The sequence below is a fragment of the Devosia sp. CN2-171 genome, assembly GCF_049354815.1.
Lineage (GTDB): Bacteria > Pseudomonadota > Alphaproteobacteria > Rhizobiales > Devosiaceae > Devosia_A.
Genome location: NZ_CP186479.1, coordinates 394,183 through 502,095, shown reverse-complemented (window position 1 = coordinate 502,095; position 107,913 = coordinate 394,183). Strand labels below are relative to the sequence as shown.

Below are 107,913 nucleotides of genomic sequence, written 5' to 3'. Positions count from 1 at the left end.
GAGAACCGCCTTTGCCTCGTTGTCCTTGAGCGCGCGCTGAGTTTTCGGCTTGCTCATCTTACTTCCTCTTGGCCTTCTTGTCGGCCGCGTGCCCGTAGTAGGTACGGGTCGGGGCGAACTCGCCGAACTTGTGGCCGATCATTTCTTCCTGGACGTTCACCGGCACATGCTTGTGGCCATTGTGAACGCCGAAGGTGAGACCGACGAACTGCGGCAGGATCGTGGAACGACGGCTCCAGATCTTGATGACTTCGTTGCGACCGCTCGCACGGCTGGTCTCTGCCTTCTTGAGCAGGTAGCCGTCGACGAACGGGCCTTTCCAGACTGAACGCGACATGGCTTAGCGGCCCTTCTTCACGTGACGCGAGCGGACGATGAACTTGTCCGTCGACTTGTTGGAACGGGTCTTCTTGCCCTTGGTCGGCTTGCCCCACGGGCTCACCGGGTGGCGGCCACCCGAGGTACGGCCTTCACCACCACCATGCGGGTGATCGACCGGGTTCATGGTAACACCACGGTTGACCGGCTTCTTGCCGAGCCAACGGTTACGACCGGCCTTGCCGATCGAGATATTGGAGTGGTCCTGGTTCGACACCGCGCCAACCGTGGCGAGGCAGGTGCCGTGCACACGGCGCTGCTCACCCGAGTTGAGGCGCAGGATCGCCCACCCGGCGTCACGACCCACGTACTGGGCGTAGGTACCGGCCGAACGTGCGATCTGACCGCCCTTGCGGGGCTTCATCTCGACGTTGTGGACGATCGTGCCGACCGGCATGCGCTCGAGCGGCATGGCGTTGCCCGGCTTCACGTCGGCGGAGCCAAGGGTCGAAACGACCTTGTCACCGGCGGCGAGACGCTGGGGAGCCACGATGTAGGCGAGCTCGCCGTCCTCGTACTTCAGCAGCGCGATCCAGGCCGTGCGGTTCGGATCGTACTCGAGGCGCTCGACCGTCGCGACGTCATCCCACCGAGTGCGGCGGAAGTCGACGATGCGGTAGGTGCGCTTGTGACCACCACCACGATGGTACGCGGTGATACGGCCCGAGTTGTTGCGCCCGCCCGACTGGCTGAGACCTTCGGTCAGCGTCTTGACCGGCTTGCCCTTCCACAGCTCCGACCGATCGGTCGTGATGAGCTGGCGGCGGCCAGGAGAGGTCGGATTGTAAGTCTTCAAACCCATTTTCTACTCTCCCCCTCAGATGCCGGTCGAAATATCGATCGTCTGGCCATCGACCAGGGTGACAATTGCCTTCTTGACGTCCTTGCGGGTGCCAAGTTCCTGACGGAAGCGCTTCACCTTGCCCTTGCGGACCAGGGTGTTGACGGCCTTGACCTTGACCGAGAAGAGAGCCTCGACGGCTTCCTTGATCTGGGTCTTGGTGGCGTCGATCGCGACTTCGAACACGACCTGGCCGTGCTCGGACGCCATGGTCGACTTTTCGGTGACGATCGGACTGCGGATCACGTCGTAGTTGGTGAACTTGCTCATGCGAACCGTGCCTCGAGCGCTTCGAGCGCTGCTTTGGTCAGAACGAGCTTATGGCGACGGAGAATGTCGGCGACATTGATCCCCTGCACCGGAAGCACGTCGATCTGCGGAATGTTGCGAGCGGCGTGGGCGAAGTTCTTGTCCACTTCGGCACCGTCGATGATCAGCGCGCTCGTCCACTCCAGCTTGCCGAACTGAGCGACGAGCGCTGCAGTCTTGGGCTCCTTGGTGGTGACGTTCTGGACCACGACGAGCTCGCCGGCGGCGGCCTTGGCCGACAGGGCGTGCTTGAGGGCCAGAGCGCGGACCTTCTTGGGAAGCTCGATCGCATGGCTGCGCGGCTCGGGACCGAACGCACGACCACCACCACGGAACTGCGGAGCAGACTTCGCGCCGTGACGAGCACCGCCCGAACCCTTCTGCTTCACCGACTTCTTCGAAGTGTAGGCGATCTCCGAGCGATGCTTCACCTTGTGGGTGCCGGCCATCGCCTTGAGCTGCTGGTAACGGACCATGCGGTGCAGGATGTCCTGGCGGACTTCAAGACCGAAAATCTCGTCCTTCAGCGTGACCGAACCGTCGGCCTTGCCGTCCAGAGTTGTGACCTGGAGTTCCATTATTTCGCCTCCTCGGCCACGGCTGCAACAGCCGCCTTGAACGAACCGGGCACCGCGGCGCCCTTCGGAGCGGCCTTTTTGACCGCGTCCTTGATCTGGATCCAGCCGCCCTTGGCGCCCGGAACAGCACCCTCGACCATGATCAGCCCGCGCTCCACGTCGGTGCGCACGACTTTCAGGTTCTGGGTCGTGATGCGACGGTCGCCCATGTGGCCGGCCATCTTCTTTCCCTTGAACACCTTACCCGGGTCCTGGCGCTGGCCGGTCGAACCATGCGAGCGGTGGGACACCGACACACCGTGCGTTGCACGCAGGCCGCCGAAGTTCCAACGCTTCATGCCGCCGGCGAAGCCCTTACCGATCGAGGTGCCGGTCACGTCGACCAGCTGGCCTTCGACGAAATGGTCGGCCTGGAAAGTGGCGCCCACTTCGATGAGGTTCGCAGGATCGACACGAAACTCGGTTATCTGACGCTTCGGTTCGACCTTGGCGACAGCGAACTGGCCGCGGTCTGCCTTGGTAATGTTCTTCGCCTTGACGGTGCCGGCGCCGAGCTGGAGGGCGGTGTAGCCATCCTTCTCCTGCGTGCGCTGACCCACGACCTGGCAGTTCTCGAGGCTGAGGACGGTCACTGGGACGTGCGTGCCGTCATCCAGGAACAGTCGGGTCATCCCCACCTTCTGTGCGATCAAACCAGAACGCATCGGTTGTTACCTTCTCTCTTTGGCGGCTGACCGGGTCATTTTTTAAGAGGACCCTTTAGGTGATCAGCGCGAAGTACTTGTTAGAGCTTGATTTCGACGTCGACGCCGGCGGCGAGATCGAGCTTCATCAGTGCATCGACGGTCTGCGGAGTCGGATCCACAATGTCGAGAAGACGCTTGTGAGTCCGGATCTCGAACTGCTCACGCGACTTCTTGTCGATGTGCGGCGAACGGTTGACCGTGAATTTTTCAATCTGCGTGGGCAGCGGGATCGGCCCGCGCACCTGCGCACCCGTACGCTTGGCCGTGTTCACGATCTCCCGAGTGGAGTTGTCGAGCACACGGTGGTCAAAGGCTTTGAGCCGGATGCGAATGTTTTGACCGTTCATCTTGCTTTCCCAGCGAAAAATGGAACGCGGCGCACGCTGTACGCGCGCCGCGCCCTGGATTACCAGGCTTACTTCAGGATCTTGGCGACGACGCCCGAACCAACGGTGCGGCCACCCTCACGGATAGCGAAGCGGAGCTTCTCTTCCATGGCGATCGGCACGATCAGCTGAACCGAGATATTCACGTTGTCGCCCGGCATCACCATTTCGGTGCCTTCCGGCAGCGTAACCACACCGGTCACGTCGGTGGTGCGGAAGTAGAACTGCGGACGGTAGTTGGCGAAGAACGGCGTGTGACGGCCACCCTCTTCCTTGGTGAGGATGTAGGCCTCAGCCACGAAGTCGGTGTGCGGCGTAACCGAACCGGGCTTGCAGAGGACCTGGCCGCGCTCGACCTGAGTACGGTCGATACCACGGATCAGCGCGCCGATGTTGTCGCCAGCCTGGCCCTGATCGAGCAGCTTGCGGAACATTTCAACGCCGGTCACGGTCGTCTTCTGCGTCGCCTTGATGCCGACGATCTCGACTTCCTCGCCCACCTTCACGATGCCGCGCTCGACACGGCCGGTCACCACGGTGCCACGGCCAGAGATCGAGAACACGTCTTCGATCGGCATCAGGAACGGCTGGTCGATCGGACGAGCCGGCTGCGGGATGTACTCGTCAACGGCGGCCATCAGCTTGAGGACGGCGTCGTGGCCGAGCTCCTTGTTGCCGTCGTTCAGAGCTTCGGTAGCCGAGCCCTTGATGATCGGAACGTCGTCGCCTGGGAATTCGTAGGACGACAGCAGTTCGCGAACTTCGAGCTCGACGAGCTCGAGGAGCTCCGGATCGTCGACCATGTCGCACTTGTTCAGGAACACGACGAGAGCCGGCACGCCAACCTGACGAGCGAGCAGGATGTGCTCGCGGGTCTGCGGCATCGGGCCGTCGGCAGCCGACACGACCAGGATCGCGCCGTCCATCTGGGCAGCGCCGGTGATCATGTTCTTCACATAGTCGGCGTGGCCGGGGCAGTCGACGTGCGCGTAGTGACGGTTGGTCGTCTCGTACTCGACGTGGGCGGTATTGATGGTGATCCCGCGAGCCTTCTCTTCCGGCGCTGCGTCGATCTGGTCGTACGCCTTGAACGTGGCGCCACCGGTTTCGGCGAGGACCTTGGTGATCGCTGCTGTCAGCGAGGTCTTGCCATGGTCGACGTGACCAATGGTGCCGATGTTGCAGTGAGGCTTATTGCGGGAAAACTTTTCCTTGCCCATCGTATTCTCCATTGAGTGCCAGCTTGGCTTGCCGGCAGTAGGATCTCAGTTGTCGTTGTCTGCTTTCGGCGATCCGGGTGAGAACCTTGGTGGCTCAGGGTCCCGGGTCGGCCTTGGTTTGCTTGTTAGGCGTACTTGGCCTGGACTTCCTGGGCCACCGCAGTAGGGACCTGCTCATAGTGGTCGAAGGTCATGGTGTACTGCGCACGTCCCTGAGACATGGAACGCAGCGAGTTCACGTAGCCGAACATATTGGCCAGTGGCACCATCGCGTCGATCACCTGGGCAATACCCCGGGCTTCGGTACCGCGGATCTGACCGCGGCGGGAGTTCAGATCGCCGATGACGTCGCCCACATAGTCTTCCGGGGTCAGAACTTCAACCCGCATGATCGGCTCGAGGATCTTCGGAGCGGCCTTTTCGATGGCTTCGCGGAAACCCGCACGGCCAGCGATTTCGAAGGCGAGAACCGAGGAGTCGACGTCGTGGTAGGCACCATCGGTCAGCGCGAACTTCACGTCCACGATCGGGAAGCCGATGATCGGACCCGAACCCATGACGGAAGCAACACCCTTCTGCACGCCCGGCACATATTCCTTCGGCACGTTGCCGCCGACGACTTCCGAGACGAACTCGAAACCCGCGCCCGGCTCATTCGGCTCGATGCGGAACTTGATGCGAGCGAACTGGCCCGAACCACCCGACTGCTTCTTGTGGGTGTAGTCGTGCTCGACGGTACGGGTGATTGCCTCGCGGTAAGCCACCTGGGGCGCACCGATATTGGCTTCCACCTTGAATTCGCGCTTCATGCGATCGACGAGAATGTCGAGGTGAAGCTCGCCCATGCCCGAGATGATCGTCTGGCCGGATTCTTCGTCGGTCTTGACGCGGAACGACGGGTCTTCGGCGGCCAGGCGAGCTAGGGCGAGGCCCATCTTCTCCTGGTCGGCCTTCGACTTCGGCTCGACGGCGATGTCGATAACCGGCTCCGGGAACTCCATGCGCTCGAGGATCACCCTGTTGTTGGGATCCGAGAGCGTATCGCCCGTGGTCGTGTCCTTGAGGCCAACGATAGCGACGATGTCGCCGGCATAGGCTTCGTTGATCTGCTCGCGAGAGTTCGCGTGCATCTGGAACATGCGACCGACGCGTTCCTTCTTTTCCTTGACGGTGTTCTCAAGCATCGCACCGGCCTCGAGGTGACCCGAGTAGATGCGGCAGAAGGTCAGCGAGCCCATGTGCGGGTCGTTGGCGATCTTGAAGGCCAGCATCGACAGCGGCTCGTTGTCGGTCGCGTGACGCTCGATCGGCTTGTCGGTCTTGACGTCGATACCCTGGATAGCGGGAATGTCGGTCGGGGCCGGCAGGAAGTCGATGACGCCGTCCAGCAGGGGCTGGACGCCCTTGTTCTTGAAGGCCGAGCCACAGAACACCGGGTACAGCTTCACTTCGACCGTACCCTTGCGGATCAGGCGGCGCAGCGTGTCATTGTCTGGCATCTCACCGTTGAGGTAAGCCTCGGTGGCCGCATCGTCCATCTCGACGGCGGTCTCGACCAGCTTCTCACGGTACTCGACGGCCTTGGCCTTGAGGTCCTCGGGGATCTCGACGACATCCCACTGGGCACCGAGCTCTTCGTTGCGCCAGACGAGTGCGTTCATCTCGATCAGGTCGACGACGCCCTTGAACTCGGTCTCGGCGCCGATCGGCAGCTGCATCACGACCGGCTTGATGCCGAGGCGCTTGTCCAGCGTATCGAGGCAGAAGTAGAAATCGGCACCGGTCTTGTCCATCTTGTTGACGAAGATGAGACGCGGAACATTGTACTTGTCGGCCTGGCGCCAGACGGTCTCCGTCTGCGGCTCCACACCCTGGTTGCCGTCGAGCAACGCAATGGCGCCGTCGAGCACACGCAGCGAACGCTCGACTTCAATGGTGAAGTCCACGTGGCCGGGGGTGTCGATGATATTGAAGCGGTACTGCGAACCGTCGCGGCCCTTCCAGAACGTCGTCGTTGCCGCCGACGTAATGGTGATCCCGCGCTCCTGCTCCTGCTCCATCCAGTCCATAGTGGCAGCGCCATCATGCACTTCGCCGATCTTGTGGCTCTTACCGGTGTAGTAGAGCACGCGCTCGGTCGTGGTGGTCTTGCCAGCATCAATGTGAGCCATGATGCCGAAGTTACGGTAATGATTGATCGGGTATTCGCGGGCCATTTGGGAGGAGCCTTCCGTTACCAGCGGTAGTGCGAGAAGGCACGGTTGGCGTCAGCCATACGGTGCGTGTCTTCGCGTTTCTTGACGGCCTGACCGCGGCCGTTGACGGCATCCATGAGTTCGCCCGACAGGCGCTCCTTCATGGTGTGCTCGCCACGCTTGCGGGCAGACTCGATGAGCCAGCGGATGGCCAGGGCCTGCTGACGGTCCGTACGGACCTCGACCGGAACCTGGTAGGTCGCACCACCAACGCGGCGCGAACGAACTTCGACGGCCGGGCGGATGTTGTCGAGCGCCGTGTGGAACACGGTGACCGGATCCTGCTTCAGCTTGGTCTGCACGATGTCGAAGGCACCGTAGACGATGGTCTCGGCGACCGACTTCTTGCCGTCTTCCATCAGCGAGTTCATGAACTTGCTGACGACGAGATCGCCAAACTTCGGATCGGGATTGACTTCGCGCTTTTCAGCAGCGTGACGACGGGACATTGGATCTGCTCCTTACTTCGGCCGCTTCGCGCCGTACTTCGAACGGCGCTGCTTGCGATCCTTCACCGACTGGGTGTCGAGAACGCCGCGCAGCACGTGGTAGCGCACACCCGGCAGGTCGCGCACACGACCGCCACGGATCAGCACAACCGAGTGCTCCTGGAGGTTGTGGCCTTCGCCGGGGATGTAGGAAATGACTTCACGGGACGTGGTCAGCCGGACCTTGGCGACCTTACGCAGAGCCGAGTTGGGCTTCTTGGGGGTAGTCGTATAGACGCGAGAGCACACGCCGCGCTTCTGCGGGTTTGCTTCCATCGCCGGTACTTTGTTCCGCTTGGGCTTGGAAACCCGAGGCTTGCGGATCAACTGATTAATGGTCGGCATTGCGCTCTTTCCATCGGTCCGAATTCATTGCGAAAGACAATGGCAAACCAAAGGGGCGCCAATTCCACCCGATAGGGCAGCGGCGCCTCTCATTGCAGCGGACCACCGGCTAGCCGGCGTTCATGCGCACAAAGATTTGTCGTCGTCTCATGCCTTTGGCGATGTGTTTGAAGTCCCTGGATGCCCGCACAAGGTGGCAGATACCCGCGTGAACTTCACGACCGACCGCTAAGGTTGCGCCTCTATATGGGCAGTGAGTCCCCCCGTCAAGGATTCTTTGCGGGGAAACGAATGCTCACCTCCCCGCAAATCCGGGGAATTTCAGCTCTTGGGCAGAGCCGGGCCACGAGACAATGCTAATCTGTCCCCGCTGCATGGCTTTGGCCAGTAGTGAGGCCGAGTTTTCCTCGATTTTTGAAGAATCGTCCCCTGCCCGCCCCTGCCATTGGCCGATCACGACTCGGCGTGTACTGTCGCCGGCACTACCGGGAGGACCGCGTCGATGAGATTTGCCTGGCTCGCCATTGCTGCAACGCTGGCTGCCGGCCCTGCCCTCGCCCAGGACCTAGTCGATGGCAGCAAGGTCGATGCGATCGTCGAACTGGCCCGTGCCTATGGCACCGCCGCGCTCGAATCCCAGTCCGACGGCAACCCGCGCATCACCGGCAAGATCAAGGGCGTGCCCTACTACGTGTTCCTCATGAACTGCGACAGCGGCGTCTGCGAGGACCTAAACTTCTATGCCGGCTTCGCCAACATCAAGCCAACGCTCGATGCGATCAACGCCTGGAACCGCGACAAGCGCTTCGGCAACGCCTACCTCGACTCCGACCTCGATGCCGCGATCGAGTACGACGTGAACCTCGAATACGGCGTCAGTCGCCAGAACCTCGACGCCGCCTTCGGCGTCTGGTCGGTGATCCTCGAGGAGTACATCGCCTATGTCGGCTACAAGGCCGAGTAAGCCTCAGTCGAGGATCATCACCGCGAAGCCGTCATAGCCCTTACCGCCAACGGTCTGCAGCGCCGTCGCCGACAGCCGCGGGTTGTTGGCGATGAGCTCAAATGCGCCACGGCTGCCCCGGACGTTGGGATCGGTGCTCGCGGCATTGGCCACTTCTCCATCGCGGACGACATTGTCGAGGACGATCACCGTACCCGGCCGGCCGAGCTTGATGGCCCAGTCGAGGTAGATCGTATTGCTCGGCTTGTCCGCATCGATGAAGACGAAGTCGAACGGCGCCGGCTTCTCCGCCGCTAGCACCGGCAGCGTGTCGGCCGCGGCGCCGACGCGGACCTCTATTGTGCCCGAGAGCCCTGCCCGCTCGATGTTGCCACGGGCGACCTCGGCATGGTGCGGGTCATACTCGAGCGTCACGACCTTGCCGCCGGCGGGAAGCGCCTTCGCCATCCAGATCGTCGAGTAGGCACCCAGCGTCCCGATCTCGAGGATGCGCTTCGCCCCGCTCATGCGCACCAGCAGATGCAGGAACTTGCCCTGGGCAGCGGAAACGTCGATCGGCCGAAGTCCGGCAGCACTGTTCGCGGATAATGCCCCGGCCAGCGCCTCATCCTCGTTGACCAGCTTGTCGACGATGTAGTCGTCCACCCTACCCCAGACATCCGACATCGCCGTCCCTCCATTCACGCCGCGCTTCTATGGCGCACAGCGCGACACTTCGATGACGAAACGACTAGTCTCTTGGCAGCAAAAAGAAAGGGCCCCGGAGGGCCCTTTCGAACTTCGTAGCTAGCGAGCCGCTTACTCGGCCGGCTCGGACGGCACTGCGTCCGGGGCCGGGATGGCGACGGCTTCGGCCTGGCGGCGACGCTCGTCGAGGATCATCTCATCGCGGCGAGCCGCGATGCCCTTGGCCTTCGAGGTACCGGCACCGGTACCCGCCGGGATGAGGCGGCCGACGATGACGTTCTCCTTGAGACCTTCGAGCAGGTCGGCCTTGCCGGAAACTGCCGCCTCGGTGAGGACGCGGGTGGTTTCCTGGAAGGACGCGGCCGACACGAACGAGCGGGTCTGCAGCGAGGCCTTGGTGATGCCGAGCAGCACCGGGTTGGCAGTCGCCGGCGTCTTGCCGTCGGCCACCAGCTGATCGTTGAGCTCATCGAAGTCGAGCTTGTCGAGCTGCTCGTCCTTGAGCATGCCCGAGTCACCCGGGTTCACGATCTCGACCTTCTGCAGCATCTGGCGAACGATCACCTCGATGTGCTTGTCGTTGATCAGCACGCCCTGGAGCCGGTAGACCTCCTGGATCTCATTGACGAGGTAGCGAGCAAGCTCCTCCACGCCCTTGATGGCCAGGATGTCGTGCGGTGCCGGATTGCCGTCGAGGATGTACTCGCCCTTCTCGATGGTGTCGCCTTCCTGGAGATGGAACGGCTTGCCCTTCGGGATCAGGTACTCGACTGCCTCGGCGCCCTCTTCGGATGCCTCGATGATGATGCGGCGCTTGTTCTTGTAGTCGCGACCGAAGCGGATCGTGCCGGTGATTTCGGCAATGATCGCGTGATCCTTCGGACGACGAGCCTCGAACAGTTCGGCCACACGCGGCAGACCGCCGGTGATGTCCTTGGTCTTGGCGCTTTCCAGCGGAATACGCGCCAACACGTCACCAGGCGACACCTTCTCACCGGGCTCGACGGCAATAACCGCGTCCACCGAGAGCAGGTACCGGGCCTCACCGCCGCGATCGAGCTTAACGACGGTGTCGCCGCGCTTGATCGTGATGGCCGGCTTCAGGCTGTCGTTGCGCTGGCTGCCGCGCCAATCGGACACGACGCGCTTGGTGAAGCCCGTCGTCTCGTCAGTGGTTTCGGCAACCGAGGCACCATCGACCAGATCCTCGAAGGCCACTTCGCCTTCGACTTCCGCGAGCACCGGACGGGTGTAGGGGTCCCATTCGGCGATACGCTGGCCGCGCTTCACTTCAGCACCATCATCGACACGGAGCTTGGCACCATAGGTCACGCGGTGCGTGGCCCGGTCCTTGCCCTCGGGGTCGAGGATGGCGATCGTCACGTTGCGGCCCATGGCGACCAGCTGGCCGCCTTCGATCTTGGCGACGTTGCGGTTGCGGATCTCGATCTTACCCTCGGCACCAGCCTCGAGGTAGGACGAGTCAACCACCTGTGCCGTGCCACCGATGTGGAACGTGCGCATGGTGAGCTGAGTGCCCGGCTCGCCGATTGACTGGGCGGCGATAACGCCAACCGCTTCGCCGATGTTGACCGGAGTACCGCGAGCGAGATCGCGGCCGTAGCACGCGGCGCAGCAGCCCTGGCGGAGATCGCAGGTCAGCGGCGAGCGGATGCGCATCGACTGGACCTTGTAGCTCTCGATGAGCTCCACGTCCTTTTCGGTGAGCAGCGTGCCCTTGGGAACGATGACGTCGCCGTTCTCGGGGTTCACCACATCGTCAGCCGTGGTACGGCCGAGAATGCGCTGACCCAGCGAGGCCACGATCTGGCCGGCATCGACGATGGGTTCCATCGTCAGGCCGCGATCGGTACCGCAGTCGATCTCGGTGATGATCGAGTCCTGGGCCACGTCGACGAGACGACGGGTCAGGTACCCCGAGTTCGCGGTCTTCAGCGCGGTGTCCGCGAGACCCTTACGGGCGCCGTGGGTCGAGTTGAAGTACTCGAGAACGTTCAGGCCTTCCTTGAAGTTGGCCGTGATCGGGGTCTCGATGATCGAGCCATCCGGACGCGCCATCAGGCCGCGCATACCGGCGAGCTGCTTCATCTGCGCCGGCGAACCGCGGGCGCCCGAGTGGCTCATCATGTAGACCGAGTTGATCGGAAGCTGACGGCCGGTCTCCGGGTCGAACTTGACCGCGGCGATACCCTTCATCATTTCCTCGGCGACCTTGTCACCGCACTTGGCCCAGGCGTCGACGACCTTGTTGTACTTCTCGCCCTGAGTGATCAGGCCGTCGTTGTACTGCTGCTCGAATTCCTCGACCAGCTTCCGGGTGTCCTCGACGATTTTGTACTTCGAGGCCGGGATAACCATGTCGTCCTTGCCGAACGAGATGCCGGCGCGGGCAGCGTGCTTGAAGCCCAGGTCCATGATGCGGTCACAGAAAATGACCGTCTCCTTCTGACCGCAACCGCGATACACGGTGTCGATCATCTTGGAGATCATCTTCTTGGTCATCAGCTGGTTGGCCGTGGCGTACGGAACCTTGACCGACTTGGGCAGCAGCTTGCCGAGGATCATGCGGCCCGGGGTCGTTTCCACGATCTCGGTCGAATGCTTGCCATCCTCGTCGTAGACGTCGACGCGGCCCTTGATCTTGGTGTGCATCGTCACGGTGCCGGACGAGAGAGCATGCTCGAGCTCGCCCATGTCCGAGAAGGCCATGCCCTGCCCCGGCTCACCCTCGTTCATGAGGGAGAGGTGGTAGAGACCCAGCACGATGTCCTGGCTCGGCACGATGATCGGCTGGCCGTTGGCGGGATGCAGGATGTTGTTGGTCGACATCATCAGCACGCGCGCTTCCAGCTGCGCTTCGAGCGACAGCGGGACGTGCACTGCCATCTGGTCACCGTCGAAGTCGGCGTTGAACGCCGCACAGACGAGCGGATGCAGCTGGATCGCCTTGCCTTCGATCAGGTGCGGCTCGAACGCCTGGATGCCCAGGCGGTGAAGGGTCGGAGCGCGGTTCAGCAGAACCGGGTGCTCGCGGATCACTTCATCGAGGATATCCCAGACCTCGGGCTTCTCCTTCTCGACGAGCTTCTTGGCCTGCTTGACGGTCGACGACAGACCCTTGGCCTCGAGACGCGAGTAGATGAACGGCTTGAACAGCTCGAGCGCCATCTTCTTGGGCAGGCCGCACTGGTGCAGCTTGAGCTCCGGACCCACGGTGATCACCGAACGGCCGGAATAGTCCACGCGCTTGCCGAGCAGGTTCTGGCGGAACCGGCCCTGCTTGCCCTTGAGCATGTCGGAGAGCGACTTCAGCGGACGCTTGTTCGCACCAGTGATGGTGCGGCCACGGCGACCGTTGTCGAACAGCGCATCCACCGCTTCCTGAAGCATGCGCTTCTCGTTGCGGATGATGATGTCCGGCGCACGAAGCTCGATGAGGCGCTTCAGACGGTTGTTGCGGTTGATCACGCGACGGTAGAGGTCGTTCAGATCGGACGTCGCAAAGCGGCCGCCGTCCAGCGGGACGAGCGGACGAAGCTCGGGCGGAATGACCGGAATGACGGTCATGATCATCCACTCGGGCTTGTTGCCCGAGACGATGAACTGCTCGACGATCTTTAGGCGCTTGGCCAGCTTCTTCGGCTTCAGCTCGGTGGTAGCCTCGGCGATCTCGACGCGGAGATCGGCAGCGATCTTCTCGAGGTCGAGCGAGAGCAGCAGGTCGCGGATGGCCTCAGCGCCGATCTTGGCGGTGAAGGTGTCGGCGCCGTACTGGTCCTGCGCGTCGAGATACTGCTCCTCGGTGACCAGCTCGTTTACGCCGAACGGGGTCAGACCCGGGTCCAGCACGACGTACTGCTCGAAGTAGAGGATGCGCTCGATGTCCTTCAGCGTCATGTCGAGCAGCAGCGCGATGCGCGACGGCAGCGACTTGAGGAACCAGATGTGCGCAACGGGAGCCGCGAGCTCGATGTGGCCCATGCGCTCGCGACGGACGCGGCTCAGCGTGACTTCGACGCCGCACTTCTCGCAGATGACGCCCTTGAACTTCATGCGCTTGTACTTGCCGCACAGGCACTCGTAGTCCTTCACGGGCCCGAAGATGCGCGCACAGAACAGGCCGTCACGCTCGGGCTTGAACGTACGGTAGTTGATGGTTTCCGGCTTCTTGATCTCGCCGTAGGACCAGCTGAGGATCTTCTCGGGGCTCGCGATGCTGATCTTCATCTGATCGAACATCTGAACCGGGACCTGCGGATTGAACGGGTCCATAACGTGGTGATGAGTGGTCATCAGTATTTAGCTCCTCTTCTCGATGGCTCCGGGTTTCTGGCCCGGAGCGCACCGAAGTGGTGTTGGGGTGAACGTGGCAGCCTTATTCCGCCGCGTTCTGAGGAGGGGCAAGCTGGTCGGCCGGGCCGCCCTGGGGCAGAGCCTCGCCTTCGAAAGTATCCAGCTCGACATTGAGGCCCAGCGAACGGATTTCCTTGACGAGAACGTTGAAGCTCTCGGGGATGCCCGCTTCGAAGGTGTCGTCGCCGCGGACGATCGCCTCGTAGACCTTGGTACGACCGGCAACGTCGTCCGACTTGATCGTCAGCATTTCCTGGAGGGTGTACGCCGCGCCGTAAGCCTCGAGCGCCCACACTTCCATTTCGCCGAAGCGCTGACCGCCGAACTGCGCCTTGCCACCGAGCGGCTGCTGGGTAACGAGCGAGTACGGGCCGATCGAACGCGCGTGGATCTTGTCGTCCACGAGGTGGTGGAGCTTCAGCATATAGATGTAGCCCACAGTCACCTGGCGATCGAACTGCTCACCGGTACGGCCGTCGAACACACTGGACTGGCCCGAGGTCTTGAGCCCCGCGCGGTTCAGCATATCGACGATGTCGGTCTCCTTGGCGCCGTCGAACACCGGCGTCGCGATCGGAACACCCTTCGACAGGTGCTCGCCGAGACGGGCGATCGAGTCGTCGTCGAGACCGGCGACGTAGTCGTCACCGTCATAGAGCGCGCTGATCTCCTTCTTGAGCGGAGTCAGATCACCCTTCTGCTGGTAGATCTTCATCATCTCGTCGATCTTCTTGCCCACGCCGCGGCATGCCCAGCCAAGGTGGGTTTCGAGGATCTGACCGACGTTCATGCGCGACGGCACGCCGAGCGGGTTCAGCACGATGTCGACGTGGGTGCCGTCTTCCAGATACGGCATGTCCTCGATCGGCACGATGCGGGAAACCACACCCTTGTTGCCGTGACGGCCGGCCATCTTGTCGCCCGGCTGGATCTTGCGCTTGGTCGCAACGAAGACCTTGACCATCTTCATCACGCCCGGCGGAAGTTCGTCACCGCGCTGCAGCTTGTCGACCTTGTCGATGAAGCGCTGCTCGAGCAGCTTGCGGCTCTCCTCGTACTGAGCGTGGAGGGCCTCCATCTCGGCCATGACCTTGTCGTCCTCGAGGGCGAACTGCCACCACTTGGACCGCGGCTGGGCGTCGAAGGTCGCATCGTTCAGCTTGGAGCCGGCGACATAGCCCTTCGGGCCGGTCGTGGCGGTCTTGCCGAACAGCATTTCCTTCAGGCGCGCATAGACGTTGCGATCGAGGATCGACTGCTCGTCATCACGGTCCTTCGCGAGACGCTCGATTTCCTCGCGCTCGATGGCCATGGCGCGCTCGTCCTTGTCGATGCCGTGGCGGTTGAACACGCGCACTTCAACGACAGTACCAGCATCGCCCGGCGGAACGCGGAGCGAGGTATCACGGACGTCCGAGGCCTTCTCGCCGAAGATGGCGCGGAGGAGCTTTTCTTCCGGCGTCATCGGACTTTCGCCCTTCGGCGTGATCTTGCCGACGAGGATGTCACCGGCTGCGACCTCCGCACCGATATGCACGATACCGGCTTCGTCGAGGTTCTTGAGCGCCTCTTCCGAGACGTTCGGGATGTCGCGGGTGATTTCCTCAGGACCGAGCTTGGTGTCACGGGCCATCACTTCGTATTCCTCGATATGGATCGAGGTGAACACGTCCTGCATGGCGATCTTTTCGCTCAGCAGGATCGAGTCTTCGAAGTTGTAGCCGTTCCACGGCATGAACGCGACGAGAACGTTCCGGCCGAGAGCCAAGTCGCCCAGGTCGGTCGACGGACCATCCGCAACGATGTCGCCGGCGTCAATGTGGTCACCCACAACCACCAGCGGACGCTGGTTGATGCAGGTCGACTGGTTCGAACGCTGGAACTTCATCAGGTTGTAGATGTCGACGCCCGGCTTGCCAGGATCGGTCTCTTCCGTCGCGCGGATAACGATACGGGTCGCGTCAACCTGGTCGACGATACCCTTGCGCTTGGCGACGATGGCGGCACCCGAGTCACGAGCCACCACCGACTCCATGCCCGTGCCCACGAAGGGAGCCTCGGCACGCAGCAGCGGCACAGCCTGCTTCTGCATGTTCGAGCCCATCAGGGCGCGGTTGGCGTCGTCGTTCTCGAGGAACGGGATCAGCGAGGCAGCGACCGAGATGACCTGCTTGGGCGAAACGTCCATCAGGTCGATCGTCTCTTTCGGCGTCAGGCCGTTGTCGCCGGCATGGCGGGCAACGACGAGGTCGTCGACGAACTCGCCCTTCTTGGTCAGCTTGGCATTGGCCTGGGCAACGTAGTGCTTGGCCTCCTCCATTGCCGACAGATAGACGACCTCGTCAGTGACGTGGCCGTCCACGATCTTGCGGTACGGCGTCTCGATGAAGCCGTACTTGTTGACGTGGGCGTAGGTCGCGAGGTTGTTGATCAGGCCGATGTTCGGGCCTTCCGGCGTCTCGATCGGGCAGATACGGCCGTAGTGGGTCGGATGCACGTCACGGACTTCGAAGCCGGCGCGCTCACGGGTAAGACCGCCAGGCCCGAGCGCCGAGAGGCGGCGCTTGTGCGAGACTTCCGAGAGCGGATTGGTCTGGTCCATGAACTGCGACAACTGCGATGAGCCGAAGAACTCGCGCACTGCGGCGGCCGCCGGCTTGGCGTTGATCAGGTCCTGCGGCATGACGGTGTCGATCTCGACCGACGACATGCGCTCCTTGATCGCGCGCTCCATGCGGAGCAGCCCGAGCCGGTAGTGGTTCTCCATCAGCTCGCCGACCGAACGCACCCGGCGGTTGCCGAGATTGTCGATGTCGTCGATCTCGCCCTTGCCGTCGCGGAGGTCGACGAGGGTACGAATGACCTCGACGATGTCTTCCTTGCGGAGGATACGAACGGTGTCATCGACATTGAGGTCGAGACGCATGTTCATCTTCACGCGACCAACGGCCGAGAGGTCGTAGCGCTCGCTGTCGAAGAACAGCGACTTGAACATGGCTTCGGCGGTTTCGACGGTCGGCGGCTCACCCGGACGCATCACGCGGTAGATGTCGAACAGCGCGTCCTCGCGGGACTCGTTCTTGTCGACGGCGAGCGTGTTGCGGATGTAGGCGCCCACGTTGACGTGGTCGATGTCGAGGATCGGGAGCTCGTCGAAGCCCTTGTCCTTGAGCTTGGTGACCAGCTTCTCGTCGAGCTCGTCGCCGGCTTCGGCAAAAATCTCACCGGTCTTCAGGTCCACGAGGTCCTGGGCGATGAACTGGCCGTAGAGATCCTCTTCGACCACCGCGAGGTGCGTGAGGCCGTCCGTGGCGAGCTTCTTGGCCTGCCGCGGGGAGAGCTTCTTGCCGCCTTCGTGGACCACGTCGCCGGTATTGGCGTCGATGAGGTCGAACGTCGGCTTGGCGTTCTTCATCTTCTCGGCGTCGAACGGCTTCTTCCAGCCGGTCTTGGTCTTCTCGAACGACACGGTGTCGTAATAGGTGTCGAGAATCTCCTCGGCATCGAGGCCGAGGGCCTTGAGCAGCGAGGTCACCGGGATCTTACGGCGGCGGTCGATACGGGCGTAGACGATGTCCTTGGCGTCGAACTCGATATCGAGCCACGAGCCGCGGTACGGGATGATGCGGGCGGCGAAGAGCAGCTTGCCCGACGAATGGGTCTTGCCCTTGTCGTGGTCGAAAAACACGCCAGGCGAACGGTGCATCTGGGACACGATCACGCGCTCGGTGCCGTTCACGATGAAGGTACCGTTGGACGTCATGAAGGGCATGTCGCCCATGTAGACGTCCTGCTCCTTGATGTCCTTGACCGAACGGGCGCCGGTTTCCTCGTCGACTTCGAACACGATGAGGCGAAGCGTGACCTTGAGCGGCGCTGCGAACGTCATGTCGCGCTGACGGCACTCGTCGACGTCATACTTCGGCTGCTCGAACTCGTACTTCACGAATTCGAGGGAAGCGGTGTTCGAAAAATCGGTGATCGGGAAGACCGACCGGAAAACGGATTGAAGCCCCTCGTCGGAACGACCGCCCTTGGGCTCGTCCACGATGAGGAACTGATCATAGGAGGCCTTCTGGACCTCGATCAGATTGGGCATCTCCGTGACTTCGCGAATGCTGCCGAAAGATTTGCGTACCTTACGGCGGCCGTTGAACGTGGTAGCCATACCAGCTCCTGTTTCTCTCGATGTCTCGGAGGCAGATGTCCAAAGGCCCGACTATCAGCCGTCGGGCATCAGGACATCAGCCTTGTTTGTTGTTAGTCCAGGCCTCGATGGGAGGGAGGCCCTCAGTTCCGCAACTCAAAACTTTCGCGGCTTGCTCGGAATCTGCATCCCGGCGCCGCTGCTTGCGTCCCTGCCCGACCATCCAATCGTCGGGTGACGACGCCCCTTGTAGTCGACAACGGGGCGGGAATGAGGCAGCGCCACTGGCGCTGCCCCGGAGTTTGGCAGGCGAACTTACTTGAGTTCGACCTTGGCGCCGGCAGCTTCCAGCTTCTTCTTGATATCCTCGGCCTCTGCCTTGGTGGCAGCTTCCTTGATGGCCTTCGGAGCGCTCTCGACCAGAGCCTTGGCTTCGCCGAGACCCAGGCCGGTGATGGCGCGGACTTCCTTGATGACGTTGATCTTGTTCTCGCCGAACGAGGCGAGGATCACGTCGAATTCAGTCTTCTCTTCGGCCGGGGCAGCAGCAGCGGCACCCGGAGCAGCGGCCGCAACAGCGACCGGAGCAGCAGCCGAGACGCCCCACTTCTCTTCCAGAAGCTTCGACAGTTCCGAAGCCTCGAGGACGGTGAGAGCCGAGAGGTCGTCTACGAGTTTGGCGAGATCAGCCATTTGAGTTCACTTTCGTGTTTTCTGTTTCAGTTCGAACCGTGGAGGGCCGCGACGGCCCCACGTGGGTAGTTTGCCTATGCTGCATTGCTCTTCTCGGCGTGAGCCGAGATGACCCGTGCAACCGCACCACCAGGAGCCTGCAGGACAGACGCGATACGCGTGGCGGGCTGCTTGAGCATCCCAGCAAGCGTGGCGCGGAGCTGATCCAGCGACGGCATCGTGGCGAGCGCCTTGACGTTGTTGGCGTCGAGCCCGGTCTTCCCCATTGCGCCACCGAGAACCACGAACTTCTGGTTCTTGTCGGCGAAAGCGGCCGCGACTTTCGGCGCGGTCATGGGATCCGTTGCGAAGGCGACGACGGTCGGACCTGTGAACAGGGCCGAGATGTCGGCGTTGTCGGTTTCCTTAAGAGCAAGCTTGGCAAGGCGGTTCTTGGCGACCTTGATCGTGCCACCGGCCTGCTTCATCTGCCTGCGCAGATTCTCCAGGTCGGCAACGGTCAGGCCGGCGTTCTGAGCAACCACGATCGAGCCAGCCGTCGCGAACGACGCCTGGAGCGAGGTGATGAGCTCAGCCTTTTCCGCTCTTTCCACTGCTAGTCTCCACATATGGTCCGGAGGTAGGTCCCGGACCTTTGCCAATTGCTGCCCTCCGTCAGGAGTGCAGCGGTTGATGCCTGTCAACCGGCTGACCGTTGGAGGGCGAAATGCCCCTTGGCGGCAACTGGCCTGGTTCGAACCGGAACGAATTCCGGTCTTCACCCCATCTATGCGGGCCTCTTAAAGTTTAGGCGCCTTGCGGCGTACCCGCAGTCTCGGACAGGACTTTTGCTGGCCTCTCGGTCAGCAATTCCGGCGGGCGAACCCGCCGGAAACTGGATCGGTCTTAGTGGACCGACGATGGATCGACATGGACGCCAGGGCCCATGGTCGACGAAACGGCGACGCGCTTTACGTAGGTGCCCTTGGCACCGGCCGGCTTCGCCTTGTTCACGGCGTCCGCGAACGCCTTGATGTTCTGCAGCAGGGCTTCTTCGGTGAAGGAAGCCTTGCCGACGCCGGCGTGCAGGATGCCGGCCTTCTCGACGCGGAACTCCACCGCGCCGCCCTTGGCGGCCTTGACCGCACCGGCGACATCAGGAGTCACGGTGCCGACCTTGGGGTTCGGCATCAGGTTGCGCGGGCCGAGGATCTTACCGAGACGGCCAACGAGCGGCATCATGTCCGGGGTCGCGATAACGCGATCGAACTCGATCTTGCCCGACTGGACGATCTCGACCAGGTCTTCCGCACCGACGATGTCGGCGCCGGCCTTGCGGGCCTCGTCTGCCTTGGCGTCCTTGGCGAACACGGCGACGCGAACGGTCTTGCCGGTGCCATTGGGCAGGTTCACCACGCCGCGGACCATCTGATCGGCGTGACGCGGATCGACACCCAAGTTGAACGCAACTTCGACGGTCTCGTCGAACTTGGCCTTGGCACGTGCCCGCACCATCTTCACGGCTTCTTCGATGCCGTAAAGCTTCTTGCGGTCGACGCCTTCGCGGATTGCAGTGGTACGCTTACCGAGCTTGGTCATGGTTAGCCCTCCACCTGCAGGCCCATCGAACGGGCAGAGCCAGCAATCATGCTCGCCGCCTGGTCGACGTCATAGGCGTTGAGATCCTTCATCTTCGCTTCAGCGATCGCACGGATCTGCTTCTGCGTGATGGTACCGGCCGATTCCTTGCCCGGAAGCTTGGAACCGGACTTCAGGTTCACGGCCTTCTTGATCAGGTAGGTCACGGGCGGCAGGCGGGTCTCGAACGTGAAGCTCTTGTCCGCATAGATGGTGATCACGACCGGGGTCGGAGCACCCTTTTCCTGGTCTGCGGTCTTGGCGTTGAACGCCTTGCAGAATTCCATGATGTTGAGGCCGCGCTGGCCGAGCGCGGGACCGATCGGCGGCGACGGGGTCGCCGAACCGGCGGGAACCTGAAGCTTCAGGTAGCCAGTGATTTTCTTTGCCATGGTTCAATCTCCATACTTGCCCACGAGCGGGCGGGTGATCCGCGTCACCGGATCTGTGAGACGCCGTGGTCCGGGCTTTACGAGCGGTTGGCTACCGCCCTGCCCTCCCACGGTTTTTCGGTAACCTTGCAGCTACCGCATCGGCTTACGCCGAATTCTTCAACTCGCGCATCAGCTCACGCCGACGCAATGAATCAGACCTTCTCGACCTGACCGTATTCGAGCTCGACAGGCGTCGGACGCCCGAAGATCGAAACTTCCACCTTGAGGCGCGAGCGTTCCTCGTCGACCTCTTCCACCACGCCGTTGAAGCTGGCGAACGGGCCGTCCGAAACGCGCACCTGCTCGCCAACCTCGAACGAGACGGAGGGCTTCGGGTGCTCGACGCCTTCCTGCACCTGCTGCAGGATGGCCATGGCTTCCTTTTCCGAGATCGGCATGGGCTTGTCGCCCGAGCCGAGGAAGCCGGTAACCTTGGGCGTGTTCTTGATGAGGTGGAACGCCTGGTCGGTCATTTCCATCTTCACCAGCACGTAGCCCGGGAAGAACTTGCGCTCGGCATCGACCTTGCGGCCGCGGCGCATCTCCACGACCTTCTCGGTCGGGACGATCACGTCGTCGAACAGCTCCTCGAGCTTCTTCTGAGCGACCTTCTGCTTGATGTCCTCAGCGACCTTGCGCTCGAAGTTCGAGTAAGCCTGAACGATGTACCAGCGTTTGGCCATGCCGCGCCGTAGCTCCTAGATCCGTTGCCGCTTAGCGGATTGACAGCATCAGCTGCACGAGCCAGGCGATCACCTGGTCCGCAGCCAGAAAAAACACGCTGGCGAGCACGACGAAGATCAGCACCATGACGGTGGAAATCAGCGTTTCCTGACGTGTCGGCCAAGTGACCTTGCCGACTTCCTGGCGAACCTCTTGCAGAAACTTCAGGGGGTTGACGCCAGCCATCAGCTCTTCTTTCAGTGAGGCCTTTCGGCCAAAAAGCAATAACCGCGCGAGTCACCCCGGGCGGCTGGGAAGCGGTATCTAATGGCTTGGCCCAGCTATTGCAAGCCCCAATGACAGCCGCGTGTCAACGCTTAGGCCGGTGTCAGCTATTGGTCAGCTTTGGCGCCCTAGCCTGATGATTACGACTGATTCCCGGCGTCGAGGGGCAGATGCACGCAACCTACGACCTTCACCCCGATCCCACGGCGGCGGCCGACCTTGTCGGCCTCCGCGCTTCTGAAGTCGAACGCGAATTGATCATCGCCACGCTGCAGGCCACCGGCGGCAACCGCACCCATGCTGCAGCAATACTCGATATCAGCATCCGCGCGCTGCGCTACAAGCTGCGCGAATACGCGAGCCGAGGCCTCGACATCCCCGCCGCTCACGATGGAGATACGCACTGATCCGCCATGGACCATTCATATGGACCCGACGGAACCGGCTGAAAATGTGCGAGTGATCAGGCTAGGCAGGTGGCAGGGGCAGAAGGACTTGAACCCTCGACCCTCGGTTTTGGAGACCGATGCTCTACCAACTGAGCTATACCCCTAAAACCTGCGGCCCTCCCTCTACTGAAAAGACCGGTGCTCCGCAAGTGGCAAGGGGGCAACCTTTCGCGACCAGTTGCTCGGCCCGCGGGGATGGGGCTAGGCTTCCCTGGCGCGGCTTCGTCCGCGTTTGGAGGTACAGGGGAACATCATGAAGAAGCTTCTGGTACTCGCGACCCTCGTCGCGTCGAGTTTTGCCGTGCCCGTCCTGCCCGCGAATGCGGCGACCATGCTCACCGATGACCATGCCAATTGCCTGATCTTCCCGATGCTCAAGAAGGAGTGCTGGGAGAAAGGCGCTGAGGTAGCGAAGTCCGTTGGCCAGTCCGTGGCGACCGCCACTGAAACCGCCGCCGAGGAAACCCGCCTGCCGCTCTGGTGGAAGTGCACCGCTGCACCCAAAGGGTCGGGGCATCTCCTCGACTGCTGAATAGCCAAGGGGCCCGGCAACGGGCCCCTTTCACATCAGGCGCTGCCGCTCGCGTTCAACGAAAACATGGATCGTGCAGGTCGCGCGCCCCGATATCGTCCCTGAGATAGGGGCTGAGTTCGCGGATATCGGTCACCTGCCGCGCCCTGAGAGGCAAAGCCACACGCCGCAGCCAGCGTGACAGGGAAAACGGCGTCTTCTTGGTCTGGTAGAGCATCGGTATCTCCATCGCTTCGATGCGTTGGATGTCTATTTGCACCACGAAGCCTTTGATTTCCAACCAAAGCGCGAGTACCGTGCATAAGGAGGCCTTATGTCGGATTACCTTCCACCGCTCGCCGCGATCCGTGTCTTCGAGGCTGCGGCCCGGCTCCTGAGCTTCACCAGAGCGGCTGCCGAACTGGGCATGACCCAGGCTGCGGTCAGCTACCAGATCAAGGTGCTGGAGGAGCGCGTCGGCGCGCCCTTGTTCCTGCGCCGGCCGCGCGAAGTCGCGCTGACCGAGGCAGGCCAGCGCCTCGCCCCGGAAATCAACCGCGCATTCGACATCATGCGCGAGGCCTTCTCCGATCTCGGCCAGAGCGAAGGCGGCACGCTGATCGTCAACACCATGCACACTTTCGCGGCGCAATGGCTGGCGCCGCGGCTCGGCATCTTCCACCTGCGCCACCCCGAGATCGCGGTCCGGCTTGAGACCACGCAACGGCTCGTCGATTTTTCGCGCGAGGAAGTGGACGTGGTCGTCCGGGCCGGCAAGGGCCAATGGCCAGGGCTGGCGGCCACCAAACTGCTCGACGTACGCTTCACCCCAATGCTCTCCCCGGCACTTGCCGCTTCAGTCGGCGGCATCAAGGAGCCGGCAGATATCCTCAAGCTGCCCCTGCTCGATTCCGAGGATCCATGGTGGATCACGTGGCTCGACGCCTATGGCCTGCCGCACGACGTTCTGGAGCGCCAGACTGCGCCGTCGATGAACCTGCAGACTTTCGACGCGATCGCAGCGATGGCCGGACATGGCGTAGCCCTGCTCACGCCGGAGTACTTCGAGCGCGAACTCGCCGAAGGTCGCCTCATCCGGCCATTCGACCGCATCATCGATGAAGGCACCGGCTACTGGCTCGCCTACCCCGAGAGCCGCCGCAACGTGCGCAAAATCAAGGCCTTCCGCGACTGGATCGTCGAGGAAGCGGGGAAACCGGCAGCGTGAGGAGAGCTGGAGCGGGTGAAGGGAATCGAACCCTCGTCATAAGCTTGGAAGGCTTCTGCTCTACCATTGAGCTACACCCGCACCGATTGCCCGTCTTCTACACATTTTCCGCGACTTGGCTACCCCAGGCGGCAGCTATGCCGCGAGGGGTTGCCCTATCCTCCTGCAACCTTCCGCTAGCTGCAATTTTGGGAATTGCCGGGGTTATGGCCGCTGTGGCCCGCGCAGTCGCCTCCGTCGTCGTCAGGCACCGGCGCCGGAGGGGGTGGCGGCGTGTCCACCGGCGGCGGCTCGGCGCCATCGACACCGGGTGCAGTGGGAGCTGACGTAGAGCCACTAGAGGTCGAGGCCCGTGCTTCGGCGCTCTTCGCCGATGCCGCGGCGGCGTCGCGGGCCGAGAGCGAGCCGGTCAGGCACTTGGCGGCCTGTGGCAGCCTGAAATCTCCTGCGAGCAACTGCTGCGAGCCGCCGTAAAGGAACATGCCCCGCAGCTTTGAGCGCTCGGCCCGCGGCAGCTTGCTGGTGAGCCCCAGGGAGACCGCTGCCTCGCTGGTCATCTGCGCGAGCTCGCAGGTATCGGCAAACACGGTGCATTCGCCAGACGCCGCACAAAGCTCCGTAGCGCCCGAGTACATCAGCACTTCCGTCGCTCGTCGCCCATCGACGACGAAATCGAACTCGGTGCCTCGCACGCCCATCGTGCCCGTCGGTGTCGTGATGCGGTACCGGTCCTTGGCCGCGTCACCAGTCACGAACCTGAAGGTGCCCGACAAGGCGTTGATCGCGAAATTGCCGGCACTGCCGTCATCGCGCAGCAGGTAATCCTCGATGACCAGCGCCGAGCGCGGGCCCACGACCAGCTTGGTTCCGTCCCTGAACTGGAGTTCGGCCCGGCCTCCCGAACTCGTCTGCACCCGATCGCCGAGGAAGACATCCTGCCCGACCACCAAAGTCGTCAATGCCCCATCAGCAGTGATTCCCGCCTCGGGATCGACGCCTATGGCGGACCCCGCCGACTCTGCGGCCGCACTAGAGACTGCAAACATCAACAAACACAGTGCCGTCAGGCACCTGCCGAGCAACGCCATATCTGTCTCCGAATACACTTGTGGCGTCACGATGATCGCGACGCGGCCCAGTACAGCAAAGCACCGAATAACCCGGATAGCAATTTGGCCGTTTGGCGCAAATGCGATGCAAATAGAAGTCATGCCGCCACTGTTCGCGACGGATCAGCAGCGCCTGGTCTTGCATGAATGTGCAGGAGGGGGGTGGTGGGAGAGGTAGGACTCGAACCTACGAAGGCGTAGCCAGCGGATTTACAGTCCGCCCCCTTTGCCACTCGGGACACTCTCCCGGTCCCTTGGGAACCGCCGGCTTTCGCCGGGCGCATGGACCGAGGTCCGGAGCGCGTGCGGTTTATGCTGACGCGAGCCGAACCTGTCAACACCGAATATGACGGCTTCGCTCACTTGCCGCACTTGTTCAAAACGGCTACCGCATCCGCATGAGCCGCAACAAGTTTCCGCCCAAGCCCAAGTACGATCCGGATACCGGCCCCGTCTATCTCTACGGGCTGCACACCGTCCGCGCCGCGCTGGCGAATCCGCTCCGCGACAAGCGCGCACTGCTGGTGACGCCGAATGCGCTCATGCGGCTGCAGGAAGACGGCAGCAAGGTGGAGATGCGCTACACCGAGACGACGCCCAGGGAGCTCGACCGGTTGCTGGGCGCCGACGCGGTGCACCAGGGCGTGGCGCTCGAGGTCGAGCCGGTGAGCCGCTTCGGCCTCAACGACGTGCCTAACCCCCGGCTCATCGTCATCCTCGACCAGCTGACCGACCCGCACAATGTCGGTGCGATCCTCCGCACCGCCTGCGCGTTCGGCGCGGATGCGGTGGTAACGACCTCGCGTCATTCGCCCAGCGAAACCGGCGTGATGGCCAAGGCTGCATCGGGCGCGCTCGACCTTGTTCCGATGATCGAGGTCCGCAATCTCGGCGATGCCATCGAGAAGCTGAAAGAGCGCGGGCTGCACGTGATTGGCTTTGATTCCGAAGCCCCTGCCCCATTGCGCCCGCGCACCGACGACGTGCCGCTTGCGATCGTCCTCGGCGCCGAAGGCAAGGGCCTGCGGCAGCGGACGCGCGAACTCTGCGACGAGATGGTCCGGCTCGACATGCCTGGCCCGATCAAATCGCTGAACGTCTCGAACGCGGCGGCGATCGCCCTTTTCGCCGCGACGGCGGGTCGGCCGACCGCATAGAGGCCGCGGCTGCTGCCACGGCCGCCTTGTTCGCATCAGGGCGTGGTGCAGCGCACGAACTGCTCGCCGTTGAGCGTGATCGTGTCCGAGCCCAGCTGGACGATCTCGAAGCTCCTGTCGCCCGCCTTCACCGTCACCTTGCCGTCGGTGGCCGGCACGGTGTTGACGATATCAGGCAGGCCGGGGCCGCGACGAATGCTGACCGACGTCACCACCAGGTAGTCAGCCACATCGGTCTGGTCGACCTCACCACACGACAGGAAGTCCGGCGCCCAGACGCCCAGGTACGTGATGCTGCTGCGGTCGGCGGCGGCAGCGATGCGCGTATCCGGCTTCAGCCCCTCGGCCGGCAGGATGCCCATGGCCGGCAAGGTCACCACCGGTTCCTTGGCACCTTCGGCAACCGCCGCAGCGGCATCCGCAGCGCCCTTGGATTCGGCAGAGGAAGCCGGTTCGGCTGCCGCAGGTGCGGTCGCTGCGGGCTCAGCAGCGGCAGCAACCGCGGCTGCTGCATCGCTCGCCCCCTTGACCGCCGCCGCCGTCCCCGTCTTCGCGGGCTCGGGAGCAGCCGGAGCTGACTTCGCCGCTGCGGCGATGGCCGCCTCGGCATCAGCCTTCCCCTTCGCCGCGGCAGCCGCCAAAGCCGCAGCCTTCTCGGCCTCGGCCTTTCCAGCGGCGGCCGCAGCCTCGGCAGCTTTCTTCTCTTCCGCAGCCTTCGCCGCGGCAGCAGCCTCAGCTGCCTTCTTCTCCTCTGCAGCCTCAGCCGCAGCGGCTGCCTCAGCCGCCTTCTTCTCTTCAGCGGCCTTGGCGGCAGCGGCGGCCTCAGCAGCTTTCTTCTCCTCTGCGGCTTTCGCAGCGGCTGCGGCCTCAGCAGTCTTCTTCTCTTCCTCGGCCTTCGCAGCGGCGGCAGCCTCAGCGGCCTTCTTCTCTTCCTCGGCCTTCGCAGCAGCGGCAGCCTCAGCCGCCTTCTTTTCTTCCGCAGCCTTGGCGGCAGCGGCGGCCTCGGCCGCCTTCTTTTCTTCCTCGGCTTTCGCAGCGGCTGCGGCGTCGGCCGCGGCCTTTTCCTCAGCCGTTGGCGTCGCCGGCGCCGGCGTTGTAGCTGTCGTCGAGGCGGCAGGCGGCGCGGGCGGCGGCGCTTGATTGTTGTCGCACGCCGCGAGCAGCAGGCCCAGCGACAGAGCCACCGGCAGAGCCAGAAGGCGAGTTCGTCTCATGATGTTCCCTCACAAAAGACTTGGCGCGTCGCAGCGCGGCCCGACCCAAGTAGACCACCAGCCCGGCCACCCGGCAATCGCTGGCCGCCGGCATTCAACCGCCTGTCACCGTGACGATGACGTTGACGGTCGCGGCAACGATCACGGTGTTGAACAGGAACGAGAACACCCCGTGCAGCGTCACGCGCCGTCGCATCGGCGCCGACGTGATCGCCACGTCCGCAACCTGCGCCGTCATGCCGATGACATAGGCGAAATAGAGAAAATCGAAGCCGTCCGGGTCCTTGCCACCGGGAAAGTCGAGCCCACCGACCACGGCCCGGCTGCTCCCCGGCTGGTCGTCGACATAGTACTCGTGCGCGTAGTGCAGCCCCGCCATGGTGTGCACCGTGAACCATCCGAGTAACAGCGACACGACACTGAGCGCGATCTGCAGGCCGTCCGCGTGCCCGCCATCGTTGAGGGTGAGAAACAGCGATCCCACCGCCACCACGACCACGATCCCCGTGACACCAAAGATCGCCACCACCGGCGAATCGGCATCGTCCGGCCGTTGCATCAGGTAGTCGGCAGTGAGGACGGGCAGTTCCAAGAAGGCGAACGCCAGGTAGCATGCAAACATGACGTTCGCACCGACGGCGATCGCATACGCGGGGGCAACAAACAGGAAACCGACGCAGACCGCCCCGCCCACGGCCAGCGCGATGTAGAAGGCCGCGTGTCTTGGCAGTTTGCCCTTCAAGCCTTCGATCTTCCGCCGCCTCGCCAACCGCACCTCCGCAATCGTCGCCTCGACGATCAACCCTCCGATGATCGCACATCCCCGGCGCGCCGTCCCATCGTGGCAGCAGCAGTCCACCAGCGCTTGCGCCCTACCGGCCATGATGCTATCCGGGCGCCGGCGCCGGCATAGCTCAGTTGGTAGAGCAACTGATTTGTAATCAGTGGGTCGCGAGTTCGATTCTTGCTGCCGGCACCAGTCCCCCCAGTACCGCTAGATCACCCGCCCGCCATCGACCTCGAGGGCGACGCCGGTGACCATCGAGGCTTCGTCCGAGCAGAGGAAGCAGGCGGCGTTGCCCATGTCCTCGGGCGTCGAGAAGCGGCCGAGCGGGATGGTGGCGAGGAATTTCGCCCGCATCTCCGGCGTGTCCTCGCCCATGAAGGTCTTGAGCAGCGGCGTTTCGCCGGCCACCGGATTGATGGCGTTCACCCGCACCCCGAACGGCGCAAGCTCCACAGCCATCGACTTGGTCGCGGTGACCATCCAGCCCTTCGACGCATTGTACCAGTTGAGGCGCGGACGCGGGCTGACGGCCGCGGTCGAGGCGACGTTGAGGATCGCGCCGGTTTTCCGCGCCTTGAAGTGCGGCACGAGGTGCCGGGCGGTCAGGTAGACCGACTTCATGTTGACGTTGAACACGCGGTCGAAGTCTGCTTCGGAGATGTCCTCGAGCGCTGCCGGCAGGTGCGTCACACCGGCATTGTTGACGAGGATGTCGACCTTGCCAAAGGCCATCAGCGCCGCGGCCGACAACTGGTTGACGCTCGCATCCTTGCTGACATCGACATGCGCGGCCTTCTGGCCGAGTTCGCGGGCCAATGCCTCCGCACCCTCGACATTGATATCGGCGATCAGTACGCGCGCGCCCTCGGCGGCGAACTTCCGCACGATGCCTGCGCCGAATCCCGAAGCGCCGCCGGTGACGATTGCTACCTTGCCGTCCAGTCTCATGATTTCACCCATGCCACGCGGCCACCGTCTTCAAAACCGAGAAGCCATACAGCGCCTCGAATCCCTTCTCGCGGCCATGGCCCGACTTGCCGACTCCGCCGAACGGCAGCTCCACACCGCCGCCGGCGCCATAGTTGTTGAGGAACACCTGGCCAGTCTTGATGGCCTTGGCCATGCGCATCTGCCGGCCACCGTCCCGGGTCCACACGCCGGCGACGAGGCCGAAATCCGTGCCGTTGGCTATTGCTACCGCCTCTGCCTCATCTTCGAACGGGATCACCACCTGAACCGGCCCGAAGATCTCGTCCTGCGCCAATCGGTTGTCGGGGCGGACGTTGGCGACGAGCGTCGGCGCCTGGTAGTGCCCACCCCTGGGCGCATCGCCCAGAATGGTCCCCTGCCCCGCGATTTCGCCGCCAGCGAGATCGGACAGGAACCCGACGACAATCTCCTTCTGCCGCTCGGAGACGAGCGGCCCGAGGTCGAGATCGGCGATCGCCGGCCCGACCTTCAGCGCACGGTAGCGGACCGACATCCGGTCCAGGACTTCGTCATGGATCGAGCGATGCACGAGGATGCGCGAGCTGGCCGAGCAGGTCTGGCCGGCATTCTGGATACCGGCGTTAATGAGAAACGGCAGCGCGCGCTCAAGATCGGCATCCTCGAACACCACCTGCGGCGACTTCCCGCCCAGCTCCAGCGTCACCGGCACGACATTCTCGGCCGCGGCATGCTGGATCAGTTTGCCGACACCCACCGAGCCGGTGAACGAGATGTGGTTGACGCCTGGATGCGCCGTCAGTGCCGCGCCGGCTTCCTCGCCAAGCCCCGGCACGACGTTCAGTGCCCCGGAGGGCAAGCCGGCTTCCTCGGCGATCTTGGCGAAGGCAATGGCGGTGAGGCAGGCCTCCTCGGCTGGCTTCAACACGGCGGCATTGCCCATCGCCAGCGCACCAGTTACCGAGCGCCCGATGATCTGCATCGGGTAGTTCCACGGGATGATGTGCGCGGTAACACCATGCGGCTCGCGCAGCGTGTAGACCGTGTAGCCGTCGAGATAGGGGATGGTCTCGCCATGGATCTTGTCGCAGGCTCCCCCATAGAACTCGAGATATCGGGCGAGAGCGACCGCATCGGCCCGCGCCTGCTTCAGCGGCTTGCCGACATCCATCGCCTCGATGCGGGCAAGGTCATCGACACGCTCCAGAACAGCCCGACCGATCTTGCTCAGCAGCCGGCCGCGTTCGGCCACGGGCATGCGGCCCCAATCGCCGGTGAGCGCAGCTTTGGCAGCGCCGACAGCGGCATCCACATCGGCGGCATTGCCGCGCGGGATTTGCCCGATGGTCTCGCCGGTCGAGGGGTTCTCGATCGGCAGGTAGTCGCCCGACAGCGGCGCGACCCAGCGGCCGCCGATGAAGCACTTGGTGGAATCGAAGAACAGGTTGAGGTCGGTCATTGGCAACTCGGTCGTCGTTTGGCGTCAGGCTATGCGCCCGCTGCCTCGCGCTTGGCAAGCGCACCCTCGAGGTTCGGCGTCGCTGCGATCAGCTCTCGTGTGTACGGGTGCTGTGGGTTCTGGAACACCGCTTCGGTCTCCCCCTCCTCGACGATCTTGCCGGCCCGCATCACCAGCACGCGGTCGGTGATCGAGCGAACCACCGAGAGGTCATGTGAGATGAACAGGTAGCTCAGCTGCAGCCGATCGGAGAGATCGGCGAGGAGGTCGAGCACCTGGGCGCGGACCGAGACGTCGAGGGCCGAAACGGCCTCGTCGAGGATGATCAGGCTGGGCTCGATGATGAGCGCCCGGGCTATGGCGATGCGCTGGCGCTGCCCGCCCGAGAATTCATGGACATATTTGTCGGCATCGGAGGCAGTCAGCCCGACCTCCTCGAGTGCCCTCGAAATACGCTTCTCGCGCTCGGCACCAGTTGGCGCAGCCGATCCCAGCAGATGGAACGGCTCGGTGACCAGCCGGTCGACCCGGTGCCGCGGATTGAACGATCCATAGGGGTCCTGGAACACCACCTGCAAATGGCGGCGTGTCGCGAATGTCGCGCCACGTCTAGGATCGATCGGCTCGCCCGAGATGGCAATCCGCCCACCCTGTGTCGGCTCCAGTGCCATGATCGCCCGCGCCAGCGTGGACTTGCCGCAGCCGCTCTCACCGACCAGCCCGACATTCTCGCCGCGCTCGATGCGCAGGCTGACACCATCCACAGCTCGCAGCACCTTGCGCTGGCCGAACAAGCCGCGTCGGGGCAGCGGGTACTCGCGCACCACATCCTCGACGGCCAGCACTGGTGTGCCACCCGACACTGCCGGCGGGACACGCGTCGGAACGTGTGATGAGGCTTCGAACAGCGCCTTCGAGTATGGGTGCTGCAGGTTGCGGAAGAGCTGGATCGTTGGCCCCGCCTCGACCACCACCCCGCGCTGCATGATGGCGACCTTGTCGGCGATGCCGGCGATGACGCCGAGATCGTGGGTGATGAACATCATCCCCATGCCGTCCTCGTCGACGAGGCGCTGCAGGAGCTTGAGGATTTGCGCTTGCGTCGTGACGTCGAGCGCTGTGGTCGGTTCGTCCGCGATCAGCAGCTTTGGCCGCATGGCGATGGCCATGGCGATGACGACGCGCTGGCGCTGGCCGCCGCTGAGTTCATGCGGGTAGCGATCGAGCGGGAAGCGATCGGCCGGGAGTTCAACGCGATTAAGCGTCTGCCGGGCGACCTTGAGCGCGTCGGCGCGATTGAGGCCACCGTGGACCATGGCGGTCTCGGCCACCTGGTCGCCGATGGTCTTGACCGGGTTCAGCGCCGTCATCGGCTCCTGGAACACCATGCCGACCGTGCCGCCGCGGATTTTCCGCATTTCGGCATCCGGCAGGTTCAGGACCTCGCGGCCTTCGAGCGTCACGGAACCCTTGGTAACAGCGCCCCCGGGCAAGAGCTGCATCACGGTCAGCGCCGTCATCGATTTGCCCGAACCACTCTCGCCGATGACGCCGACGATCTCGCCGGCATCGACGGTGAGGTCGATGTCCCTGAGGATCGGGAACGGGCCGATGTCCAGCGACAGGTTCTTGATCTCGAGCAGCGGCATCAGCGGCTCCGCCTCAGGCGCGGGTCGAAAATGTCGCGCAGCCCGTCACCAAGGAGATTCACGCCGAGCACCATCAGGACGATTGTGAGGCCGGGGACCAGCGCAACGTGCGGGGCGAGCGAGATCATGGTCTGGCTGTCGGCCAGCATTTTGCCCCAGCTCGGGGTCGGCGGCTGGACGCCGAGGCCGACATAAGCGAGCGCTGCTTCGGCGAGGATGCCGAGGGCGAACTGGATCGTCGCCTGGACCATCAGCGTGTTGAAGATGTTGGGAAGGATGTGCTCCCAGGAGATGCGGGCGGCGCCCTTGCCCGCCACGCGTGCCGCCATGATGAACTCGCGGTTCCACAGGCTTAGTGCCCCTGCCCGCGACAGGCGGGCGAACACCGGCATATTGTAGAGGCCTACCGCGATGATGGCGTTGATGGCGCCCGGCCCGAACACGGCGGTGATCAGGATGGCGATCAACAGCGCCGGGAAAGCGAACACCAGGTCGTTGGCGCGCATCAGCACATCATCGAGCAACGTGCCGCGATTGGCGGCGGCCCAGAGCCCGATCGGCACGCCGATCACCATCGCGACCGTCACCGCGATGAAGGCGACGGCGATCGAGGTGCGGGCGCCGACCATGATCATCGAGAAGATATCTCGGCCGAAATGATCGGTGCCGAACCAGTGCTCGGCCGATGGCGGCTTCAGCTTGTTGGGGATGTTCTGCAGCCCCACGTCGTAAGGCGTCCAGACGAAGGAGATCAGCGCCGCCAGCACGAACACCAGCGTGATGGTCGCACCAATCGTGAAATTCGGCGAACGCAAGGCGGCGCGGATCAGGCTGTCGTTGCGAGGCGCGGTTGCGATTGAGCTCATCGCATCGCCCTCCGCAGCCGGGGGTCGACGAGGGCGTAGGTCACGTCGACGAGGAAGGTGACGAGGATCACGGCGAAGACGAGGAGCATCACCACCGACTTCACCACGATCAGGTCGCGCGAGGTGATGCCCTGGAAGACGAGGCGGCCGAGGCCGGGCAGAAAGAACACGTTCTCGATGATGATCGCCCCGGCGAGAAGGAATGAGAACTGCAGGCCGATGATGGTGAGCACCGGAATCAGCGCGTTGCGGAGCGCATGGCGCCACAGCGTCTGGCCTTGGCTGAGCCCCTTGGCGCGGGCAGAGCGGATGTAGTCCTCGCCCAGCGTATCGAGCAACGACGAGCGCATAACACGCGCCAGGATCGAGGCCTGCGGCAGAGCGAGCGCGATGGCCGGCAGGCTGAGTGCCTTCAGCGCCATCAGCGGATCCTGCCAGCCGGGAAAACCACCGGCCGAGAACCAGCGCAGCGTGATCGAGAACAACAGCACCAGCAGCATGGCGAACCAGAAATTCGGCACGGCGAGGCCGACCTGCGTCGCGCCTATGATGGAGACGTCGGCCGTGGAGTTGCGGCGAACGGCGGCAAGGATGCCGACCGGGAAGGCGATGAGCGTCGACAGCGCCAGCGCGTAAATGGCGAGCGGCAGGGAAATCCAGATGCGGTCGGCGATTAGGCCCGAAACTGGAACCTTGTAGGTGTAGCTGATGCCGAAATCGCCACGCAGCAGCCCGAGCACCCAGGTGAAGTAGCGCTCGAGCAGCGGCCCATCTAGCCCGAGCGTCTGGCGCAGGTTGGCGACGGCTTCGGGCGTGGCATTGAGGCCCAGCATAAACTGGGCGGGATCGCCGGGCACGACTTCGAGCACTAGGAAGATGACGATCGAAGCGGCGATCAGGCTGAGCACGAGTGAGACGATGCGGCCGAGGAGGAACGAGGTCATCAGGCGGCCCTTGTCGACACGTTGCGTCCTCCCCAAACACAGGTGTCATCCCTGCGAAGGCAGGGATCCAACTCGCAGCTGGCTCTGGCTGAGAAATGGATCCCTGCGTTCGCAGGGATGACACCGAGTGTGTTGGGCTGGCTGGTGGTCAAAACGGAATCGGGGCGGGTTTTCACCCGCCCCTTGTAGCTCATTCGGTCCAGGATACGGCGGTGAGATCGGTCGCCTGGGTCGGCGCGTTCTCCCACAGGCCGGTGAGCTTGGCATTCTCGACACCGACCTTGGCCAGCTCGAACAGGAAGCCCACCGCATAGTTGTCGGCGAGGTTCTTCTCGGCTGCCTTGATGAGCTCCGAGCGCTTGGCCGGATCGGAGGTCACAGCCAGATCGGCGATCAGCTTGTCGAAGTCGGCATTGTGGTACTGGAAGTAGTAGTCCGGCCGGGCGAAAATCCCGATGTCGTTCGGCTCGGTATGCGAGATGATGGTGAGGTCGAAGTTCTTGTCGGTGAACACCTCGCTCAGCCACTGCGCCCACTCGAGGTTCGTGACTTCGGTCTTGATGCCGACCGCCGCCAGCTGGTTGGCGATGATCTCACCGCCGCGACGGGCATAGCCTTCGACCGGCGGCAGCTTCAGCGACAGGGTCAGGTCGGTGATTCCGGCTTCCGCCAGCAGCGCCTTCGACTTTTCCGGGTCGTAGTTGGATTGGGCGGTGAGGTCGACATAGTCGGGGTTGGCCGGCGACAGGAACGTGCCGATCGGCGTACCGTAACCGAACATGGCACCATCGATGATCGCCTGTCGGTCGATGGCATGGGCAATGGCCTCGCGCACCTTCACGTTGTCGAGCGGCGCCTTGGCATTGTTGAAGGCGAGGATAGTCTCGCCTTCCGTGGAGCCGATCACCACGCGGAAGCGCGGATCGCTCTGGAACTGCGCGACGGTTTCCGGGGCCGGGAAGTTCGGGAATGCATCGACGTCGCCGGCCTGCAGGGCCGCAAAGGCGGCCGTGGGATCGGAGATGAAGCGGAAGGTCGCACCTTCGAGCTTCACCGGCGTCCCCCAGTAAGCCTGGTTCTTCTCGAGCGTGATGCTGTCGCCTTCGACGCGGCTGGCGAAGGAGAACGGACCCGTGCCGATCGGGTTGGTCTTGTTTGCGTCGGCGCTCTCCGGCGCAACGATCACCGCATCACCCCAGGCGAGATTGTAGATCAGGTTGCCGTCGGGCTGCTTGAGCTTGATCTCGACGGTCAGCGGATCAACCACGGTGACGGACTCGATCGAGGTGTAGAGCGCCTTCTGGGCGTTCAGCGAGCCTTCGGCATTGATGCGATCGAGGGAGAACTTCACGTCATTGGCGTCGAAGGCCGAGCCGTCGTGGAAGGTCACGCCGTCGTGCAGCTTGAACGTGTAGGTCAGCCCGTCGTCGGAGATAGTCCAGCTCTCGGCGAGACCCGGGACGATCGAGCCGTCGGCGGCGAACTTGGTCAGGCCCTCGAAGACGTTGGAGTAGAGCACTTCGTCCACTGCCGCAGCGGCTTCGGCAGTCGGATCGAGGCTTGGGGGCTCGAGCACGAGGCCGATCTTCACGTCGGTCCGCGCCTGCGCGAAAGCCGGCGTCATCGCGGTGGTCATAGCCAGGGCGCCGGCAAGTGCCAGCACGACCAGAGATTTGCGCATGATTATCCCTTCTGATTGAGCCGCTTACCCCCGCGGCCTTGGAGTGAGCTTAGGACGGTTCCGCCTGGAGGTGAACCGGTTGCGTGACCGGATTATCGCCACCTCTCGTCGCAGGGAGAAACGCCTTTCCACCAAACGCTTACGCCACGCGATCTGGCCCCAAGAGGTCCAGCAGCGTCAGCGCCATAACCTTAGCGGAGTCCAGCATGTCGTCGACGCCCACCCACTCGTCGGGCTGGTGCGCGAGATCGAGGATCCCCGGGCCGTAGGCGATGCAGTTCTTGAGCCGGCCGATGCGGTCGATATGTTTCTGGTCGTACGTACCGGGCGAGACAACGTACTCGGGTGACACTCCCATGACCTCGCCGATGGCCTTGGCAACGGACCGCACCACTGGCGCCTCCTTGTCGGTCATCGTCGGCGAGATCGTCCAGAGATCGCGGATTTCGTAGCTGAACCCCTGCCGCTCTGCCCTAAGCTTCTCAAGCAGGTCGACAACCTCCTGCCGCACCGCAGCCGGGCTTTCCTCGATCAAGTAGCGCCGGTCGATCACGATGCGCGCCGAGTGCGCCACGACTGGAGCCGGAAAGCCGGTGAAACCGCCCTCCGGCTCGGCCTGGCCACCGTGAATCGAGTTGATGTTCATGGTCGATTGGCGCGCACCGGGCGGTACCACCGGCATGGCCGTGTGCTTCTGCGACAGCGCCGGATAGAGCACCTCCTCGAACTCGCGCAGTACGGCGGCCATGTGGCGGATGGCGCTGTCGCCGAGGAACGGCATCGAACCGTGCGCGATCCGGCCGTAGGTCTCAATCTCCGCCCACCACACGCCGCGATGGCCGAGGCAGATGCGATCCTTGTTCAGCGGCTCGGGGATGATAACGTGCTGCACCCGCTCGGGCGAGAAATAGCCCTGCTCGGCGAGGTAGGCAACGCCGCCGAAGCCGCCGGTCTCTTCATCCGCCGTGCCGGAAATCTCGATAGCGCCGTGATAATCGGGCACGATGTCGGCGAACGCCTCGGCAGCGATGATCGATGCTGCAAGCCCGCCCTTCATGTCGCAGGTGCCGCGACCGTAGATCCTGCCGTCCCTGAGCTCGCCGCCGAATGGATCGAAGGTCCAGCCGCGGCCGACCTCGACGACATCGTGGTGCGAGTTGAAATGCACCGTCTCGCCTGGCTGCTGGCCTTCGCGACGGGCCACGACGTTCCAGCGCGGGTAACGATCACTATCACCAGGCTTGCCTTCACCGCGCACAAGTTCAACGGCATAGCCGTGTTTGCTCAAGCGTTGCTTTAGGTACTCGCAAACCTCGAGATAGTTCTCGCCCGGCGGATTGACCGTCGGGATGCGAATCAAGTCCCGCGTCAGGGCGATGAGATCGTCACGCCGGGCATCGATCTCGGCGGTGAGGCGCGGCTTCAATTCGGCCGCTGCGGAAACAATGGTGGTCATGGCGCGGCAGACTGTTGGCCGCCGCGCGCCCTGTCAATGCAGCAAGCGAGGCGCCTAGTTCGGCTCGTCGCCGATGGCAAGGATATTGCCCTCGGAATCCTTGAACCAGGCACCGTGATAGGGCCCCATCGTCGCCATGCCGTCGTCGGTCTTGAGACCGGGCATGTCGTAGTCCTCGAACTTCACGCCGTGCGCCCGCATTTCCTTCATGTCGCTGCGGACGTCGTCGGAGGTGAAGAACATCGCGGTGTTCTTGGCCGTGCCGGCGAACTGCGTCTCGTAGAGCTGGAAGGCGGTGCCGCCCGCAAGGCGATAGATGGTGCCGGTCGGGTGCTCCTCGGCCGGATCGAGGCCGAGTTTGTCGTGGTACCACGACTTCGCACGGCTCATGTTCGACACGGGGATGGTCGGATAGGCGCGGTGGTCGGATAGCAGCATGGTGGTCCTCCATTGCCCAAGCCCGGGGCGCAGTCTACGCCTCTCGCCAGCCGCTGAAAATCCAGACCCGAGGCCCCATGCCCTTCGCCGTTCGCAAACCCGGTTCCGCCGATATTCTCTACGTGATGGCGGTCGACAACGAGTACGGCCCGCACCTGAAGTCGCGGATCACACCGCTGATGACCGGTGTCGGTCCGGTGGAAGCGGCAATAGTGGTCACGCACGCGCTGGCGAAGCTGGAGCAGCAGGGTAAGCTCCCTGCTCTTGTCGTGTCCCTCGGCTCAGCCGGCTCGGCGAGCCTAGAACAGACCGGCGTCTACCAGGCCGTGTCGGTGGGTTATCGCGATATGGACGCTTCGGCGCTAGGCTTCGAGCCCGGTCTCACGCCGTTCCTCGATCAGCCGGCGGTCATCCCGCTCGGGCCGTTCATTCCGGGCGTGGAGAAGGCCACGCTCTCGACCGGGGCCAACATCGTCTCCGGCGCTGCATACCGGCGCATCAAGGCGGACACGGTGGATATGGAAACCTACGCGGTGCTGCGCGCCTGCCAGCGCTTCAACGTGCCGCTGATCGCGCTGCGCGGTATCTCGGATGGCGATGCCGAACTCGGCCATATCGCGGATTGGACGCGCTACCTGCATATCGTCGACAAGAAGCTCGCCCACGCGGTCGACCTGCTCGAGGCGGCGATCGCGAACGGCACGCTAGAATAGGCTCAGTTGCCCTTCTTCGCCTTGCGATCCCGCTGCCAAGTCGTCCACTTGCGCTGCACCCAGAAGCTGAGGCGATTGATCGGCCCCTGCAGGAACGGCAGGTCGATGGCGATCAGGAACAGGCCGAGCGGCAGCATCCATATGCCGAGGAACGGCAGGATGCTGAAGATGCTGCCAAGGATCAGCAGGATGCCGAGCGGAATGCGGATCAGGCGCGAACTCGGCCGGCGGATCCACGCGAGAAATCCCGAGCTCGCGGGCACGGCCCGGCCGATCCGGTCAAACTGGCGGTGAAGTCGGGCCTCGTCCTTGCTCATCGGTGCTTCCTTCGCTCGATAGGGAGCATTTGGGAACCATCGCCCGACAATCAACCCCGGAAGCCGCCCGAATAGCCCTTGAAATCAAGCCTGGAACACCGTTCCGACACTGCTGCCGGCCCCCTTCGACATCCGTCGCGAACAGCGCTACAGTGACAATACGACGCAGAGGCGGTCACCGCCCGGCGTTTCGGCGCCCGCGGCGATTTTCCGCCTCCCGATCGGAGGAGGATGGGAATGACGCAGTTTCACGTGCTTACGAATCCCGGCGAGCGGCTGGATATTCCGGCTGTCCGCACCATCGGCGTAGCGGACCTTTTCGATGCGCTCAGGCACGGATGGCGGGACTTCTGGGAGAAGCCGTCACACCTGGCGTTTCTTGGCCTGATCTACCCGCTTTGCGGCGCCATCATCGCCGTCTGGTCGTCGGGCAACAATGCCTGGCCCCTGCTCTTTCCGCTGATCTCGGGCTTCGCGCTTGTCGGCCCGTTCCTGGCCCTTCCCATCTACGAAATGAGCCGCCGCGAGGAGATGGGTCTCGATACCCATTGGCGCGCTGCGTTCGACGTATTCCGCACCCCGGCCTTCGCTTCGATCGCCGCCCTCGGCGTGATGATGCTGATCGCCTTCACCGTCTGGCTGATGGTGGCGCAGTTCATCTACGAAGCGCATTTCGGGCCGGGATCGCCGCCGACGCTCATGGCTTTCATCAACGAGGTGTTCACCACCCCACAAGGCACATCGCTGATGATCTGGGGCAACCTCGTCGGGTTCCTCTTTGCCGCGGGCGTCCTCGCCAGCATGGTGATCTCGATCCCACTACTCCTCGACCGCGACGTCGGTGCGGCAGTGGCGGTGATGACGTCGTTGCGCGTCACGCTGAAGAACCCGGTGACGATTGCGATCTGGGGCCTGATGGTCGCCGCCCTGCTGGTCATCGGCGCTATACCGCTGCTGGTCGGGCTCGCGATCGTGGTGCCGGTCCTGGGTCACGCGACCTGGCACCTCTACCGCAAGGCGGTGGTCCCGCCGGGCGAGACGCGTTAACGACTCGTTAACAACTTCGTCTCAATCTGATCGGGCTTAAGTAGAGGGCAGGACGACGCCACCTGAGGTGGCCCTGCCCTCGCCCAGTATCTGGAACCCCATAAACTCCGGCCGCGTTAGCTCCATGATACCCATCAGGAGCGCCCGATCATGGCCAGTTTCGACCTTTCGCATTTCACCGACAGCGCACAGCAACGCTTCGGCAACCAGTTCTCGAGCCTCGCTCGCGACGCCCGGCATCTCTCGGATGCCCTCTCCCGCTACACCGATCACGCCGGCCGCGACCTCGGTCACTTTGCGCATGATTTCGCTGATGACGCGTTGCATCAGGGCGCAGTCGCGGCGCGCGTACTCGGCAAGCAGGCATGGAAGGCCGGTAAGGCCGTGCGCCGCGATCCTGCACCGACCGTCGCCGCTATTGTCGGCATCGCGTGCCTTGTCACTCTGGTGATGTCGTCCGGCTCGCGGCGGCGCTGACATCCTCAACGCGGTCTTAACTCCATGACGTGCATTCTAGGGAACACGGGCGTGCGTCAGCCCGGCTCCTTAGTTGTATCTGCGTTCTGGAGTCATCGTTGGCAGGGTCCCTGAAGCTGCTCCTCGCGGCGCCGTTGCTGTTGAGCATGGCCGGCTGCGCCACCTTCTCCCCGTTCGGCCTCTCATCGCGCGATTGCCTCGCCCGCGCGATGTATTTCGAGTCGAACCGCTTTAGCGAAGACGGCATGCTGGCGGTGGGTACGGTGGTGATGAACCGCGTCGCCGACAAGAAGTACCCCCAGTCGATATGCGGCGTCGTCGGCCAGAAGAACCAGTTCGCCCCCGGCGTCCTGTCGAAGCCGATGAGCGAGAAGCGCTCGGCTGCACGCGCCTACTCCGTGGCGGACAAGGTCCTGCGCGGCGCCCGGCATCCGACGTTGAGCAAGAACGTCAAGCACTTCCATACGGCCGGCTACCGGTTCTCGTACAACAACATGTTCTACGTGCTCGAAGCCGGCGGGAACAATTTCTACGAGAAGCTCAAGGCCGGGACGTTCTCCAACGACCCGTTTGCGGCACTGGCCTACTGGTAGGCAGCTCAGACTCAGACCGGCGGGAGCGGTGGCGGCGAGGCGCCCCAACCGAAGAAGCTCATCACAATGCTGATCGTCCAGCTGATCAGCACCCAGTAGATGCCGGCAAGGATCACCGTGGAGACGATTCCCACCAGGGCTCCCAGGACGATCCAGATGCCGTCGCGCTCGAGCAGACCAAGGGCAATGATGCAGATGGCAATCGACGGGGCCATGTTGGCACCCGGGATCGGCAGCAGAACCAGCAGCGACATGACAAAGGCGACGAAGCCGGCGAAATAGACCGCTGGGCGCTTGGCGAGAAACTCGAAGCGCGGCTTCATGATGCCTTCGGCACGGGCAAGCCACGGCGACGCAACCTTCATCACCCGGTGAAAGTCGACACGGCTGAGCGAGCGATCTGTGATGATCCTCGGAAGCCAGGCGTTCATCCCCAGCATCAGCTGAGCGCTCAGGAACACCAGCGGCGCGCCCACGATCGCGGATACGCCGGGCGGCATCGGCAATGCGGTGATGATGGCGAAGATGAACATCAGCGCGCCCAGCGCCCGACGCTTCAACGCTTCCAGCAGGTCGCCGATGGAAATGCGGTCGCGGTCCTCGGCAGCCGCAATGGCTAAAAGGATGGCCGAGAGGCGGTCCGCGCCCTCGGCCTTGTCTACCTTCGAGAGGTCGATCTCAACGTGTGGCTCTGTCATCGACGCGGATCATGCAGCGATTCCGTGACGGGGCAAGCGCTTCGGGGTGATTGCTAGAAGTCGCCGCCCATGTCGAAGCCACCGTCGCCGCCGCCGAAATCGCCCCAATCCCCGCCGGAATCACCTCCGGCGTCCTGGTCGGCCCCCTGGTCCTGATCGTTGACATTGTCGTTACCGGCATCCTCCGGCGGCTGGTCGTTGGCAGGCGCATCCGACGCCTGGGCACTACCCGCACCGAGCAGCGAGCCGATCGCGCTGCCAAGCAACACGCCACCGGCGACGCCCAGAGCGGTCTGCATCGCCCCAGCGAGGAAGCCGCCACCGCCAAAGCCGCGCTGGAAGCCGGCATTGTTCTGAGTATCATCCTGCCGGTCCCAAGGCCCGCGCTGCGGCACCGGGCGGCGCTCCTCTTGGTGGCTCTGCCGCTCGAGTTCTTCGATGCGTCGCTCGGCGACCTCAAGGGCATGCTGCTGCACGAGGATGGTCTGGGCCATGTAGTACGGCGCGGCCGGCTGCCGGGCGATCTCGCGCTCGATCAGCTCCACGGCGTCGCGATCGCGGTCCGGAGCCTTCTGCTCGGCTGCGGCCAGGCGATCAAACAGGCCGTCGATAGCGCGGCGGTCTTCGGGGTTCAGCATTTCGGTTCTCCAATGTTGAACGACGACCCATCACGTGGGGACCGATGCGGGCCCCCACAATGGGTAAGGCCGGCAAAATCGGACATGCGCCCCGTGCAGCAGCGAACCGCAAGATCATCCATTGACTTGCACGCCGGGCGGGAGAAGCTCAGCACTAAGCTCAAGAGAGGCCGAAAATGTCCGACGACCTTCCCGAAGACAGCAAACTGACCAAGACGAAGTCTCGCTGGGCCGAGCTCGGCAAGTTCCTGACGGGGCAGCTATCCCGCCCCGAGGATGCCCGCCTCCCGCCGGGACAGCATCTCGTGAAGAACTGGCCGGTTCTCGACCTGGGCCAGACACCGAACGTGCCAAAGGAGGTCTGGCGCCTCGACGTCGCCGGCGAGGTGGAGCACCCGCAGAGCTGGAGCTTCGAGGACCTGATCGCGAAACCCCAGGTCGAGAAGGTGAACGACATCCACTGCGTCACGAGCTGGTCGCGATACGACAACCACTGGAAAGGCGTCACCACGCACGAACTCATGGATGCCGTCGGGGTCAAGCCCGAGGCGCGGTTCGTGCTCCTCACCTCGAACGACGGCTACACGACCAACATGGCCATCGAGGACTTCGCCTCGCCTGAGGCGATGATCGTCCATAGCTGGGAAGGCCAACCGCTGACACTCGATCACGGCGGGCCGGTGCGGCTCGTGGTGCCGCACCTCTATTTCTGGAAGAGCCCGAAATGGCTGCGCCGCATCGAGTTCGCCCAGCGCGATCACCGCGGCTTCTGGGAAGTCCGCGGCTATCACAATCACGCCGATCCCTGGAAGGAAGAGCGCTACTCCTGAAGTGCAGGAACTGATGAATGTTGCCCTCCCCCGCTTCGCAGGGGGATCAGCCGGTGAAGTCGCGCTTGCCGACCTCGACGCCGTTGTGGCGCAGGATCAGATAGGCCGCCGAGATGTGGAAGAATATCTGCGGCACCGCGTTCAGCGTGATGTGCTCGACGGCCGGCACCTGCTTGTCCTCGCCGCGCACCTTGAGCGTAAGCACCTTGCTCTCGCTCCCCGCGAGGTCTGCCTCGGAAAATGTCGCGACGAAATCCAGCCCCTTCTTCACCCGGTTGCGCAGGTCGGCCAGCGTCGTCTCGTTGTCTTCCCAGCTCGGCGGTGTCCGGCCAGTCAGGCGCGACAAGGCGAACTTGATGCGGTCGGTGCTCGATTGCACCTGGAAGGCCAGCGGATGCATATCCGGCGCCAGACGGGACGCGACCAGCACTTCGGGCCTGATCTTGCGAGCAGCCGCGAAGGCCTCCGCCTTTACCAGTATGGCGTCGAGATTGTTGAGATAGCGCGTGAACACCGGAACGGTGATCGCGTACATGGAAATGGACATCAATATCCTCGGTTTGGTCGGAAGGCGAAACTCACCAGCTGTGGTCCACGGACCTTTCGTGCGGCTGGAGCTGTGCGATGGCGGGCCAGTAGTAGTCCTCGGGCAGGACGACCGTAAAGTCGAACCGTGTCAACGAGGTGCCGTCGACGGCAACTTCGATCGAATGCGCGCCAACCGGATCCCCCACGGCGACGCACCAGGTGTGGCTGAACCAGCCGTCGGCATCGAGTTCGGGCGCAAAGCTGCGGGTCGCGACTTTGCCGTCGACCGAGATGTCGATGCCGTCGTTGGGATCGGTGGCGAGCGTGCCCCAATCGGCCAGAGCCACCGGCAAGGTCAGTATCTCCGTGGCTGCCTTCGGCGGTTCGCCGTCGCCGAGATGGACATACCAGTTGTAGCAGGCATTGTCGGGGAGGAGCGGCACGACGGTATCGTTCAGCACTTCGTCCGTGCCGGCGTACCGGAACGTCACCTGGAACACGGATTCGAGCAGTTCGGCGCCCGGCGCCGATCCAATGCTCGCGGCCACCCCCAACAGTGCTGCTCCGATGGCAATCCGCCGCATGAATCCTCCTTGTCGGAGGCAAACCATAGCCACTAGGTCGCTTGGTCGAAAGTGTCTTCGACAGAGCTCCATGAGCAAGACGTGAGGGTAACGCCGCCCTGTCACCCGGCCGTCATCGGGACAAAACAAGAGGGCCACGAACCATTTCTGGTTCGTGGCCCTGAGAAGTACCCGCCGCACTGTTGAGGGCTTGGGGGCAGCGGCAGATAGCTCCTCGCGGTTCACCGGTGCATGGGTCGTTTGCAGAATTCCAGTGAACTGCAATTAAGATGGGACATCGACCCGACATAAACAGCCCCCTTCACCGGAACTTGAACTTGATGAACGACCGGTAAGGTGACCCGATTGCCGAACCCCTTCCGCTCCCCTAAGGATGGCTTGCAAAGCGGTGCATCGCCCCGCATTGCCAACGAGAACACGATGGACACCATCACGCCTGCGGCGATGCCGCAGAAGGCCTTCACCGATCCGCATGCCGCCTGGGCCTATGTCGCCGAAATCTACAGCCGCAACACCGGCTTCATTCGCGACCAGCTGCTGGCGCTGACCCGCGGCCAGGTGCCCAAGGGCCGCGTCCGGGCGTTCTACCCGGAAGTCCAGGTCACCTCGCGCAGCTACGGCAAGACGGCCAGCACCCTGCCCTACGGCTATCTGCACACCCCCGGCATCTACCGCACGACGGTGACGGCGCCCGAGCTGTTCAAGTCGTACCTGATCGAGCAGTTCGATGTGATCCTGCGCAACCACGGCGGCGCTATCGAAGTCGGGGAGTCGACCACCCGCATTCCCCTCCACTTCGCCATCCCGACCACCGAGCGCATCGACGGCGAAGCCATCAACGCCCTGCCCATTCCGCTGCGTGACCTGTTCGACGTGCCCGATCTGCAGGACACCGACGACGAGATCGCCAACGGCACTTTCGTGCCCCCGCCCGGCGGCCCCTACCCGCTCGCGCATTTCACCGCGCCGCGCGTCGACTACTCGCTGCAGCGCCTCGCGCACTACACCGGCACCGAGCCCGATCACTTCCAGAATTTCGTGATCTTCACCAACTACGGCTTCTACATGGACGAGTTCGCCCGCGTGGCGGAGCGGTACATGACCGAGGGTCATCCGGAGTACGAGAGCTTTGTCGAGCCGGGCGGATACGTGACGCACAACAGCCGGCTGGGCGGCGGCAACTCCGGCGTCCGCGCCACGCGCATCCCGCAGATGCCGGCGCTCCACCTGACCCTGCCCAAGAACCGCGGCATCACCATCGTCAACATCGGCGTCGGCCCCTCCAACGCCAAGACGATCACCGACCATATCGCCGTGCTCCGCCCGCATGCCTGGATCATGCTCGGCCACTGCGCCGGCCTTCGCAACAGCCAGGAACTGGGCGATTACGTTCTCGCCCACGCCTATCTCCGTGAGGATCACGTGCTCGATGCCGACCTGCCGGTCACGGTGCCGATCCCGGCGCTGGCCGAAGTGCAGGTGGCGCTCGAGCAGGCGGTGGGCGAGATCACCCACCTCCATGGCATCGAGACCAAGCGCATCATGCGAACCGGTACCGTCGCCACCTTCGACAACCGCAACTGGGAGCTGCGCGACCAGGCCGAGATCACCCGCCAGCTGTCGCAAAGCCGCGCCGTGGCCCTTGACATGGAGTCGGCCACCATCGCCGCCAACGGCTTCCGCTTCCGCGTCCCGTACGGCACGCTACTGTGCGTCAGCGACAAGCCGCTGCACGGCGAACTGAAACTCCCCGGCATGGCCTCGGACTTCTACCGCACGCAGGTGGCCCGGCATTTCCAGATCGGGCTTAGGGCGATGGAGATTCTACGCGATCAGCCGCCGGAGCGGCTGCATTCGCGGAAGCTCAGGAGCTTTGCCGAGACGGCGTTCCAGTGACCAGGAGCGCCGGCGGATTTCACTCCGAGCTTTTGGCCTCGGTGCTGAAAGAAGCCGAGGAGGCCGGACGAATCATCGTCGAACCGTCCACTGCCGAATTCTTTGATCGGCTAACGGGGGGCTTCCCTACCAGCAGCTCAAAGATTGACTGGAGCAAAGTGCCGGGCGCAATCGGCCGCCTCGGCCCAGTCACTAGCGGCGACGTGCACATCTCGTTCGTATCGGCGATCCGCCGACGCCATCATCTTGTCGGACCAGTCGCCTACGCTGGCGATGCTCTGACCGAGATGACGATTAGGGGCGAACTGGACGAGTTGATCCCCCTGCTGCCCTCTTTGCTCGAGGTGCCCCAGCATCACTACCTCGCTGCGGCCAGCGGCGCGTGGTGCTTCTGCTTCTCGTTTGAGGGCAACTCGGACTTTGGCTTCGCGCCCAGTCGACCGGATCTTCAAACCGGCACGTAATCAATCTCCAGGAACCGCTCTACCTCGCGCTTCCAGCGCTCCTCGACGAACTTCACGTGCTTGGGATGCACGTTGTAGCCGTCGTAGGCGGCCTGGTCGGCGAACTCCATGGAGAAGCCGAACTCGTAGTCGTTCTTCTTTGAGACCTGGCGCAGCTGCTCGAACTTTTTGACGCCGGGGATTTCCTTGAGCACCAGCGCATCGCGGAGAAAGGCCTTCTCCATCAACGAACCATGTGCGTGCTTCAAATTGAATACGACAGTATGTCTGATCATGCGGCCCTCTCTCCCAACGCAACCGCTTCGCTGGCGGCAATTGCCGTCATATTGACGATTCCGCGGCTGGTGGTCGAGGGGGCGAGAATGTGCGCCGGCGCACGCGGTCCCATCAGGATCGGGCCGACGGCAAGGGCGTTGTTCATTTCCTTGAGCAGCGTCATCGACAGGTTGGCGCTGTCGAGGTTCGGGAACAGGAGCAGGTTCGCTTCGCCGCTGAGCACCGACTCCGGGATGTAGCGGCTGCGCAGGTCCTCGTTGAGCGCCACGTCGCCCTGCATCTCGCCTTCGAGGATCATGTCGGGGGCGATGGCCTTCAGCTTCTTGTACGCCTCGCGCATCTTGAACGCCGTGTCGCCGTCGCGCGAACCGAAGTTAGAGTAACTGAGCAGTGCCGCCCGCGCCTCGATGTTGAAGCGCTTGAGGTGGTCGCGCGCCTGCAAGGCGATCGACACCAGCTCGTCGGGCGTCGGGTCCATGTTCACGTAGGTATCGGCAAGAAAGAACACCCCGCGCGGCATGATCAGCATGGAGAGCGCCGAAGCGTCCTTCACATTGTCTTGCAGTCCGATGATCGAGCGAATGTCGCGCACATGCTTGATGTAGCGGCCCTGGAAGCCGCAGAGCATGGCGTCGGCATCGCCCCGCTTCACCGCCAGGGCGGCGATGACCGTCGTATTGGTGCGCACGATCGTGCGAGCGATGTCGGGCGTCACGCCGTTGCGGCCGACCAGCGAGTGGAACAGCGTCACGTAATCGCGATAGCGCGGATCGTCCTCGGGGTTGATCACCTCGAAGTCGCGGCCCGGCCGGATGGTGAGGCCGAAGCGCTGCAGCCGGCTCTCGATCACCTGCGGGCGACCGATGAGGATCGGCTGCGCCATCCGGTCTTCGATCAGCACCTGGGCGGCGCGCAGCACTCGCTCATCCTCGCCATCGGCAAAAGCGACGCGCTTGGCTTGCCCCACCACCCGGTCGATCACCGGCTTCATCACTAGGCCCGAGCGGAACACGAAGCGGTTCAGGCTATCGTGATAGGCTTGGAAATCAATGATCGGCCGCTTAGCTACGCCGGAGGCCATCGCCGCCCTGGCCACCGCCGGCGCGATGCGCAGGATCAGGCGCTGGTCGAACGGGTTCGGAATGATGTGATCCGGCCCGTAGACCGCCGGCTGGCCCGAGGGCGACACCTCGAGGCCGGGATCGTGCGCCAGCTTGGCAATCGCCTGCGCCGCCGCGAGCTTCATCTCCTCGTTGATGGTCGTCGCACCCACATCGAGCGCACCGCGGAAGATGAAGGGGAAGCAGAGGACGTTGTTGACCTGGTTCGGATAGTCCGAGCGCCCGGTGCAGACCATGGCGTCCGGACGGATTTCCTTGGCCACCTCAGGCATGATTTCGGGGTTGGGATTGGCCAGCGCCAGGATCAGCGGCTTGGGCCCCATCTTCTTGAGCATTTCAGGCTTCAGCGCGCCCGCTGCCGAAAGCCCAAGGAAAATATCCGCGCCGTCGATGACCTCAGCCAGCGAGGTTGCCTCGCTGTCCGGCCGGCAGAACTTGCCCCGCCATTTGTCGTTCACGTCGTTGCGACGGTAGGTGAGCAGCCCGTCCTTATCGGCCACCCAGATGTTCTCGAGCTTGGCGCCGAGAGCCAGCAGGATGTTGAGGCAAGCGATGGCGGCGGCACCGGCGCCGGACGTGCAGATCTTCACGTCCTCGATCTTTTTGCCCGCCAGCTCCAGCCCGTTCAGCACCGCCGCGCCAACGATGATGGCCGTACCATGCTGGTCGTCGTGGAAGACCGGAATCTTCATGCGCTCGCGCAGCGCTTCCTCGATGGCGAAGCACTCCGGCGCCTTGATGTCCTCGAGGTTGATGCCGCCGAAGGTCGGCTCCAGTGGCCGCACCACCTCGATGAACTTCAGCGGATCGGTCTCGTCGATCTCGATGTCGAACACGTCGATACCGGCGAATTTCTTGAAGAGCACTGCCTTGCCCTCCATCACCGGCTTCGATGCCAGCGCGCCAATATTGCCGAGGCCGAGCACGGCGGTACCGTTCGAGATCACCGCCACCAGATTGCCGCGCGCGGTGTATTTGAACACCGCATCGGGATCCCCCGCGATCTCCTCGCAAGGCGCCGCGACGCCCGGCGAATAGGCCAGCGACAAGTCGCGCTGGTTGCCCAGCGGCTTCGTCGCCTGAATCTCAAGCTTTCCGGGCTTGGGGAACTGGTGGAAATGCAGCGCGGCCTCGCGCAGCGCCTTCTTCTGCTCTGTCATATCGGACGACATCGAACCCTCCGGAAACGGAGTGTGTGAGTGCCACTAATCGCGGGTTATGAAAAGTACGATTAAGCGGCAGCCGTCCTCAGGCGGCAACGACTCGCATATCGATGGCCGTTTCGACTTTCCCCGCGCCGTTCAGCGCGACCGCGAGTTCCTTGAACGCGCCCGACTTCAGCGCCGGAGCGAACAGGTATCCCTGGGCATGGACGACGCCGCGTCCGCGCAGGTAGAGCGCCTGCGCTTCGGTCTCGACGCCCTCGGCGACGACCTCGGTGCCGAGATCGTGCGCCATGGTGATCAGGCCGTCGAGCACGGGCACATGGTCGGTCCCAGGCTTGATCATGTCCACGAACACCCGGTCGATCTTGACGATGTCAACACCGAGCGTCTGCAGATAGGCGAGATTGGAGTGCCCGGTGCCGGTGTCATCCATCGCGATACGGCAGCCGAGCGCGTGGAGGCCGGCGATGACGCTCTGCGCCTGCTGCATCTTCTCGATCGGCTTGCGTTCCGTGACCTCGAACACGAGCTGCCGGAAAGCGATCGAGGAATTCGAGAAGATAGTATGCACGTCGTCGACGACGTTGCCGTCGCGGAAGTGCCCCTCGAACAGGTTGATCGAGACCTTCAGCTCCGGCATCTGGTGGCAGAGCTCGTTGAGGTCGGCCTTCACCTGCTGCATCAGGCTCACCGTCATCGGCAGCGCCAGCCCGGTAACCTCGGCGTAGTCGATGAACGCCCCCGGCGGAACCACCTCACCGTTCCGCTTCTCCCACCGGCACAGCACCTCGCAACCGGCAAGGGCTCCGCTCCTGAGATTGATCACGGGCTGGTAGTAGGGCTTGAGCTCACCCGCCGCGATCGCCCGCTCAAGGTCGAAGGCGGGGAGGTCCGAGCGCCGCACATATTGCAACGCCAACACCAGGAAGGCGCCGGCCATCAGCGCCGCGACGATGGTGAAGCTTGCATCGAGATCGCCATAGTCGGCCCGCACCATGGCGAAGGGCACGGCGGCCGTGACGCGGATCGGCAGCTCGCCGGCGAAGCTCTGGGTGACGACGAACTCCGTGCGTTCGCGCTGGTCGTATGCTTTGGGGTCGCCGACAGTGATGACCTCGGTGCCGTCGGTCAGCGAGATGCGCACCATCGAGGTCGGCTTGAGCCCGCTCAGCAGGCTCTCGGCCTCGGCGGCCAGCAGCGGGACGAAGGCCGAGACCTTACGCGTCGTGCCGAAGGCTTGCGTGACCTTGAGCGCCGGCATCCGCAGGTCGCCATATTTGACCACCTCGATCGTCTCGGTCTGGTTGGGGACGGTCAGCGGCTTGGTCAGGGTCGAGTATTTCACGTCCTTGCCGATGGCGTCGCAGTACTGCACCCCGTCGCCGTTCTCGACCAGCACCTGCTTGAGGTAGAGGCTCTGCTCCATCTGGCGATGCACATTGGCGGTAAAGCTCGGCGTGCAGAGCGAAGGGCTATCGGCTAGCACCCAGCGCAGCGCCGAAGTCGCCTCATAGGCTGTCGCCTGGACACGCGACGCGATAGCATCGGCCGACTGCTGCAGCACGGCCCGCTCACGGACCCGCACATAGGAATCGAGAACGAAGTCCACCGCCAGCACGGGCAGGAACGCCGCGATGGCCGCAAGCAGCATCAGTGCATGCGAGTACTTCGACTTCACCGACCGAATCCGAACCCCACGGAACTAGGCAACATCTGCCTAGCGGCCGCATGGTTTACGGAGTGTTAACGACGGCGTCGCGGGAGTGCCAAACTGGTGCAGTCGGCGCATCCTCCCCCGCTGCGCAGGGGAGGATGCGCCGAAGCGCCCTTCCTTACGACTGCACGTTGAGCCGGATGCTCAGTTCGCGGAGCTGCTTGGGCGAAGCCGGGCTCGGCGCTCCCATCAGCAGGTCTTCGGCCTGCTGGTTCATCGGGAACAGCGTGATCTCGCGGAGGTTCTGCGCCCCGCACAGCAGCATCACGATGCGGTCTATACCGAAGGCCGCACCACCGTGCGGCGGAGCGCCGAACTGGAAGGCCCGGTACATGCCGCCGAACTGCTCCTCGACCTCGGCGCGCGACTTGCCGGTGATCTCGAACGCCTTGACCATGGTCTCGGGCAGCTGGTTACGGATCGAGCCCGACGCGATTTCGAAGCCGTTGCAGACCGCGTCGTACTGGTAAGCTTTGATCGTCAGCGGATCCTGGCTGTTCAGCGCGTCGATCCCGCCCTGCGGCATGGAGAAGGGGTTGTGCGCGAAGTCGACGCGCTTTTCTTCCTCGCTCCACTCATAGAACGGGAAATCGACGATCCAGCACAGCTTGTACTGATCGAGCTGGGTCAGGTTCAGGTCGAGCCCGACTTTCACCCGCGCCTCGCCGGCGAACTTGTACATCTTGTCCGGACGGCCGAGCACGAAGAACACGGCGTCGCCATCGGCAAGACCGAGTTGCTCGCGGATCGCGGCGGTGCGCTCCTCGCCGATGTTCTTGGCGATCGGGCCCGAACCGGCACCGTCCTTGAAGAAGATGTAGCCGAGACCCGGCTGGCCCTGCCCCTGCGCCCAGGCATTCATGCGGTCACAGAACGCGCGGCTGCCGCCGGTCTTGGCCGGGATGGCCCAGACCTCGACCTTGTCGTCTGTGGCGATCTGGTTGGCGAAGACGCCGAATCCCGAGCCGCGGAAGTGGTCGGTGACGGCCTGCATCTCGATCGGGTTGCGCAGGTCCGGCTTGTCGGAGCCATAGGTACGGATCGCCGTGTCATACGGGATGCGCGGCCATTCCTTGGTCACCGGCTTGCCGTCCGCAAACTCCTCGAACACCGAGGTGATCACCGGCTGCATCGTGTCCCAGATCTCTTCCTGTGTGACGAAGCTCATCTCGAGGTCGAGCTGGTAGAACTCGCCCGGCAGGCGGTCGGCGCGCGGGTCCTCGTCGCGGAAGCACGGCGCGATCTGGAAGTAGCGGTCGAAGCCGGCTACCATCAGCAGCTGCTTATACTGCTGCGGCGCCTGCGGCAGGGCGAAGAACTTGCCCGGGTGAATACGGCTCGGCACGAGAAAATCGCGCGCGCCTTCCGGCGACGAGGCCGTCAGGATCGGCGTCGAGTACTCGGCAAAACCGATATCGCCCATGCGCCGACGCATCGACGAGATCACCTTGGTGCGCTTGACGATGTTGGCGTGCAGCGTCTCACGGCGCAGGTCGAGAAAGCGGTACTTGAGGCGGATGTCTTCCGGATAGTCCGGCTCGCCGAACACCGGCAGCGGCAGTTCGTGTGCGACGCTCAGAACCTCGAGTTCGCGGATAAACACTTCCACCTGGCCGGTCGGCTGCTTGGCGTTCACGGTCTCGGGTGTACGCTGCTTGACCTCGCCATCGACGCGGATCACCCACTCCGAGCGCACCAGTTCGGCCGCGCTGAACGCCGCAGAATCGGGGTCGATCACGAGCTGGGTCATGCCGTAGTGATCGCGTAGGTCGATGAACAGCAGGCCGCCGTGATCGCGGACACGGTGCACCCAGCCCGAGAGGCGCACATTATTGCCCACATCACCCTGGCGAAGGGCGGCGCAGGTATGTGTGCGATAGCGGTGCATTTGTTCATCTCTCATTGTTGCAGGCAGGCGGATTCAGGGGCCGGACAAGCGCATGCAAGCCCCCGATTGTCAAGATTTCTGGGTGGGCGATGATCCGCGACCTTGATTCGATACTGGCAGCACTTGGATTCGCCTGTTATTCAGAACGCAAAGCCTTGTGACGAAAGAGTCTTATGGAGCTGATCACTACGACCGATGCGCTCGCCGCATTCTGCAAGCGTGCCGCCGGTTTCGAATTCGTGACGGTCGATACCGAGTTTCTCCGCGAAACGACCTACTGGCCGAAACTGTGCCTGCTGCAGGCAGCCACCGACGACGAAGCGGTCCTGATCGACCCGCTCGCCCCCGGCATCGATTTGTCGCCGTTCTTCAAGCTCCTCGCCAACGACAAGGTGCGCAAGGTCTTCCACGCGGCCCGGCAGGACATCGAAATATTCGTCAAGCTCAGCGGCAAGGTGCCGGAGAATATCTTCGACACCCAGGTCGCCGCTTCGGTCTGCGGCTTTGGCGACAGCGTCAGCTACGACAATCTCGTGCGCTCGATCACCAAGGTCGAGCTCGACAAATCCTCCCGTTTCACCGACTGGTCGGCCCGACCGCTCAGCGAAAAGCAGAAGACCTACGCGCTCGCCGACGTGACCCACCTGCGCGACGTCTACCGCGCACTGCTGAAGCAGGTCGACGATGCCGGCCGCTGGGACTGGGTGGAGGATGAGCTCGCCATCCTCGAGTCGATCCACACCTATGTCGTCCAGCCCGAGCACGCCTGGGAGCGTCTCAAGGCCAAGCTCAACAAGCCCCGCGACGTTGCCGCCCTCAAGGCACTGGCCGCCTGGCGCGAGCAGAAGGCGCAGGACACCGACCAGCCTCGCAGCCGCGTCCTCAAGGACGACGCGCTGATCGAACTGGCCATGCAGCACCCGCTGACGCCCGAGGCATTCGATAAGCTCCGCGCCGTGCAGCGCGGCTATGGGCGCTCCGCCGGCGCCGCCGAGGTCATCTCGATCCTCAAGGACGTCGAGGCGCTGCCCAAGAATGAGCTGCCCAAGCTACCCGACCGGGCGCGCGGTCCCTCGCCCAAGGGCGCCGTCGGCGACCTGCTGCGCGTGCTGTTGAAGTCGGTGTCGGAAGACAACGGCGTCGCCTCGCGCATCATCGCCACCTCAGACGACATCGACGCGATCGTGCTCGACGACGATGCGGACGTCGCGGCGCTGAAGGGCTGGCGGCGGAAGCTGTTCGGCGACAAGGCGCTGGCGATCAAGCACGGCAAGCTCGGCCTCGCCGCCAGCAAAAAGGGCGTCATCGAGATCGAGATCATCGACGACGACGAGGAATAGCGGCGCCGGAGCGCGTGGCCACCCCCACCCAGTTTCGCTACGGCTTCGCCTGGCTGCGCACCCTCCCCACAAGGGGGCGGGATACCCGACTGATGGTCTCGGCACTCTCGTCTCCCTCCCCTTGATGGGGAGGGTGGTGAAGCTTGATCCTCGCGTCAGCGAGGTCCTAGCGCAACTGGGTGGGGTGGAGCCTACGCGCCAGCCCTGCCCTTATTTCCCCAACGTGCTCGGCCAGGTACCGTGCTGTTCGCCCTCGCGATCGGTGAGGATAAAGCCGTGCGCGCCGAAGAAGTCGCGCTGGCCCTGGGTGAGGTTCGCCGTGCCCTGCGCCTGGCGATAGCTGTCGAAATAGGCCAGCGAAGCCGAAAGGCAGATCAGCGGGAACTCGCCGAGCGCCGCAGCCGCCACGACCTTGCGCAGCGACTTGTTGGCCGTCTTCATGATGGTCACAAAATCCGGCACCATCAGCAGGTTGACCGCCTCGCCCTTGGCATATGCGGCCGACATCTGGTCGAGGAAGCGCGAGCGGATGATGCAGCCGGCACGCCAGATCTTGGCAATGGTGGCAAGCGGCAGGTTCCAGCCGAACTCCTCGGATGCCTTGGACAGCACCGCGAAGCCCTGGGCGTAGGAGACGATCTTGCCGGCCAGCAGCGCCTGCTCGAGGTCGGTCAGTGACACATCGGCCTTGCCGCCTGCCGGCTTGCCGTAGACGGCCTCGGCAGCGACGCGCTCTTCCTTGCGCGACGAGATCGAACGGGCGGCGACAGCACCTTCGATGGCGGTAGCGGGCACGGCCAGTTGCTGTGCCGCGATGGCGGTCCAGGTGCCGGTGCCCTTCTGGCCCGCCTTGTCGAGGATCAGGTCGACCAGCGGCTTGCCGGTCTTTGGCTCTACCGCTTCGAGCACGTAGCCGGTGATCTCGATCAGGTAGGAGTTGAGCTGGCCCTTATCCCAGTCCTTGAATACCTTGGCGGAAGCCTTGGTGTCCATGCCGAGGCCATCGCGCATCACGCCATAGACCTCGGCGATCATCTGCATGTCGCCGTATTCGATGCCGTTGTGGATCATCTTGACGAAGTGGCCCGCACCGCCTTCGCCCAGATAGGCGCAGCACGGCTCGCCGTTGAACTTGGCCGAGATCGCCTCGAGGATCGGCTGAGCGTTCTTCCACTGCGCTTCCGGACCGCCGACCATGATCGAAGGACCGTGGCGCGCGCCTTCTTCACCACCGGACACGCCGATGCCGAGGAAGCCGATGCCCTTGTCGCGCAGGTACTCGAAGCGGCGCTGGCTATCGGTATAGAGCGAGTTGCCGCATTCGAGGATGGCGTCGCCCTTCTCGAGATGCGGCAGCAGCTGCTCGATCATCTCGTCGACCGGCTTTCCGGCCTTGACCATGATGATGATCGAGCGCGGACGCTTCACCGACTGGATGAACTTCACGAGGTCGGCTTCCGGAACGACCTTGTCGTTCAGGCCCTGTTCCTTGGCCATCTCGACGAACTCGTCGATGCGCGAAGCGGTCCGGTTGTGGACGGCGATGCTGTAGCCTTTCTCGGCAATATTGAGGGCCAGGTTGGAACCCATGACCGCAAGCCCGATCAGGCCGATATCGGCAGACGCCATCAACATTCTCCTATGGGAGTTATTACGATTTCGTGGGCGGCTTTTTGGCATGGCGGGCTGGCGAAAGCCACCCCTCGAAAGGCGCGCCGCGCGTCCTTGCCCACCCACCTTTTGCTGCCTTACCAAGCCGTCCGGCTTGCACTAGTCTCCGGCGCCATTGGCTCGGGAGGAGCATCTGTTGGATTCGATTTCTATGTTCAGCCTCGAGGGCAAGCGGGCTCTCGTGACGGGTTCAAGCCGCGGCATCGGCTACGGCATCGCGGAAGCACTGGCAGGCGCCGGCGCCGAGATCATCATCAACTCGCGTAACCCCGAGGCGCTTGGTGCCGCCGCCGCGCGCCTTGCCGAAGGTGGTACCGTCGTCAGGGCACTCGCCTTCGATGTGGCCAGCGAAGACAGCGTTGAGGATGCAATCGCCCACGCCGAGAACGAGATCGGTCCCATCGACATCCTCGTCAACAATGCCGGAATGCAGCATCGCCAGCCGCTCGAGGAATGGACGCTCGACAAGTTCCAGCAGGTCATGGACACCAACGTGACCTCGGCATTCCTTGTCAGCCGGGCCGTTGTGCGCGGAATGATCGCGCGGAAATCCGGCAAGATCATCAACATCTGCTCGGTGCTCAGCAATTTCGCGCGGCAGTCGGTTGCGCCCTACTCTGCCTCGAAAGCGGCCATCGCAAATCTCACCCGCGGCATGGCGGTCGACTGGGCCAAGTACGGGCTGAACGTGAACGGAATCGCCCCGGGCTACATCGCCACCGAGCTGAACGAAGCCCTGCTGCAGAACCAGGACTTCAACGCCTGGGTCGAGAAGCGCACCCCGATGGGACGCTGGGGCGATCCCGCCGAGCTCGGCGGCGCCGCGGTCTTTCTCGCCTCCAAGGCATCTTCTTTCGTCAATGGACACATCCTCTATGTCGACGGCGCCTTCACCGCGACGGTCTGAACCGGCGCGCATCATCATCGTCATGGGCGTTGCGTCCTCGGGCAAATCGGCCGTCGGTGCGGCGCTCGGGCGGCGCCTGCACGCCCCGTTCCTCGATGGTGACGGCTACCATCCGCCGGCGAACAAGGAGAAGATGCGGGCGGGCATTCCACTGAACGACGACGACCGCTGGCCCTGGCTCGAAACGCTTGCCAAGGCGCTGGCTGAGGCCGCCGGCCAGAAGGGCGTCGCGGTCGGCGCCTGCTCGGCCCTGAAGCGTGCATATCGGGACTATCTCACTGAAAAGGCTGGCGAACCTATCCTGTTCGTCTTCCTCGACGGTGACATCGAAGTTATCCGCAAGCGCATCGAGGCGCGCCAGCACGAGTTCATGAACCCAAAGCTGCTCGACAGCCAGTTCGCGACTTTGGAGCGGCCGGCCGCGGATGAGAATGTACTGAGCGTTGATGTCGCGGACCCGGTCGAAACCATCGCGACGAAGGTGGTCAAAGAGCTGACCCACCTCAAAGTGTTCAAGCGCGGGCAATAGCCGGGCAAGTATTGTCGGCGGACAATCTTTCGCTTCTGCGAAATCGTCTATTCATTGCTTTCGGCTAACCTCTGCCTGGGAATAGCAATCTGGGCAGGGCGAAATGTCGGGGCGCGATCTGGTGCGTGGGCTGCGGAGTGTCGACACTCCAGCGCCCAAACAAGCCCAACGCGGCAATATTGTCGACCTGCTGATCGCGTTCGTCGCCGTGGTCGCGGTCGCCAGCTTTGGCTACTTCGGCTACGCGACATGGCTGGCGCCACGCGTCGCCCCGGCACATGCCAAGGTAGCGCTTGCCTCCCCAGCCTCGCAGCCAACGCCCCAGTCAAAGCCACCCGCGCGCCAGTCCGCCCCCGCTGCGGTGGAGACTGATCTCGCCTGGACGGATGTCGACGCCTCCCGCTGCAAGGCCGAGGCGCTGGCCGCCGCAGCTGAGCCGCCCCCGGCCGAAGCCATCTTGGTGGAACGCACCGTCACGGAAGGCTTTGCCGGGCTCGCTACGCAGGTCGAGTGCAGCATCACCAGCAAGGTCAAGCGCTTCTGCGCTCCCGAGGGTAAAGCCACCCTGGTTGCCGCCGTGCAAGACTACCTCGACCGCATGGACCTGCTCGTCCTTGGCATGGGTGTGCAGGGCGCGCCAATGGCAATCCTCGGCGAGGCGTTCGGTGGCGAGGTCGCCTTCGGCTCGGCGGTCTACGACATGCAGAAGGAAGGCACGTTCGCCGCCATGCGCGTGCACCACAGGAAGGTGGTCGCGGCCATCCGCGCGCTGGTCCGCGACGGCGTCGTCACCCAGAGCGACTTTGGTGCCTTCATGGGCATGGGTGTGCCATCCTCGATCAAGGACATGCTCAAGGGCGTCGAGGCTGAGCGCAACATCTGCACCGGCTCGGTCTAGAATCCAAACGAGAACTGCCCCGTCGGCGACGCCGCCTTCTCGAGCGCGAGCATCTCCATCTTCGCCTGCACGCCGCGCGGCGATGAGAATCCCCCAGCCCGCCCGTCAGCCGCCAGCACGCGATGGCACGGCACGATCAGCGGAATGGGATTGGCACCCATGGCTGCCCCGACCGCACGCGATAGCGCGACATCGCCCAGCCAGCGCGCGATGGCGCCGTAAGTGGTCGTCTCGCCCCAAGCGAGTTCGCGGATATGCTCGTAGATGAGCTTGTTCGTTTCGGGGACACCGCTGAGGTCGAGCCCGACATCGGCGAAGTTGTCGTTCGCCCCCTCCGCATAGGCGACGATGCGCGCGACAAGCTCCGCCTGCCCTCCCGCGTCCTCGACGCCGCCGGCCCTTTCCAGCCGCTCACGCATCGCTGCCACCTCGTCACCCGGCAACAGCACGCGCGAAACGGCGGCGTCGGTCCAGCCGACGGCCATGGGGCCGAGATCTGTGTCGAACAGGCGGTAGCGCATCCCCATAGACTAGGCGTTCACGCCGGTCGATTGAACCCGAAAACGACTGTCAGGCGGAGCGCAGGCTCTCCATCCACGCATGCAACTCGCGCCGCAAGTGGCCGCGGAGCGTACCTTCGCGCGAAAAACCCCACCAGAGCACGATGCCCTGCCATTGCGCCGCCATCAGTTGACCAAGCCGTGCCTGCGTCTCCGGATCCGTGCTGAGACGGCGCCCCAGCGCCGTCGCCAGCGCCTTGTGCCAGGCAACACCGCGCGCCCTCAGCACCGGATCGCGAAAATCCTCGCGCAGCAGCAACAGGCCCTGTGCGGCCTCGTCGCCGCTGCCGTAGCCAGCGGAGAGGCGCACCAGCAGTGCGATCGCCCCATCCGGATCGATCGGCTGTGTCGCGTCCGCCTCGGCGGTCTGCCGGTCGACGATGTCCCACATCCACAGCAGCGCCGCCCGCATCAGCGCCTCGCGGTTGCCGTAGCGCTGCACCAGCGTAGCAGGCGAGAGGCCTGTCGCGGCGGAAGCCGCGGCAAACGTCAGTCCTGCCGGTCCCTCGCGCCCGAGGAGTTCGGCGACGGCCTCGACGATATCTTCGTCAGGAATCTTCTTGGGTCTGGACATGGCGACGATTATAAATGAACATTCGTTTATAAACTACCCATGGAGGATAGACCTATGGCGCGGATCATCGGTTACATCGCAACCAGCCTCGACGGCTTCATCGCCGACCCCGGCGAGACGCTGGAATGGCTTACCACGCGGCGCGACATGGAACTTGGCGAGTACGACTACAACCTGTTCATCAAGCGCATCCGCACCGTCGTCATGGGCCGCACCACCTACGACTGGCTCGTCAAGCAGAACATCCCCTGGCCCTACGCCGACCAGCGCACCATCGTCGTCACCTCGCGCGCCCTGCTCGACCCGATCGGCGCGCTCGAAACCCGCACCGACATCGACGCCCTCATAGCCGAGCTTCGCGGCTACAATGACGGAGACATCTGGATGCTCGGCGGCGGGCAGTTACAGATGGCCTTTATCGAGCGCGGCGCACTCGACGAGATCGAGATCTACGTGATCTCGCACTTGCTTGGCGGCGGCTATCCGCTCTTCCCGCCAACCGGATTCGCCAAGAGCATCAGGCTGTTGTCCGCGACATCGCTGGGTGCCGGCTGCGTTCGCCTGCACTATAGCTTCGAAGCTGCAGCAGCCTAGATCGGCTCGCTCTCGACCTCGATCAGCCACCGGTCGCCCAGCGCGATCTGAAGCTCGGAGACCACGAACGGCAGCAGCGCGTTGAACTCGTTCCGGTCCCGCTCGGAAATACGCCAGGCGGGATCGGTGGGATTGTCCCAATTGACCTGCCGGTCATACAGCTCGTTCAGCCGCTTGAGCCGCCGTACGATGTCGGAGGACAGCCCCCAGAACGCCAGCTCGGTGGGATGCCCATCGACGAACAGCGGCGCGAGGCCGTGGCTGACCATCCCGTAATCGACCCGGAATACGACCTGTTTCACCGCAGGTTGGCCTCCGCTCTGCCGAGACGCCCACCCCCCTTGCGGCGCTGCCTGTGTCCCCTCATGGGACAACTGTCTGACTATGCCCATTAAGTACCGCGCGATGCGCCAGAAATACGACCGTTCACGCCCCGGAGAATGGTCCTGGCCTCTGACCGCGCCGGAGCTGGTTCGCCTCCTGCGAACCCGGTTGCCAGGTCCGCGCCACAACTCGCGGGCCCCGCCTCGTTTGTCGAACGGCGCAGCGAAACCGAAACAATCGGAAGCTCACCGCTGCCTGGTCCAGCCACCGCTTCGATCGAACGAGAGTCCGTCAAAGCTCAGGCAGATCACGCCGTCGTGAGGACGTTATCCAACATTGCCACACCCGGCAATTATTGCAGCGCCTTGTTCACCGGGGCTGTGCAAAAGCTCAGGCGAGCCAAACCGCGAACAACGCCACGACTGCCGGAATGGTCTGCACAAACAGGATCTTGCGGCTCGCGGTCACGGCACCGAACACGCCGGCGACAGCAACGCAGAGGAGGAAGAACACCTTGATCGGATCGCCTGCCTCGCCCAGCCAGATGCCCCAGAACAGCCCAGCAGCAAGGAAGCCGTTGTAGAGTCCCTGGTTTGCCGCCAGCACCTTGGTCTCGGTCGCGAACTGAGGCGTGCTCCCGAATGCCTTCATGCCCTGCGGCTTGTCCCACAGGAACATCTCGAGCACGAGAATGTAGCAGTGGATGAGCGCCACGACGCCCGTGAGAATGTTTCCGATCATCGCCGACTCCTTGTCGGCCTAATCCTAACGCAAGAAGGCCGCCCTGAGGCGGCCTTCCTTGTGCGAGAGCCGGGGCTGCTCCGGCGCTAGCGCTTGAGCGCGTCGCGGGCAGCTTCCTTGATCTTGCCGGCAGCGTTCTGGACCTTGCCCTCGACCTTGTCCGCTGCTCCGTCTGCACGAAGCTTGCCGTCACCGGTCGCTTTGCCGATGGCATCCTTGACGTGGCCGCGAGCCTCTTTGGCAGCGCCCTTTACTTCGTCCTTGTGCATGTGAGGCACCCTTGTTGTTGATCGCCGGACAGAACGTCCTCATTGCGCTAAGCGTTCCCCACACTCTCGAAATCCGCATACGCGCGGTTCAATATCGATTTGCGCGAAAGCTGCGACGACGTGCTTTACAGCGCGTCAACCAGTGCCTGCGGTAAGCATGGGAACTGTGGAAACCCGGTATTTCGCCCGCCGTTCTTCTCGGCATAGCTAAGAGCGTTTTCAGCAAGAGTTGCAGACTTTTCCGGTTCGAAAGCGCGACAGACCAGCAACCTGAAGCACTTCACCGTTTCGACGAAACGGTGAAATGCCCTAGGCGCGAAACGAGGGACGCAATGCAGCACCGCATCGACATCCAGGATCTGCTGATCTGGGCCTTTCGCACTGAATCCGTCGAGTCTCGGTCACAGGCCGATATCGACGCGCTCACCGTCTACTGGGCCGTACTCGCGTTGCCCACGCCCCACGCCACGCTGATCCGCCGCTTTGCCCGCGAAGCCCGCCGCCCCGATTGGCATGCCGGCCGCGGCCGCTGCGTCTCGCTCGATGCGGTACGCCGCTCGCGCCGCATATACACCGAGTGGGTACGCGCACTTGTGGTGCTGCAACGCACGCTCGATGGAGCACTCACGAACTATCGCGTCACCGGACCCAGCCTCGAGGAGCAGCCCTGGGTATTCGAACGGATGCGCGCCTAGCTGCAGCGCGCCAGCAGCTCGGTCAGCGCCGTCGACGAGCCGCTGAGGCCGAACCTATGCTCGGGGTAGATACCGTCGCCATCCGAGATGCGCAGGTTCTCGCCAGATGCCATCAGAGCGATCAGCGGCCCGTTTGCAACCACATCGGCGGCAAACATCCCGTCCATTTCCTGGTGCTGCATGGCGACCCGTTGCGTCGAAAGCCCGATGGTGAAATCCACGCCGGCCTTCTCCGCCAGCCCTGGCGAGCGCTCGGCCCCGGCTGCCATGTCGTACCTGATGAACACCCGGCCGGCCGAGCAGGTCAGCAGCAAGTACGCATCCGGGCGATCCTCTGCGCAGGCCGAGGCAGTGAACACCGAACCGCCCTCGTCCTCCTGCATCTGCGCCGTCCAGACGCTGCAGGCCGGCGGTTGGTCCGCCTCTTCCTCCTGCGCGAACGCCGATGGCGACGCGAGTAGCAGCAACGCAAGACTGCCGGCGCGGATCACTGGCCGTCTCCGAGGTAGCTGACCTCGATGCGCTGGAACAGCGGCCCCTGTTTCATGGTGTCGAGCCAGCGCCGGAACTCGGCGACATCCCGAAAACCGGCCTTCTTCGCATCGGCCTCGGTGACATCGTCGGGCGACATGTCGTCGATCCGCCCGATCTTCAGCAGTCCGACCTTGGTCTTCAGCGTCCCGCCCGGTTTGACCGTCGGCCGCGTCCAGCGCCGAAACTGCAGGCTGATGTCGCCCCGCTTGATGGCCTCGAGCACTTCGAGCTTCAGCAACACCGGCGATCTCCTCGACTTGGTGCGGGCGGTGGGACTCGAACCCACACGGGTGTACACCCTCGGGATTTTAAGTCCCGTATGTCTACCATTCCATCACGCCCGCACGCGACACGCCGTTTCCCACAGATGTGGCAAAAACTCAAACGGTTGCGGGAGTTATAACCCTGACATCCGCTGTCAGCGACCTGCGCTAAGCCTGACCTCACGCTCAAGGAGGCCAGAATGCAGTATGTCGATCGCTACCCTATCATCGTCACCGACGCCTTCCCGCAGTGCCGCGACTTCTGGGCCCGGCACCTCGGCTTTGCCGTCGTGTTTGAAAACGACTGGTTTGTCTACATGCAGGCCGACGGCGCCAGCATCGCCTTCATGTCGCCCGAACACCCGTCCTGGCCGCCCGGGCCGGAGGCTTACACCGCCGGCACCAGCATGGAGCTCGAGGTGAAGGATGCGGAGGCCGCGCTCGCAGAGGTCCGTGCCTCCGGCAAGGAGCCGGACTATCCCCTCACCGACGAACCCTTCGGCCAGCGCAGGTTCAGCCTGAAGGACCCATCGGGGCTGTGGATCAACGTGGTGCAGCAGCTTTGACCTAGGTGCGCCAGTTCCACAAATGGTCAAGCGAAACGTAGGGGGCCTTGCCATCGACAAGGTCCTCGAAACTGACCGGCCCACTCCAGAGCCTGAACTGGTGAGCTATGTCGTTAGACGATCCATCGAGCTCGAAGGCTAGGTCGACCGCATCGAAGATTTGGATCGCCTCGTCGGCCGTGGGGTGAAAGTGCCAGGCACCCTCTTCAAAGCCCATGGAGACCAAAGGTTCGCCGTTCTCGACCGTTCGATGCACGCGCAGCGTCAGCGCGCCGTCAGGTGTTTGACTGCGCGCCAGAAGCTCGGAGCCTCCCCAGTCGTCAGTCCGTGGCACCGGAGATAGGTGGCACGTAGGCCACGTCGAGGTCCCACGGGAAGAAGATCCAGGTGTCCTGGCTCACTTCGGTGATGAAGGTGTCGACCATCTCGCGGCCCTTGGGCTTGGCGTAGACGGTGGCGAAATGGGCGCCGGGCAGCATCTCGCGGACCACGCGGGCCGTGGCTCCGGTATCGACCAGGTCGTCGACGATCAGGATCTTGCCGCCGGTCTTGGCCTTCTGCAGCAGCTCGTCGGTGATCGGCTTCAGCACCTTGATGCCGCTCTGGCTCTGGTGGTCGTAGCTCTTCACCGCGACGCTCTCGACCACGCGGATGTTCAGCTCACGCGCCACGATCGCCGCCGGCACGAGGCCGCCGCGGGTGATCGCCACCAGCGCATCGAACGGGCCGAGCGCCTGCAGGCGCCAGGCGAGCGCACGGCTGTCGCGGTGGAACTGGTCCCAGGTCACGGGGAAGGATTTCTGCGGGCTCGTCACTTCATTCTCCTGTCGCGGCAGCGCCGCTTCGTTCGTTGTGGACCGTACGGCCCGGAAACTCTAGTAGACCTCGACCTCGAGCGGCAGCCCGGCGGCGCGGTGCGCCTCGGTGACCATCGCGCGGACCCGGCCGGCAGCCTCTTCGAGGCGCACCTCGTCCGGCGAGCGGAGCACCAGCTCGGTCATGACAGCCGTTTGCCCCATCTGGGGATAGCTGCCCATCTTCACATCGGGGAACTCGGCCTGGATGGCGCCGAAAGGCGCGCTGATCGTGCCTTCACCGACCCGGCAGCGGATGGTGACGGACTTCACCTTGCGGCCGCCCTTTAGGGTCGGCGCGATCGACTCCAGCATCGCCAGCATGATCTTGGGTACGCCCGCCATGACGTGGACATTGCCGATGCGGAACCCCGGCGCGGCGCTGACCGAATTGACGATCAGCGAGCCGCCTTCGGGGATGCGGGCCATGCGCAGGCGCGCTTCGTTGACTTCAGTGCCGGTCTGCATCCAGCGCGCTTCGAGCATGGCGCGCGCTTCAGCGTTGATCGGCAAGGCGACGCCGAAGGCCTTCGCCACCGCGTCGGCGGTGATGTCGTCGTGGGTCGGGCCGATGCCGCCGGTGGTAAAAACGTAGGTGTAGCGGGACCTTACGGCATTCACCGCGGCGATGATCTCGTCCTCGACATCCGACACGACGCGGACTTCGCGCAGGTCGATCCCGAGCTCGGTGCAGAAATCGGCAGTCGCGCCGATATTCACGTCCTTGGTCCGGCCGGACAGGATTTCATCGCCGATGACGACGAGGGCTGCGGTGACGGCGGTTTCAGACGGCATGGGTGCCCCGGAAATGCGAGGCATAATGCATTGCCTCACCCAAGCCCGAATGGTCAAGCAATCCGGGGCGAATGCCACAGCATAGCTGACCTTGTGAACGCCCTTTTCGAAACGCCGATGAACGCCTACTTTCGCAAGTCTGAACGGAGCCCCTGATGATCACCTTTGTCGAAGCCGAGACCAAGACCCGCCGCACGCAGGGGGTGATTCCGCTGCATGGCGAGGCCGGGTTCGCCGGCATGCGCAAGGCCGGACAGCTGACCGCCGAAGCTCTCGACCTGCTGGTCGACGCCGTGAAGCCGGGGGTCACCACTGCGGCGCTCGACAGGATGGCCTACGAGTTCGCCCGCGACCACAACGCCATTCCGGCGACGCTGTTCTATAAGGGCTACCGCTACTCCACCTGCACCTCGATCAACCACGTCGTCTGCCACGGCATGCCGGAAGACCGGCCGCTGCGCGAGGGCGACATCGTCAATATCGATCTCACTCTGATCGTCGACGGCTGGTACGGGGATAGTTCCCGCATGTACCCGGTCGGCGAGATCAGCCGGAAGGCGGAGCGGCTGATCGAGGTGACCTACGAGGGTCTCGCTGCGGGCATCGCCGCGGCAAAGCCCGGCAACACCACCGGCGACATCGGCGCCGCCATCCAGGAGCTGGCGGAAGCGGAACGCATGAGCGTGGTGCGCGATTTCGTCGGCCACGGCGTCGGCCAGCTCTTCCACGACGAGCCCAACATCATGCATTTCGGCGTGCCGGGCACCGGCGTGCCGTTGAAGCCGGGCATGATCTTCACTATCGAACCGATGATCAACCTCGGCCGCCCGCATGTGAAAATCCTTGCCGACGGCTGGACCGCCGTCACCCGCGATCGGACGCTTTCGGCCCAGGCGGAGCATTCGATCGGCATCACCGAGACCGGCGCCGAGATCTTCACCACCTCGCCGCGGGGCCTGTTCAACCCGCTCGAGGCCCGCCGCTAGATCATGGCGCGGGGGGCCAAGCCATCGCCGGACGGACTCGGCGAGGCAGCCACCCCGCACTATGCCGGCCATCGCGAGCGGGCCCGCCAGCGCTTCCTGCAATTGGGCGAGCAGCATATCGAGGATTACGAGCTGCTGGAGCTAATCCTGCAGATCGTCATCCCCCGCAAGGATACCAAGCCCCTCGCCAAGGAGCTGATCCAGAAGTTCGGCTCGTTCTCGGGCGTGTTCTCGGCGACGCCACAGCAGCTCGACGACGTGAAGGGCCTCGGCCTCGTCTCGGCTGCCAACCTCAAGATCATCCAGGCCGCGGCGCAGCGTTTCGCGCGTGACCGCATGGTGCCGGACAAGCCGATCCTCAGCTCATGGGCGGCGCTGATCGACTACTGCACCGCCCAGATGGCCTTCAACAATGTCGAGCAGTTCCGCATCCTCTTCCTCGACAAGAAGAACCGTCTGATCGCTGACGAGGTCCAGCAGACGGGAACCGTGGACCATACCCCGGTCTACCCGCGAGAGGTGATCAAGCGCACGTTGGAGCTGAGCGCCACCGCCATCATCCTCGTGCACAACCACCCCTCGGGCGATCCGGCGCCATCGAGTGCCGACGTGCAGATGACCCGTCAGATCAACGACGTGGCGCGGCCGCTGGGGATCACGGTGCACGACCACATCATCATCGGCAAGGCCGGGCACGCCTCGATGCGCGGGCTGAAGCTGATCTAGCTCAGCCGAACTGCTGCAGCACCGGGAACGTCTCGAGGAACCAGTACGAAATCCGAGTGAACTGGCCGGTGAGGAACAGCAGGCCCGTGACCACCAGCAGCCCTCCCATGATCTTTTCGACCACACCGAGGTGCTTCTTGAAGCCGGAGAAGAAGCTGAGGAACGGGCCGATGGCGATGCCGGCGAGCAGGAACGGCACGCCGAGCCCGAGCGAATAGAGCCCGAGCAGCGCGGCTCCATCGAGAGCGGTCTGCTTGCTGGAGGCGACGGCGAGGATCGCTGCCAGCACCGGTCCGATGCACGGGGTCCAGCCGATGGCGAAGGCAAGGCCGAGCAGGAATCCGCCGATCGGGCCGCTGGCCACGCCGGGCCCGTTGTGGCGCAACTGCCGATCGAGGAAGCCGATGCGGTAGACGCCGAGGAAATGCAGCCCCATCGCGATGATGAAAATGCCGGCCAGCGGCGTCAGTACCGGCAGCGCCTGCCGGAACGCCTGCCCCAGCGCGGTGGCGGTGATGCCGAAGAGGATGAAGACGACCGAGAAGCCGGCGATGAAGAACAGCGAGGTGAAGACGCTCTTACGCCACAGCGTACCGGCGGTGGCGCCATCGGCGCGCAGCTGGTCGAAGCTCGCCCCGCTCATATAGGTCAGGTAGGGCGGCACCAGCGGCAGCACGCACGGGCTGAGGAAACTCAGCACCCCTGCCCCGAACACCAGCCACAACGAAATCTGATCCATCACGCCTCCGGCGATCCGCGCGAAGTCATAGCGGGTTGAGTGCGGAAGGCAATGCGGCGGGGTGGCGCTCGCCGGGTTGTGAAGGGCGTACTGGCCGACGCCATAGCCGGTGGAAACCCGGCTCCCTGCTTTCGCAGGGATGACATCGGGGTTGGGGCGGGGTATCAGCCACTGAACAACCGCAGAGGCGCCTGCCCATGCCCCGCCCGATCCGCATCGCTCCGTCCATCCTCTCGGCCGATTTCACCCGGCTGGGCGACGAGATTCGCGCCATCGATTCGGGCGGTGCTGACTACATCCATGTCGACGTGATGGACGGCCACTTCGTCCCCAATATCACCATCGGGCCGCTGATCGTCTCGGCCATCCGGCCGCTGACCAAGAAGATCATCGACGTGCACCTGATGATCGCCCCGGCCGACCCGTACCTCCACGCCTTCGCCAAGGCCGGTGCAGATTCGATCACCGTGCACGCCGAGGCCGGCCCGCATCTGCACCGCTCGCTGCAGGCGATCCGCGCCGAGGGCAAGCGCGCCGGGGTGGCCATCAATCCGGCGACACCGGTCTCGGCCATCGAGCATGTGATCGGCGATGTCGACCTGGTGCTGGTGATGAGCGTGAACCCCGGCTTCGGCGGGCAGAAGTTCATCCCGGAGAGCCTCAACAAGATCCGCCAGGTCCGCGCCCTGATCGGCAACCGGCCGATCGATCTCGAGGTTGATGGCGGCGTCTCTGTCGAGAACTCCAGGGCTCTGGCTGAGGCCGGCGTCGATCTCTATGTCGCTGGCACTTCGGTTTTCGCCGGCAACGACCCGACCACCTATGCCGGCCGCATCGCGGCCATCCGCAACGCTGCCACGACAGTCACCGCGTAAAGTACCTGTTACGCGAACAACGAGCCATAAGCCTATGATCCCGCGCTATTCCCGCCCCGAAATGGTCGCCATCTGGTCTCCCGAGACCCGTTTCAAGATCTGGTTCGAAATCGAGGCACACGCGACGACCAAGCTCGCCGAACTCGGCGTCGTGCCGCAGGAAGCGGCGGACACGATCTGGTTGAAGGGCAAGGATGCGACCTTCGATGTCGAGCGCATCGACGAGATCGAGCGCACCACCAAGCATGACGTCATCGCCTTCCTGACCCACGTCTCCGAGATCGTCGGCCCCGAGGCGCGGTTCTTGCACCAGGGCATGACCTCGTCCGACGTGCTCGACACCTGCCTCGCCGTGCAACTGGCGCGGGCGTCGGACATCCTGCTCGGCGATATCGACCGGCTGCTCACGGCGATCAAGAAGCGGGCCAAGGAGCACAAGTACACTATCACCATCGGCCGCAGCCACGGCATCCATGCCGAGCCGACCACCTTCGGCATCAAGCTCGCCGAGGCCTATGCCGAGTTCGCCCGCAACCGGGCCCGCCTCGTCGCCGCGCGGGCCGAGATCGCCACGGCCGCCATCTCAGGCGCTATCGGCACCTTCGCCAATATAGATCCGCGCGTCGAAGCCTACGTCGCAGAGCAGATGGGCCTCACCGTCGAGCCGATCTCGACCCAGGTGATCCCGCGCGACCGGCACGCGATGTTCTTCGCCACGCTCGGCGTTATCGCCTCGTCGATCGAGCGCATCGCCACCGAGATCCGCCACCTGCAGCGCACCGAAGTGCTGGAGGCCGAGGAGTTCTTCTCGCCCGGCCAGAAGGGCTCGTCGGCCATGCCGCACAAGCGCAACCCGGTGTTGAGCGAGAACCTCACCGGCCTCGCCCGCATCGTGCGCGGCATGGTGACTCCCGCCCTCGAGAACGTAGCCCTCTGGCACGAGCGCGATATCTCGCATTCTTCGGTCGAACGCATGATCGGGCCGGATGGCACGATCACCCTCGATTTCGCGCTGAACCGCCTCGTCGGGCTGATCGACGACCTGCTGGTCTATCCCGAGAACATGAAGCGCAACCTCGATCTGCTGGGCGGGCTGCACAATTCGCAGCGCGTGCTGCTGGCGCTGACCCAGGCCGGCATGAGTCGCGAGGATTCCTACGCAGCCGTTCAGCGCAACGCCATGCAGGTCTGGCAGCACCGGGGCGACCGCGCCGGGCTGTTCGCGCAACTGCTGAAGGCCGACCCCGAGGTCTCCGCCAAACTCTCGGCCAGCGACATCGACGCCATGTTCGACGATTTCTACCATCTGAAGCATGTCGACGCCCTGTTCGAGCGCGTCTTCGGGCCGGAGGTGTGATGGCTGTTGTCTACGCTCGCGAAGCCGCCCTGCCCATCGACGACTACATCGAGGTCGTCGGCAACAGCGCGCTCGGGCCAACCCGGCCGATCAACGATCGCGACCGCGTCGCCGAAATGATCGCCGGCGCCGACTTGATCGTGAGCGCCCGGCTCAACGGCCGCTGCATCGGCCTAGCCCGCTGCCTTACCGATTTCGCCTGGGTCGCCTATTGCGGTGATCTTGCCGTACACAGCGACTTCCAGGGGCGCGGCATCGGCAAGGGCTTGCTCGAAGCCTGCAAGGAGTTGCTCGGCGACGACGTCGGCATGGCGCTGCTTTCTGTTCCGGAAGCCGTCGGCTTTTATGACCGGCACGGCCCGTCCGTCGACCTGCACCCCTATGGCCACGCCTACTTCATGAAGCGGACACGCGGCGTATGAGAATAGCGGACGCAGACATCCTCATTCTGCCCGGGCTGGGCAATTCCGGGGCCGGCCACTGGCAGCGGCGCTGGGGCGAGCGGTTCTCGACTGGCAAGATCGTCGAGCAGGACGAGTGGGATAACCCGGACATCCGCGACTGGACGGCGACGATCGTCGAGGCCGCCGAGCTGGCCGAAAAGCCGGTGGTGATCATCGCCCACTCGCTCGCGGTATCGGCGCTGGTGCATGCCGCGCCGCGCTTCCCCGAGGGCAAGGTGAAGGGCGCGTTCCTCGTCTCGCCACCCGATCATGAGGGCAAGGCCGTCCCCCGCGAGGCACAAAGCTTCGCCAACGTGCCGCTCGATCCCCTGCCCTTCCCCTCGCTGCTGGTGGTCTCCAACAACGACGAACTGGTCTCGCTCGAGCGCGCCGCCCAGATGGCAGCCGCCTGGGGCTCGGAGCTGCATTTCGCCGGCGAGGCCGGCCACATCAACGTCGCCTCGGGGCATGGTCCGTGGCCCGAAGGACTGCTGATGTTCACCCGGCTGATGCAGCGCATCTGAGACTTATCGTTCCACGAACTGCAGCCGGCGCCGAAAACTCTTCCGCGCCAGCTCCACAACTTTGGCAGCAGAAGCCTCGCCCTCGACACAGTTACGCGCCTACGATGGCGGCGTTGCGAGGGGTAACAAGAGGCAGAGATGTCAGTAAACAGCAAGAATCCCGAAACTCAGGGCCTGCACGCCGGCTGGCGATCCGATCCCGCTACTGGGGCGGTGGCAGTTCCGATTTATCAGACCACTTCATACGAGTTCGAAAATAGCGAGCACGCGGCCGATCTGTTTGCGCTGAAGCGGCTCGGCAATATCTATACCCGCCTCGGCAACCCCACGACCGATGTGCTGGAAAAGCGCGTGGCCGCCCTCGAAGGCGGTGTCGCGGCGCTCGCCGTAGCCTCCGGACAGGCGGCGACCGCCTACTCGGTGCAGAACCTGGCGGTGGCCGGCGACAATATTGTCGCTTCGACCGATCTCTACGGCGGCACCTACAACCTGTTCAAGAACACGCTGCGCGAAGCCGGCATCGAGGTCCGCTTCGTCGACCCGGCCGATCCCGAGAACTTCCGCCGTGCCACCGACGCCAAGACGCGGGCCTACTATGCCGAGACGCTGCCCAACCCGAAGCTGGCCGTGCTCAAGATCGGCGAGATCGCTTCGATCGGGCGTGAATTCGGCATCCCGCTGATCGTCGACAACACCGCAGCTCCGCTGTCGGCACGGCCGTTCGAGCACGGAGCAGCCGTGGTGGTGTACTCGTCGACCAAGTATCTCGGCGGCCACGGCAACTCGATTGGCGGCCTGATCGTCGACGGTGGCAATTTCGATTGGGCCGCGAAGCCCGAGCGCCAGCCGCTGCTGAACACGCCGGATCAGGCCTACCATGGTGCGGTCTGGGTCGAAGCGGCCAAGCCGCTCGGTCCGATCGCCTACATCCTCAAAGCCCGCACCACCCTGCTCCGCACGCATGGCGCGGCGCTTTCGCCGTTCAACGCCTTCCTTACCATCCAGGGTGTCGAGACTCTGGCGCTACGCGTCGACCGGCATTTCGAGAATGGCGCCAAGGTTGCCGCCTGGCTGCAGAAGCGGCCGGAAGTGGTCTCGGTGAACTATCCGGGCCTGCAGACCGGTGATTTGCGCAAGACCGCCGACAAGTACCTGACGCGCGGCTATGGCGCATTGATTGGCTTCGAGCTCGCCAACGGACGCGAGGCCGGCGCGCGCTTCATCGATGCGCTGCAACTGGTCTATCACGCCGCCAATATCGGTGACGCCCGGTCGCTCGCGATCCATCCGGCGACGACCACTCACTCGCAGCTCTCGCCTGCCGAACAGCTGTCGGCCGGCGTGACGCCGGGTTACGTCCGCCTCGCCATCGGCATCGAGCACATCGACGATATCCTCGCCGACCTCGACCAGGCCCTGCAGGCCTCGGGCGTGCAGGCCGCGGCCGCGGAATAACAAAAGACCGTGAGAGCGGCACGCCGCCGCTCTCACGGTCCTTAACTCACAGTTTTGGCTGGGATCAGCCCTCGCTGAGCACCTGCTCGCGGGCGACGCCGACCAGCTCGGCCATCTTCTGGCGAATCATGTCGTCGGAGACCGAGGCGCCCTTGGCTTTAAGGTCGCCCGAAATCTTGCGGAACACGTCCTCGTCACCGGCTTCCTCGAAATCGGAGGCCACGACCTCGGCGGCATACTGCTTGGCATGCTCTTCGCTAAGGCCCATGTGCTCTGCGGCCCACAGGCCGAGCAGCTTGTTGCGGCGCGCCTCGGCCCTGAAACGAAGTTCCGAATCCAGGGCAAACTTGGCTTCCTGGCCTTTTTCGCGATCGCTGAAACCCGACATGATGCTCTCCGCTCTTCGGCCCGCTTGCCGGGCGCCCTCGATTGGGTTGGACATAAGCTGCCGGGCGGCCCAAATCAACGGCTGCCGTCGCGGCATTTGGTCAGCATAGGCAACGGACAGAGCGCCGAAAGGATGCGGTGGAGATGCCTCGGCACGGGCCGATGACCGGCGAAAGAACTTGCTTTTTGCGACCGTTCTGGCGCATTAGGCCCCAACTTCCCCACACATGCGATAGGCTGGGCTCATATGAACCGTCGCCGCAAGATCTATGACGGCAAGGCCAAGACCCTCTACGAGGGCCCGGAGCCGGGCACGCTGATCCAGTATTTCAAGGACGACGCGACCGCCGGCAACGGCGCCAAGCACGAGATCATCGACGGCAAGGGCGTGCTGAACAACCGGATCTCCGAGTACATCTTCTCGAAGCTCAACGGCCTCGGCATCCCGACTCACTTCATCCGCCGGCTCAACATGCGCGAGCAGCTGATCAAGGAAGTCGAGATCATCCCGCTCGAGGTGGTGGTCCGCAACGTCGCTGCCGGCTCACTGACCAAGCGCCTCGGCCTCGAGCCCGGCACGCAGCTGCCGCGCTCGATCATCGAGTTCTACTACAAGGACGACGCGCTCAACGACCCGATGGTGTCGGAAGAGCACATTACCGCCTTTGGCTGGGCCACGCCCCAGGAGCTCGACGACATCATGGCGCTCGCCATCCGCGTCAACGACTTCCTCACAGGCCTGTTCATGGGCGTCGGCATCCAGCTCGTCGACTTCAAGATCGAGTGCGGCCGCCTCTATGATGGCGACCTGATGCGCATCGTGCTGGCCGACGAGATCAGCCCGGACAATTGCCGGCTGTGGGACATCAAGACCCGCAACAAGCTCGACAAGGATCGCTTCCGCGAGAACCTCGGCGGCCTCGTCGATGCTTACCGCGAAGTGGCCCAGCGCCTCGGGATTCTGGTGGAAACCGACAACGCGTTGACCACCGGCCCGCGACTCGTGCAATAGCGGTTCCGCGGGGCCGCGGGCCCCGCTTTTTCTCGGGAATTTATCGATGAAGGCCCGCGTCACCGTCACGCTCAAATCCGGCGTCCTCGACCCTCAGGGTCAGGCCATCCAGGGCTCGCTCAAGAGCCTTGGCTTTGGCGGCGTCGGCGCGGTCCGGCAGGGCAAGGTGTTCGACCTCGACCTCGGTGACTCCGATTTGTCACAGGCCGAGGCCAACGTGCGCGCGATGTGCGAGAAGCTGCTCGCCAACACGGTCATCGAAAACTACACGATCGAAATCACGCCTTAAGATTCACCGACTAAGGTACAGGCCGCTCGCGTAACTGAGCCAGTACCAGTAAAGACCAGTCCGATGCTCAAGACATTCTCGCTGTCGATCGCCTTCTTCCTCGCGCTCGGGTTGCTCTTCGCGGCCTACGCTTCGGTCCCGGTCTGAGTCTCCGGACACTTGCACATTCAAGCGGTGGCACCTGAGCCACGCTCGGTGCTGCGTCGAAAGTCGCACGGCACCGGCGCTAGTTCGGCCACGAATCCGCCGCAGCTCTGGCATCACTGACCGGATTAACCGTGCCGGTTCAGACTCCATTCAGCCATCGGGGTGCATTGGAACCCGCGAACGGCGCGGACCAAGCCGCGCGAGCCTTTCCGTACTCGAACACCCCCGGCGCCAAGGCGCCTTGCCCAAGATGATCAAGACCTTTTCGCTGTCCGCCCTGTTTTTCCTGTCCGTCGGGATGTTGCTCGCGACACATACGTCGCTGCCGTTCTGACCAGTTCGTTCGGGTCGGCGAGGCGCCGCGCCGAGATCGCGGTCACCTGAGCCTCGACGGCGTCGGCGCCGGGCAAATTGAAGTCGGCGGGACGTCCAAACCCTGCGATTGAACGCTGCTCCAGTTCACCAATCGCGTATTGCTGCGGCTTGCGGATACCCGCAACGCGCCGTACATAGGCGCCAAGGCGCCCGCGGCTGAGCCCCAGCCATGCCAACACTGAAAAGACGGGACGCCGCCAGACATTGCGGAAGCTCCGGTCGGTGATGTTCTGCCGCACGGCGACCTCCGGGTTGATCGGAGAACGTGGGAAAAAGCACAGGTGCAGCATCCGCAGGTCGCCTTGCTCCCACAAGTCGGGTTGGAGCAGGCGGATAGCCTTCCGAGTGTCCCAACCCGGTTTGTAGTCAGGCTTGCCATGGAGCCGCTGGGTACTGCCGTGCCACGCCTCCATCGTCGAAAGGTTGTATAGCTTGGTTGCCGGCTTGGCCGCCGGGGTTACGAACCCCGTGGCGGTTTGCCGTTCGAGATCGATGGTCCGGGCATGGACCGAGTGCCCATGCAGTTCGCGCGCATCGCGGAACTCGCCGCTCAGGATTCTCCCCCGGAGACGCGCCAGTCCCGCCGGGTCGTAGATCTCGTCGCCGTCGACGCCGAACATCCACACATCCTTTGACACATAGGGCGCGACATACTCGTTGGTACGGTCGGCGCGAGCGACACGGTGCGCGCTTATCTTGGGGTGCTTCTGCGCGAGCCCCTGGATCCGCCGCCAGGTCGCATCCGTCGAGTTGTTCTCGAGCACGATGATCTCGTCGCAGAACTCGAGCACATTGCTGATCGCCCAGACGACGAAGTTCTCTTCGTTCTGCACCAGCACGATGCCGACGATACGTGTCACCTGACCAACTCCGCCACTATGCGCCGGCCATCGCCGACGCGCGGACGCTAATAGCAGAAGATTCGTGCGGTGCATCGCCCGAGCTGCATCGGAACGAAACAGCATTTACCAAGCCGGTTAAGCCTGTTTTCACCATTAATGATCGCGAGCGGCTGCCCGGAGCTAAGTAGAGACGCCCCAACGGGACTTTTTGCCATGCCTGCTGCCACCTCCACAGAACGCCTCTCCTGGGTCGATGCCGCCAAGGGGCTGTCCATCATCCTCGTGGTGATGATGCACTCGGCCTACGGGGTCGGCGAGGACCTGAACGGCACCGGCGTCCTCCACTACATCATCGGCTGGGCTACGCCCTTCCGCATGCCGGAGTTCTTCCTCATCTCCGGGCTGTTCCTCGGCCAGGTGATTGCCCGTCCATGGGCGCACTATGCCGATCGCCGCGTCGTCCACTATCTCTATTTTTACCTGCTGTGGGCCGTGCTGCAGATCGCCTTCAAAGTGGGGCTGGGCACCGGCGACTTCGGCGAAGCGCTCGCCCAAGTCGCACGGGCGGTCATCGAGCCCTATGGCGTGCTGTGGTTCATCTACATGCTGGCGGTCTACTCGTTGGTCACCAAGCTGCTGTTCGCCGCGCGGGTGCCTCATTGGCTGGCGCTGGCGGTCGGCGTCGCCCTGCAGGTGCTGGAGGTGAAAACCGACATCGCGCTGGTCGATCACTTCGCCATGTATTTCGTCTACTTCTACGCCGGCTACGCCTTCGCGCCGACGGTGTTTCGGATCGCCGAGGTCGCGCGTGGCCGGACCGGCCTCGCCGTCGTCTGCCTCATCGCCTACGCCGTGCTCGAAGGCGTCCTCGTCTTCGCCGGCGGCTCGGAAATGCATCCGCGCAGCATCACCATGGGCTATGCCGCCCTGCCCTTCGTCCACCTCGCGCTCGGCTTCGCCGGTTCGCTCCTGGTGTGCCTGACCGCCGCGCTGCTCATCAAGCTGCCGCACATGGATTGGCTGCGCTGGCTGGGCGAGCACTCGATCGTGGTCTACCTGAGCTTCTCGATCCCCATGGCCGCAAGCCGCATGCTGATCCTCAAGAGCGGCGTCACCGACGATGTCAGCGTCGTGAGCATCGCGGTGATGGCCATCGCCCTCGTCTCGCCGCTGATCCTCTACTGGCTGATCGAAAAGACCGGCTATGGCAGGTTCCTGTTCGAGCGGCCGGCCTGGGCCCACATCCCGGGTACGCCGGGAAGTATCGGCTACGCCAAGCGCCCGGTGGCTGTCCCGGCAGAGTAACTCACAGGCGCCGGATGCCGCGGCCCTTGCTTTTGCCACCAAGACTCATCAAAGGATCGGCAACCCCCAGCATGACCCCCGAAAAGTAGCAGACTTTTCGGGAAGGATTTGGAGCTGCCGATGAAAGCCGCCGTTGTCGTGTTCCCCGGTCTCAACCGCGATCGCGACATGATCGCTGCGCTGACCAAGATCGGCGGCGAGGCGCCCGCGATCGTATGGCACAAGGATGCCGACATCCCCAAGGTCGACCTGATCGTCATCCCGGGCGGCTTCTCTTACGGCGACTACCTTCGTGTCGGCGCCATCGCGGCGCGCTCGCCTGTGATGCAGACGATCCGCGAACGCGCCGCGGCCGGCGTCAAGGTGATGGGCGTCTGCAACGGCTTCCAGATTCTGAGCGAGGCCGGGCTGGTGCCCGGCGTGCTGATGCGCAACGCCTCGCTGAAATTCGTCTGCCGCGAAGTCCGCCTGTCGGTCGCCAACGCCGACACTGCCTTCACCCGCGGCTACGCCGCCGGCCAGGTGATCAGCTGTCCGGTCGCCCACCACGACGGCAACTATTTCGCCGACGCCGAGACGCTGAAGGCGCTGGAGGGCAACGGCCAGGTGGCGTTCCGCTACGCCGATGGCACCAACCCGAACGGCTCGATCAACGACATTGCCGGCGTGTTCAATACGCAAAAGAATGTACTGGGCCTGATGCCGCACCCCGAAAACCTGATCGAATCCGCGCATGGGGGCACTGACGGGCGGGCACTGTTCGCCGGGCTCCTGGCAGCATAGCATCATAGGCCTGGGCCGAATCCGGGCGGAGGGACGAATGCGCATGCGAACGGCAAAATCCGGCAACGTCTGGCACATTATGCTCGGGCTTGCCCTGGCGCTGGCGATGGCCTTGGGGCTTTCCTCGGCCGCGTTCGCCCAGGAGCAGCCTGCGGCCGACGCTGGTGGCGTGAAGGTCGTCACCACGAACGCGCCGCCGGTTCGTATCGGCAGCCGCTGGATCGCCAGCACCTTCCTCAATAACGAAGGCGGCAAGCTGCAGAACAGCGTAATCCAGCTCGGCTGGGTCAGTTCCATGTGGACCATCGACCCGATCGAGGGCGACCGGGTACGCATCCGCAGCGTCTGGCTACAGGACCAGTACCTCAACGTCGAAGGGGGGGCGCTGAACTCGGGCGCCGTGCCACCTGAGTCGGCGTCGGCGCAATGGACGATGGAGCCGATCGGCAAGGGCTTCTATGTGCGCTTCCGCAACGTCGGCAATCCTGAACTCTACATCAACGTCGCCGAAGGCAAGCTGCAGGCGAGCGCCATCCAGCCGGACTCGCTGAGCGCCGACTGGTGGCTCCTCAAGTAGCCGGCGACAAGACTTGATCGAAGGGGGCATGGCCGCGTTCGGCGCGACCAGCTAGCTTGGGCGCATTGCCACTCGCCAGTCGAGATAATGCATTGCGGAACCTCCTCGCTTTCACCGGCATTGCCGCCGGCCTAGTCGGACTGGCCCTCGACGGCTGGTCGATCTTTCCCTCTGTGATGTCGGTGAGCGCCACCAATTCGGTGGCGCGCTCGTTTCCCGACGCGTTCATCTACTTCTGGACGTTCTTCACCCACCTCACCAACCTGTGGCTGCTGGTGACCTACGCCGCCGTGCTGACCCGCTGGAGCGGGATCGGCTGGTTCCGCCGGCCGGTCATCATGGCTTCGGCGGCAGCGTTCATCACGCTGGTGATGCTCTACTATCACTTCATGCTGGCCCCGACCCTGAAGATGGAGGGTGCCCTGCTGGTCGCGACCTACCTCCTCCACTACGTCGCGCCGCTGATCTACCTCGCCTGGTGGGCGCTGTTCGCGCCGCACGGCACGCTGCGCTGGAGTTCCATCCCGCTGATGCTGCTGCCCGGCATCGGCTACGTCGCCTGGGCCCTGGCACGCGGCGCGGTGGTGAACGAGTATCCCTACGACATCCTGGATGCTGGCAAGTTCGGCTACGGCGCCGTGGCGATCGGCGTCGGCGTGCTGATCATCGCGGTATCGGTGTTTTCGGCCATCATCGTCGCCGCCGACGGGTGGCTTTCGCAGAGGAGCGAGCCGGCATGAACTGGAAGCGGGCCGCGACCCAGGCCGGATTTGCCATCACGGCCGCTGCCCTGGTGCTGCAGATCGTCCTCACCGTCGAACACCGCCTGGGCAATGGCGACAGCCTCGTCGGCGCGCTGGTCTACTATTTCAGCTTCTTCACCATCCTCAGCAACATCATGGTGGCGCTGATCTACCTGTCCGATCTCGTTGCCTGGCGCTGGCTCGAGTGGTGGCGCACGCCATGGGTGCGCGGCATGATGGCCGCAGCCATCGTGCTCGTGATGATCGTCGTGCATTTCCTGCTGTTCGGCCTCGCCGACATCAACATCTGGTTCGTCATCGCCGACCGGACGCTGCACTATGTCGACCCGGTCATGTATGCCCTATGGTGGCTGCTGTTCCAGCGGCACGGCGCCCTTGTGTGGGGGGACCTGCCCAAGATGCTGGTCTATCCGCTGCTCTACGTGATCTGGGCTATGACGCGCGGGGCGGTGGTCAACGAGTACCCCTACCCCTTCCTCGCCGCCAATCGGCTCGGCTATCCCCAGGTCATCGTCAACGGCGCCGTCATCCTCGCGGGATTCGTGCTGCTCTACGTCATCGTTATCGGAGTCGATCGCTGGCTCGGCCGGCGTGCCCTGCGGGCGGTATGACTTGTTTATGACACTGAGCCGCCCGTAGAGTTCTCCAACGGGTATGGCGTCCGGCAGGAGCGTTATGAGTTTTCAGTGGTCGCGTACCGATGGCGATATCGGTGTGGGCTTCTTGCGGATCGCCCGTGAGCAGATCGGCAAGGCCATCACCGAGGCGGAGAGTGTGCAGGATTCGCCCGAGCGGCGGGTGCACGAAACCCGGCGCCGCTGCAAGAAGCTGAGGGCACTCTTCCGCCTGGTCCGCACCGATTTCGGCGCCTACAAGCGCGAGAATGCCTTCGTCCGCGACGCCGCCAAAGGCCTGTCGCAGTCGCGCGATACACGCGTCGCCCGCCAGACGTTCGAAGATTTGATGGCCTGGGCCGGACGCCCGGTGACCACGATCCCGCCCGAGGCGGTCGATCCGGCAACCGAAGAGGCAGCGCTGCGCGAGTTCGCCGGCCACATGCGCGAGCTCTATGCCCGCAGCACCACCTGGAAAGTCGACGACATCGGACTCGGCACACTGACCAGCGGCCTCAAGCAGACCTACCAGCGGGCCCGCTGGACGCGACGCTTCGCCGAACGCCACCGGACGGATGAGGCGTTCCACGAGTGGCGCAAATACGCCAAATACCACTGGAACCAGCTCGGCCTGCTCGAAGAATGCGCCGTCGACATCCTGCCGTCGGCGCACAAGTCGGCGGGAGAACTGGCCGAAGCGCTCGGCCTGCACCACGACCTGGCGGTGCTTGGGCACGTGCTCGACACATCGCCGGCCGAGGTCGGCGACGACGTCGATGTGGGCGCCACACGCGCCGCGATAGCAGGACGTCAGGCCGAGCTCGAAGCGCGCATCGCGAGCCTTGGGCAGCAGGTCTTCGCCGAACGTCCCAAGGCCCTCAAGTCGCGGTTCGACGCTTATCTGTCAGGCTGGACGGCGCGTGAGGCGGCCGAGTAGATGGCGATCGAGATCGAGCGAAAATTCCTCCTCGCCTCCGACGGCTGGAGGGCACTGGTCCGCGAAAGCCAAACTCTGCGGCAGGGCTATCTCAGCACTGGCGGGTCGGGCGTTACCGTGCGCGTCCGCAGCGTCAACGACAGGCATGGCTTCATTACCATCAAGAGCGGTGGGTCGGCCCTGGCCCGCGCCGAGTTCGAGTACGAGGTGCCGATCAGCGATGCACGGCAGATGCTTGGCTTGAGCCGGGGCGCGCAGATCGAAAAGACCCGCCACCTGCTCGATCTTCCCGGCGGCGACTGGGTGGTGGACGAATTTCTCGGCCGCCACCGCGGCCTCGTGATCGCCGAAGTCGAGCTCGAAAGCCCGACCGCACCGCTCGAGCTGCCGAGCTGGCTGGGCGACGAAGTGACCGGCAACCCGCAATACTACAATTCCAGCCTCGCCATGCTGGTGGGCGGGGAAATCTAGCCCATTTTCGGTGTCATCCCACGCGCTGTTCCGCTATAGCGGCAGCACGCGGATCAAGGCCGGAATCGCATGACCTTCAACAACCACGTCACCATCACCCCCGAGCTCGTTGCCGACCACGGACTGAAGCTCGACGAGTACCAGAAGATCCTGCAGTTGATCGGCCGGGCTCCGACCTACACCGAGCTCGGCATCTTCTCGGCGATGTGGAACGAGCACTGCTCGTACAAGAGCTCGAAGAAGTGGCTGCGGACGCTCCCGACCACTGGCCAGCTGGTGATCCAGGGCCCGGGCGAGAACGCCGGCGTCGTCGATATCGGCGACGACCAGGCGATCGTCTTCAAGATGGAATCGCACAACCACCCCAGCTACATCGAGCCCTATCAAGGTGCGGCGACAGGCGTGGGCGGCATCCTCCGCGACGTCTTCACCATGGGTGCCCGCCCGGTGGCAGCGATGAACGCGCTGCGCTTCGGCGACCCCAAGCACGAAAAAACCAAGCACCTCGTCGCCGGCGTCGTAGCCGGTGTCGGCGGCTACGGCAACTCCTTCGGCGTCCCCACGGTGGGCGGCGAGGTCGAGTTCGATGAGCGCTACAACGGCAACATCCTCGTCAACGCCTTCGCGGCCGGCCTCGCCGACACCGACAAGATCTTCTACTCCAAGGCCGAGGGCGTCGGTCTGCCCGTCGTCTACCTCGGGGCCAAGACCGGCCGTGACGGCGTCGGTGGCGCCACCATGGCGTCGGCCGAGTTCGGCGACGACATCGAGGAGAAACGCCCGACCGTGCAGGTTGGCGACCCCTTCACCGAAAAGCGCCTGCTCGAGGCGTGCCTCGAGCTGATGGCGACGGGCGCGGTGATCGCCATCCAGGACATGGGCGCGGCCGGCCTCACCTGCTCGGCCGTCGAGATGGGCGCCAAGGGCGACCTCGGCATCGAGCTGAACCTCGACAACGTACCGGTCCGCGAAGAAGCGATGACGCCCTACGAGATGATGCTCAGCGAAAGCCAGGAGCGCATGCTCATGGTGCTACATCCCGAGAAGGAACCGGAAGCCCGCGCCGTCTTCGAGAAGTGGGAGCTCGATTTCGCCACCGTCGGCTACACCACCGACGACCTCCGCTTCCGCGTCATCTGGAAGGGTGAGGAAGTCGCGAACCTTCCGATCAAGGACCTCGGCGACGAAGCACCCGAATACGACCGGCCGTGGACCGCGCCCGTGCTGCAGCAGCCGCTCGCCGCCGACGACATCCCGCAGATGGACGTGGCCGATGCCCTGCTCCGCCTGCTCAACTCGCCCGCGCTCTCATCGCGTCGCTGGGTCTATGAGCAATACGACACCCTGATCCAGGGCAACTCGCTGCAGCGCCCGGGCGGCGATGCCGGCGTCATCCGCGTCGAGGGCCATCCCACCAAGGCGCTCGCCTTCACCTCCGACGTCACACCGCGCTATTGCGAGGCCGACGCCTACGAAGGCGGCAAGCAGGCCGTGGCAGAGTGCTGGCGTAACCTCACGGCTACCGGTGCCGATCCACTGGCTGCAACCGATAATCTGAACTTCGGCAATCCCGAACGCCCCGAGATCATGGGCCAGCTGGTTCATGCCGTGAAGGGCATCGGCGACGCCTGCCGCGCGCTGGGCTTCCCGATCGTCTCGGGCAACGTCTCGCTCTACAACGAGACCAACGGCCGCGGCATCCTGCCGACCCCCACCATCGGAGGCGTCGGCCTGATCCCCGACTGGAGCAAGATGGCCCGCACCGGCTTTGCCGGCGAGGATCAAGCCATCCTGCTGTTCGGCGCTCCGGACTGGTGGGGCACGCATCTGGGCCAGTCGATCTACCTGCGTGAGCTTTTCGCCCGCAAGGACGGCACGCCCCCGCCAGTCGATCTTGGCCACGAGCGCAAAGTCGGCGACCTCGTCCGCATCCTGATCCGCGACGGCGTCGCCACGGCCGTGCACGATCTCTCGGATGGCGGCCTCGCCATCGGCCTAGCGGAAATGGCGCTCGCCTCCGGCATCGGCGCCACGGTGAACCAGCTCGACGGCGGCGACCCGATCCCGCTGTTCTTCGGCGAAGACCAGGGCCGCTACCTCGTCACCATGACCCGCGAAAACCTCGAGAAGTTCTACGCCGAGGTCTATCCCTACGCCGGCGTGTTCGCGCCGTGGATCGGGACAACCGGCGGCACCGCGCTGAAGCTGGGCGAAGCGCGTCCGGTTCCACTGGCCGAACTGCGCAAGGCGCACGAAGGCTGGTTCCCGGAGTTCATGGCGGGTGAAGTCATCGACTAGGGCCAGTCTGCCGAGCGGAGCTTTGCGCACCTAGAGCGCATCTCATGGAAAGCGACTGAAACACCGCGACAGCGGATCACGCCCTCCATGCCCACGGCCGGCTCAAGGACGATCTCGATATCGTCCGGAGACGGCTCGGCGCCGTAGCGCTCCAGCCCGGCCATCTCGCCAGCGGGACGCAGCCTCAGCGCGAATAACGCATTCTGCTTGTGGAAGTGCTGAAGCCCCAGCTCGACGATTTCCTCGATCTCGAAGATCACCCGGCACGAACTCCATTCGACATGCGAGTTACGGGTCGTTGCCTTGAGCACCAACCTGCTCCTGCCCGGACTCACCAAGTCCAGTCGTTCGATCTCGTCGTCGTGGAACCATGGCACGAAGCCGAACATCGCAATTAGTTCGGGTCCCCCGGTCATCGCCCTCAGTACAGGCTCCTGGATCGCATCGTCGAACTCCTCGGCGACTACTACCTCGTTCACAGCAGACCACTCCCAAATCCGTGACCCGATGTAACATTCCGCGCCGGGCATGCGTATATAGGGCGTATCCCAAATTGGAGAGCTCAACATGACGACCAATACCGAGCGTGCGGTTCTCGCTGGCGGGTGTTTCTGGGGCGCGCAGGAACTGCTGCGCCACAAGGACGGGATTATCTCCACCCGCGTCGGTTACTCGGGCGACGACCACAAGGCCAACGCCACCTATCGCGACCATGGCGACCATGCCGAGGCGGTCGAGATCGTCTTCGATCCGACCCGCATCAGCTATCGTGACATCCTGGAGTTCTTCTTCCAGATCCACGATCCGTCGACCAGGAACCGGCAGGGCAACGATGTCGGCCGCGCCTATCGTTCCGCGATCTTTTACGAGAACGCCGAGCAGAAGGCCGTGGCCGAGGACACCATCAAGGATGTCGACGCCTCCGGCCTGTGGCCCGGCAAGGTGGTAACCGAGCTGCAGCCGGTCGGCCCGTTCTGGCAGGCTGAGCCCGAGCACCAGGACTACCTGCAGCGCATCCCCAACGGCTACACCTGCCACTGGGTGCGGCCCAACTGGAAGCTGCCCAAGCGCCAGGCTGCCTAATTAGGCCGAAACTGCCGCGGGCGCCGGGAAACCGGCGCCCGCTTCCGTTGAAGCGCCCCCGCCCGCGTGCCATATCAATGAGACTGACTCACCCGGGAGACCCGTCATGGGCATGGCCGCTAACGAAATCGAAAAACGCATCCTCAAGGCGCTTCCCGACGCCAAGGTCGAAATCCGCGACCTCGCCGGCGACGGCGACCACTACGCCGCCACGGTGATTTCCGAGCAGTTCCGCGGCAAGAGCCGCGTCCAGCAGCACCAGATGGTGAACGCGGCATTCGGGGCGGATATGGGCACCGTGCTGCACTCGCTGGCCCTGCAGACCAAGGCGCCGGATTGACTAGGGACGAGTTCTTGGCGCGAGCGAAGCACTTGGCGTCCCGTCCGACGCTTGTGCGCTGGACGGGGGTCATCCGTCCGAGGCAGTCGTGCTGGATCAGCAAGGATCAACTTGGGTGGTGTACTACTCGGAGCGCGGACTTGAGCAGGATCGCCGCTGGTTCGTTTCGGAGAGCGAAGCGCTGACTGAGGTTCACAATCGCCTGGCTAGAGCATTTGCCCTCGGCAAATGACCATGACCCGCGCAGTCCTCTTCGATGTCGATGGCGTGCTCGTCCACGGCTACCATGCCAAGCCAGAAAAGCAGATCCGGTGGGATGAGAACCTGTTGGCCGATCTGGGCATCGACCCCGATGTTTTCCGCAAGGAGTTCATCTACGACATCTTCGTCAAGAAGGTGATCGTCGGACAGATGTCGCTGCTCGAGGCGCTGGATCGCACCCTGCCCCGGCTCGGCTATCGTGGGCCGAGCATGGCCTTCGCCGGCTACTGGCTGAGCCACGACAGCAACGTTAACCAGCCGCTGCTCGATGTCGTCGGCAAGCTGAAGGCGCGCGGCGACAGCCGGCTCTACGTCGCGACGAACCAGGAGCACATGCGGGCTCAATGGCTGTGGCAGCAGTTGAAGTTCGGCGACGTCTTCGAGGACATGTTCCATTCGGCCCGTGTCGGCGCCACCAAGCCGCACAAGCCCTATTTCGACTGGGTCAGCAATCGTATCGGGCCGCAAGCGGAGCCGCCGCTGTTCTTCGATGACAGCGAGGACGTGGTGAAGGGCGCCCGTGCCTATGGCTGGGAAGCAGTGCAGTACGATAACCTCGAGGACGTCACCCGCCACCCGTGGATCGCGAGCCGGCTGGCATGAGTTGGACGATCCGGCCTATGCGTCCGGGGGACGGTGAGCAGATGCAGCGGCTGCACCGTCGAGCCATCATGGCCACCTCCGGCGACTATTACTCGCTCGATGAGCGCGAAAGCTGGGCCTTCGGGCTCCGTGCCGACCAGTACGTGAGGCCAGTGGACGGTCACTTCGACGTCGCCGAAGTGGACAACGTCGTCGTGGCCTTCTGCGACCACGGACCGGATGAAGTGATCGGGCTGTACATCGATCCCGACTTTCAGGGCCGCGGCATTGGCAGCGCCCTGCTCGGTCAGGCCGAAGACCGCATGCGGGAGGCGGGCACCGTGCTTGCCAAGGTCCACGCCTCGCTCTCATCGCAGGCTTTCTATGAACGGCACGGCTACCGCGAGGTTGAGCGCACGACTCATACCAGCCGCGGCGGTCTGATCCTGCCCAGCGTTCGGCTCCACAAGCCCCTCGGCTGATCCGAGTCACCCCGAGCCCGCCTCGACCGACCTTCATCGTCAAATACCGATGACTGACCCTCGACAGCGCCGCCCGTCAGGACTATTTACGTCTCTGACGCGCCGGCGCTCCTCCCCGGCGGTATGAAAGGCATTCACATGAGCGACATCAACGCGCTGATCGACGAGCAGGTGAAGAACAACGACGTGTTCCTCTACATGAAGGGCACGCCGGACTTCCCGATGTGCGGCTTCTCCGGCCGCATCGTCCAGATCCTCGGGTATCTCGGCGTCGACTACAACAGCGCCAACGTGCTGGAAAACCAGGAACTGCGCGAGGGCATCAAGGCCTATACCAACTGGCCGACCATTCCCCAGCTCTACATCAAGGGCGAATTCATCGGCGGCGCCGATATCGTCACCGAGATGTTCCAGGCCGGCGAACTGCAGACGCACCTCGCCGACAAGGGCATCGCGGTCAAGCAGACCGCCTGAGCGCCACCTTTTCCTGTGCCTCGAAATCGGCCGCGTAGCGGAGCTCCCGCAGCGGCCGAACGCGTTTGGTAGCCTCGGCATAGATCGGATGCGCCTTGTAGGCGGCGAGCGCTGCCTCGTCGGGGAACTCGGCGTAGACGACGACATCTACGTCGTTGGCGAACAGGTCGACCTTGCTGTTCCGCACCACTTCGAAGTGCAGCGCAAGCGGGATCTTGCCGAGCAGTTCGAGGCCCGCAACGACGGCGTCTAGGTTTTCCGGCGGTGCGGTGAAGAAGACGATGTGACGGATCACGCCAAGGCTCCGGTTTCTCATCGTACATAGTCGGACAATGCGGCCAATCAACTGCGGCATGCGGTCCCGCGATCACATCAGGTGATGGCAGCCATCACGCAAATGCATTTCCGCGAACCGACCCGTGGGGTGTAACTACACAGTCCCACCTTCTTCGAGTCTCCCCGCCCTTCTTCGAGTCTCCCCATGTCCTCGATCGCCATCTCACGCAACTCCGTTGCCGTGCCGCTCCTTGCGCTGATCATCGGCGGCTGCCTGGTCGCCGCGGTGACTAACGGCATCCGCACCAGCTTCGGCCTGCTGACCCTGCCGATGACCACCGATCTCGGGCTGACCCGCGAGGCCTGGGGCATGGCGATGGCCATCCAGAACCTCGCCTGGGGCATCGCCCAGCCATTCGCTGGCGGGCTCGCGGACAAGTACGGCACCGCCAGGGTGATCATCGGCGGCCTCATCATCTATGCCATCGGCCTGGCGCTGATGGTGGTGTCGCCGACGGGGACACTGCTCAACCTGACGGCCGGTGTCATCACCGGCGTCGGCATTGCTACGTCGTCTTTCTCCATCGTCATGGTGGCCTTCGGGCGCAGCGTGCCGCAGGAAAAGCGGACGCTGGTCTTCGGCATCGCCACGGCCGCCTCATCCTTCGGCCAGTTCGCCTTCGCGCCAATCGGGCAGGCCTTCATTTCCAGTTTTGGCTGGGCGACCACCCTGCTCTATGCCGGCGCGCTGCTGCTGCTCATCATCCCGCTAACCTACACGCTGCGCGGCCGCACCGAGCGCGCCGCCGGCCAGGTCGAGATGCCCTTCGGCGAAGCGATCCGGCGGGCCTGGGGCCACAATTCGTACCGCCTGCTGGTCATCGGCTTCTTCGTCTGCGGCTTCCATCTCGCCTTCATCAACGTGCACATGCCGGCCTACCTGGTGCAGTGCGGCCTCTCGCCCGAAACCGGCAGCTGGGCCATCGCGGTGATCGGGCTGTTCAACATCGTCGGCTCGCTGCTCGCGGGCTATCTCGGCGGACGCGTGCCCAAGCAACTGCTGCTTGCGACGATCTACTTCACCCGCGCCGTAGCCATCGCCCTGTTCGTCTTCCTGCCGGTCACCGAGCTCAGCGCTTACATCTTTGCCGGCGCGATGGGCCTGCTCTGGCTCTCGACCGTGCCGCCCACTGCCGGGCTCGTCACCCTGTTCTTCGGCGCGCGCCACATGGGCATGCTCTACGGCGTGGCCTTCTTCAGCCACCAGGTCGGCTCGTTCCTCGGCGTGTGGCTCGGTGGCGTCGTCTACGATCACACCGGTTCCTACAGCCTAGTGTGGTATCTCGGCATCCTGCTCGGCCTCGCCTCGGCGGCGATCCACCTGCCGATCAAGGAGCGCAGCGCGCCCTCGTTCCAGCTGAAGCCGGCAGAATAGCGCCAGCCTCTCGGTAACATTATCCTTTGTCGGATTGCCAAGGGCCGGCAGCGGGGGCATGTTGCCGGCCTTCCCTGGCCGCCCCCCCGGCCCCACGAGCTATTACATGTCCAGTTCTGCCCATACGTCGCGGGAGCTCTCCCGGGTCGAATTCATTGCACTTGTTGCTGCGCTGATGGCGCTCAACGCTCTTGCCATCGACGTGATGCTGCCCGCCCTGCCCTATATGGGCGAAGCGCTGGGCGTCAGCCACGAGAACGAGCGCCAGCTCGTCGTCGGCGTCTACATGTTCGGCTTCGGCTTTGCCCAGCTGGCCTTCGGCCCGCTAACCGATCGGTTCGGCCGACGTGGGCCGCTTCTGGTCGGGCTGATGATCTACCTGGTCTGCGCTTTCGCCGCGACCTTCGCACCGAATTTCGGCGCGCTGCTGGCGCTGCGCTTTGTGCAGGGCCTCGGGGCCGCCGGCACGCGCGTAATCGCCGTCGCCGTCGTCCGCGACAAGTTCTCGGGCCGCGCCATGGCCGAGGTCATGTCGCTGACCTTCATGGTGTTCATGGCCATCCCAATTCTTGCGCCGGGCATCGGCCAGGTGATCCTCTTGGCCGGCCCATGGCAGTACATCTTCCTGTTCATGACAGGCCTGGCGGCGGTGTTCGCCATCTGGGCCTACTTCCGCCTCCCCGAGACCTTGCATCCGGAGTTTCGTCGCCCCCTCAGCGTCCGCTCGGTCATCGACGGCTTCCGCATCGTCGTCACCAACCGGCAGGCGCTGTTCTACAGCCTCGCCGGCACGTTCCTGTTCGGCGCCATGTTCGGCTTCGTCTCGGCCAGCCAACAGATCTTCGTCGAGATCTACGGGCTCGGGCCGTACTTCCCGGTGGCCTTCGCCGTCATGGCCGGCGCCATCGCCATTGCGCAGTTCGTGAATTCGCGGGTCGTGCGTACCTATGGCATGCGCCGCATCAGCCACACGGCGGTCCTGATCTATTTCGCCGGCGCGGTGATCTGGCTCATTCTGGCGCTGATGGGACCGGTCCCGTTCCCGTTGTTCTTCGGCCTGTTCGTCGTCATCCAATGGATGTTCGGCTGGGCCGCATCGAACATGAACTCGCTGTCGATGGAGCCGCTCGGCGCGGTCGCCGGCACCGCTGCGTCGGTGTTCGGCTTTACCCAGACGGTGGGCGGCGCGTTGATCGGCACCTTCATCGGCCAGCACTACGACGGCACGCTCGTCCCCAACGCGCTGGGCTACGCGACGATGGGCGCAGCGGTGCTGACCTGCATCCTGATCGCCGAGAAAGGCAAGCTGTTCGGCGTCAGCCCGCAATATGCCCACGAGAGCCACGGCGACGGCGGGCACTGAGCCCGCCTAGCCCTTCTTGCGCCCCACGAAGATCGTCCAGCCCAGCATGGGCCGGATGGTGCGCTGATAGTACATCCAGTCCTCGCGGCTCTTCCGGAGCACCGCGGCATGATCGGGATGGTCCGGGTTCTCGCGCGCCCAGGTGAGCGTCGCGTGCCGGTGGTGGCTGGCATAGCGCTCGAAATCCGCCTCGGATGCGCTGATCGTTGCCGATACTTCCGCCCCGTGCCGCTCGACCACACCCATCATGCCCACCGTGTCGGGAGGCAGGATATCGCCCTTGGGCACGGCCGGCGGGTGCTTCAGCACCATGTCGCCCAGCACCATCGTACCACCCGGCTTGGTGACGCGCGCCATCCATTCGAGCGCGTCCGGCGGCTCGCCAAGAGCGAAAGAGGCGCCGAGGCAGAGCACCACGTCATGGCTCTCCACTGCGACGGGAAAGCCCTTCACCGCCGCATTGTGGAACGTGAGCCGCCCCTTCGCCGGGGACTTGCGCCGCGCCACCTCGAGAAAGCGGGCATTGATGTCGATGCCGACGCCTTCTATCGCGTGCTGCTCGGCCCATTGCCGCATCAGCCAGGCCTTGCCGCAGCCGATATCCAGTACGCTGAGCCCATCGCGGATATCGCAATAGTCGCTGAGCAGCCGCAGCTTGCGGTCGGTAATCGGGTTCTGGATTTCGATATCGCGCTCGGCGATCGCCCAGTAATTCAACGGATCCAAGCCCCGCCTCCCCTCGACGGTTGAAGTCTCGACTATACCGTAAACACCTCTCGGCGCAGCAAATTCCAGCTATCCTTGTCGGTGGCAACGATCAACCCGCCTCCGCGATGGCGCGGCAGGTAGGGGCTGCCGTCGAAGCGGGCGACATAGCCGCCGGCCTCCTCAGAGATCAGCGTGCCGCCGAGATGGTCCCACGGCATCAACTTGTTGAAGGCGATAAAGTGCGAATGGCCGGTCGCGAAGGTTCGGTAGTCGTGTCCCGCGACACGATAGTTGGCGGCGACCCGCACCTTGGCGAGATTGGCCAGCACCTTCGGCTTGCTCTCGGCCGGCAGGAAGGTGATCGAGACATGCCCGACCATCTGGCCGAGGCCCGGCGAGGTCGCGACCTGCAGTTTCCAGGTCGATCCGTCGGGCCGCCGCTGCCATGCACCGCCACCCTTCTCGGCCAGTACCCAGTCGTCACCCATCGGATCGTAGATGATTCCGGCAATGGTTTCGCCCTTCGACACCACCGACGCCATGGTCGCGTACAGCGGCAGGCCGGCAGCGAAATTGGCGGTCCCGTCGACCGGATCGACCACGATGGCGAAATCGGCCTCGTCGAGCCGGTCGAGGAGCGAAGGATCGGCGGCCACCGACTCCTCGCCGACGAACAGAGCTTCCGGCCACGCCGCCGTCACGGCGGCCTTGATCCAGCGCTCTGCCGCCTCGTCCGCCTCCGTCACGAGGTCGATGGCCTCAGATTTCTGCCGAACCGTCGCAGGATCGAGGCGCCGAAAGCGCGGCAGCACTTCCGCCACGGCAGCGTCTCGGAGGATGTTGGCAAGGCGGGTGATGTCGAAGGTGGGCATAATCGTCCGGAATCGTCCAAGGGTCAGGACGGACTATAGCCGGACGGGTGCGACACGCTCACTGCAGATTTAGTCGTTTGTGACGAAGCAGCGCCCACTGCCTGTTTGGTGGGGCGATCGCCAGTGGCCAGCCCCGGCCCTAGCGTTGGGCCTTCTGAAGCCCGAGGAAATCGAACAGCTTGGGATCGAGCAGGTGGCTCGGGTTCACGTTGCCCAGCGCCCGGATCATCACATCCTTGCGGCCCGGCATGCGCTTCTCGATGTCGTCGAGCATCGCCTTCATGGCGTTGCGCTCGAGCCCTTCCTGCGAGCCGCAGAGGTCGCACGGAATGATCGGGAACTGCATATGCTCGGCGAACTTCGCGAGGTCCGGCTCGGCGCAGTAGATCATCGGGCGCAGCACCTCGACGTTGCCGTCGTCGTTCATCAGCCGCGGCGGCATCGCGGCGAGCTTGCCGCCATGGAACATGTTCATGAAGAACGTCTCGAGGCTGTCCTCGCGATGGTGGCCCAGCACCAGCGCCGAACACCCCTCCTCCCGCGCGACGCGATAGAGGTTGCCGCGCCGCAGCCGCGAGCAGAGCGAGCAATAGGTCGCCCCAACCGGCAGCTTGTCGGTGACGATCGAATAGGTGTCCCGGTACTCGATGCGATGCTCGATGCCGTTGGCGGTGAGCCACTCCGGCAGGATGTGCTTGGGAAAGTTCGGCTGCCCCTGGTCGAGATTGCAGGCGAGAAGCTCAACCGGCAGCAGTCCCCGCCACTTGAGATCGAGCAGCAGCGCCAGCATGCCGTAGCTGTCCTTGCCGCCCGAAATGGCCACCAGCCAGCGCTCGCCGGCTCGCGCCATGCCGAACCTCTCGATCGCCTCGCGCATATTGCGCATCAGGCGCTTGCGCAGCTTGTTGAACTCCACCGACCGCGGCGCATTGGCGAATAGCGGATGCGCGCCGGAAAGCTCCTCGGCATCTGCTTCGAACTGGTGGGTGGGCGCGATCTCGTTCATGGCCCGCTGATACCAGACCCCACGCCTTACCGGAAGCTTGCGGCGATTTTAACTCGCGGCAAGGTTCCACCGGATTTCTTGCGGGTCGCGGATTTAGTCAGTTAGATGACGCGACCTCACGGAACCCCGAGGAGTCTCCCTTGTTCCGCTCGTTCTTCCCTGAACCCAGATTGTTCTTCACGTCGGCCATCGTCTGGATGCTGGCGACGACCCTCTTGTTCTTCGCCATCGGGGGGCCGCTCCGTTCGGCGATAAGCCTGGATCGCTTCTTTGCCCCGGCGATCTGCGCGCCCGGCGAGGCAACGCCGGCCCCTGAGGCGCAACCCTCTACGCCCACGCCGGAGGCGACCGGCGCCCCCGACATTGACCCCAGCGCGGGAAGCGCCGCGGACAGCGCTGTCCCGCCGCCTTCAGCGACGGCCGCCTGTGTTGCGGAGGATCCCAACTTCCTCAATGGCGCCAAGCTCTGGGAGTACCAGTACATCCTGATGGTCGCGGTGCTGTTCTGTGTCTTCTGGTATTTCTACAAGCGCAACGACTGGTACTGGTGGTCGGTCGTTTCAACGACTGCCATCCTGCTCGCCATATACGCGCAGGTGCAGGTCGACGCTTGGGTCAACGACTGGCAAGGTGAGTTCTTCAACGTGCTGCAGCAGGCCCTCTCGCAGCCGGGGTCAGTGACGCCGGAGGTCTTCTGGCCCTACGTGGTCACCATCATCGCCGTGACCGTGCCCAACATCCTGTTCCTGGTCATGCTCGCCTTCTTCACGTCGCACTATGTGTTCCGTTGGCGCAAGGCGATGAACTCCTACTACATGGCCTACTGGCAGAACATCCGGATGACCGAGGGCGCTGCCCAGCGCGTCCAGGAGGACACGATGCGGCTGGCCCAGATTCTCGAGGATCTCGGAACGAGCTTCTTCAGTTCGCTGATCACCCTCGTAGTTTTCCTTCCCATCCTCTGGGGTCTTTCGCACCACATCACACAACTGCCGATTCTAGGGGCCGTTCCGGGCAGCCTCGTTTTCGTTGCCCTGATTTCTGCCGCGCTCGGCACGGTCCTCCTGGGCGTCGTGGGGTTCAAGCTGCCAGGCCTGCAGTTCCAGAACCAGCTGGTCGAAGCCGCTTATCGAAAGGAACTGGTGTACGGCGAGGACAACCCCACCAGAGCCGATCCTCCGACAGTGAGGGAGCTGTTCGCGGGCGTGCAGAGGAACTATTTCCGCCTGTACTTCCACTACACCTATTTCAATCTTGCTCGATATGGGTACCTGCAACTGGCCGGGTACATCCCGCTGCTGGCCATGGCGCCGTCTATCCTCGCCGGCACCCTGACGCTCGGCATTTACCAACAGGTGCAGAACGCCTTCGGCCAGGTTTCGAGCTCATTCCAGTTCTTTGCCCGGGCCTGGACGACAATCGTCGAGTTGATTTCCGTGTACCAGCGCCTACGTCGCTTCGAGAGCTTCATCCCTCACGATCAGGAACCGATCAAGGAATCGCTGTCAGCAGCTACGTCATAAGCTCGCGACGGCCGCCCCAAGGGGCGGGCAGCTACAGCCGTAAATGCTCCGCGAGGAAGGACGAAAGTCGTCCTTCCTCGGCCAGGGGAACAAGGACGTTGTGCCTTACGTCGTGCGCGGCGTTGCTGATCTCGAGAGGCTCTACCCCAAGAATCCCGCCTATCTCCGTGGCCGCCTCGCGGTCCTCCGGGTGCTGCGCCCCAAAGACAATAGCCACATGCGAGCGATGATTGCTCTCGGCGGCGCTTCGAAGGGCTGCCGCAGCGGCAGCGCCGCCCTTCTCATGGAGGCGCGGATCTAGTGGACTATCGGCCCCGCAGGCCAGCACAGCTGTCAGCCCAAGGCGTGACGCGAGCAACAGGGCGGGCAGCCCTCCCGCACTTACGCCAAGGGATGACACGCGCGCATAGGCTGCGAAGTTCAGGTACGACGGCAACGCGTCAAATAATCCATCCCGGCTATCAGCAAAGTCCTCTAACCCCTTGAGATAGGCCGAATGAGTCGGATCGCGGATGAGGACGATGTCCACTTTCGACGCATCGAGCGCTTGAAGCAGGGTAGCCACCGGCATCATCAGCCGGTTGTTTGCACCCGGAAACGCGACGACAAGAGTCTTGCCGTTGGCTTGCCCGCCGTCGGTGTAGAACGTCATGCTCTTGCGCAGGTCTCGCCGGAGGAAGGGTTCGGCTTCGGCCTTGCCTACTAACTGGAGGTGCGCGAACGCGTCTTCGATCCACTCCCTCGCTGTCGCCTTCAGCTCTTCGTCGGAGAAGAATCGGTCCCCGCGTAGTTCTGGAACGACATGCCCGGGAGTGAAGAGTGCCCCCTCGAGGTCAACAACTTCCTGCGGCGTAATGGTGTTGCCGAAGGCGATGTTGATCTGGTTTATGCTGTTAATCGACCTGACCTGGCTGACGTGCCGGTAGTACGTCTCAAGCAGCAAGCGCGCTCTCCACACGCTTCACGAGGGCACCGAGTGTGCCGAACTCGGGCAATTCGGCCGGCAGGATAGACACACCCGAGTTCGTCTCGAGCGCGATGCAGAGTTCCATAGCAGCGAGGCTGTCGATCTCCAGGTCATCGAACAAGATGTCGGTTGCACCGGCTACGAACTGGTTACGCAGCTCGCTGCCGCGAAAACGCGGCACCGCGGCATAGTCGAGCGCGTCGGCAATAACTTCGCGAATCTCAAGTTCAGTCACGGCTTTACCCTCTTCCAGTCGAAAACGCGGCGACGATCTCGCGCCTCAATATCTTACCTTGGCTGTTCCGGGGCAGTTTACCCAGAATGATGATGCGCCGGGGGGCCCGCAACGCCAAGTGTTCGCGCGCGTATGCCACGAGTTCGCGGTCCGTGACTAGCCCACCTTCATGGAGTTCCACCGCGGCAACGGGAATCTGCCCATGAACGGCAGACGACAGCGGCAGAGCGGCAGCAACACGAACGTCGGGATGCTGCTCGAGAACGCGCTCGATTTCCGAGGGAAAGATATTGATGCCGTTGAGGTTGATCATGTCGTCGGCGCGGCCGAGTATCTGCAGCGATCCATCCGGACGGAACGTACCGAGGTCCCCCGGCCAGTACCAGCCGTCGCGATAGCGTTTCGCCGTCTGCTCGGGCCCCTCGAAATAGCCCGGAGCGATCCCTTCTCCCCGCATCCTGATCTGGCCGGCGTCCCCCCGGGGCAGAGGCCTGCCGTCGCCGTCCACAATCTCGAGCTCCAGCCCGGCGACCACCCGGCCGACGGACTCCGTGTCATCATGCTCACCAGGCCCCGCGACCGACACGGTGCCAGACTCCGTCGAGCCGTAGCGCACATAGAGCCGCCGCGTGAGGTTCTGTTCGATTTTCGCGCGCACCCCGTAAGGGATGGCGGATCCGCTGACGCGCACGTCAACGCCCTCGAGCCCCGATCGAGGCATCGACGCGAGGTCGGCGGCCTGCATCAGGGCGAGGTCCAGCGTCGTGACATTGCTGCGCCGGCAGAACTCGGCGACATCGTATTTGCCCTCTGGGCGGAAGATGTTCGTTCCGCCCATCGCGGCGCAATAGAGCCGGTGGCGTTTGGAATTATTGTGCTCGATCGAGGCCGGCCGCAGCAGTCGCCCGTCGGCATATTCGAGGTTTCGCGCTGCCTGCACCAGCAGGTCGGCGGCCGTCAGCGGCACGATGTTGGACGAACCGGTCGTTCCCGACGTACGAAGGAACACGCCGCCCTCGGGCCCGTCCGGAATGTCCACTCCAGGATCCAGCGGCCAGCTCAGGTGCGGGCCGCTGCCCGTGCGGGGTTCTCCCTGCTGTCCGAGGAGGACATGCGTCACGCGCGCCCTGTCAGCAACTTCCTCGCGCTCCTGCTCCGTGTCGTGCGTGGCGAGCGCGATCTGCCAGGCCCCTGCCCCGATCAGGGCCAGCGAAGCGACGAAATGCTCGACCTCGTCGGCGATGCTGATGCCGACCGTCGTGCCGGGCCCGATCCCGGCCGCGCGTAGTGCCGCGGTCTCCCGTCCCACCCGTACGACCAGGGCGGGCCAGTCCAGCGACTTGCCATCCGCAACGATGGCCGCCCGGCCAGCTCTCGCGCCGTGCTCGCGCAGCCGCGCAACAAAACCCATGATGTACCCACAGAAACCAGATCAGGCTGAGATACCAACCCGCGCCACATTCTGTCACGCCGACAAAACAAAAGGCCGCCCAAACGGACGGCCTTCCTCGAATTCGGTGGTCGGTGGCGCGATTAGCGCGAGTAGAATTCGACCACGAGGTTCGGTTCCATCTGGACTGGGTACGGCACATCAGACAGAGCCGGCACGCGCACATAGGTCGCGACCTGCTTGTGGTGATCGACTTCGACGTACTCGGGCACGTCACGCTCGGCGAGCTGGTTGGCCTCGAGCACGATGCCAAGCTGCTTCGAGCGTTCCTTGATCTCGACCTTGTCGCCGACCTTGACCTGGTACGACGGAATGTTCACGCGCTTGCCGTTGACCAGGATGTGGCCGTGCGACACGAACTGGCGCGCGGCGAACACGGTGGCCACGAACTTGGCGCGGTAGACGATCGCGTCGAGACGGCTCTCGAGCAGGCCGATCAAGCGCTCGCCGGTGTCACCCTTCACGCGCGAAGCTTCGGTGTAGAGCTTCTTGAAGGCCTTCTCGGTGATCGAGCCGTAGTAGCCCTTGAGCTTCTGCTTGGCCCGGAGCTGCAGGCCGTAGTCCGAGGTCTTGCCCTTGCGGCGCTGGCCGTGCTGGCCGGGGCCATAGGCACGGTTGTTCAGCGGCGAGGACGGACGGCCCCACAGGTTTTCGCCAAGACGGCGATCGATCTTGTGCTTAGACTGAATGCGCTTCGACATCGTAATCCTTTCAGAACGTCGAAAGTGATTGCGCCCTCCTCTGCCCGTCCTTGCGGAACGGACCGACAGATTCCACTGATTTTGGGAATCCCGGGTGCGCTCGAGGAGCCCTGGGGCTCGACAAGTGGCCGCGTGATAGTTGCGTGACAGCCGGGAGTCAAGCGTTTCGGCCGAATTCGCCGGGCTTAGGCCATTCTTCTGTCCAGCGTGCGCTGCTCGCGCAGCCCTGGGAATGTCTGACTCCAGATCACCGCGATGGCGATCGAGCCGATGCCGCCCATGACGACGGCAGGAACCGGTCCGATCAGGTGCGCCACCGTACCGGCGCGGAATTCGCCGAGCTCGTTGCTGGCGCCGATGAACACCGAGTTCACCGCATTCACCCGGCCGCGCACTTCTTCCGGCGTCCAGAGCTGCATGATCGTTTCACGGATAGTGACGCTCACCATGTCGGAAGCACCGACCAGCGCGAGAGCGACGACGCTCACCCACACGGTCGTCGATAGCCCGAACACCACGGTGAAAGCGCCGAACAGCCCTACGAAGAGGAACAGGAGGCGCCCCGCATGGTCGCGGATCGGGAACCGGGTCAGGACCAGCGCCATGAGGATCGCGCCAACGCCCGGCGCGGCGCGGAGATAGCCCAGTTCGGCCGGCCCGGCATGGAGGATGTCCTTGGCGTAGACCGGCAGCAGCGCCACCGCGCCGCCCATCAGCACCGCGAACATGTCGAGCGAGATGGCGCCCAGCACGACCCTGTTCGAGAAGATGTAGCGGAACCCCGCCAGCATGGTCGAGAGGCTGGTGGCCTGATGCGACTCCCGCTTGGGCGGTTTCGAGATCATCAGCACCGAGCCGACAGCGATGACCAGCAGCACCGCCCCGGTGCCGAACGCCACGGACGGCGCGATGCCATAGAGCAGTCCACCCGCCGCCGGCCCCATGATCGACGCGAACTGCCAGGCCGAAGCGTTGACGGTGATCGCGTTGGACAGGGCCTCAGGCGGTACGAGGTTCGGCGCCAGCGATTGCGCTGCCGGCCCCCAGAAGGCCCGCGCCGTGCCGAGCACGACGAGAATGCCGAAGATGGGCCAGACTTCGTGCGCCTGCGCATTGACGAACGCGAGGAAGCCCAGCGCGCACAGCAGTTCGACCGAGAGGCAGACGGCCATGATCGCACGCCGGTTGAACCGGTCAGCGGCAAGTCCGGTGACGAGGATCAGCAGCAGCGATGGCAGGAATAGGCAGAGACCGACCAGGCCAAGCAGGAACGGCTCCCCGGTGACGTCGTAGATCTGCCAGGCGATTGAGACCGACATGATCTGCACGCCGAAGCTCACGAGCAGCGTGGTGGCCCAGAAGAAGCGGAAATTGCGGTAGGTGAAGGCGAGCTTGGACGGCTCGGTTGCGGCAGGTTCGGTCATGGCGACGCCATGTCGCACGTCCAGTCGCCGCGGGTCAAAGCCTACTTCGGTCGGAGCAGGCCCCGGTTTCGCCCGTCCGATGTCGGGAGACCTGCACCCGACTGGCACGGGTTGATCGACGGCGTCGAGCTACGTAGCAATGCTGCGACCCGCCCATGAGGATACGAGCCAGCATGTCGAAGCCACAGCTTGAGAGCCGTATCGTCCACTGCCGCTGCGGAGAGGTTGAGATCGAACTTGCGGGACCGCCGATCCTTGTCGCTGCCTGCCATTGCGACGATTGCCAGGCCGGCGCAGCCATGATCGAAGCCCTGCCGGGCGCAACACCGGTGCTCGACGCTTATGCCGGCACGCCCTCGGTGCTTTACCGAAAGGACCGCGTTCACGTCCGCCGTGGTGGTGAGCGCCTGAAGCGGCTGAAACTACAGCCGGATTCGCCGACCAATCGCGACATCGCGGACTGCTGCAACACGCCCCTCATGGTGACTTTCGACAACACGCTGCACTGGATCCCGGTCTATTCCGCTCTGATACGCGACGCGGCACCGCCCCTCAAGATGCGCGTCAACACGCGCTACATCCCGGACAGCCTGCCCCAGCCGCACGATGTGCCAAGCTACCGCCACTTTCCGCTGCGCTTCGTCCTGAAGCTCGTCACGGCACGGCTCGGCATGCTCCTTGGGCGTTAGATCGTCGTTGCACTCAGCTGAGTTCTTCGGCGAGTCCGATGAGAACCCCTTCAGGCCCGCGGATGTAGCAGAGCCGATACACGTCCTTGTAGTTGACGACTTCGCCTACGAGTTGCGCGCCGCGATTGCGGAGCCTTGCAAGCGTCTCGTCGATGTCGTCCACCGCGAACATGACGCGGAGGTAGCCGAGAGCATTGACGGGGGCGTTGCGGTGATCCGCAACGACAGGCGGCGTGAGGAAGCGGGAGAGCTCGAGCCGGCTGTGGCCGTCTGGCGTACGCATCATGGCAATCTCGACATGCTGATCGCCGAGGCCAGTGACACGTCCGGCCCACTCTCCTTCGATCGTGGCCCTTCCTTCGAGCTCGAGGCCGAGTTCGCGAAAGAAATCAATTGTCCCTTCGAGGTCTTCGACGACGATTCCTACGTTGTCCATCCTGAGCGCCATGCGTCCAATCTCCTGGGTGTCGTTTAGTCCTTCTTGCCGAGCCGTCCATGCCGAAGATGGGCCCGGTCGATCGACGAGATCACGCCGCGCAGCGTGCGAATCTCCTGGGTCGAGAGCTGAGCTCGGGTGAAAGCGTTCCTGAGATTGTCGACCATGGTCGGCCGCTTGTCCGCGGTCTTGAAGAAGCCCGTGTTATCCAGCGTCTGCTCAAGGTGCAGGAACAGACCTACCAGTTCCTCTCGTGGCGCCACCGGGTCCAGCCCGCCCTCGAACGGCAGCACCTCGCCCTTATCGAACTGCCGGCGCCACTCGTAGGCCATCAGCAGCACCGCCTGCGCGATGTTCAGCGAGGCGAATGCCGCCTCAACCGGGAAGGTGACGATGGCGTCCGATAGCGCCACCTCTTCGTTGTAGAGACCCCAGCGCTCGCGGCCGAACAGCAGCCCGGCCTTGGCTCCACCCGCGATATGCGAGATCAGGCGTTGCGCGCCTTCCTCCGGCCCATAGACCACCTTCTGCATGTCGCGCCGGCGGGCCGTCGTCGCGAACACCATCGACAAGTCGGCAATCGCCTCTTCGACGGTCGCGAACACCCGGACCTGCTCGATCACATGATCGGCCCGTGACGCAGCCGCGATGGCCCGCTCGTTCGGCCAGCCGTCGCGCGGATTGACCAGCCGCAGGTCCCACAGGCCGAAATTGGCCATGGCGCGCGCCGTGGTGCCGACATTCTCGCCCAGTTGCGGTTCGCAGAGGATAACCGCCGGGCTCGGCCGGAATTCGAACGCCTGCGATTTGTCGGTTCCGGCCATATGCCAGCGCCTTTCGGGTAGGTTCTCGGAAGCGCCAGAGCTCCCGAACCGTCACCCGGCTGCGCCCTGCGTGCCGGCCTCATACATCGCATGGTCGGCAAGCGAAACTACTTCCGGCGACGCCCGCCGGCGAACTGGTCCTTAGGAGGTCGTCAGGCGACCATGTTGCGGTGAAGCTCTTTCACCTTGGTGCCGCGCAGCCACTCCCGATCGAGAATGGCGAAGTGCAGTTCCTCGTCCCACTCACCCTGGAACAGCGCATGCTCGCGGTAATGCGCCTCGAGCCGCAGGCCGAGATTGCGCAGCAGGCTGGCCGACGCCTGGTTGCGGGCGGCACAGCGGGCAAAGATGCGATGCAGGCCATAGCGCTCGAAACCGATATCGAGCATTTCGCGCACTGCCTCGCGGGCATAGCCCTGCCGCTGCTGGGCCGGAGCGATGATGAAGCGGAGTTCCGCCTGCCCGGCCGTCGCATCTGTCCAGCGCAGTGAAACCTGCCCGATCAGGGCGTCATCGGACCGGCGGACCACCGCCAGCACCAGCGCATCGCCGGGGCGCTGCAGACGGTGCTGCAGCACCATGGCATCGAGCGCCGACTTGACCTCGACCCGGTCGCGCGCCTTCCACTCGAGATAGCGCTGCACCTCCGGAAGTGCGTGATAGCCCATCACGGCATCGAGGTCGGACTTCTGAAAAGGCCTGAGAATAAGTCTTTTGGTTTCAATCGGAAAATCTTGCACGATCATCTCCGCTCCTCCCCGAGATCGAAGTATGGAACGGCAACGTTGCGGCTGGATGGCAGTTCCGGGATGCGCACTGGAATAAATTGCCAGCACAGGTACGGCTCGAGAAACGGCGTCACTATTTGGCAGCTCAAGCCCCTGCCCGGCTTCGCCATTCGTCCTCGAGCATGGCGTAGACGAGTTCTTCATCCCAGGCGCCTTTTACAAAGATGTGTTCGCGGAAATGCGCCTCGCGCCGCATCCCCAGCCGCTCCATTACGCGCCAGGACGCTAGGTTGGCCGCGGCACAACGGGCATAGACACGATGCAGGCCCGCGCCACCGAAACCGAGTCCCAGCACCGCCCGGGCCGCCTCGGTCGCATAGCCCATGCCATGATGATCGGGGTGGAAGATGTAGCCCACTTCCCCCTGTCGGTTGGTGGCGTCCCGAAGGATCAGCGAAACCTCGCCGATCAGGGCATGAGTGGCCTTGAGCTCGACGGCGAGGAAGATCTTCGATCCCTCCCCATCCAGTGCCTCGTGCCCCACTCGCATCTGCAGCGCCTCGGCGACGCTCTCATGCGACATCGGCCCATCGAACAGGTAGCGCGCCACATCCTCGCGCCGGCGGTAATCGTAGACGGCGTCGACGTCCCCGCGCGTGAACGGGCGCAGGCGAAGCCTCTCGGTCTCTATGGGAAATTCCGGAGCATAGACCATGCTTCGTCCTAGAGGCGCAGGCCGCAGCGATCAAGCTTGCGCGTTATGGTCGGCTGTAGTCAGTTTGCGCATGGCCTCCGCACTCAAACCGGAAATCGATCTGACCGCCCGCTGCGCCTGCGGTCAGGTGACGGTCCGGGTCGCCGGCCGGGTCCGCTCGATGTTCCTCTGCTCCTGCGAGGATTGCCAGCGCTCGACCGGCACCGGCCACGCCACGGTTGCGCTCGTCGCCATCGGTGACCTCTCGGTTACCGGTGAGACGCGCAGCTTTGCCCGGTCCGCCCATTCCGGCGCCACGCTGACCCGCTGGTTCTGCCCGTCCTGCGGCACGCCGCTCTATGCCCGATCGAGCCGGGCGGAGGCACTCGCCATGCTGCCGGTCGGCCTGTTTGGCGCCGACGCCGCCTGGTTCGCGCCCAACCAGCTGATCTTCGCCCGCAGCCATCACGACTGGGACGTGGTAGACGATCACCTGCCCCGCCACGCCACATATCGAGACGAGGAGGCCCGCTAGTGTCCGCCCAATCCGACGCGCTCGGTGCCCGCCTGCGCCCGCTGCTCGCCTCCCGGCCGCTCGTCGAAAAGAAGATGTTCGGCGGCATCGGCTTCATGCTCAATAGAAACATGGCGATCGGCACCACCGCCAAGGGCGACCTGCTTGTCCGCATCGACCCGACCCGGCAGGCCGAAGCCCTCGCCCGATCCGGCGCCTACCAGATGCACATGGGTCCACGCCCGATGACCGGCTTCATCGCCGTCGCTGCCGACCATCTCGACGACGCCGCGCTCGCCGATTGGCTCGCCTATTCACTCAGCTATGCGGAGACCCTGCCCCCGAAATGAAGTCCGAAACCATGACCCATCTGGCGGAGCGCGTCCGCATGCTGGTGGGCGACGATCCGCGCATCACCGAGAAATACATGTTCGGCGGCCTGACCTTCCTGCTCAATGGCCATATCCTCGTCGGCTGCAAGAAGGACGGCGGCATCCTGATTTCTGTTGGCAAGGACAACCACGAGGCGGCGAAGGCCCGGCCCGGCACCACCGAGATGGTGCATGGCGGCCGGGTGATGTCCGGCTTCTTCTGGATCGACGGCGATGCCATCGAGGACGAAGAGACACTGGAAGACTGGCTTCGCTTCGCGGAAGCGGCCGTCGCCCAGCGCCCTCTCAAGATCGAAAAGCCGAAGAAGCCCGCCGCAGCTAAATCGCCGAAAACACCAGCGAGGCGTTGACCCCGCCGAAGCCGAAGGCATTGGAGAGCGCGTGGCGCACCGTCTTCTCCTTGGCCACCTTCGGCACGAGGTCGAAGCGCTCGCCCACATCCGGGTCCTCGAGGTTACGCGTCGGCGGCACGATGCCGTTGCGGATCGCGAGGATCGAGAACACCGCCTCGATGGCACCGGCCGCGCCCATCAGGTGTCCGGTCGCCGACTTGGTCGAGGAGATGGCGAGATCCTTGCCGCGATTGGCGAACACCGAGCCGATACCGGCCAGCTCCGCCGCGTCGCCGACACTGGTCGAGGTCGAGTGCGCGTTGATGTAGTCGATCTCGCCTGGCGATACGCCGGCCATCTTCAGCGCATTCCGCATCGCCACCTGCGCCCCCGCGCCGGTCGGCTCGCCTGCCGTCAGGTGGTAGGCATCGGCCGACGTCCCGTAACCCGCGAGTATCGCGAGCGGGGTCGCACCGCGGGCCTGCGCGTGGCTCAGCCGCTCGATCACGAGAACCGCCGCGCCTTCTGCCAGCACGAACCCATCGCGCTTCCGGTCGAACGGCCGTGATGCCGCCTCGGGGTCATCGTTGAACGCCGTCGCCAGCGCCCGCGCCGCGCCGAACCCGCCCACCGAGATCGGATCGACCGAACCCTCGGCCCCGCCGACTACGGCGACATCCGCCTCGCCGGTGAGGATCAGCCGCATCCCATCGCCGATCGCCTGCCCGGAGGCGGCGCAGGCCGTAACCGGCGCACCGATCGGGCCCTTGAAGCCGTACTTGATCGAAATCCAGCCGGCCGCGAGATTGGCGAGGAAGCTCGGCACTGTGAACGGCGACAACCGCCGCGGCCCCTTCTCGATGATCGTCTCGACAGCTTGCGCCATCACCGGCGAACCGCCGACGCCCGTACCGATGATCGTCGCCGTCGCCGCCTTCTCATCCTCGGTCTCGGGGAACCAGTTGGCCTGCTTCAGTGCCTCTTGCGCGGCAACGAGGCCGTATTGGATGAACAGGTCCATCTTCTTGATGTCCTTGGGGTCGATCGCCACCAGCGGATCGAACCCCTCGGGATCGGTCTCTCTGGTCGGCACCAGCCCGGCGATCTTGGCCGAGTAGTTGGTGACGTCGAAGCGGGTGTTCTTCACGATGCCGCTCTTGCCGGCGATCAGCCGCGACCAGGTCGTCTCGACGCCGGTGCCCAGGGGGCTGACCACGCCCATGCCGGTGACGACGATGGGATCGCTCTGTGTGCTCATGTTATGCTCCTCGTGTAGATACACGGTTGTAGCGGCAACTGTGCCGCGTTTGTGTCGGTTCAGATGGCGGCGAGCCGCTTCAGGGTGCTGAGCGTCGTATCGAATGCGTCGGCGCCGAGTTCCTCGCGAACCTCGGCCTGCGCCTTTCGCCAGTAGGGCAGCAACTGCTCGACCACGGCATCGCCCGCTTCGGTGAGGCTGCAGATACGGCCGTTGCCCTGTTCGGCAGGCCGGGACTGGATCAGCCCCATCTTCTCCAGCCGGTCGAGATTGCGCGTCAGAGTCGTACGCTCGAAACCCCGCGCCTCGGCCAGTTCGCTGACCGTCTGCGGGCCGGACGCAACGATTACGCCGAGCAGCGAAAACTGCGTCGCGGTGATTCCGAATTTCCGCGCATAGGCATCGTAGCGCCGGGTGATCGCCCGGGCCGCCATACGAGTATTCGAAACCATGCATTGGCTGAAGTCGTCGCGCATGGCCGATAGATAGTGTGTATATGCACGGTGTCAACGGTGGATGGCATGTATCCACCCGATTGCGCCGCGCTGGCGGTTCGCACATATTCCGGCAATTCCGAGTGGGAGTATGCCGTGCGGGTCTCGATCCTGTCCCTGATCCTTGCCCTGGCGATGCCGGTGGCCAACACCCTCGCCCAGGATTCGCCGGCGCCGCCTCCCGGCCCCGACGCCGCAGTGCGGACCGTCAAGGGCACCTGGACCAATTTCGAGGAACAGGGCGCTCCGGCTGCCGGCATCTCGGATGCTGAGGCTTCCCTCGCGTTCCTCTGCTTCCCCGATGTCGGCTTCGCCATGATCTACCGGGCCAGTGTGCCCTTCCCCGAGATCGTGCGGCAGGCCAAGACCGTCCACATCCTGTTCGGCGAGCTGCACGATCCGAAAAGCGGCAAGGGCGGCGCCATCATCGAGGGCATGGTGGATCCGCCGCTCGACGATCGGACCATGCTCATTTCCGGCGAGGGCGTCGACAAGATGGTGGGGGTAGCGGAGGCGGCCGGGTTCGATCTGCGCATCGCCATCATCGACAGCGACGACGTCGCCCGGGCGGACAATTTCTCCACCAAAGGCTCCACCGCCGCCATCCGCCAGCTCAAGCAGTCCTGCGGCAAGAGCTGATCGCCAAACCGTAGCTGGCACCGGCTTTCGCGCGCGCGATTTCATGCTATTAGCCCCGGCATCGATCATTCGCTGCCCGAGGAGCTTGAAGCATGGCCAAGATCAAAGTTGCCAACCCCGTCGTCGATCTCGACGGCGATGAGATGACCCGCATCATCTGGCAGGCGATCAAGGACAAGCTGATCCTCCCCTACCTCGATCTCGACATCGAGTACTACGACCTCTCCGTGCAAAACCGCGACGCCACCAACGACCAGGTGACCGTCGATGCGGCGAACGCCATCAAAAAGCACGGCGTCGGCATCAAGTGCGCGACCATCACTCCCGACGAAGCCCGCGTCGAAGAGTTCAAGCTCAAGAAGATGTGGAAGTCGCCCAACGGCACCATCCGCAACATCCTCGGCGGCGTGATCTTCCGCGAGCCGATCATCATGAGCAACGTGCCGCGGCTCGTCCCCGGCTGGACCCAGCCGATCATCGTCGGCCGCCATGCCTTCGGCGACCAGTATCGCGCCACCGACTTCAGGTTCCCCGGCAAGGGCAAGCTGACGATGAAGTTCGTCGGCGATGACGGTACCGTGCAGGAATACGACGTGTTCGACGCGCCGTCGGCCGGCGTCGCCATGGGCATGTACAACCTCGACGACTCGATCGCCGACTTCGCGCACGCCTCGTTCAACTACGCCATCAACCGCAAGGTCCCGTGCTACCTCTCGACCAAGAACACCATCCTCAAGGCCTATGACGGTCGCTTCAAGGACATCTTCCAGGAGATCTTCGACCGCGACTACAAGGCCAAGTTCGAGGAACTGAAGATCTGGTACGAACACCGCCTGATCGACGACATGGTCGCCTCGGCACTGAAGTGGTCCGGCGGCTACGTCTGGGCTTGCAAGAACTATGACGGCGACGTGCAGTCCGACATCGTGGCCCAGGGCTTTGGCTCGCTCGGCTTGATGACCTCGGTGCTGATGACGCCCGATGGCAAGATCGTCGAGGCCGAGGCCGCACACGGCACCGTCACTCGCCATTACCGCCAGCACCAGCAGGGCAAGGAGACCTCGACAAACTCCATCGCCTCGATCTTCGCCTGGACGCGTGGCCTCGCTCACCGCGCCAAGCTCGACAACAATGCCGAACTGGCCCGCTTCTCCGAACTGCTCGAGAAGGTCTGCATCGACACCGTCGAGTCCGGTCTGATGACCAAGGACCTCGCGCTGCTCGTCGGCCCGGACCAGAAGTGGCTCTCGACCCTCGGCTTCCTCGACGCCATCGACGCCAACCTGCAGAAGGCCATGGCGGCCTGATCTGGCTCGACCACGCGGATTCGGGAAGGGGCCGCGCCAACCGCGGCCCCTTTCCTTTTGTCGGCAGCCTACCCTCCGCGAAACCGCCGCCGATAGTCGCGCGGCGTCATCCCCTTCAGTGCCCGGAACTGCCGGTTGAAGTTCGCGAGCGAGGCGTAGCCCACCGCGTCGGCGACATGCCCGATGGGCTGGTCCGTGCCCGAGAGGCGGGCGCAGGCATCGCCGATCCGCATGCGGATCAGGTAGTCCGACACCGTCACCCCTGTATGTTTCACGAACATCCGGTGCAGCCCCGAAAGGCTCAGCGCGCCGACCTCCGCCAGTTCCTCGAGCGGCAGCGGGCGCGCGTAGTGCATGTGGATATGCAGCAGCACCCGGTCGATCCGCTCCCGGCTCTCGCCGGCCTTGAGGCCATCCACCGCATGGCTCGACAACACCGCCGCATCCGTGTCCCGCGCCAACTCATCCAGCACACTCAACAAACCGAGCAACCGCGCCGCCGGTGGCGCCACAAACAACTGCTCGAACCTTGATCGAACCGCAGCGGCCGTGCTCGTTGAAAAACCCAGCCCGTTCCTTGCCCGCTTCAGCAGAGCCCCCACGGCCCCAAGCTCGGCAAATCCGTCGACGACCAGCCTCGCCCAGTCGGGGTGAAACCACATCACCAGCGCCACATGCGGCGCGTCCGCTGCGACCTTGTCGCGCGATGCCCAGGTGTGCGGCAAATCCGGCCCCACCAGCACCAGGTCGCCATCGCCATACTCGCCGACGTGGTCGCCGACGAAGCGCTGGCCGACCGAATTGAGCGTCAGCGTGAGCTCGAACTCCGGGTGGTGGTGCCACTGGAACGGTATCGCGTCGTCGAGCCGCCGGTTGAGGATAGCCAGCGACGACTCCGCAGTGAACGGCAGCTTCTCTAGAAAGGGCCGCATCCAGCTGCCTCATCACACAGGACGCCAGAATAGTATCAGCAATTGCCAGCCGCCGACAACACGCCGGGCACCAGGCCGCTAACCTCTACCCATCACCTCGGAGGAGGCAGCAATGGGAGAACAGCATGAGCATGGCCGCAGCAGTGAAGCGGGACAGCCATCCGACCACGTCGGCTACGACGCAGCTCAAGGACATACGGAAGACTTTGCCGCTCAGGGTTCTGTCGAAGGCCGACTGGGAGCACTGGACGACGAAGGGCTACGTGATTGTCCGTCAGGCGGTGCCTGCAGCCAATGTCGAGCGGCTTGCGGAAGTGCTCTGGCGCTTTGACGAGAAGGACCCGGCTGACCAGTCGACCTGGTACGCGCCGCAGCGCCGCGATCACATCATGAAGGAGCTGAACGGCACCGGCATGCTGGAGATCTACAATCACCAGGCGCTCTGGGACAACCGCATGGAGCAGCGCGTCTACGACGCGTTCGTCGACATCTGGGACCGCGAGGACCTGTGGGTCACCATCGATCGGGCCAATCTGAACCCGCCCAAGAAGGTGAAGGGTAACCCCAACGGCTTCATCCACTGGGATGTCGACACCTCGATCCAGCCGCCGCCGATCGGCGTGCAGGGCGTGCTCAGCCTCAAGAAGCAGGATGGCGACGTCGGCGGCTTCCAGAGCGTGCCGTATCTCTTCGAACAGTTCGACGAATGGGTGAAGACTCAGCCGGCCGACCGCGACCCGATGCATCCGGATATGACCGGGCTGTCGACGGTCAACGTCGATCTTGAGCCGGGCGACCTGATGATCTTCAACTCGCTCCTCGCCCATGGCGTCCGCCCCAACCACTCGGACAACCGGGTCCGCATGGCGCAGTACATCTCGATGCACCCCGCCGAGTGGGACAACACTGCCGAGCGCATGGAGCGCATCCGGCTCTGGCGCGAACTTGATCACCCCAAGCGCGACGCCTTCCCCGGCGATCCGCGCGCGTGGGAAAGACACAATGCCGAGACCGCAAAACTGACGCCGCTGGGTGAGAAACTGCTCGGTCTCTCCCGCTGGTGATCGCGCGGGCGCGGCAGCCATAACTGCCGCGCTCACATTTGCTCCATCGCCCCCCAAGGAACCTTGCCCGGCCGCCGTCAAACCCCTTAGAACTTCTAGACTTGGGGGAGACTAACGCATGCGCCTGTTGACGATCGCGATCGCTTTTCTAT

At 64.0% G+C, this 107,913-nt stretch carries 123 protein-coding genes, 5 tRNA genes and 1 pseudogene (2 of these 129 cut by a window edge); 53 read left to right on the top strand and 76 right to left on the bottom strand.

Annotation, left to right across the window (positions count from 1 at the left end; genetic code table 11):
* From rplV to rpsL, 11 genes are all read right to left on the bottom strand, one after another.
* Positions 1-57: the start of a 50S ribosomal protein L22 gene (gene rplV / locus ACOYW5_RS02565; protein ID WP_291392983.1), read on the bottom strand. Its footprint begins 324 nt before the window's first position; the window shows 57 of its 381 coding nt (coding positions 1-57); it begins with the start codon at positions 55-57; its stop codon lies beyond the left edge, outside the window.
* A gap of 1 nt (position 58) precedes the next feature.
* Positions 59-337 (bottom strand): 30S ribosomal protein S19, encoded by a 279-nt coding sequence (gene rpsS / locus ACOYW5_RS02560; RefSeq protein ID WP_055049075.1) that lies wholly within the window; start codon positions 335-337, stop codon positions 59-61.
* 3 nt (positions 338-340) lie between these two features.
* Positions 341-1,180 carry a 50S ribosomal protein L2 gene (gene rplB / locus ACOYW5_RS02555; protein ID WP_423067699.1) on the bottom strand — a complete coding sequence of 280 codons (840 nt, stop codon included), beginning with the start codon at positions 1,178-1,180 and terminating at the stop codon, positions 341-343.
* A 15-nt stretch (positions 1,181-1,195) separates the two neighbouring features.
* Entirely contained in the window at positions 1,196-1,489 is a 294-nt protein-coding gene (locus tag ACOYW5_RS02550; protein WP_423067698.1) for a 50S ribosomal protein L23, read from the bottom strand.
* Complete coding sequence (gene rplD / locus ACOYW5_RS02545; RefSeq protein WP_423067697.1) at positions 1,486-2,106, bottom strand: 50S ribosomal protein L4; 621 nt, start codon at positions 2,104-2,106, stop codon at positions 1,486-1,488. Before rplD ends, ACOYW5_RS02550 begins: the two co-directional genes overlap by 4 nt.
* Complete coding sequence (rplC, locus tag ACOYW5_RS02540; RefSeq protein ID WP_423067696.1) at positions 2,106-2,810, bottom strand: 50S ribosomal protein L3; 705 nt, start codon at positions 2,808-2,810, stop codon at positions 2,106-2,108. Before rplC ends, rplD begins: the two co-directional genes overlap by 1 nt.
* An 80-nt stretch (positions 2,811-2,890) precedes the next feature.
* Positions 2,891-3,199, bottom strand: a complete 309-nt coding sequence (gene rpsJ / locus ACOYW5_RS02535) for a 30S ribosomal protein S10 (protein WP_423067695.1) — start codon at positions 3,197-3,199, stop codon at positions 2,891-2,893.
* Positions 3,200-3,267: 68 nt separating this feature from the next.
* Positions 3,268-4,458, bottom strand: coding sequence for an elongation factor Tu (gene tuf, locus ACOYW5_RS02530; RefSeq protein WP_055877931.1), 1,191 nt, complete (start codon positions 4,456-4,458; stop codon positions 3,268-3,270).
* 125 nt (positions 4,459-4,583) lie between these two features.
* A complete protein-coding gene (fusA, locus tag ACOYW5_RS02525; RefSeq protein WP_423067694.1) occupies positions 4,584-6,674 on the bottom strand; it encodes an elongation factor G in 2,091 nt (696 codons plus the stop codon).
* A 17-nt stretch (positions 6,675-6,691) separates the two neighbouring features.
* Positions 6,692-7,162 (bottom strand): 30S ribosomal protein S7, encoded by a 471-nt coding sequence (rpsG, locus tag ACOYW5_RS02520; RefSeq protein ID WP_423067693.1) that lies wholly within the window; start codon positions 7,160-7,162, stop codon positions 6,692-6,694.
* A 12-nt stretch (positions 7,163-7,174) separates the two neighbouring features.
* Positions 7,175-7,546 (bottom strand): 30S ribosomal protein S12, encoded by a 372-nt coding sequence (gene rpsL, locus ACOYW5_RS02515; RefSeq protein ID WP_055049779.1) that lies wholly within the window; start codon positions 7,544-7,546, stop codon positions 7,175-7,177.
* A gap of 502 nt (positions 7,547-8,048) precedes the next feature.
* Between rpsL and ACOYW5_RS02510 the strand changes: the two genes are divergently transcribed.
* Complete coding sequence (locus ACOYW5_RS02510) at positions 8,049-8,510, top strand: YbjN domain-containing protein (RefSeq protein ID WP_423067692.1); 462 nt, start codon at positions 8,049-8,051, stop codon at positions 8,508-8,510.
* A gap of 3 nt (positions 8,511-8,513) precedes the next feature.
* Here ACOYW5_RS02510 and ACOYW5_RS02505 read toward each other — a convergent pair whose 3' ends face one another.
* The 9 genes from ACOYW5_RS02505 to secE all read right to left on the bottom strand — a co-directional run bounded on the left by ACOYW5_RS02505 (position 8,514) and on the right by secE (position 21,371).
* Complete coding sequence (locus ACOYW5_RS02505) at positions 8,514-9,176, bottom strand: O-methyltransferase (RefSeq protein WP_423067691.1); 663 nt, start codon at positions 9,174-9,176, stop codon at positions 8,514-8,516.
* A 132-nt stretch (positions 9,177-9,308) separates the two neighbouring features.
* Positions 9,309-13,511: a DNA-directed RNA polymerase subunit beta' gene (gene rpoC, locus ACOYW5_RS02500; RefSeq protein WP_423067690.1), complete on the bottom strand. Its 4,203-nt coding sequence runs from the start codon at positions 13,509-13,511 to the stop codon at positions 9,309-9,311.
* 82 nt (positions 13,512-13,593) lie between these two features.
* The gene (gene rpoB / locus ACOYW5_RS02495; protein ID WP_423067689.1) at positions 13,594-17,739 is read right to left on the bottom strand and encodes a DNA-directed RNA polymerase subunit beta; all 4,146 of its coding nucleotides are present in this window, start codon (positions 17,737-17,739) and stop codon (positions 13,594-13,596) included.
* 294 nt (positions 17,740-18,033) lie between these two features.
* The gene (gene rplL, locus ACOYW5_RS02490) at positions 18,034-18,411 is read right to left on the bottom strand and encodes a 50S ribosomal protein L7/L12 (RefSeq protein WP_423067688.1); all 378 of its coding nucleotides are present in this window, start codon (positions 18,409-18,411) and stop codon (positions 18,034-18,036) included.
* Positions 18,412-18,485: 74 nt separating this feature from the next.
* Positions 18,486-19,004: a 50S ribosomal protein L10 gene (rplJ, locus tag ACOYW5_RS02485; protein ID WP_423069390.1), complete on the bottom strand. Its 519-nt coding sequence runs from the start codon at positions 19,002-19,004 to the stop codon at positions 18,486-18,488.
* Positions 19,005-19,296: 292 nt separating this feature from the next.
* Entirely contained in the window at positions 19,297-19,989 is a 693-nt protein-coding gene (gene rplA, locus ACOYW5_RS02480) for a 50S ribosomal protein L1 (protein WP_423067687.1), read from the bottom strand.
* 2 nt (positions 19,990-19,991) lie between these two features.
* Positions 19,992-20,420 carry a 50S ribosomal protein L11 gene (gene rplK / locus ACOYW5_RS02475; protein WP_423067686.1) on the bottom strand — a complete coding sequence of 143 codons (429 nt, stop codon included), beginning with the start codon at positions 20,418-20,420 and terminating at the stop codon, positions 19,992-19,994.
* Between the two features lie 194 nt (positions 20,421-20,614).
* Positions 20,615-21,145: a transcription termination/antitermination protein NusG gene (gene nusG, locus ACOYW5_RS02470; protein WP_273957950.1), complete on the bottom strand. Its 531-nt coding sequence runs from the start codon at positions 21,143-21,145 to the stop codon at positions 20,615-20,617.
* Between the two features lie 31 nt (positions 21,146-21,176).
* Positions 21,177-21,371: a preprotein translocase subunit SecE gene (secE, locus tag ACOYW5_RS02465; RefSeq protein ID WP_423067685.1), complete on the bottom strand. Its 195-nt coding sequence runs from the start codon at positions 21,369-21,371 to the stop codon at positions 21,177-21,179.
* A gap of 209 nt (positions 21,372-21,580) precedes the next feature.
* Here secE and ACOYW5_RS02460 point away from each other — a divergent pair, with 209 nt between their 5' ends.
* A complete protein-coding gene (locus ACOYW5_RS02460) occupies positions 21,581-21,817 on the top strand; it encodes a helix-turn-helix domain-containing protein (protein ID WP_423067684.1) in 237 nt (78 codons plus the stop codon).
* Between the two features lie 70 nt (positions 21,818-21,887).
* On the opposite strand, the gene ACOYW5_RS02455 is transcribed toward ACOYW5_RS02460, so the two are convergent.
* Positions 21,888-21,963 (bottom strand) — tRNA-Trp (locus tag ACOYW5_RS02455).
* Positions 21,964-22,112: 149 nt separating this feature from the next.
* Here ACOYW5_RS02455 and ACOYW5_RS02450 point away from each other — a divergent pair.
* The gene (locus tag ACOYW5_RS02450) at positions 22,113-22,391 is read left to right on the top strand and encodes a hypothetical protein (RefSeq protein ID WP_423067683.1); all 279 of its coding nucleotides are present in this window, start codon (positions 22,113-22,115) and stop codon (positions 22,389-22,391) included.
* 55 nt (positions 22,392-22,446) lie between these two features.
* Here the strand turns inward: ACOYW5_RS02450 and ACOYW5_RS02445 are convergent, their stop codons facing one another.
* Positions 22,447-22,671, bottom strand: a complete 225-nt coding sequence (locus ACOYW5_RS02445; RefSeq protein WP_423067682.1) for a hypothetical protein — start codon at positions 22,669-22,671, stop codon at positions 22,447-22,449.
* 33 nt (positions 22,672-22,704) lie between these two features.
* On the opposite strand from ACOYW5_RS02445, the gene gcvA reads away from it, so the two are divergent.
* Positions 22,705-23,598 carry a transcriptional regulator GcvA gene (gene gcvA / locus ACOYW5_RS02440; protein WP_423067681.1) on the top strand — a complete coding sequence of 298 codons (894 nt, stop codon included), beginning with the start codon at positions 22,705-22,707 and terminating at the stop codon, positions 23,596-23,598.
* A 7-nt stretch (positions 23,599-23,605) separates the two neighbouring features.
* Here gcvA and ACOYW5_RS02435 read toward each other — a convergent pair.
* From ACOYW5_RS02435 to ACOYW5_RS02425, 3 genes are all read right to left on the bottom strand, one after another.
* Positions 23,606-23,679 (bottom strand) — tRNA-Gly (locus tag ACOYW5_RS02435).
* A gap of 95 nt (positions 23,680-23,774) precedes the next feature.
* On the bottom strand, positions 23,775-24,686 hold the full coding sequence (locus tag ACOYW5_RS02430) for a FecR family protein (RefSeq protein WP_423067680.1): 912 nt from the start codon (positions 24,684-24,686) through the stop codon (positions 23,775-23,777).
* Between the two features lie 184 nt (positions 24,687-24,870).
* Positions 24,871-24,955, bottom strand: a tRNA-Tyr gene (locus tag ACOYW5_RS02425).
* 150 nt (positions 24,956-25,105) lie between these two features.
* On the opposite strand from ACOYW5_RS02425, the gene rlmB reads away from it, so the two are divergent.
* Positions 25,106-25,864 carry a 23S rRNA (guanosine(2251)-2'-O)-methyltransferase RlmB gene (gene rlmB, locus ACOYW5_RS02420; protein ID WP_423067679.1) on the top strand — a complete coding sequence of 253 codons (759 nt, stop codon included), beginning with the start codon at positions 25,106-25,108 and terminating at the stop codon, positions 25,862-25,864.
* A 35-nt stretch (positions 25,865-25,899) separates the two neighbouring features.
* Here the strand turns inward: rlmB and ACOYW5_RS02415 are convergent, their stop codons facing one another.
* A complete protein-coding gene (locus ACOYW5_RS02415; protein ID WP_423067678.1) occupies positions 25,900-27,078 on the bottom strand; it encodes a hypothetical protein in 1,179 nt (392 codons plus the stop codon).
* 94 nt (positions 27,079-27,172) lie between these two features.
* A complete protein-coding gene (locus ACOYW5_RS02410; RefSeq protein ID WP_423067677.1) occupies positions 27,173-27,961 on the bottom strand; it encodes a DUF1345 domain-containing protein in 789 nt (262 codons plus the stop codon).
* A gap of 20 nt (positions 27,962-27,981) precedes the next feature.
* On the opposite strand from ACOYW5_RS02410, the gene ACOYW5_RS02405 reads away from it, so the two are divergent.
* Positions 27,982-28,057, top strand: a tRNA-Thr gene (locus tag ACOYW5_RS02405).
* Positions 28,058-28,072: 15 nt separating this feature from the next.
* Here the strand turns inward: ACOYW5_RS02405 and ACOYW5_RS02400 are convergent.
* The 8 genes from ACOYW5_RS02400 to ACOYW5_RS02365 form a co-directional block, all read right to left on the bottom strand.
* Positions 28,073-28,813 carry an SDR family oxidoreductase gene (locus ACOYW5_RS02400; RefSeq protein WP_423067676.1) on the bottom strand — a complete coding sequence of 247 codons (741 nt, stop codon included), beginning with the start codon at positions 28,811-28,813 and terminating at the stop codon, positions 28,073-28,075.
* A 4-nt stretch (positions 28,814-28,817) separates the two neighbouring features.
* Entirely contained in the window at positions 28,818-30,272 is a 1,455-nt protein-coding gene (locus ACOYW5_RS02395; protein WP_423067675.1) for an aldehyde dehydrogenase family protein, read from the bottom strand.
* 29 nt (positions 30,273-30,301) lie between these two features.
* Positions 30,302-31,921: an ABC transporter ATP-binding protein gene (locus ACOYW5_RS02390; protein ID WP_423067674.1), complete on the bottom strand. Its 1,620-nt coding sequence runs from the start codon at positions 31,919-31,921 to the stop codon at positions 30,302-30,304.
* Positions 31,921-32,787 carry an ABC transporter permease gene (locus tag ACOYW5_RS02385; RefSeq protein WP_423067673.1) on the bottom strand — a complete coding sequence of 289 codons (867 nt, stop codon included), beginning with the start codon at positions 32,785-32,787 and terminating at the stop codon, positions 31,921-31,923. Before ACOYW5_RS02385 ends, ACOYW5_RS02390 begins: the two co-directional genes overlap by 1 nt.
* On the bottom strand, positions 32,784-33,731 hold the full coding sequence (locus ACOYW5_RS02380) for an ABC transporter permease (RefSeq protein WP_423067672.1): 948 nt from the start codon (positions 33,729-33,731) through the stop codon (positions 32,784-32,786). The genes ACOYW5_RS02385 and ACOYW5_RS02380 overlap by 4 nt, the downstream gene beginning before the upstream one ends.
* 190 nt (positions 33,732-33,921) lie before the next feature.
* Complete coding sequence (locus tag ACOYW5_RS02375; RefSeq protein ID WP_423067671.1) at positions 33,922-35,412, bottom strand: ABC transporter substrate-binding protein; 1,491 nt, start codon at positions 35,410-35,412, stop codon at positions 33,922-33,924.
* A gap of 139 nt (positions 35,413-35,551) precedes the next feature.
* A complete protein-coding gene (locus ACOYW5_RS02370; RefSeq protein ID WP_423067670.1) occupies positions 35,552-36,868 on the bottom strand; it encodes an acetylornithine deacetylase/succinyl-diaminopimelate desuccinylase family protein in 1,317 nt (438 codons plus the stop codon).
* 54 nt (positions 36,869-36,922) lie between these two features.
* Complete coding sequence (locus tag ACOYW5_RS02365) at positions 36,923-37,306, bottom strand: VOC family protein (protein ID WP_423067669.1); 384 nt, start codon at positions 37,304-37,306, stop codon at positions 36,923-36,925.
* Between the two features lie 77 nt (positions 37,307-37,383).
* Here ACOYW5_RS02365 and ACOYW5_RS02360 point away from each other — a divergent pair, with 77 nt between their 5' ends.
* Positions 37,384-38,019: a 5'-methylthioadenosine/S-adenosylhomocysteine nucleosidase gene (locus tag ACOYW5_RS02360; RefSeq protein WP_423067668.1), complete on the top strand. Its 636-nt coding sequence runs from the start codon at positions 37,384-37,386 to the stop codon at positions 38,017-38,019.
* Between the two features lie 2 nt (positions 38,020-38,021).
* Here ACOYW5_RS02360 and ACOYW5_RS02355 read toward each other — a convergent pair whose 3' ends face one another.
* Positions 38,022-38,336, bottom strand: a complete 315-nt coding sequence (locus tag ACOYW5_RS02355; protein WP_423067667.1) for a hypothetical protein — start codon at positions 38,334-38,336, stop codon at positions 38,022-38,024.
* A gap of 237 nt (positions 38,337-38,573) precedes the next feature.
* On the opposite strand from ACOYW5_RS02355, the gene ACOYW5_RS02350 reads away from it, so the two are divergent.
* The 3 genes and pseudogenes from ACOYW5_RS02350 to ACOYW5_RS02340 all read left to right on the top strand — a co-directional run.
* Positions 38,574-39,383: a DUF2189 domain-containing protein gene (locus ACOYW5_RS02350; RefSeq protein WP_423067666.1), complete on the top strand. Its 810-nt coding sequence runs from the start codon at positions 38,574-38,576 to the stop codon at positions 39,381-39,383.
* 150 nt (positions 39,384-39,533) lie between these two features.
* The gene (locus ACOYW5_RS02345; protein WP_423067665.1) at positions 39,534-39,860 is read left to right on the top strand and encodes a hypothetical protein; all 327 of its coding nucleotides are present in this window, start codon (positions 39,534-39,536) and stop codon (positions 39,858-39,860) included.
* Between the two features lie 116 nt (positions 39,861-39,976).
* Positions 39,977-40,399 (top strand): annotated as a pseudogene (locus ACOYW5_RS02340) (cell wall hydrolase); the annotation flags it as partial.
* Positions 40,400-40,464: 65 nt separating this feature from the next.
* On the opposite strand, the gene ACOYW5_RS02335 reads toward ACOYW5_RS02340, so the two are convergent.
* Positions 40,465-41,151 carry an exopolysaccharide biosynthesis protein gene (locus ACOYW5_RS02335; RefSeq protein WP_423067664.1) on the bottom strand — a complete coding sequence of 229 codons (687 nt, stop codon included), beginning with the start codon at positions 41,149-41,151 and terminating at the stop codon, positions 40,465-40,467.
* Positions 41,152-41,204: 53 nt separating this feature from the next.
* Positions 41,205-41,789: a DUF2076 domain-containing protein gene (locus ACOYW5_RS02330; RefSeq protein WP_423067663.1), complete on the bottom strand. Its 585-nt coding sequence runs from the start codon at positions 41,787-41,789 to the stop codon at positions 41,205-41,207.
* Between the two features lie 176 nt (positions 41,790-41,965).
* On the opposite strand from ACOYW5_RS02330, the gene ACOYW5_RS02325 reads away from it, so the two are divergent.
* Positions 41,966-42,619 (top strand): sulfite oxidase-like oxidoreductase, encoded by a 654-nt coding sequence (locus ACOYW5_RS02325; protein WP_423067662.1) that lies wholly within the window; start codon positions 41,966-41,968, stop codon positions 42,617-42,619.
* A gap of 46 nt (positions 42,620-42,665) precedes the next feature.
* On the opposite strand, the gene ACOYW5_RS02320 is transcribed toward ACOYW5_RS02325, so the two are convergent.
* Together ACOYW5_RS02320 and ACOYW5_RS02315 are read right to left on the bottom strand one after the other, a co-directional pair.
* Positions 42,666-43,166, bottom strand: a complete 501-nt coding sequence (locus ACOYW5_RS02320) for a DUF1993 domain-containing protein (RefSeq protein ID WP_423067661.1) — start codon at positions 43,164-43,166, stop codon at positions 42,666-42,668.
* 31 nt (positions 43,167-43,197) lie between these two features.
* Positions 43,198-43,731 carry a hypothetical protein gene (locus ACOYW5_RS02315; protein ID WP_423067660.1) on the bottom strand — a complete coding sequence of 178 codons (534 nt, stop codon included), beginning with the start codon at positions 43,729-43,731 and terminating at the stop codon, positions 43,198-43,200.
* Between the two features lie 420 nt (positions 43,732-44,151).
* On the opposite strand from ACOYW5_RS02315, the gene ACOYW5_RS02310 reads away from it, so the two are divergent.
* Both ACOYW5_RS02310 and ACOYW5_RS02305 read left to right on the top strand, forming a co-directional pair.
* Positions 44,152-45,627, top strand: a complete 1,476-nt coding sequence (locus ACOYW5_RS02310) for an AMP nucleosidase (protein ID WP_423067659.1) — start codon at positions 44,152-44,154, stop codon at positions 45,625-45,627.
* On the top strand, positions 45,624-46,091 hold the full coding sequence (locus ACOYW5_RS02305) for a hypothetical protein (protein WP_423067658.1): 468 nt from the start codon (positions 45,624-45,626) through the stop codon (positions 46,089-46,091). The genes ACOYW5_RS02310 and ACOYW5_RS02305 overlap by 4 nt, the downstream gene beginning before the upstream one ends.
* Here ACOYW5_RS02305 and ACOYW5_RS02300 read toward each other — a convergent pair.
* The 4 genes from ACOYW5_RS02300 to aspS form a co-directional block, all read right to left on the bottom strand.
* Positions 46,076-46,366, bottom strand: coding sequence for a Dabb family protein (locus ACOYW5_RS02300; RefSeq protein ID WP_423067657.1), 291 nt, complete (start codon positions 46,364-46,366; stop codon positions 46,076-46,078). The two genes, ACOYW5_RS02305 and ACOYW5_RS02300, sit on opposite strands and share 16 nt — an antisense overlap.
* Complete coding sequence (locus ACOYW5_RS02295; protein WP_423067656.1) at positions 46,363-48,660, bottom strand: NADP-dependent malic enzyme; 2,298 nt, start codon at positions 48,658-48,660, stop codon at positions 46,363-46,365. The genes ACOYW5_RS02300 and ACOYW5_RS02295 overlap by 4 nt, the downstream gene beginning before the upstream one ends.
* A gap of 76 nt (positions 48,661-48,736) precedes the next feature.
* Positions 48,737-50,332 carry an EAL domain-containing protein gene (locus ACOYW5_RS02290; protein WP_423067655.1) on the bottom strand — a complete coding sequence of 532 codons (1,596 nt, stop codon included), beginning with the start codon at positions 50,330-50,332 and terminating at the stop codon, positions 48,737-48,739.
* Positions 50,333-50,486: 154 nt separating this feature from the next.
* The gene (gene aspS / locus ACOYW5_RS02285) at positions 50,487-52,256 is read right to left on the bottom strand and encodes an aspartate--tRNA ligase (protein WP_423067654.1); all 1,770 of its coding nucleotides are present in this window, start codon (positions 52,254-52,256) and stop codon (positions 50,487-50,489) included.
* Between the two features lie 173 nt (positions 52,257-52,429).
* Here aspS and rnd point away from each other — a divergent pair, with 173 nt between their 5' ends.
* A complete protein-coding gene (gene rnd / locus ACOYW5_RS02280) occupies positions 52,430-53,596 on the top strand; it encodes a ribonuclease D (RefSeq protein ID WP_423067653.1) in 1,167 nt (388 codons plus the stop codon).
* A gap of 210 nt (positions 53,597-53,806) precedes the next feature.
* Here the strand turns inward: rnd and gndA are convergent, their stop codons facing one another.
* A complete protein-coding gene (gndA, locus tag ACOYW5_RS02275) occupies positions 53,807-55,225 on the bottom strand; it encodes an NADP-dependent phosphogluconate dehydrogenase (RefSeq protein ID WP_423067652.1) in 1,419 nt (472 codons plus the stop codon).
* Between the two features lie 193 nt (positions 55,226-55,418).
* Here gndA and ACOYW5_RS02270 point away from each other — a divergent pair, with 193 nt between their 5' ends.
* The 3 genes from ACOYW5_RS02270 (at position 55,419) to ACOYW5_RS02260 (ending at position 57,601) form a co-directional block, all read left to right on the top strand.
* Positions 55,419-56,174 (top strand): glucose 1-dehydrogenase, encoded by a 756-nt coding sequence (locus tag ACOYW5_RS02270; protein ID WP_423069389.1) that lies wholly within the window; start codon positions 55,419-55,421, stop codon positions 56,172-56,174.
* Positions 56,143-56,703: a gluconokinase gene (locus tag ACOYW5_RS02265; protein ID WP_423067651.1), complete on the top strand. Its 561-nt coding sequence runs from the start codon at positions 56,143-56,145 to the stop codon at positions 56,701-56,703. Before ACOYW5_RS02270 ends, ACOYW5_RS02265 begins: the two co-directional genes overlap by 32 nt.
* A gap of 103 nt (positions 56,704-56,806) precedes the next feature.
* Positions 56,807-57,601, top strand: coding sequence for a hypothetical protein (locus ACOYW5_RS02260; RefSeq protein ID WP_423067650.1), 795 nt, complete (start codon positions 56,807-56,809; stop codon positions 57,599-57,601).
* Here the strand turns inward: ACOYW5_RS02260 and ACOYW5_RS02255 are convergent.
* Together ACOYW5_RS02255 and ACOYW5_RS02250 are read right to left on the bottom strand one after the other, a co-directional pair.
* Positions 57,598-58,122 carry a methylated-DNA--[protein]-cysteine S-methyltransferase gene (locus ACOYW5_RS02255; RefSeq protein WP_423067649.1) on the bottom strand — a complete coding sequence of 175 codons (525 nt, stop codon included), beginning with the start codon at positions 58,120-58,122 and terminating at the stop codon, positions 57,598-57,600. The genes ACOYW5_RS02260 and ACOYW5_RS02255 overlap by 4 nt on opposite strands.
* Positions 58,123-58,171: 49 nt before the next feature.
* Positions 58,172-58,735, bottom strand: coding sequence for a TetR/AcrR family transcriptional regulator (locus ACOYW5_RS02250; RefSeq protein ID WP_423067648.1), 564 nt, complete (start codon positions 58,733-58,735; stop codon positions 58,172-58,174).
* 54 nt (positions 58,736-58,789) lie between these two features.
* Between ACOYW5_RS02250 and ACOYW5_RS02245 the strand changes: the two genes are divergently transcribed.
* Complete coding sequence (locus ACOYW5_RS02245; RefSeq protein ID WP_423067647.1) at positions 58,790-59,329, top strand: dihydrofolate reductase family protein; 540 nt, start codon at positions 58,790-58,792, stop codon at positions 59,327-59,329.
* Here ACOYW5_RS02245 and ACOYW5_RS02240 read toward each other — a convergent pair.
* The 3 genes from ACOYW5_RS02240 to ACOYW5_RS02230 form a co-directional block, all read right to left on the bottom strand.
* Complete coding sequence (locus tag ACOYW5_RS02240) at positions 59,326-59,631, bottom strand: hypothetical protein (protein ID WP_423067646.1); 306 nt, start codon at positions 59,629-59,631, stop codon at positions 59,326-59,328. The genes ACOYW5_RS02245 and ACOYW5_RS02240 overlap by 4 nt on opposite strands.
* 412 nt (positions 59,632-60,043) lie before the next feature.
* A complete protein-coding gene (locus ACOYW5_RS02235) occupies positions 60,044-60,394 on the bottom strand; it encodes a DUF1304 domain-containing protein (RefSeq protein ID WP_423067645.1) in 351 nt (116 codons plus the stop codon).
* A gap of 86 nt (positions 60,395-60,480) precedes the next feature.
* Entirely contained in the window at positions 60,481-60,663 is a 183-nt protein-coding gene (locus ACOYW5_RS02230; protein ID WP_423067644.1) for a CsbD family protein, read from the bottom strand.
* A 332-nt stretch (positions 60,664-60,995) separates the two neighbouring features.
* Here ACOYW5_RS02230 and ACOYW5_RS02225 point away from each other — a divergent pair, with 332 nt between their 5' ends.
* Positions 60,996-61,358 carry a hypothetical protein gene (locus tag ACOYW5_RS02225; RefSeq protein WP_423067643.1) on the top strand — a complete coding sequence of 121 codons (363 nt, stop codon included), beginning with the start codon at positions 60,996-60,998 and terminating at the stop codon, positions 61,356-61,358.
* Here the strand turns inward: ACOYW5_RS02225 and ACOYW5_RS02220 are convergent.
* The 3 genes from ACOYW5_RS02220 to ACOYW5_RS02210 form a co-directional block, all read right to left on the bottom strand.
* Entirely contained in the window at positions 61,355-61,849 is a 495-nt protein-coding gene (locus ACOYW5_RS02220) for a hypothetical protein (RefSeq protein WP_423067642.1), read from the bottom strand. The two genes, ACOYW5_RS02225 and ACOYW5_RS02220, sit on opposite strands and share 4 nt — an antisense overlap.
* Positions 61,846-62,133 (bottom strand): hypothetical protein, encoded by a 288-nt coding sequence (locus ACOYW5_RS02215; protein ID WP_423067641.1) that lies wholly within the window; start codon positions 62,131-62,133, stop codon positions 61,846-61,848. The genes ACOYW5_RS02220 and ACOYW5_RS02215 overlap by 4 nt, the downstream gene beginning before the upstream one ends.
* Before the next feature lie 17 nt (positions 62,134-62,150).
* Positions 62,151-62,236: transfer RNA gene (locus ACOYW5_RS02210), tRNA-Leu, on the bottom strand.
* Between the two features lie 119 nt (positions 62,237-62,355).
* Between ACOYW5_RS02210 and ACOYW5_RS02205 the strand changes: the two genes are divergently transcribed.
* Entirely contained in the window at positions 62,356-62,721 is a 366-nt protein-coding gene (locus ACOYW5_RS02205; RefSeq protein WP_423067640.1) for a VOC family protein, read from the top strand.
* A gap of 1 nt (position 62,722) precedes the next feature.
* Here the strand turns inward: ACOYW5_RS02205 and ACOYW5_RS02200 are convergent, their stop codons facing one another.
* From ACOYW5_RS02200 to ACOYW5_RS02190, 3 genes are read right to left on the bottom strand one after another with little or no spacing between them, the layout of a single operon-like run.
* Positions 62,723-63,055 (bottom strand): hypothetical protein, encoded by a 333-nt coding sequence (locus ACOYW5_RS02200; protein ID WP_423067639.1) that lies wholly within the window; start codon positions 63,053-63,055, stop codon positions 62,723-62,725.
* Positions 63,042-63,536 carry a xanthine phosphoribosyltransferase gene (gpt, locus tag ACOYW5_RS02195; RefSeq protein ID WP_423067638.1) on the bottom strand — a complete coding sequence of 165 codons (495 nt, stop codon included), beginning with the start codon at positions 63,534-63,536 and terminating at the stop codon, positions 63,042-63,044. Before gpt ends, ACOYW5_RS02200 begins: the two co-directional genes overlap by 14 nt.
* Positions 63,537-63,596: 60 nt before the next feature.
* Positions 63,597-64,370, bottom strand: a complete 774-nt coding sequence (locus ACOYW5_RS02190; RefSeq protein ID WP_423067637.1) for a competence/damage-inducible protein A — start codon at positions 64,368-64,370, stop codon at positions 63,597-63,599.
* A gap of 155 nt (positions 64,371-64,525) precedes the next feature.
* Between ACOYW5_RS02190 and map the strand changes: the two genes are divergently transcribed.
* Both map and radC read left to right on the top strand, forming a co-directional pair.
* Entirely contained in the window at positions 64,526-65,356 is an 831-nt protein-coding gene (gene map / locus ACOYW5_RS02185) for a type I methionyl aminopeptidase (protein WP_423067636.1), read from the top strand.
* Positions 65,357-65,359: 3 nt separating this feature from the next.
* Entirely contained in the window at positions 65,360-66,082 is a 723-nt protein-coding gene (gene radC / locus ACOYW5_RS02180; RefSeq protein ID WP_423067635.1) for a RadC family protein, read from the top strand.
* A 1-nt stretch (position 66,083) separates the two neighbouring features.
* Here the strand turns inward: radC and ACOYW5_RS02175 are convergent, their stop codons facing one another.
* Complete coding sequence (locus ACOYW5_RS02175; RefSeq protein WP_423067634.1) at positions 66,084-66,821, bottom strand: cytochrome c biogenesis CcdA family protein; 738 nt, start codon at positions 66,819-66,821, stop codon at positions 66,084-66,086.
* 197 nt (positions 66,822-67,018) lie between these two features.
* Here ACOYW5_RS02175 and rpe point away from each other — a divergent pair, with 197 nt between their 5' ends.
* The 5 genes from rpe to ACOYW5_RS02150 all read left to right on the top strand — a co-directional run bounded on the left by rpe (position 67,019) and on the right by ACOYW5_RS02150 (position 71,475).
* Positions 67,019-67,696, top strand: coding sequence for a ribulose-phosphate 3-epimerase (gene rpe, locus ACOYW5_RS02170; protein WP_423067633.1), 678 nt, complete (start codon positions 67,019-67,021; stop codon positions 67,694-67,696).
* A gap of 34 nt (positions 67,697-67,730) precedes the next feature.
* The gene (gene purB, locus ACOYW5_RS02165; RefSeq protein WP_423067632.1) at positions 67,731-69,053 is read left to right on the top strand and encodes an adenylosuccinate lyase; all 1,323 of its coding nucleotides are present in this window, start codon (positions 67,731-67,733) and stop codon (positions 69,051-69,053) included.
* Positions 69,053-69,475: a GNAT family N-acetyltransferase gene (locus ACOYW5_RS02160; protein ID WP_423067631.1), complete on the top strand. Its 423-nt coding sequence runs from the start codon at positions 69,053-69,055 to the stop codon at positions 69,473-69,475. Before purB ends, ACOYW5_RS02160 begins: the two co-directional genes overlap by 1 nt.
* Positions 69,472-70,020, top strand: coding sequence for an RBBP9/YdeN family alpha/beta hydrolase (locus tag ACOYW5_RS02155; RefSeq protein ID WP_423067630.1), 549 nt, complete (start codon positions 69,472-69,474; stop codon positions 70,018-70,020). Before ACOYW5_RS02160 ends, ACOYW5_RS02155 begins: the two co-directional genes overlap by 4 nt.
* 138 nt (positions 70,021-70,158) lie before the next feature.
* Positions 70,159-71,475 carry an O-acetylhomoserine aminocarboxypropyltransferase/cysteine synthase family protein gene (locus ACOYW5_RS02150; RefSeq protein WP_423067629.1) on the top strand — a complete coding sequence of 439 codons (1,317 nt, stop codon included), beginning with the start codon at positions 70,159-70,161 and terminating at the stop codon, positions 71,473-71,475.
* Positions 71,476-71,539: 64 nt separating this feature from the next.
* Here the strand turns inward: ACOYW5_RS02150 and ACOYW5_RS02145 are convergent, their stop codons facing one another.
* Positions 71,540-71,866, bottom strand: a complete 327-nt coding sequence (locus ACOYW5_RS02145; protein ID WP_423069388.1) for a DUF1476 domain-containing protein — start codon at positions 71,864-71,866, stop codon at positions 71,540-71,542.
* A gap of 243 nt (positions 71,867-72,109) precedes the next feature.
* Between ACOYW5_RS02145 and purC the strand changes: the two genes are divergently transcribed.
* Together purC and purS are read left to right on the top strand one after the other, a co-directional pair.
* The gene (gene purC / locus ACOYW5_RS02140) at positions 72,110-72,874 is read left to right on the top strand and encodes a phosphoribosylaminoimidazolesuccinocarboxamide synthase (RefSeq protein WP_423067628.1); all 765 of its coding nucleotides are present in this window, start codon (positions 72,110-72,112) and stop codon (positions 72,872-72,874) included.
* A gap of 46 nt (positions 72,875-72,920) precedes the next feature.
* On the top strand, positions 72,921-73,163 hold the full coding sequence (gene purS / locus ACOYW5_RS02135) for a phosphoribosylformylglycinamidine synthase subunit PurS (RefSeq protein WP_423067627.1): 243 nt from the start codon (positions 72,921-72,923) through the stop codon (positions 73,161-73,163).
* A gap of 401 nt (positions 73,164-73,564) precedes the next feature.
* Here the strand turns inward: purS and ACOYW5_RS02130 are convergent, their stop codons facing one another.
* Positions 73,565-74,545, bottom strand: a complete 981-nt coding sequence (locus ACOYW5_RS02130) for a hypothetical protein (RefSeq protein WP_423067626.1) — start codon at positions 74,543-74,545, stop codon at positions 73,565-73,567.
* A gap of 195 nt (positions 74,546-74,740) precedes the next feature.
* Here ACOYW5_RS02130 and ACOYW5_RS02125 point away from each other — a divergent pair, with 195 nt between their 5' ends.
* The 8 genes from ACOYW5_RS02125 to purL all read left to right on the top strand — a co-directional run bounded on the left by ACOYW5_RS02125 (position 74,741) and on the right by purL (position 82,276).
* Positions 74,741-75,832, top strand: coding sequence for an acyltransferase family protein (locus ACOYW5_RS02125; protein ID WP_423067625.1), 1,092 nt, complete (start codon positions 74,741-74,743; stop codon positions 75,830-75,832).
* 120 nt (positions 75,833-75,952) lie between these two features.
* A complete protein-coding gene (gene purQ, locus ACOYW5_RS02120; protein ID WP_423067624.1) occupies positions 75,953-76,615 on the top strand; it encodes a phosphoribosylformylglycinamidine synthase subunit PurQ in 663 nt (220 codons plus the stop codon).
* 37 nt (positions 76,616-76,652) lie between these two features.
* Positions 76,653-77,192, top strand: coding sequence for an RICIN domain-containing protein (locus ACOYW5_RS02115; protein ID WP_423067623.1), 540 nt, complete (start codon positions 76,653-76,655; stop codon positions 77,190-77,192).
* A gap of 92 nt (positions 77,193-77,284) precedes the next feature.
* Complete coding sequence (locus ACOYW5_RS02110; protein ID WP_423067622.1) at positions 77,285-77,932, top strand: Pr6Pr family membrane protein; 648 nt, start codon at positions 77,285-77,287, stop codon at positions 77,930-77,932.
* Positions 77,929-78,567, top strand: a complete 639-nt coding sequence (locus ACOYW5_RS02105) for a Pr6Pr family membrane protein (protein WP_423067621.1) — start codon at positions 77,929-77,931, stop codon at positions 78,565-78,567. The genes ACOYW5_RS02110 and ACOYW5_RS02105 overlap by 4 nt, the downstream gene beginning before the upstream one ends.
* A 64-nt stretch (positions 78,568-78,631) precedes the next feature.
* Entirely contained in the window at positions 78,632-79,507 is an 876-nt protein-coding gene (locus ACOYW5_RS02100) for a CHAD domain-containing protein (protein ID WP_423067620.1), read from the top strand.
* A complete protein-coding gene (locus ACOYW5_RS02095; protein ID WP_423067619.1) occupies positions 79,508-79,978 on the top strand; it encodes a CYTH domain-containing protein in 471 nt (156 codons plus the stop codon).
* A gap of 69 nt (positions 79,979-80,047) precedes the next feature.
* On the top strand, positions 80,048-82,276 hold the full coding sequence (purL, locus tag ACOYW5_RS02090; protein ID WP_423067618.1) for a phosphoribosylformylglycinamidine synthase subunit PurL: 2,229 nt from the start codon (positions 80,048-80,050) through the stop codon (positions 82,274-82,276).
* On the opposite strand, the gene ACOYW5_RS02085 is transcribed toward purL, so the two are convergent.
* Positions 82,273-82,755 carry a hypothetical protein gene (locus ACOYW5_RS02085; RefSeq protein WP_423067617.1) on the bottom strand — a complete coding sequence of 161 codons (483 nt, stop codon included), beginning with the start codon at positions 82,753-82,755 and terminating at the stop codon, positions 82,273-82,275. The two genes, purL and ACOYW5_RS02085, sit on opposite strands and share 4 nt — an antisense overlap.
* Before the next feature lie 88 nt (positions 82,756-82,843).
* Between ACOYW5_RS02085 and msrA the strand changes: the two genes are divergently transcribed.
* From msrA to grxD, 5 genes are all read left to right on the top strand, one after another.
* A complete protein-coding gene (msrA, locus tag ACOYW5_RS02080) occupies positions 82,844-83,359 on the top strand; it encodes a peptide-methionine (S)-S-oxide reductase MsrA (RefSeq protein ID WP_423067616.1) in 516 nt (171 codons plus the stop codon).
* 106 nt (positions 83,360-83,465) lie between these two features.
* Positions 83,466-83,699, top strand: a complete 234-nt coding sequence (locus tag ACOYW5_RS02075; protein WP_423067615.1) for a BolA/IbaG family iron-sulfur metabolism protein — start codon at positions 83,466-83,468, stop codon at positions 83,697-83,699.
* Between the two features lie 234 nt (positions 83,700-83,933).
* A complete protein-coding gene (locus ACOYW5_RS02070; RefSeq protein ID WP_423067614.1) occupies positions 83,934-84,563 on the top strand; it encodes an HAD-IA family hydrolase in 630 nt (209 codons plus the stop codon).
* A gap of 41 nt (positions 84,564-84,604) precedes the next feature.
* Complete coding sequence (locus ACOYW5_RS02065) at positions 84,605-85,024, top strand: GNAT family N-acetyltransferase (RefSeq protein ID WP_423067613.1); 420 nt, start codon at positions 84,605-84,607, stop codon at positions 85,022-85,024.
* Positions 85,025-85,162: 138 nt separating this feature from the next.
* Positions 85,163-85,498 (top strand): Grx4 family monothiol glutaredoxin, encoded by a 336-nt coding sequence (gene grxD / locus ACOYW5_RS02060; RefSeq protein WP_423067612.1) that lies wholly within the window; start codon positions 85,163-85,165, stop codon positions 85,496-85,498.
* Here grxD and ACOYW5_RS02055 read toward each other — a convergent pair.
* Positions 85,482-85,793 carry a Dabb family protein gene (locus ACOYW5_RS02055; RefSeq protein ID WP_423067611.1) on the bottom strand — a complete coding sequence of 104 codons (312 nt, stop codon included), beginning with the start codon at positions 85,791-85,793 and terminating at the stop codon, positions 85,482-85,484. The two genes, grxD and ACOYW5_RS02055, sit on opposite strands and share 17 nt — an antisense overlap.
* A 186-nt stretch (positions 85,794-85,979) precedes the next feature.
* On the opposite strand from ACOYW5_RS02055, the gene ACOYW5_RS02050 reads away from it, so the two are divergent.
* Together ACOYW5_RS02050 and ACOYW5_RS02045 are read left to right on the top strand one after the other, a co-directional pair.
* Positions 85,980-87,209 carry an MFS transporter gene (locus ACOYW5_RS02050; RefSeq protein ID WP_423067610.1) on the top strand — a complete coding sequence of 410 codons (1,230 nt, stop codon included), beginning with the start codon at positions 85,980-85,982 and terminating at the stop codon, positions 87,207-87,209.
* Between the two features lie 106 nt (positions 87,210-87,315).
* Entirely contained in the window at positions 87,316-88,572 is a 1,257-nt protein-coding gene (locus tag ACOYW5_RS02045) for a multidrug effflux MFS transporter (protein ID WP_423067609.1), read from the top strand.
* A gap of 6 nt (positions 88,573-88,578) precedes the next feature.
* On the opposite strand, the gene ACOYW5_RS02040 is transcribed toward ACOYW5_RS02045, so the two are convergent.
* The 3 genes from ACOYW5_RS02040 to ttcA all read right to left on the bottom strand — a co-directional run bounded on the left by ACOYW5_RS02040 (position 88,579) and on the right by ttcA (position 91,158).
* Complete coding sequence (locus tag ACOYW5_RS02040) at positions 88,579-89,298, bottom strand: methyltransferase domain-containing protein (RefSeq protein ID WP_423067608.1); 720 nt, start codon at positions 89,296-89,298, stop codon at positions 88,579-88,581.
* 32 nt (positions 89,299-89,330) lie between these two features.
* Positions 89,331-90,155, bottom strand: coding sequence for an inositol monophosphatase family protein (locus ACOYW5_RS02035; protein ID WP_423069387.1), 825 nt, complete (start codon positions 90,153-90,155; stop codon positions 89,331-89,333).
* Between the two features lie 136 nt (positions 90,156-90,291).
* A complete protein-coding gene (gene ttcA / locus ACOYW5_RS02030; RefSeq protein WP_423067607.1) occupies positions 90,292-91,158 on the bottom strand; it encodes a tRNA 2-thiocytidine(32) synthetase TtcA in 867 nt (288 codons plus the stop codon).
* Positions 91,159-91,298: 140 nt separating this feature from the next.
* Between ttcA and ACOYW5_RS02025 the strand changes: the two genes are divergently transcribed.
* Positions 91,299-92,681 (top strand): SbmA/BacA-like family transporter, encoded by a 1,383-nt coding sequence (locus ACOYW5_RS02025; RefSeq protein WP_423067606.1) that lies wholly within the window; start codon positions 91,299-91,301, stop codon positions 92,679-92,681.
* Positions 92,682-92,712: 31 nt separating this feature from the next.
* Here ACOYW5_RS02025 and ACOYW5_RS02020 read toward each other — a convergent pair whose 3' ends face one another.
* The 5 genes from ACOYW5_RS02020 to ACOYW5_RS02000 form a co-directional block, all read right to left on the bottom strand.
* Positions 92,713-93,624 carry a hypothetical protein gene (locus ACOYW5_RS02020; RefSeq protein WP_423067605.1) on the bottom strand — a complete coding sequence of 304 codons (912 nt, stop codon included), beginning with the start codon at positions 93,622-93,624 and terminating at the stop codon, positions 92,713-92,715.
* Entirely contained in the window at positions 93,614-93,883 is a 270-nt protein-coding gene (locus ACOYW5_RS02015) for an acyl carrier protein (protein WP_423067604.1), read from the bottom strand. The genes ACOYW5_RS02020 and ACOYW5_RS02015 overlap by 11 nt, the downstream gene beginning before the upstream one ends.
* Before the next feature lie 4 nt (positions 93,884-93,887).
* Positions 93,888-95,294 (bottom strand): class I adenylate-forming enzyme family protein, encoded by a 1,407-nt coding sequence (locus ACOYW5_RS02010; RefSeq protein WP_423067603.1) that lies wholly within the window; start codon positions 95,292-95,294, stop codon positions 93,888-93,890.
* Positions 95,295-95,416: 122 nt separating this feature from the next.
* Positions 95,417-96,034: a 30S ribosomal protein S4 gene (rpsD, locus tag ACOYW5_RS02005; protein ID WP_423067602.1), complete on the bottom strand. Its 618-nt coding sequence runs from the start codon at positions 96,032-96,034 to the stop codon at positions 95,417-95,419.
* 185 nt (positions 96,035-96,219) lie between these two features.
* Positions 96,220-97,458 carry an MFS transporter gene (locus ACOYW5_RS02000; RefSeq protein WP_423067601.1) on the bottom strand — a complete coding sequence of 413 codons (1,239 nt, stop codon included), beginning with the start codon at positions 97,456-97,458 and terminating at the stop codon, positions 96,220-96,222.
* 173 nt (positions 97,459-97,631) lie between these two features.
* On the opposite strand from ACOYW5_RS02000, the gene ACOYW5_RS01995 reads away from it, so the two are divergent.
* Positions 97,632-98,147 carry a GFA family protein gene (locus tag ACOYW5_RS01995; protein ID WP_423067600.1) on the top strand — a complete coding sequence of 172 codons (516 nt, stop codon included), beginning with the start codon at positions 97,632-97,634 and terminating at the stop codon, positions 98,145-98,147.
* A 13-nt stretch (positions 98,148-98,160) separates the two neighbouring features.
* Here the strand turns inward: ACOYW5_RS01995 and ACOYW5_RS01990 are convergent, their stop codons facing one another.
* The 4 genes from ACOYW5_RS01990 to ACOYW5_RS01975 form a co-directional block, all read right to left on the bottom strand.
* On the bottom strand, positions 98,161-98,595 hold the full coding sequence (locus ACOYW5_RS01990; protein WP_423067599.1) for a VOC family protein: 435 nt from the start codon (positions 98,593-98,595) through the stop codon (positions 98,161-98,163).
* 23 nt (positions 98,596-98,618) lie between these two features.
* Positions 98,619-99,407: an RNA methyltransferase gene (locus tag ACOYW5_RS01985; RefSeq protein ID WP_423067598.1), complete on the bottom strand. Its 789-nt coding sequence runs from the start codon at positions 99,405-99,407 to the stop codon at positions 98,619-98,621.
* Positions 99,408-99,559: 152 nt separating this feature from the next.
* Positions 99,560-100,153, bottom strand: a complete 594-nt coding sequence (locus ACOYW5_RS01980; RefSeq protein WP_423067597.1) for a GNAT family N-acetyltransferase — start codon at positions 100,151-100,153, stop codon at positions 99,560-99,562.
* 127 nt (positions 100,154-100,280) lie between these two features.
* Complete coding sequence (locus ACOYW5_RS01975; RefSeq protein ID WP_423067596.1) at positions 100,281-100,850, bottom strand: GNAT family N-acetyltransferase; 570 nt, start codon at positions 100,848-100,850, stop codon at positions 100,281-100,283.
* A 70-nt stretch (positions 100,851-100,920) separates the two neighbouring features.
* Between ACOYW5_RS01975 and ACOYW5_RS01970 the strand changes: the two genes are divergently transcribed.
* From ACOYW5_RS01970 to ACOYW5_RS01960, 3 genes are read left to right on the top strand one after another with little or no spacing between them, the layout of a single operon-like run.
* A complete protein-coding gene (locus tag ACOYW5_RS01970; protein ID WP_423067595.1) occupies positions 100,921-101,364 on the top strand; it encodes a GFA family protein in 444 nt (147 codons plus the stop codon).
* The gene (locus tag ACOYW5_RS01965; protein WP_423067594.1) at positions 101,364-101,693 is read left to right on the top strand and encodes a TfoX/Sxy family protein; all 330 of its coding nucleotides are present in this window, start codon (positions 101,364-101,366) and stop codon (positions 101,691-101,693) included. The genes ACOYW5_RS01970 and ACOYW5_RS01965 overlap by 1 nt, the downstream gene beginning before the upstream one ends.
* Positions 101,690-102,085 (top strand): TfoX/Sxy family protein, encoded by a 396-nt coding sequence (locus tag ACOYW5_RS01960; RefSeq protein WP_423067593.1) that lies wholly within the window; start codon positions 101,690-101,692, stop codon positions 102,083-102,085. The genes ACOYW5_RS01965 and ACOYW5_RS01960 overlap by 4 nt, the downstream gene beginning before the upstream one ends.
* On the opposite strand, the gene fabF is transcribed toward ACOYW5_RS01960, so the two are convergent.
* Both fabF and ACOYW5_RS01950 read right to left on the bottom strand, forming a co-directional pair.
* Positions 102,054-103,325, bottom strand: a complete 1,272-nt coding sequence (gene fabF, locus ACOYW5_RS01955; protein WP_423067592.1) for a beta-ketoacyl-ACP synthase II — start codon at positions 103,323-103,325, stop codon at positions 102,054-102,056. The two genes, ACOYW5_RS01960 and fabF, sit on opposite strands and share 32 nt — an antisense overlap.
* Positions 103,326-103,384: 59 nt before the next feature.
* Positions 103,385-103,759 (bottom strand): MarR family winged helix-turn-helix transcriptional regulator, encoded by a 375-nt coding sequence (locus tag ACOYW5_RS01950; protein WP_423067591.1) that lies wholly within the window; start codon positions 103,757-103,759, stop codon positions 103,385-103,387.
* An 87-nt stretch (positions 103,760-103,846) separates the two neighbouring features.
* Here ACOYW5_RS01950 and ACOYW5_RS01945 point away from each other — a divergent pair, with 87 nt between their 5' ends.
* Positions 103,847-104,458, top strand: coding sequence for a hypothetical protein (locus tag ACOYW5_RS01945; RefSeq protein ID WP_423067590.1), 612 nt, complete (start codon positions 103,847-103,849; stop codon positions 104,456-104,458).
* A 92-nt stretch (positions 104,459-104,550) separates the two neighbouring features.
* Positions 104,551-105,765: an NADP-dependent isocitrate dehydrogenase gene (locus ACOYW5_RS01940; RefSeq protein WP_423067589.1), complete on the top strand. Its 1,215-nt coding sequence runs from the start codon at positions 104,551-104,553 to the stop codon at positions 105,763-105,765.
* Positions 105,766-105,833: 68 nt separating this feature from the next.
* Here ACOYW5_RS01940 and ACOYW5_RS01935 read toward each other — a convergent pair whose 3' ends face one another.
* Positions 105,834-106,697, bottom strand: a complete 864-nt coding sequence (locus ACOYW5_RS01935; RefSeq protein ID WP_423067588.1) for a helix-turn-helix domain-containing protein — start codon at positions 106,695-106,697, stop codon at positions 105,834-105,836.
* A gap of 131 nt (positions 106,698-106,828) precedes the next feature.
* Here ACOYW5_RS01935 and ACOYW5_RS01930 point away from each other — a divergent pair, with 131 nt between their 5' ends.
* Both ACOYW5_RS01930 and ACOYW5_RS01925 read left to right on the top strand, forming a co-directional pair.
* Positions 106,829-107,761 carry a phytanoyl-CoA dioxygenase family protein gene (locus ACOYW5_RS01930; protein WP_423069386.1) on the top strand — a complete coding sequence of 311 codons (933 nt, stop codon included), beginning with the start codon at positions 106,829-106,831 and terminating at the stop codon, positions 107,759-107,761.
* A 118-nt stretch (positions 107,762-107,879) separates the two neighbouring features.
* Positions 107,880-107,913: the start of a hypothetical protein gene (locus tag ACOYW5_RS01925; RefSeq protein ID WP_423067587.1), read on the top strand. Its footprint extends 1,502 nt past the window's final position; only the first 34 of its 1,536 coding nucleotides appear in the window; it begins with the start codon at positions 107,880-107,882; its stop codon lies beyond the right edge, outside the window.

Coding starts and splice junctions, on each gene's coding strand:
- ACOYW5_RS01950 (WP_423067591.1), bottom strand. CDS start 103,759: ATGGCGGCCCGGGCGATCACCCGGCGCTACGATGCCTATGCGCGGAAA.
- nusG (WP_273957950.1), bottom strand. CDS start 21,145: ATGGCCAAACGCTGGTACATCGTTCAGGCTTACTCGAACTTCGAGCGC.
- ACOYW5_RS02335 (WP_423067664.1), bottom strand. CDS start 41,151: ATGACAGAGCCACACGTTGAGATCGACCTCTCGAAGGTAGACAAGGCC.
- ACOYW5_RS02010 (WP_423067603.1), bottom strand. CDS start 95,294: ATGGGTTTTGTTGCGCGGCTGCGCGAGCACGGCGCGAGAGCTGGCCGG.
- ACOYW5_RS02375 (WP_423067671.1), bottom strand. CDS start 35,412: ATGCGCAAATCTCTGGTCGTGCTGGCACTTGCCGGCGCCCTGGCTATG.
- ACOYW5_RS02360 (WP_423067668.1), top strand. CDS start 37,384: ATGCCCTTCGCCGTTCGCAAACCCGGTTCCGCCGATATTCTCTACGTG.
- ACOYW5_RS02460 (WP_423067684.1), top strand. CDS start 21,581: ATGCACGCAACCTACGACCTTCACCCCGATCCCACGGCGGCGGCCGAC.
- ACOYW5_RS02325 (WP_423067662.1), top strand. CDS start 41,966: ATGTCCGACGACCTTCCCGAAGACAGCAAACTGACCAAGACGAAGTCT.
- ACOYW5_RS02175 (WP_423067634.1), bottom strand. CDS start 66,821: ATGGATCAGATTTCGTTGTGGCTGGTGTTCGGGGCAGGGGTGCTGAGT.
- rlmB (WP_423067679.1), top strand. CDS start 25,106: ATGAGCCGCAACAAGTTTCCGCCCAAGCCCAAGTACGATCCGGATACC.
- ACOYW5_RS02255 (WP_423067649.1), bottom strand. CDS start 58,122: ATGCGCTACCGCCTGTTCGACACAGATCTCGGCCCCATGGCCGTCGGC.
- ACOYW5_RS02270 (WP_423069389.1), top strand. CDS start 55,419: ATGTTCAGCCTCGAGGGCAAGCGGGCTCTCGTGACGGGTTCAAGCCGC.
- rplB (WP_423067699.1), bottom strand. CDS start 1,180: ATGGGTTTGAAGACTTACAATCCGACCTCTCCTGGCCGCCGCCAGCTC.
- ACOYW5_RS02365 (WP_423067669.1), bottom strand. CDS start 37,306: ATGCTGCTATCCGACCACCGCGCCTATCCGACCATCCCCGTGTCGAAC.
- rplK (WP_423067686.1), bottom strand. CDS start 20,420: ATGGCAAAGAAAATCACTGGCTACCTGAAGCTTCAGGTTCCCGCCGGT.
- ACOYW5_RS02095 (WP_423067619.1), top strand. CDS start 79,508: ATGGCGATCGAGATCGAGCGAAAATTCCTCCTCGCCTCCGACGGCTGG.
- ACOYW5_RS02310 (WP_423067659.1), top strand. CDS start 44,152: ATGGACACCATCACGCCTGCGGCGATGCCGCAGAAGGCCTTCACCGAT.
- ACOYW5_RS01995 (WP_423067600.1), top strand. CDS start 97,632: ATGTCGAAGCCACAGCTTGAGAGCCGTATCGTCCACTGCCGCTGCGGA.
- rplC (WP_423067696.1), bottom strand. CDS start 2,810: ATGCGTTCTGGTTTGATCGCACAGAAGGTGGGGATGACCCGACTGTTC.
- ACOYW5_RS02100 (WP_423067620.1), top strand. CDS start 78,632: ATGAGTTTTCAGTGGTCGCGTACCGATGGCGATATCGGTGTGGGCTTC.
- gndA (WP_423067652.1), bottom strand. CDS start 55,225: ATGGCGTCTGCCGATATCGGCCTGATCGGGCTTGCGGTCATGGGTTCC.
- ACOYW5_RS02430 (WP_423067680.1), bottom strand. CDS start 24,686: ATGGCGTTGCTCGGCAGGTGCCTGACGGCACTGTGTTTGTTGATGTTT.
- ACOYW5_RS02370 (WP_423067670.1), bottom strand. CDS start 36,868: ATGACCACCATTGTTTCCGCAGCGGCCGAATTGAAGCCGCGCCTCACC.
- ACOYW5_RS02355 (WP_423067667.1), bottom strand. CDS start 38,336: ATGAGCAAGGACGAGGCCCGACTTCACCGCCAGTTTGACCGGATCGGC.
- fusA (WP_423067694.1), bottom strand. CDS start 6,674: ATGGCCCGCGAATACCCGATCAATCATTACCGTAACTTCGGCATCATG.
- ACOYW5_RS02245 (WP_423067647.1), top strand. CDS start 58,790: ATGGCGCGGATCATCGGTTACATCGCAACCAGCCTCGACGGCTTCATC.
- ACOYW5_RS01970 (WP_423067595.1), top strand. CDS start 100,921: ATGGCCTCCGCACTCAAACCGGAAATCGATCTGACCGCCCGCTGCGCC.
- purQ (WP_423067624.1), top strand. CDS start 75,953: ATGAAAGCCGCCGTTGTCGTGTTCCCCGGTCTCAACCGCGATCGCGAC.
- ACOYW5_RS02550 (WP_423067698.1), bottom strand. CDS start 1,489: ATGAGCAAGTTCACCAACTACGACGTGATCCGCAGTCCGATCGTCACC.
- ACOYW5_RS02400 (WP_423067676.1), bottom strand. CDS start 28,813: ATGAGACTGGACGGCAAGGTAGCAATCGTCACCGGCGGCGCTTCGGGA.
- ACOYW5_RS02295 (WP_423067656.1), bottom strand. CDS start 48,660: ATGTCGTCCGATATGACAGAGCAGAAGAAGGCGCTGCGCGAGGCCGCG.
- tuf (WP_055877931.1), bottom strand. CDS start 4,458: ATGGGCAAGGAAAAGTTTTCCCGCAATAAGCCTCACTGCAACATCGGC.
- ACOYW5_RS02510 (WP_423067692.1), top strand. CDS start 8,049: ATGAGATTTGCCTGGCTCGCCATTGCTGCAACGCTGGCTGCCGGCCCT.
- ACOYW5_RS01960 (WP_423067593.1), top strand. CDS start 101,690: ATGAAGTCCGAAACCATGACCCATCTGGCGGAGCGCGTCCGCATGCTG.
- rpsL (WP_055049779.1), bottom strand. CDS start 7,546: ATGCCGACCATTAATCAGTTGATCCGCAAGCCTCGGGTTTCCAAGCCC.
- msrA (WP_423067616.1), top strand. CDS start 82,844: ATGACGACCAATACCGAGCGTGCGGTTCTCGCTGGCGGGTGTTTCTGG.
- secE (WP_423067685.1), bottom strand. CDS start 21,371: ATGGCTGGCGTCAACCCCCTGAAGTTTCTGCAAGAGGTTCGCCAGGAA.
- aspS (WP_423067654.1), bottom strand. CDS start 52,256: ATGCACCGCTATCGCACACATACCTGCGCCGCCCTTCGCCAGGGTGAT.
- ACOYW5_RS01930 (WP_423069386.1), top strand. CDS start 106,829: ATGGCCGCAGCAGTGAAGCGGGACAGCCATCCGACCACGTCGGCTACG.
- rnd (WP_423067653.1), top strand. CDS start 52,430: ATGGAGCTGATCACTACGACCGATGCGCTCGCCGCATTCTGCAAGCGT.
- ACOYW5_RS02415 (WP_423067678.1), bottom strand. CDS start 27,078: ATGAGACGAACTCGCCTTCTGGCTCTGCCGGTGGCTCTGTCGCTGGGC.
- ACOYW5_RS02330 (WP_423067663.1), bottom strand. CDS start 41,789: ATGCTGAACCCCGAAGACCGCCGCGCTATCGACGGCCTGTTTGATCGC.
- ACOYW5_RS02115 (WP_423067623.1), top strand. CDS start 76,653: ATGCGCATGCGAACGGCAAAATCCGGCAACGTCTGGCACATTATGCTC.
- ACOYW5_RS02350 (WP_423067666.1), top strand. CDS start 38,574: ATGACGCAGTTTCACGTGCTTACGAATCCCGGCGAGCGGCTGGATATT.
- ACOYW5_RS02160 (WP_423067631.1), top strand. CDS start 69,053: ATGGCTGTTGTCTACGCTCGCGAAGCCGCCCTGCCCATCGACGACTAC.
- rpoC (WP_423067690.1), bottom strand. CDS start 13,511: ATGACCACTCATCACCACGTTATGGACCCGTTCAATCCGCAGGTCCCG.
- gcvA (WP_423067681.1), top strand. CDS start 22,705: ATGTCGGATTACCTTCCACCGCTCGCCGCGATCCGTGTCTTCGAGGCT.
- ACOYW5_RS02450 (WP_423067683.1), top strand. CDS start 22,113: ATGAAGAAGCTTCTGGTACTCGCGACCCTCGTCGCGTCGAGTTTTGCC.
- ACOYW5_RS02320 (WP_423067661.1), bottom strand. CDS start 43,166: ATGTCCATTTCCATGTACGCGATCACCGTTCCGGTGTTCACGCGCTAT.
- ACOYW5_RS02315 (WP_423067660.1), bottom strand. CDS start 43,731: ATGCGGCGGATTGCCATCGGAGCAGCACTGTTGGGGGTGGCCGCGAGC.
- purL (WP_423067618.1), top strand. CDS start 80,048: ATGACCTTCAACAACCACGTCACCATCACCCCCGAGCTCGTTGCCGAC.
- ACOYW5_RS02065 (WP_423067613.1), top strand. CDS start 84,605: ATGCAGCGGCTGCACCGTCGAGCCATCATGGCCACCTCCGGCGACTAT.
- ACOYW5_RS02230 (WP_423067644.1), bottom strand. CDS start 60,663: ATGCACAAGGACGAAGTAAAGGGCGCTGCCAAAGAGGCTCGCGGCCAC.
- rplD (WP_423067697.1), bottom strand. CDS start 2,106: ATGGAACTCCAGGTCACAACTCTGGACGGCAAGGCCGACGGTTCGGTC.
- ACOYW5_RS01980 (WP_423067597.1), bottom strand. CDS start 100,153: ATGATCGTGCAAGATTTTCCGATTGAAACCAAAAGACTTATTCTCAGG.
- ACOYW5_RS01985 (WP_423067598.1), bottom strand. CDS start 99,407: ATGGCCGGAACCGACAAATCGCAGGCGTTCGAATTCCGGCCGAGCCCG.
- ACOYW5_RS02045 (WP_423067609.1), top strand. CDS start 87,316: ATGTCCAGTTCTGCCCATACGTCGCGGGAGCTCTCCCGGGTCGAATTC.
- ACOYW5_RS01935 (WP_423067588.1), bottom strand. CDS start 106,697: ATGCGGCCCTTTCTAGAGAAGCTGCCGTTCACTGCGGAGTCGTCGCTG.
- rplL (WP_423067688.1), bottom strand. CDS start 18,411: ATGGCTGATCTCGCCAAACTCGTAGACGACCTCTCGGCTCTCACCGTC.
- ACOYW5_RS02125 (WP_423067625.1), top strand. CDS start 74,741: ATGCCTGCTGCCACCTCCACAGAACGCCTCTCCTGGGTCGATGCCGCC.
- purC (WP_423067628.1), top strand. CDS start 72,110: ATGAACCGTCGCCGCAAGATCTATGACGGCAAGGCCAAGACCCTCTAC.
- map (WP_423067636.1), top strand. CDS start 64,526: ATGATCACCTTTGTCGAAGCCGAGACCAAGACCCGCCGCACGCAGGGG.
- ACOYW5_RS02150 (WP_423067629.1), top strand. CDS start 70,159: ATGTCAGTAAACAGCAAGAATCCCGAAACTCAGGGCCTGCACGCCGGC.
- ACOYW5_RS02380 (WP_423067672.1), bottom strand. CDS start 33,731: ATGACCTCGTTCCTCCTCGGCCGCATCGTCTCACTCGTGCTCAGCCTG.
- ACOYW5_RS02205 (WP_423067640.1), top strand. CDS start 62,356: ATGCAGTATGTCGATCGCTACCCTATCATCGTCACCGACGCCTTCCCG.
- ACOYW5_RS02105 (WP_423067621.1), top strand. CDS start 77,929: ATGAACTGGAAGCGGGCCGCGACCCAGGCCGGATTTGCCATCACGGCC.
- ttcA (WP_423067607.1), bottom strand. CDS start 91,158: ATGAACGAGATCGCGCCCACCCACCAGTTCGAAGCAGATGCCGAGGAG.
- grxD (WP_423067612.1), top strand. CDS start 85,163: ATGAGCGACATCAACGCGCTGATCGACGAGCAGGTGAAGAACAACGAC.
- ACOYW5_RS02395 (WP_423067675.1), bottom strand. CDS start 30,272: ATGACCGACCTCAACCTGTTCTTCGATTCCACCAAGTGCTTCATCGGC.
- ACOYW5_RS02265 (WP_423067651.1), top strand. CDS start 56,143: ATGTCGACGGCGCCTTCACCGCGACGGTCTGAACCGGCGCGCATCATC.
- fabF (WP_423067592.1), bottom strand. CDS start 103,325: ATGAGCACACAGAGCGATCCCATCGTCGTCACCGGCATGGGCGTGGTC.
- ACOYW5_RS02070 (WP_423067614.1), top strand. CDS start 83,934: ATGACCCGCGCAGTCCTCTTCGATGTCGATGGCGTGCTCGTCCACGGC.
- ACOYW5_RS02410 (WP_423067677.1), bottom strand. CDS start 27,961: ATGGCCGGTAGGGCGCAAGCGCTGGTGGACTGCTGCTGCCACGATGGG.
- ACOYW5_RS02000 (WP_423067601.1), bottom strand. CDS start 97,458: ATGACCGAACCTGCCGCAACCGAGCCGTCCAAGCTCGCCTTCACCTAC.
- ACOYW5_RS02235 (WP_423067645.1), bottom strand. CDS start 60,394: ATGATCGGAAACATTCTCACGGGCGTCGTGGCGCTCATCCACTGCTAC.
- ACOYW5_RS01975 (WP_423067596.1), bottom strand. CDS start 100,850: ATGGTCTATGCTCCGGAATTTCCCATAGAGACCGAGAGGCTTCGCCTG.
- purS (WP_423067627.1), top strand. CDS start 72,921: ATGAAGGCCCGCGTCACCGTCACGCTCAAATCCGGCGTCCTCGACCCT.
- ACOYW5_RS01945 (WP_423067590.1), top strand. CDS start 103,847: ATGTATCCACCCGATTGCGCCGCGCTGGCGGTTCGCACATATTCCGGC.
- ACOYW5_RS01990 (WP_423067599.1), bottom strand. CDS start 98,595: ATGGCGCTCAGGATGGACAACGTAGGAATCGTCGTCGAAGACCTCGAA.
- ACOYW5_RS02505 (WP_423067691.1), bottom strand. CDS start 9,176: ATGTCGGATGTCTGGGGTAGGGTGGACGACTACATCGTCGACAAGCTG.
- ACOYW5_RS02225 (WP_423067643.1), top strand. CDS start 60,996: ATGCAGCACCGCATCGACATCCAGGATCTGCTGATCTGGGCCTTTCGC.
- radC (WP_423067635.1), top strand. CDS start 65,360: ATGGCGCGGGGGGCCAAGCCATCGCCGGACGGACTCGGCGAGGCAGCC.
- rpsJ (WP_423067695.1), bottom strand. CDS start 3,199: ATGAACGGTCAAAACATTCGCATCCGGCTCAAAGCCTTTGACCACCGT.
- ACOYW5_RS02075 (WP_423067615.1), top strand. CDS start 83,466: ATGGGCATGGCCGCTAACGAAATCGAAAAACGCATCCTCAAGGCGCTT.
- ACOYW5_RS02390 (WP_423067674.1), bottom strand. CDS start 31,921: ATGCCGCTGCTCGAGATCAAGAACCTGTCGCTGGACATCGGCCCGTTC.
- rplA (WP_423067687.1), bottom strand. CDS start 19,989: ATGACCAAGCTCGGTAAGCGTACCACTGCAATCCGCGAAGGCGTCGAC.
- ACOYW5_RS02300 (WP_423067657.1), bottom strand. CDS start 46,366: ATGATCAGACATACTGTCGTATTCAATTTGAAGCACGCACATGGTTCG.
- purB (WP_423067632.1), top strand. CDS start 67,731: ATGATCCCGCGCTATTCCCGCCCCGAAATGGTCGCCATCTGGTCTCCC.
- rpsS (WP_055049075.1), bottom strand. CDS start 337: ATGTCGCGTTCAGTCTGGAAAGGCCCGTTCGTCGACGGCTACCTGCTC.
- ACOYW5_RS02190 (WP_423067637.1), bottom strand. CDS start 64,370: ATGCCGTCTGAAACCGCCGTCACCGCAGCCCTCGTCGTCATCGGCGAT.
- rpoB (WP_423067689.1), bottom strand. CDS start 17,739: ATGGCTACCACGTTCAACGGCCGCCGTAAGGTACGCAAATCTTTCGGC.
- ACOYW5_RS02260 (WP_423067650.1), top strand. CDS start 56,807: ATGTCGGGGCGCGATCTGGTGCGTGGGCTGCGGAGTGTCGACACTCCA.
- ACOYW5_RS02050 (WP_423067610.1), top strand. CDS start 85,980: ATGTCCTCGATCGCCATCTCACGCAACTCCGTTGCCGTGCCGCTCCTT.
- ACOYW5_RS02345 (WP_423067665.1), top strand. CDS start 39,534: ATGGCCAGTTTCGACCTTTCGCATTTCACCGACAGCGCACAGCAACGC.
- rpsG (WP_423067693.1), bottom strand. CDS start 7,162: ATGTCCCGTCGTCACGCTGCTGAAAAGCGCGAAGTCAATCCCGATCCG.
- ACOYW5_RS02385 (WP_423067673.1), bottom strand. CDS start 32,787: ATGAGCTCAATCGCAACCGCGCCTCGCAACGACAGCCTGATCCGCGCC.
- ACOYW5_RS02155 (WP_423067630.1), top strand. CDS start 69,472: ATGAGAATAGCGGACGCAGACATCCTCATTCTGCCCGGGCTGGGCAAT.
- rpe (WP_423067633.1), top strand. CDS start 67,019: ATGCCCCGCCCGATCCGCATCGCTCCGTCCATCCTCTCGGCCGATTTC.
- ACOYW5_RS02250 (WP_423067648.1), bottom strand. CDS start 58,735: ATGTCCAGACCCAAGAAGATTCCTGACGAAGATATCGTCGAGGCCGTC.
- ACOYW5_RS01940 (WP_423067589.1), top strand. CDS start 104,551: ATGGCCAAGATCAAAGTTGCCAACCCCGTCGTCGATCTCGACGGCGAT.
- rpsD (WP_423067602.1), bottom strand. CDS start 96,034: ATGTCGAAGCGCATTCAGTCTAAGCACAAGATCGATCGCCGTCTTGGC.